106 protein-coding genes (1 of these 106 running past the window's edge) are annotated in these 113,759 nt (G+C 70.9%); 44 read left to right on the plus strand and 62 right to left on the minus strand.

What is annotated here, in order from left to right; genetic code table 11:
• Both ACGFIO_RS08820 and ACGFIO_RS08825 read left to right on the plus strand, forming a co-directional pair.
• Positions 1-620, plus strand: the 3' portion of a protein-coding gene (locus ACGFIO_RS08820; protein WP_392823915.1) for a TetR family transcriptional regulator. It extends 40 nt beyond the left edge of the window; the window shows 620 of its 660 coding nt (coding positions 41-660); its start codon lies beyond the left edge, outside the window; the stop codon is at positions 618-620.
• 274 nt (positions 621-894) lie between these two features.
• A complete protein-coding gene (locus tag ACGFIO_RS08825; protein WP_392823916.1) occupies positions 895-1,119 on the plus strand; it encodes a hypothetical protein in 225 nt (74 codons plus the stop codon).
• Positions 1,120-1,593: 474 nt separating this feature from the next.
• Here the strand turns inward: ACGFIO_RS08825 and ACGFIO_RS08830 are convergent, their stop codons facing one another.
• Complete coding sequence (locus ACGFIO_RS08830) at positions 1,594-2,160, minus strand: TetR/AcrR family transcriptional regulator (protein WP_392823919.1); 567 nt, start codon at positions 2,158-2,160, stop codon at positions 1,594-1,596.
• Positions 2,161-2,212: 52 nt separating this feature from the next.
• Here ACGFIO_RS08830 and ACGFIO_RS08835 point away from each other — a divergent pair, with 52 nt between their 5' ends.
• Positions 2,213-2,986: a class I SAM-dependent methyltransferase gene (locus ACGFIO_RS08835; protein WP_392823921.1), complete on the plus strand. Its 774-nt coding sequence runs from the start codon at positions 2,213-2,215 to the stop codon at positions 2,984-2,986.
• 28 nt (positions 2,987-3,014) lie between these two features.
• Here the strand turns inward: ACGFIO_RS08835 and msrB are convergent, their stop codons facing one another.
• Positions 3,015-3,428 (minus strand): peptide-methionine (R)-S-oxide reductase MsrB, encoded by a 414-nt coding sequence (gene msrB, locus ACGFIO_RS08840; RefSeq protein WP_392823923.1) that lies wholly within the window; start codon positions 3,426-3,428, stop codon positions 3,015-3,017.
• A 68-nt stretch (positions 3,429-3,496) separates the two neighbouring features.
• Here msrB and ACGFIO_RS08845 point away from each other — a divergent pair, with 68 nt between their 5' ends.
• The 3 genes from ACGFIO_RS08845 (at position 3,497) to ligD (ending at position 5,659) form a co-directional block, all read left to right on the plus strand.
• Positions 3,497-3,940, plus strand: a complete 444-nt coding sequence (locus tag ACGFIO_RS08845; protein ID WP_392823926.1) for a hypothetical protein — start codon at positions 3,497-3,499, stop codon at positions 3,938-3,940.
• 107 nt (positions 3,941-4,047) lie between these two features.
• Positions 4,048-4,560, plus strand: coding sequence for a hypothetical protein (locus ACGFIO_RS08850; protein WP_392823927.1), 513 nt, complete (start codon positions 4,048-4,050; stop codon positions 4,558-4,560).
• Positions 4,561-4,624: 64 nt separating this feature from the next.
• Positions 4,625-5,659, plus strand: a complete 1,035-nt coding sequence (gene ligD / locus ACGFIO_RS08855) for a non-homologous end-joining DNA ligase (protein ID WP_392823930.1) — start codon at positions 4,625-4,627, stop codon at positions 5,657-5,659.
• A gap of 171 nt (positions 5,660-5,830) precedes the next feature.
• On the opposite strand, the gene ACGFIO_RS08860 is transcribed toward ligD, so the two are convergent.
• Both ACGFIO_RS08860 and ACGFIO_RS08865 read right to left on the minus strand, forming a co-directional pair.
• Positions 5,831-6,055: a hypothetical protein gene (locus tag ACGFIO_RS08860; RefSeq protein WP_392823932.1), complete on the minus strand. Its 225-nt coding sequence runs from the start codon at positions 6,053-6,055 to the stop codon at positions 5,831-5,833.
• A gap of 103 nt (positions 6,056-6,158) precedes the next feature.
• On the minus strand, positions 6,159-6,611 hold the full coding sequence (locus ACGFIO_RS08865) for a GNAT family N-acetyltransferase (protein ID WP_392824355.1): 453 nt from the start codon (positions 6,609-6,611) through the stop codon (positions 6,159-6,161).
• A 68-nt stretch (positions 6,612-6,679) separates the two neighbouring features.
• On the opposite strand from ACGFIO_RS08865, the gene ACGFIO_RS08870 reads away from it, so the two are divergent.
• Positions 6,680-7,138, plus strand: coding sequence for a potassium channel family protein (locus tag ACGFIO_RS08870; protein ID WP_392823933.1), 459 nt, complete (start codon positions 6,680-6,682; stop codon positions 7,136-7,138).
• Here ACGFIO_RS08870 and ACGFIO_RS08875 read toward each other — a convergent pair.
• Both ACGFIO_RS08875 and ACGFIO_RS08880 read right to left on the minus strand, forming a co-directional pair.
• The gene (locus ACGFIO_RS08875) at positions 7,089-8,657 is read right to left on the minus strand and encodes an alpha/beta hydrolase (protein WP_392823936.1); all 1,569 of its coding nucleotides are present in this window, start codon (positions 8,655-8,657) and stop codon (positions 7,089-7,091) included. The genes ACGFIO_RS08870 and ACGFIO_RS08875 overlap by 50 nt on opposite strands.
• 71 nt (positions 8,658-8,728) lie before the next feature.
• Entirely contained in the window at positions 8,729-9,796 is a 1,068-nt protein-coding gene (locus tag ACGFIO_RS08880; RefSeq protein WP_392823939.1) for an ATP-dependent DNA ligase, read from the minus strand.
• Between the two features lie 106 nt (positions 9,797-9,902).
• Here ACGFIO_RS08880 and ACGFIO_RS08885 point away from each other — a divergent pair, with 106 nt between their 5' ends.
• From ACGFIO_RS08885 to ACGFIO_RS08895, 3 genes are all read left to right on the plus strand, one after another.
• Positions 9,903-10,448 (plus strand): hypothetical protein, encoded by a 546-nt coding sequence (locus ACGFIO_RS08885; RefSeq protein ID WP_392823941.1) that lies wholly within the window; start codon positions 9,903-9,905, stop codon positions 10,446-10,448.
• Between the two features lie 71 nt (positions 10,449-10,519).
• Positions 10,520-11,224 carry a HipA family kinase gene (locus tag ACGFIO_RS08890; protein WP_392823943.1) on the plus strand — a complete coding sequence of 235 codons (705 nt, stop codon included), beginning with the start codon at positions 10,520-10,522 and terminating at the stop codon, positions 11,222-11,224.
• Positions 11,221-11,592 carry a DUF3037 domain-containing protein gene (locus tag ACGFIO_RS08895; protein WP_392823946.1) on the plus strand — a complete coding sequence of 124 codons (372 nt, stop codon included), beginning with the start codon at positions 11,221-11,223 and terminating at the stop codon, positions 11,590-11,592. The genes ACGFIO_RS08890 and ACGFIO_RS08895 overlap by 4 nt, the downstream gene beginning before the upstream one ends.
• A 74-nt stretch (positions 11,593-11,666) precedes the next feature.
• Here ACGFIO_RS08895 and ACGFIO_RS08900 read toward each other — a convergent pair whose 3' ends face one another.
• Positions 11,667-13,130, minus strand: coding sequence for a deoxyguanosinetriphosphate triphosphohydrolase family protein (locus ACGFIO_RS08900; protein ID WP_392823949.1), 1,464 nt, complete (start codon positions 13,128-13,130; stop codon positions 11,667-11,669).
• A gap of 105 nt (positions 13,131-13,235) precedes the next feature.
• On the opposite strand from ACGFIO_RS08900, the gene ACGFIO_RS08905 reads away from it, so the two are divergent.
• Positions 13,236-14,339: an MBL fold metallo-hydrolase gene (locus ACGFIO_RS08905; RefSeq protein ID WP_392823952.1), complete on the plus strand. Its 1,104-nt coding sequence runs from the start codon at positions 13,236-13,238 to the stop codon at positions 14,337-14,339.
• A 216-nt stretch (positions 14,340-14,555) separates the two neighbouring features.
• Here ACGFIO_RS08905 and ACGFIO_RS08910 read toward each other — a convergent pair whose 3' ends face one another.
• Positions 14,556-14,798 carry a hypothetical protein gene (locus ACGFIO_RS08910; protein ID WP_392823955.1) on the minus strand — a complete coding sequence of 81 codons (243 nt, stop codon included), beginning with the start codon at positions 14,796-14,798 and terminating at the stop codon, positions 14,556-14,558.
• A gap of 63 nt (positions 14,799-14,861) precedes the next feature.
• Entirely contained in the window at positions 14,862-15,116 is a 255-nt protein-coding gene (locus ACGFIO_RS08915; protein WP_392823957.1) for a glycoside hydrolase family 13, read from the minus strand.
• Positions 15,117-15,203: 87 nt separating this feature from the next.
• Here ACGFIO_RS08915 and ACGFIO_RS08920 point away from each other — a divergent pair, with 87 nt between their 5' ends.
• Entirely contained in the window at positions 15,204-15,653 is a 450-nt protein-coding gene (locus ACGFIO_RS08920; protein ID WP_392823959.1) for a GNAT family N-acetyltransferase, read from the plus strand.
• On the opposite strand, the gene hemQ is transcribed toward ACGFIO_RS08920, so the two are convergent.
• The 3 genes from hemQ to hemE all read right to left on the minus strand — a co-directional run bounded on the left by hemQ (position 15,625) and on the right by hemE (position 18,858).
• Positions 15,625-16,332: a hydrogen peroxide-dependent heme synthase gene (gene hemQ, locus ACGFIO_RS08925; RefSeq protein WP_392823960.1), complete on the minus strand. Its 708-nt coding sequence runs from the start codon at positions 16,330-16,332 to the stop codon at positions 15,625-15,627. The two genes, ACGFIO_RS08920 and hemQ, sit on opposite strands and share 29 nt — an antisense overlap.
• Before the next feature lie 7 nt (positions 16,333-16,339).
• The gene (locus ACGFIO_RS08930; RefSeq protein WP_392823963.1) at positions 16,340-17,743 is read right to left on the minus strand and encodes a protoporphyrinogen/coproporphyrinogen oxidase; all 1,404 of its coding nucleotides are present in this window, start codon (positions 17,741-17,743) and stop codon (positions 16,340-16,342) included.
• Between the two features lie 83 nt (positions 17,744-17,826).
• Complete coding sequence (hemE, locus tag ACGFIO_RS08935) at positions 17,827-18,858, minus strand: uroporphyrinogen decarboxylase (RefSeq protein ID WP_392823965.1); 1,032 nt, start codon at positions 18,856-18,858, stop codon at positions 17,827-17,829.
• A 77-nt stretch (positions 18,859-18,935) separates the two neighbouring features.
• Here hemE and ACGFIO_RS08940 point away from each other — a divergent pair, with 77 nt between their 5' ends.
• Positions 18,936-19,508: a DUF3000 domain-containing protein gene (locus ACGFIO_RS08940; protein ID WP_392823967.1), complete on the plus strand. Its 573-nt coding sequence runs from the start codon at positions 18,936-18,938 to the stop codon at positions 19,506-19,508.
• On the opposite strand, the gene ACGFIO_RS08945 is transcribed toward ACGFIO_RS08940, so the two are convergent.
• Positions 19,495-20,526 carry a S1C family serine protease gene (locus ACGFIO_RS08945; RefSeq protein ID WP_392823969.1) on the minus strand — a complete coding sequence of 344 codons (1,032 nt, stop codon included), beginning with the start codon at positions 20,524-20,526 and terminating at the stop codon, positions 19,495-19,497. The genes ACGFIO_RS08940 and ACGFIO_RS08945 overlap by 14 nt on opposite strands.
• 164 nt (positions 20,527-20,690) lie before the next feature.
• On the opposite strand from ACGFIO_RS08945, the gene ACGFIO_RS08950 reads away from it, so the two are divergent.
• From ACGFIO_RS08950 to ACGFIO_RS08975, 6 genes are all read left to right on the plus strand, one after another.
• Complete coding sequence (locus ACGFIO_RS08950; RefSeq protein ID WP_392823971.1) at positions 20,691-22,004, plus strand: HRDC domain-containing protein; 1,314 nt, start codon at positions 20,691-20,693, stop codon at positions 22,002-22,004.
• A 52-nt stretch (positions 22,005-22,056) separates the two neighbouring features.
• Positions 22,057-23,247, plus strand: coding sequence for a thiolase family protein (locus ACGFIO_RS08955; RefSeq protein ID WP_392823973.1), 1,191 nt, complete (start codon positions 22,057-22,059; stop codon positions 23,245-23,247).
• A complete protein-coding gene (locus tag ACGFIO_RS08960) occupies positions 23,244-25,304 on the plus strand; it encodes a 3-hydroxyacyl-CoA dehydrogenase NAD-binding domain-containing protein (RefSeq protein WP_392823975.1) in 2,061 nt (686 codons plus the stop codon). Before ACGFIO_RS08955 ends, ACGFIO_RS08960 begins: the two co-directional genes overlap by 4 nt.
• A gap of 109 nt (positions 25,305-25,413) precedes the next feature.
• Positions 25,414-26,307 (plus strand): hypothetical protein, encoded by an 894-nt coding sequence (locus tag ACGFIO_RS08965; RefSeq protein WP_392823977.1) that lies wholly within the window; start codon positions 25,414-25,416, stop codon positions 26,305-26,307.
• A 142-nt stretch (positions 26,308-26,449) separates the two neighbouring features.
• The gene (locus ACGFIO_RS08970; protein WP_392823979.1) at positions 26,450-27,502 is read left to right on the plus strand and encodes a hypothetical protein; all 1,053 of its coding nucleotides are present in this window, start codon (positions 26,450-26,452) and stop codon (positions 27,500-27,502) included.
• Between the two features lie 128 nt (positions 27,503-27,630).
• The gene (locus ACGFIO_RS08975) at positions 27,631-28,812 is read left to right on the plus strand and encodes a DUF2637 domain-containing protein (protein ID WP_392823981.1); all 1,182 of its coding nucleotides are present in this window, start codon (positions 27,631-27,633) and stop codon (positions 28,810-28,812) included.
• A gap of 356 nt (positions 28,813-29,168) precedes the next feature.
• Here the strand turns inward: ACGFIO_RS08975 and ACGFIO_RS08980 are convergent, their stop codons facing one another.
• From ACGFIO_RS08980 to dxs, 9 genes are all read right to left on the minus strand, one after another.
• Complete coding sequence (locus tag ACGFIO_RS08980; protein WP_392823982.1) at positions 29,169-32,444, minus strand: S8 family serine peptidase; 3,276 nt, start codon at positions 32,442-32,444, stop codon at positions 29,169-29,171.
• 40 nt (positions 32,445-32,484) lie between these two features.
• Entirely contained in the window at positions 32,485-33,720 is a 1,236-nt protein-coding gene (locus ACGFIO_RS08985; RefSeq protein WP_392823984.1) for a sensor histidine kinase, read from the minus strand.
• Positions 33,717-34,406 (minus strand): response regulator transcription factor, encoded by a 690-nt coding sequence (locus ACGFIO_RS08990; RefSeq protein ID WP_392823986.1) that lies wholly within the window; start codon positions 34,404-34,406, stop codon positions 33,717-33,719. Before ACGFIO_RS08990 ends, ACGFIO_RS08985 begins: the two co-directional genes overlap by 4 nt.
• Positions 34,407-34,523: 117 nt before the next feature.
• Complete coding sequence (locus tag ACGFIO_RS08995) at positions 34,524-36,719, minus strand: glycosyltransferase family 4 protein (RefSeq protein ID WP_392823989.1); 2,196 nt, start codon at positions 36,717-36,719, stop codon at positions 34,524-34,526.
• Between the two features lie 12 nt (positions 36,720-36,731).
• Positions 36,732-38,024 (minus strand): glycosyltransferase, encoded by a 1,293-nt coding sequence (locus ACGFIO_RS09000; protein ID WP_392823991.1) that lies wholly within the window; start codon positions 38,022-38,024, stop codon positions 36,732-36,734.
• Between the two features lie 308 nt (positions 38,025-38,332).
• A complete protein-coding gene (locus tag ACGFIO_RS09005; RefSeq protein WP_392823993.1) occupies positions 38,333-39,643 on the minus strand; it encodes a hypothetical protein in 1,311 nt (436 codons plus the stop codon).
• A gap of 117 nt (positions 39,644-39,760) precedes the next feature.
• Complete coding sequence (locus ACGFIO_RS09010) at positions 39,761-41,089, minus strand: PQQ-binding-like beta-propeller repeat protein (protein ID WP_392823994.1); 1,329 nt, start codon at positions 41,087-41,089, stop codon at positions 39,761-39,763.
• 4 nt (positions 41,090-41,093) lie between these two features.
• Positions 41,094-42,410 carry a PQQ-binding-like beta-propeller repeat protein gene (locus ACGFIO_RS09015; protein WP_392823996.1) on the minus strand — a complete coding sequence of 439 codons (1,317 nt, stop codon included), beginning with the start codon at positions 42,408-42,410 and terminating at the stop codon, positions 41,094-41,096.
• 85 nt (positions 42,411-42,495) lie between these two features.
• Positions 42,496-44,409: a 1-deoxy-D-xylulose-5-phosphate synthase gene (gene dxs, locus ACGFIO_RS09020; RefSeq protein ID WP_392824000.1), complete on the minus strand. Its 1,914-nt coding sequence runs from the start codon at positions 44,407-44,409 to the stop codon at positions 42,496-42,498.
• Between the two features lie 116 nt (positions 44,410-44,525).
• Between dxs and ACGFIO_RS09025 the strand changes: the two genes are divergently transcribed.
• Entirely contained in the window at positions 44,526-45,890 is a 1,365-nt protein-coding gene (locus ACGFIO_RS09025) for a cation:dicarboxylate symporter family transporter (RefSeq protein WP_392824003.1), read from the plus strand.
• Here ACGFIO_RS09025 and ACGFIO_RS09030 read toward each other — a convergent pair.
• Both ACGFIO_RS09030 and ACGFIO_RS09035 read right to left on the minus strand, forming a co-directional pair.
• A complete protein-coding gene (locus ACGFIO_RS09030; protein WP_392824005.1) occupies positions 45,862-47,079 on the minus strand; it encodes a class I SAM-dependent RNA methyltransferase in 1,218 nt (405 codons plus the stop codon). The genes ACGFIO_RS09025 and ACGFIO_RS09030 overlap by 29 nt on opposite strands.
• Positions 47,076-49,136: an APC family permease gene (locus ACGFIO_RS09035; protein WP_392824007.1), complete on the minus strand. Its 2,061-nt coding sequence runs from the start codon at positions 49,134-49,136 to the stop codon at positions 47,076-47,078. Before ACGFIO_RS09035 ends, ACGFIO_RS09030 begins: the two co-directional genes overlap by 4 nt.
• A gap of 118 nt (positions 49,137-49,254) precedes the next feature.
• Here ACGFIO_RS09035 and ACGFIO_RS09040 point away from each other — a divergent pair, with 118 nt between their 5' ends.
• Together ACGFIO_RS09040 and ACGFIO_RS09045 are read left to right on the plus strand one after the other, a co-directional pair.
• A complete protein-coding gene (locus ACGFIO_RS09040) occupies positions 49,255-49,920 on the plus strand; it encodes a potassium channel family protein (RefSeq protein WP_392824010.1) in 666 nt (221 codons plus the stop codon).
• 58 nt (positions 49,921-49,978) lie between these two features.
• Positions 49,979-50,668, plus strand: coding sequence for a potassium channel family protein (locus ACGFIO_RS09045; RefSeq protein ID WP_392824358.1), 690 nt, complete (start codon positions 49,979-49,981; stop codon positions 50,666-50,668).
• On the opposite strand, the gene ACGFIO_RS09050 is transcribed toward ACGFIO_RS09045, so the two are convergent.
• The 4 genes from ACGFIO_RS09050 to dut are packed head-to-tail and all read right to left on the minus strand — an operon-like array spanning position 50,658 to position 52,943.
• Positions 50,658-51,395 (minus strand): DUF3159 domain-containing protein, encoded by a 738-nt coding sequence (locus ACGFIO_RS09050; RefSeq protein ID WP_392824361.1) that lies wholly within the window; start codon positions 51,393-51,395, stop codon positions 50,658-50,660. The two genes, ACGFIO_RS09045 and ACGFIO_RS09050, sit on opposite strands and share 11 nt — an antisense overlap.
• A gap of 44 nt (positions 51,396-51,439) precedes the next feature.
• Entirely contained in the window at positions 51,440-51,817 is a 378-nt protein-coding gene (locus ACGFIO_RS09055; protein WP_392824012.1) for an OB-fold nucleic acid binding domain-containing protein, read from the minus strand.
• A 33-nt stretch (positions 51,818-51,850) separates the two neighbouring features.
• Positions 51,851-52,495, minus strand: a complete 645-nt coding sequence (locus ACGFIO_RS09060) for a DUF3710 domain-containing protein (RefSeq protein WP_392824014.1) — start codon at positions 52,493-52,495, stop codon at positions 51,851-51,853.
• Positions 52,482-52,943 carry a dUTP diphosphatase gene (gene dut, locus ACGFIO_RS09065; RefSeq protein ID WP_392824364.1) on the minus strand — a complete coding sequence of 154 codons (462 nt, stop codon included), beginning with the start codon at positions 52,941-52,943 and terminating at the stop codon, positions 52,482-52,484. The genes ACGFIO_RS09060 and dut overlap by 14 nt, the downstream gene beginning before the upstream one ends.
• Before the next feature lie 100 nt (positions 52,944-53,043).
• Between dut and ACGFIO_RS09070 the strand changes: the two genes are divergently transcribed.
• Entirely contained in the window at positions 53,044-53,511 is a 468-nt protein-coding gene (locus ACGFIO_RS09070; protein ID WP_392824017.1) for a DUF3093 domain-containing protein, read from the plus strand.
• Positions 53,512-53,564: 53 nt separating this feature from the next.
• Here ACGFIO_RS09070 and ACGFIO_RS09075 read toward each other — a convergent pair whose 3' ends face one another.
• Together ACGFIO_RS09075 and ACGFIO_RS09080 are read right to left on the minus strand one after the other, a co-directional pair.
• Positions 53,565-54,392 carry a hypothetical protein gene (locus tag ACGFIO_RS09075; RefSeq protein WP_392824019.1) on the minus strand — a complete coding sequence of 276 codons (828 nt, stop codon included), beginning with the start codon at positions 54,390-54,392 and terminating at the stop codon, positions 53,565-53,567.
• Between the two features lie 71 nt (positions 54,393-54,463).
• Positions 54,464-54,760 (minus strand): DUF4193 domain-containing protein, encoded by a 297-nt coding sequence (locus ACGFIO_RS09080; protein ID WP_285683063.1) that lies wholly within the window; start codon positions 54,758-54,760, stop codon positions 54,464-54,466.
• 368 nt (positions 54,761-55,128) lie between these two features.
• Between ACGFIO_RS09080 and ACGFIO_RS09085 the strand changes: the two genes are divergently transcribed.
• Entirely contained in the window at positions 55,129-55,686 is a 558-nt protein-coding gene (locus ACGFIO_RS09085) for a LytR C-terminal domain-containing protein (RefSeq protein ID WP_392824022.1), read from the plus strand.
• Positions 55,687-55,789: 103 nt separating this feature from the next.
• Here the strand turns inward: ACGFIO_RS09085 and ACGFIO_RS09090 are convergent, their stop codons facing one another.
• On the minus strand, positions 55,790-56,620 hold the full coding sequence (locus tag ACGFIO_RS09090) for an inositol monophosphatase family protein (protein WP_392824365.1): 831 nt from the start codon (positions 56,618-56,620) through the stop codon (positions 55,790-55,792).
• Positions 56,621-56,881: 261 nt separating this feature from the next.
• On the opposite strand from ACGFIO_RS09090, the gene ACGFIO_RS09095 reads away from it, so the two are divergent.
• Together ACGFIO_RS09095 and ACGFIO_RS09100 are read left to right on the plus strand one after the other, a co-directional pair.
• Positions 56,882-58,441, plus strand: a complete 1,560-nt coding sequence (locus ACGFIO_RS09095) for an RNA polymerase sigma factor (RefSeq protein WP_392824024.1) — start codon at positions 56,882-56,884, stop codon at positions 58,439-58,441.
• Positions 58,442-58,685: 244 nt separating this feature from the next.
• Positions 58,686-58,928 (plus strand): hypothetical protein, encoded by a 243-nt coding sequence (locus ACGFIO_RS09100; protein ID WP_392824027.1) that lies wholly within the window; start codon positions 58,686-58,688, stop codon positions 58,926-58,928.
• A 106-nt stretch (positions 58,929-59,034) separates the two neighbouring features.
• Here the strand turns inward: ACGFIO_RS09100 and ACGFIO_RS09105 are convergent, their stop codons facing one another.
• Positions 59,035-60,765: a DEAD/DEAH box helicase gene (locus tag ACGFIO_RS09105; RefSeq protein ID WP_392824029.1), complete on the minus strand. Its 1,731-nt coding sequence runs from the start codon at positions 60,763-60,765 to the stop codon at positions 59,035-59,037.
• Positions 60,766-60,950: 185 nt separating this feature from the next.
• Positions 60,951-61,169, minus strand: coding sequence for a DUF3039 domain-containing protein (locus ACGFIO_RS09110; RefSeq protein ID WP_392824032.1), 219 nt, complete (start codon positions 61,167-61,169; stop codon positions 60,951-60,953).
• A 161-nt stretch (positions 61,170-61,330) separates the two neighbouring features.
• Here ACGFIO_RS09110 and ACGFIO_RS09115 point away from each other — a divergent pair, with 161 nt between their 5' ends.
• Positions 61,331-62,278 carry a pseudouridine-5'-phosphate glycosidase gene (locus tag ACGFIO_RS09115; RefSeq protein ID WP_392824034.1) on the plus strand — a complete coding sequence of 316 codons (948 nt, stop codon included), beginning with the start codon at positions 61,331-61,333 and terminating at the stop codon, positions 62,276-62,278.
• The gene (locus tag ACGFIO_RS09120) at positions 62,275-63,156 is read left to right on the plus strand and encodes a carbohydrate kinase family protein (RefSeq protein WP_392824037.1); all 882 of its coding nucleotides are present in this window, start codon (positions 62,275-62,277) and stop codon (positions 63,154-63,156) included. The genes ACGFIO_RS09115 and ACGFIO_RS09120 overlap by 4 nt, the downstream gene beginning before the upstream one ends.
• Here the strand turns inward: ACGFIO_RS09120 and ACGFIO_RS09125 are convergent.
• The gene (locus tag ACGFIO_RS09125; RefSeq protein ID WP_392824040.1) at positions 63,153-63,500 is read right to left on the minus strand and encodes a DUF3099 domain-containing protein; all 348 of its coding nucleotides are present in this window, start codon (positions 63,498-63,500) and stop codon (positions 63,153-63,155) included. The genes ACGFIO_RS09120 and ACGFIO_RS09125 overlap by 4 nt on opposite strands.
• A gap of 82 nt (positions 63,501-63,582) precedes the next feature.
• Positions 63,583-64,149 (minus strand): HhH-GPD-type base excision DNA repair protein, encoded by a 567-nt coding sequence (locus tag ACGFIO_RS09130; RefSeq protein ID WP_392824043.1) that lies wholly within the window; start codon positions 64,147-64,149, stop codon positions 63,583-63,585.
• Between ACGFIO_RS09130 and ACGFIO_RS09135 the strand changes: the two genes are divergently transcribed.
• Together ACGFIO_RS09135 and ACGFIO_RS09140 are read left to right on the plus strand one after the other, a co-directional pair.
• Positions 64,115-64,948 carry a DUF4433 domain-containing protein gene (locus tag ACGFIO_RS09135; protein WP_392824044.1) on the plus strand — a complete coding sequence of 278 codons (834 nt, stop codon included), beginning with the start codon at positions 64,115-64,117 and terminating at the stop codon, positions 64,946-64,948. The genes ACGFIO_RS09130 and ACGFIO_RS09135 overlap by 35 nt on opposite strands.
• A 5-nt stretch (positions 64,949-64,953) precedes the next feature.
• On the plus strand, positions 64,954-66,033 hold the full coding sequence (locus ACGFIO_RS09140; protein ID WP_392824046.1) for a macro domain-containing protein: 1,080 nt from the start codon (positions 64,954-64,956) through the stop codon (positions 66,031-66,033).
• A gap of 160 nt (positions 66,034-66,193) precedes the next feature.
• On the opposite strand, the gene ACGFIO_RS09145 is transcribed toward ACGFIO_RS09140, so the two are convergent.
• Complete coding sequence (locus ACGFIO_RS09145) at positions 66,194-69,277, minus strand: NACHT domain-containing protein (protein ID WP_392824048.1); 3,084 nt, start codon at positions 69,275-69,277, stop codon at positions 66,194-66,196.
• A 177-nt stretch (positions 69,278-69,454) separates the two neighbouring features.
• Here ACGFIO_RS09145 and ACGFIO_RS09150 point away from each other — a divergent pair, with 177 nt between their 5' ends.
• Both ACGFIO_RS09150 and dtd read left to right on the plus strand, forming a co-directional pair.
• Complete coding sequence (locus tag ACGFIO_RS09150) at positions 69,455-70,102, plus strand: phosphotransferase (protein WP_392824050.1); 648 nt, start codon at positions 69,455-69,457, stop codon at positions 70,100-70,102.
• Positions 70,102-70,524: a D-aminoacyl-tRNA deacylase gene (gene dtd, locus ACGFIO_RS09155; RefSeq protein WP_392824052.1), complete on the plus strand. Its 423-nt coding sequence runs from the start codon at positions 70,102-70,104 to the stop codon at positions 70,522-70,524. The genes ACGFIO_RS09150 and dtd overlap by 1 nt, the downstream gene beginning before the upstream one ends.
• Here dtd and ACGFIO_RS09160 read toward each other — a convergent pair.
• Positions 70,521-71,309 carry a sporulation protein gene (locus ACGFIO_RS09160; protein ID WP_392824054.1) on the minus strand — a complete coding sequence of 263 codons (789 nt, stop codon included), beginning with the start codon at positions 71,307-71,309 and terminating at the stop codon, positions 70,521-70,523. The genes dtd and ACGFIO_RS09160 overlap by 4 nt on opposite strands.
• Before the next feature lie 318 nt (positions 71,310-71,627).
• Here ACGFIO_RS09160 and sigB point away from each other — a divergent pair, with 318 nt between their 5' ends.
• Positions 71,628-72,584, plus strand: a complete 957-nt coding sequence (gene sigB / locus ACGFIO_RS09165) for an RNA polymerase sigma factor SigB (RefSeq protein WP_392824368.1) — start codon at positions 71,628-71,630, stop codon at positions 72,582-72,584.
• 90 nt (positions 72,585-72,674) lie between these two features.
• Here sigB and ACGFIO_RS09170 read toward each other — a convergent pair whose 3' ends face one another.
• A complete protein-coding gene (locus tag ACGFIO_RS09170; protein ID WP_392824057.1) occupies positions 72,675-75,188 on the minus strand; it encodes a GNAT family N-acetyltransferase in 2,514 nt (837 codons plus the stop codon).
• Between the two features lie 6 nt (positions 75,189-75,194).
• The gene (locus tag ACGFIO_RS09175) at positions 75,195-76,379 is read right to left on the minus strand and encodes an acetoin utilization protein AcuC (RefSeq protein ID WP_392824060.1); all 1,185 of its coding nucleotides are present in this window, start codon (positions 76,377-76,379) and stop codon (positions 75,195-75,197) included.
• Between ACGFIO_RS09175 and ACGFIO_RS09180 the strand changes: the two genes are divergently transcribed.
• Positions 76,378-76,902, plus strand: coding sequence for a hypothetical protein (locus ACGFIO_RS09180; protein ID WP_392824063.1), 525 nt, complete (start codon positions 76,378-76,380; stop codon positions 76,900-76,902). The two genes, ACGFIO_RS09175 and ACGFIO_RS09180, sit on opposite strands and share 2 nt — an antisense overlap.
• A 75-nt stretch (positions 76,903-76,977) precedes the next feature.
• Positions 76,978-77,703 carry a metal-dependent transcriptional regulator gene (locus ACGFIO_RS09185; RefSeq protein ID WP_392824065.1) on the plus strand — a complete coding sequence of 242 codons (726 nt, stop codon included), beginning with the start codon at positions 76,978-76,980 and terminating at the stop codon, positions 77,701-77,703.
• 27 nt (positions 77,704-77,730) lie between these two features.
• On the opposite strand, the gene ACGFIO_RS09190 is transcribed toward ACGFIO_RS09185, so the two are convergent.
• On the minus strand, positions 77,731-78,303 hold the full coding sequence (locus tag ACGFIO_RS09190; protein WP_392824067.1) for a hypothetical protein: 573 nt from the start codon (positions 78,301-78,303) through the stop codon (positions 77,731-77,733).
• 371 nt (positions 78,304-78,674) lie between these two features.
• Here ACGFIO_RS09190 and ACGFIO_RS09195 point away from each other — a divergent pair, with 371 nt between their 5' ends.
• Entirely contained in the window at positions 78,675-79,580 is a 906-nt protein-coding gene (locus tag ACGFIO_RS09195) for an alpha/beta fold hydrolase (protein WP_392824069.1), read from the plus strand.
• A 49-nt stretch (positions 79,581-79,629) separates the two neighbouring features.
• Here the strand turns inward: ACGFIO_RS09195 and ACGFIO_RS09200 are convergent, their stop codons facing one another.
• The 8 genes from ACGFIO_RS09200 to ACGFIO_RS09235 form a co-directional block, all read right to left on the minus strand.
• Positions 79,630-80,802 (minus strand): MFS transporter, encoded by a 1,173-nt coding sequence (locus ACGFIO_RS09200; RefSeq protein ID WP_392824370.1) that lies wholly within the window; start codon positions 80,800-80,802, stop codon positions 79,630-79,632.
• A gap of 67 nt (positions 80,803-80,869) precedes the next feature.
• Positions 80,870-81,316 (minus strand): hypothetical protein, encoded by a 447-nt coding sequence (locus ACGFIO_RS09205; protein WP_392824071.1) that lies wholly within the window; start codon positions 81,314-81,316, stop codon positions 80,870-80,872.
• Entirely contained in the window at positions 81,313-81,966 is a 654-nt protein-coding gene (locus tag ACGFIO_RS09210) for a response regulator (protein ID WP_392824074.1), read from the minus strand. The genes ACGFIO_RS09205 and ACGFIO_RS09210 overlap by 4 nt, the downstream gene beginning before the upstream one ends.
• Positions 81,954-83,039, minus strand: coding sequence for a sensor histidine kinase (locus ACGFIO_RS09215; RefSeq protein ID WP_392824076.1), 1,086 nt, complete (start codon positions 83,037-83,039; stop codon positions 81,954-81,956). Before ACGFIO_RS09215 ends, ACGFIO_RS09210 begins: the two co-directional genes overlap by 13 nt.
• Positions 83,039-84,409, minus strand: a complete 1,371-nt coding sequence (locus ACGFIO_RS09220; protein WP_392824078.1) for an alpha/beta hydrolase — start codon at positions 84,407-84,409, stop codon at positions 83,039-83,041. The genes ACGFIO_RS09215 and ACGFIO_RS09220 overlap by 1 nt, the downstream gene beginning before the upstream one ends.
• 165 nt (positions 84,410-84,574) lie before the next feature.
• Complete coding sequence (locus ACGFIO_RS09225; RefSeq protein WP_392824372.1) at positions 84,575-87,496, minus strand: vitamin B12-dependent ribonucleotide reductase; 2,922 nt, start codon at positions 87,494-87,496, stop codon at positions 84,575-84,577.
• Positions 87,497-87,555: 59 nt separating this feature from the next.
• Positions 87,556-88,074, minus strand: a complete 519-nt coding sequence (nrdR, locus tag ACGFIO_RS09230; RefSeq protein ID WP_392824080.1) for a transcriptional regulator NrdR — start codon at positions 88,072-88,074, stop codon at positions 87,556-87,558.
• Positions 88,075-88,470: 396 nt separating this feature from the next.
• Positions 88,471-88,785, minus strand: coding sequence for a LysM peptidoglycan-binding domain-containing protein (locus ACGFIO_RS09235; RefSeq protein WP_392824081.1), 315 nt, complete (start codon positions 88,783-88,785; stop codon positions 88,471-88,473).
• Positions 88,786-88,970: 185 nt separating this feature from the next.
• Between ACGFIO_RS09235 and lexA the strand changes: the two genes are divergently transcribed.
• Positions 88,971-89,801 carry a transcriptional repressor LexA gene (gene lexA / locus ACGFIO_RS09240; RefSeq protein WP_392824084.1) on the plus strand — a complete coding sequence of 277 codons (831 nt, stop codon included), beginning with the start codon at positions 88,971-88,973 and terminating at the stop codon, positions 89,799-89,801.
• A gap of 350 nt (positions 89,802-90,151) precedes the next feature.
• Here lexA and ACGFIO_RS09245 read toward each other — a convergent pair whose 3' ends face one another.
• Both ACGFIO_RS09245 and hflX read right to left on the minus strand, forming a co-directional pair.
• Positions 90,152-92,152 carry a hypothetical protein gene (locus ACGFIO_RS09245; RefSeq protein ID WP_392824086.1) on the minus strand — a complete coding sequence of 667 codons (2,001 nt, stop codon included), beginning with the start codon at positions 92,150-92,152 and terminating at the stop codon, positions 90,152-90,154.
• Positions 92,153-92,233: 81 nt separating this feature from the next.
• On the minus strand, positions 92,234-93,628 hold the full coding sequence (gene hflX, locus ACGFIO_RS09250) for a GTPase HflX (protein ID WP_392824088.1): 1,395 nt from the start codon (positions 93,626-93,628) through the stop codon (positions 92,234-92,236).
• A gap of 174 nt (positions 93,629-93,802) precedes the next feature.
• Here hflX and ACGFIO_RS09255 point away from each other — a divergent pair, with 174 nt between their 5' ends.
• Positions 93,803-95,254 (plus strand): NAD-dependent malic enzyme, encoded by a 1,452-nt coding sequence (locus tag ACGFIO_RS09255; protein ID WP_392824090.1) that lies wholly within the window; start codon positions 93,803-93,805, stop codon positions 95,252-95,254.
• Here ACGFIO_RS09255 and ACGFIO_RS09260 read toward each other — a convergent pair.
• The 3 genes from ACGFIO_RS09260 to miaA are packed head-to-tail and all read right to left on the minus strand — an operon-like array spanning position 95,251 to position 97,660.
• Positions 95,251-95,949 carry a glycerophosphodiester phosphodiesterase gene (locus ACGFIO_RS09260; RefSeq protein ID WP_392824092.1) on the minus strand — a complete coding sequence of 233 codons (699 nt, stop codon included), beginning with the start codon at positions 95,947-95,949 and terminating at the stop codon, positions 95,251-95,253. The two genes, ACGFIO_RS09255 and ACGFIO_RS09260, sit on opposite strands and share 4 nt — an antisense overlap.
• The gene (gene dapF, locus ACGFIO_RS09265) at positions 95,949-96,752 is read right to left on the minus strand and encodes a diaminopimelate epimerase (protein WP_392824094.1); all 804 of its coding nucleotides are present in this window, start codon (positions 96,750-96,752) and stop codon (positions 95,949-95,951) included. The genes ACGFIO_RS09260 and dapF overlap by 1 nt, the downstream gene beginning before the upstream one ends.
• Positions 96,753-96,760: 8 nt before the next feature.
• Positions 96,761-97,660 (minus strand): tRNA (adenosine(37)-N6)-dimethylallyltransferase MiaA, encoded by a 900-nt coding sequence (gene miaA / locus ACGFIO_RS09270; protein ID WP_392824096.1) that lies wholly within the window; start codon positions 97,658-97,660, stop codon positions 96,761-96,763.
• 162 nt (positions 97,661-97,822) lie between these two features.
• Here miaA and ACGFIO_RS09275 point away from each other — a divergent pair, with 162 nt between their 5' ends.
• Positions 97,823-99,031 (plus strand): DUF349 domain-containing protein, encoded by a 1,209-nt coding sequence (locus ACGFIO_RS09275; RefSeq protein WP_392824098.1) that lies wholly within the window; start codon positions 97,823-97,825, stop codon positions 99,029-99,031.
• A 313-nt stretch (positions 99,032-99,344) separates the two neighbouring features.
• Here the strand turns inward: ACGFIO_RS09275 and miaB are convergent, their stop codons facing one another.
• Positions 99,345-100,823 (minus strand): tRNA (N6-isopentenyl adenosine(37)-C2)-methylthiotransferase MiaB, encoded by a 1,479-nt coding sequence (gene miaB / locus ACGFIO_RS09280; RefSeq protein ID WP_392824101.1) that lies wholly within the window; start codon positions 100,821-100,823, stop codon positions 99,345-99,347.
• A 112-nt stretch (positions 100,824-100,935) separates the two neighbouring features.
• Positions 100,936-101,382 (minus strand): hypothetical protein, encoded by a 447-nt coding sequence (locus ACGFIO_RS09285; protein ID WP_392824104.1) that lies wholly within the window; start codon positions 101,380-101,382, stop codon positions 100,936-100,938.
• A gap of 139 nt (positions 101,383-101,521) precedes the next feature.
• Here ACGFIO_RS09285 and ACGFIO_RS09290 point away from each other — a divergent pair, with 139 nt between their 5' ends.
• The 4 genes from ACGFIO_RS09290 to ACGFIO_RS09305 all read left to right on the plus strand — a co-directional run bounded on the left by ACGFIO_RS09290 (position 101,522) and on the right by ACGFIO_RS09305 (position 104,797).
• A complete protein-coding gene (locus ACGFIO_RS09290) occupies positions 101,522-102,268 on the plus strand; it encodes an amino acid ABC transporter ATP-binding protein (RefSeq protein ID WP_392824106.1) in 747 nt (248 codons plus the stop codon).
• A 37-nt stretch (positions 102,269-102,305) separates the two neighbouring features.
• Entirely contained in the window at positions 102,306-103,172 is an 867-nt protein-coding gene (locus ACGFIO_RS09295; RefSeq protein WP_392824108.1) for a glutamate ABC transporter substrate-binding protein, read from the plus strand.
• Between the two features lie 75 nt (positions 103,173-103,247).
• Positions 103,248-103,922 (plus strand): amino acid ABC transporter permease, encoded by a 675-nt coding sequence (locus tag ACGFIO_RS09300; RefSeq protein WP_392824109.1) that lies wholly within the window; start codon positions 103,248-103,250, stop codon positions 103,920-103,922.
• Entirely contained in the window at positions 103,919-104,797 is an 879-nt protein-coding gene (locus ACGFIO_RS09305) for an amino acid ABC transporter permease (RefSeq protein WP_392824111.1), read from the plus strand. The genes ACGFIO_RS09300 and ACGFIO_RS09305 overlap by 4 nt, the downstream gene beginning before the upstream one ends.
• Positions 104,798-104,872: 75 nt before the next feature.
• Here ACGFIO_RS09305 and ACGFIO_RS09310 read toward each other — a convergent pair whose 3' ends face one another.
• From ACGFIO_RS09310 to ACGFIO_RS09325, 4 genes are all read right to left on the minus strand, one after another.
• Positions 104,873-105,223, minus strand: a complete 351-nt coding sequence (locus tag ACGFIO_RS09310; protein WP_392824113.1) for a hypothetical protein — start codon at positions 105,221-105,223, stop codon at positions 104,873-104,875.
• Between the two features lie 43 nt (positions 105,224-105,266).
• A complete protein-coding gene (locus ACGFIO_RS09315; protein ID WP_392824116.1) occupies positions 105,267-105,560 on the minus strand; it encodes a hypothetical protein in 294 nt (97 codons plus the stop codon).
• A 216-nt stretch (positions 105,561-105,776) separates the two neighbouring features.
• Positions 105,777-107,477, minus strand: coding sequence for a ribonuclease Y (gene rny / locus ACGFIO_RS09320; protein ID WP_392824118.1), 1,701 nt, complete (start codon positions 107,475-107,477; stop codon positions 105,777-105,779).
• Between the two features lie 580 nt (positions 107,478-108,057).
• Positions 108,058-108,756 (minus strand): hypothetical protein, encoded by a 699-nt coding sequence (locus ACGFIO_RS09325; protein WP_392824121.1) that lies wholly within the window; start codon positions 108,754-108,756, stop codon positions 108,058-108,060.
• A 1,065-nt stretch (positions 108,757-109,821) separates the two neighbouring features.
• Between ACGFIO_RS09325 and ACGFIO_RS09330 the strand changes: the two genes are divergently transcribed.
• Entirely contained in the window at positions 109,822-110,547 is a 726-nt protein-coding gene (locus ACGFIO_RS09330) for a hypothetical protein (RefSeq protein WP_392824124.1), read from the plus strand.
• A 45-nt stretch (positions 110,548-110,592) separates the two neighbouring features.
• Here ACGFIO_RS09330 and ACGFIO_RS09335 read toward each other — a convergent pair whose 3' ends face one another.
• From ACGFIO_RS09335 to ACGFIO_RS09345, 3 genes are all read right to left on the minus strand, one after another.
• Positions 110,593-111,303 (minus strand): regulatory protein RecX, encoded by a 711-nt coding sequence (locus ACGFIO_RS09335; RefSeq protein ID WP_392824375.1) that lies wholly within the window; start codon positions 111,301-111,303, stop codon positions 110,593-110,595.
• Between the two features lie 875 nt (positions 111,304-112,178).
• The gene (gene recA, locus ACGFIO_RS09340; RefSeq protein WP_392824126.1) at positions 112,179-113,225 is read right to left on the minus strand and encodes a recombinase RecA; all 1,047 of its coding nucleotides are present in this window, start codon (positions 113,223-113,225) and stop codon (positions 112,179-112,181) included.
• A 214-nt stretch (positions 113,226-113,439) separates the two neighbouring features.
• Complete coding sequence (locus tag ACGFIO_RS09345) at positions 113,440-113,640, minus strand: DUF3046 domain-containing protein (protein WP_392824129.1); 201 nt, start codon at positions 113,638-113,640, stop codon at positions 113,440-113,442.
• Positions 113,641-113,759: the final 119 nt, after the last annotated feature.

Here is a 113,759-nt window from a genome sequence, read left to right on the forward strand (position 1 = left end):
TCCTGGCCGCCGCCCGCCACCTGTTCGCCGCCGTCGGCTACGACCGCACCACGATCCGCGCCGTGGCCGCCGCCGCCGAGGTCGACGCCGGCCTGGTCATGCACTATTTCGGCAGCAAGGACGCCCTCTTCGCGCAGGCCACGGCCGAGACCGCGACCGGCGCGACCGGTGCGACTGGCGCGGCCGAGGGCGGCGCTACCGAGAGCGAGGCCGGCGCTACCGACACGGCCGAGAGCGGGGCCGACGCGATGACCCGGCCACCGACCACCGCCGAGGTCCCACCCGGCACCCCCGCCGCCGACGTCCTCCTCGCGTCCCTGGCCGAGCGCCTGGTCGACGAACCCGAGGCGTCGCTGGCCGTGCTCCGCTCGATGCTCACCAACGCCGACGCCGCCGGCCGCTACCGGGCGATGGCCGAGGCCCAGCTGAGCCCGATCACCGCCGCGATCCCGGCGCCCGACGCCGACCTCCGCTCAGCCGTCCTGAGCGCCATCGTCCACGGCGTCATCATCGAGCGCTATCTGCTCAAACTCGGTCCCTTGGCCGATGCCGACCCCGAGCGGATCATCGACCTGCTCCGCCCGTGCTTTCACACGCTCGCCGCGACCGAGCCCCGATGACCTGCGGATCCTGCGCCCGCGGCACGTCTCACCCCGGTGCGCCTCATCCCCGGAGCGGAGCGGGAATCGCGATGCGCTGCGGCGGCCTGTCCGCGTTGTCTTCCGGGCGGCCGGCTCAGAGCTCGGCACCTGCGGACGGTGTCAAGAAAGCGACAGGTGAAGCGTACCGATGCGGGGTCTTTATGGTCTTTTAAGACCATCAATCCCCTGGAAAACGGCGCGGTCAGACCGCACACTGACTCGAAAGGCGCTACGCATCTCGAGGGGGTCCGCGATGTCGCTCCACCAGAGTTCGGCACTGAGCTTGGCTTCCCTGATCACCGCCGCGACCGTCCTGGTCGTCGGCTACCGCGCCGGCCGCACGCACGCGGCCTGGCGGGAACACCGCGACGTGAAGCGCGCGGTGAAAGCCACCCGCCGCACGGCCTGGCGGCACACCGTCGTGCTGACCATGGGCACCGCCGCCCTCGTGGTCACCCTGGCCGCAGCCATCTTCTGACTCTTCAACCCGGTGTACGCCAGGCCTTCGACGACCTGGCGCTGTGCGATCACGAAGACGATCAGCACCGGGATCGCTGTCATCGACGCCGCTGACAGCCGCACGTTCCACAGCGGACCGTGACGCGCCGATGAAGACGATCGGCCCCAGGCAGAGATTCCAGCCGCGCAGAATGGTGAAGATGGCCACCGCGCCCAGGACCGGGCGGGCCAGGGGCAGCGCGATGCGACGAAAGATGGCCGCTTCCTCCAGCCCGCCCGGCAGCGTGATGAAGTGGCCAGCACGAGAATCGGCACCAGGCTCAGCGGTCGGCGGGTGTCGACCGCAGGGTGGGTCGCGCTTATCGGCGGCCCGCCCCTCCCCCGACGGGCGCTTCATACTGCCCTCAAGAGCCGTACAGGGCACGGATTCCCACCCCGGCACGGGGTGGGGCGTCACCGTGGCGAACTCGCCAACTATCCACGGCCCGCCCGTTCACCCGGCCGCCCGCAACGCCGCGGCCACCACCCGGTCGAAGTCGTCCTCCTCCGAGGCGGCGATCAGATGACCCGACCCGACCAGCATCAGCGCCATCGACGCGACGTCGGCGTCCGCCGCGATCCGGCCGGCCCGCTGCTCCTCGGTCAGGTACGCGATGATCATCTGCATGGCGTCGGCGGCCATCGGGATGCCGGTCAGGCCGGCGGCCCGGAGCCGGCTCCGTAGTTCGTCGCGGGCGATGATCAGGCTCAGCATCGCGCCCGCCACCGATCCGAAGATGTCGCGCAGCGCGGCGGCCAGGTTGCCCTCGACGGTGCCCTGCCCGGCCTGTTCGAGCAGGGCGGCGCGGCGGGTGGCCAGGCCGGCGATGCGGTCGAGGACGAGTTCGGCCAGGAAGGCGTCGAAGTCGGCGAAGTGCCGGTGCAGCACTCCTTTGGCCACGCCGGCCTCGGTGGTGACGGCCCGGCTGGTCAGGGCGTTCACGCCGGCGCGGCGGAGGACCCGCTCGGCCGCGCCGAACAGATGCTCCCGTACGTCTCGGATGGCGACTCCGGTCGGCATGGCCGCACCCTCCCTCTGGCTTGAGTGGGCGCGTGCCCACTAGAGTGGGCGCATGCCCACCCTACCGCCGCACGAGCACCGTGACGTGGCCGAGTCTTTCGGGTCGACGGCCGAGCAGTACGACCGGGCCCGCCCCGACTACCCGACCGACATGATCAACCGCATCGTCGACGCCGCCACGCCTGGGCTCCGCCTTCTCGACGTGGGCATCGGCACCGGTATCGCGGCCCGGCAGTACCGGGCGGCCGGCTGCACCGTGCTCGGCGTCGAGCCCGACGAGCGGATGGCCGAGCTGGCCCGGGCCGGCGGCACCGAGGTCGAAGTGGCCCGGTTCGAGGAGTGGGAAACGGGCGGCCGGGTCTTCGACGCGGTGGTGGCCGCGCAGGCCTGGCACTGGATCGATCCGTCTGCCGGTGCGGTCAAGGCGGCCGAGGTGCTGCGGCCGGGCAGCCGGCTGACCGTGCTGTGGAACGTCTTCCAGCCGCCGCCCGAGGTCGCCGGCGTGCTGGCCGACGCGTTCCGCCGGTTCGGGCCAGAGGCGCCCGCGTTCTTCGACCGCCCGGCCATCGACCTCTATCGGTCGATGGCGGGAACGGCCGGCGAGGGCATGGCCGCGACCGGCGCCTTTCACGCGCCGGAGGAGTGGCGCGAGTCCTGGGACCGCGACTACACCCGGGCGGGACTGCTCGAGATGCTGCCGACGACCGGCGGCATGACCCGCCTGCCGGCCGCGACCCGGACCGCGATCCTCGATGACCTGGCCACCCGGATCACCGACTTCACGGTCCGCTTCACGACTGTCGCGGTGTCCGCCCGCCGCCGCTGACGGCCCTGGCCGGGCCGTGAAACACGCCTCAGGCGCCGGCCGGGTCGAGCTTGATCGAGATGCTGTTGACGCAGTGCCGGGTGTCCTTCGCGGTCATCATCTCGCCGCGGAAGACGTGGCCCAGGTGGCTGTCGCAGTTGGCGCAGCGGATCTCGGTGCGGACCATGCCGTGGCTGAGGTCGTCGATCTCCTTGATGGCGCCGGGAATGGCGTCGTCGAAGGACGGCCAGCCGCAGTGGCTGTCGAACTTGTCGGTGCTGTTGTAGAGCCGCGCGCCGCACGCCCGGCACTCGTACGTGCCGGCGGTCTTGGTGTCCACGTATTCCCCGGTGAAGGCCGGTTCGGTGGCGCCCTGGCGGAGCACCCGGAACTCGGCCGGACTGAGGCGTACGCGCCACTGCTCGTCGGAGGTGGGCAGGGTGGTGGGCTCGTCGGATGCCATACCCCCAACGGTACGTCGGTCGCACCGGCCGTGCGGCCCGCCGGCCGGAGCGCCTCGTTGGGCACCCCATGGAAGCAGCCTTCACTCCCACGTGGCAGCAAGCTCTCCGGCGCGGGCTCTCCCTCGGCGTGCTGGTCGCCCTGGCCGGTGCGGCGGGCGCGCTGCTGACCACGCCCGTCCCGCGCACCCTGTGGTTCGCGCTGCTGGGGTGTTCGCTGGCGGCGGGGCTCACCGGTGGGTTGCTGATGGCCCGGCGCGGCACCCGGATCGACGCCCGCGGCATCCGTACGGCGGGCGGGCACGAGCCCTGGGACCACGTCGTGGATCTGCGGGCGGAGCGGCGCGGCGCGCGTACCGTCGTCTCCGTTTATCTGGTCTCGGGCGCGAGCATGCAGCTGGCCGCGCCGTACAGCGGTGACGGCCTGCTCGCCGCCGACCCGCAGTTCGACCTCAAGGTCTCGGCTCTCTCCCACCTGTGGCGCAGTCACAGCATCGGTGGAGTCCCCTGCTGAAACGCCGGGGAGGTTTGCCTCAAACCCGACATTAGTGGTTAAACTCCCCGGGAACTCAATCCGACCTACCGCAACAGAACGGACTTTCCCTGATGAGCTTGAGCCGGTTGGCCGCTGGACTCCCCGCGGTCGGCGTCACTGCCCTCGCCGCCCTGGCCTTCGCCGGGACGCCCGCCTACGCGACCGGTGAGGGGTCGGCGAACGCCGGACGGCCGGCCGTGATGGCCACGCCGACCTGCAACCCGGATGAGAAGCGCTCGAAGTGCGACGCCAGCGCGGACCCGGACAGCGACGGCTACGGCGGCGGCGCGGCCGCGCCGACCACGGCCGTCCCCAACGACAACGCGACTGCCGGAGGCAATGACGACGACCGCGGCAACCAGGGGTACGGCTCGGAGAGCCCGACCCCGGCGCCGAGTGAGACCACGCCGAGCGGTGGCACCGACACCGTCCCGCCGGGTGGCGAACTGCCGGAGACCGTCCCGCCGTCGGGCGGGGTCAACGCCGGCACGCTCCCGCTGACCGGCCCGCCGATGGGCACCATGATCAGCGTCGGCGCGGTGCTGCTGGCCGGCGGCGCCCTGGCCGTCTGGTACACCCGCCGCCGTCGCGAGGCCTGACCGCCACGGAATGTCCGGAACCGCCTGGCCACAAGGCCGGGCGGTTCTGTCATATGGTCTGCCCATGGCGGCGAAGGCGCAGGCGGAAGAGATCGAGGTCGCGGGCCACCAGGTGCGGCTGACCAGCCCCGACAAGGTGTGTTTCCCACGTCCGGGCTACACCAAGCGGGACGTCTTCGAGTACTACCTGGCCGTAGGCGACGGCATCATGCGCGCGCTCGGCCACCGACCGACGACGCTGCAACGCTTCCCGGACGGCATCGAGGGCGAGATGTTCTTCCAGAAGCGGATCCCCACGCGCGGCGTACCGCCCTGGGTACGAACGGCAAAGATCAAGTTCCCGTCGACGCGTACGGCCGACGAGCTCTGCCCCGCCGACCTCGCGCACGTCGCCTGGGCCGCACAGATGGGCACCGTCGTGTTCCACCCGTGGCCGGTCCGGAGCTCACACACCGAGAACCCGGACGAGCTGCGCATCGACCTCGACCCCCAGCCCGGCACCGACTTCGGCGATGTGATCGCCACCGCCGGCGTGTTCCGTGAGGTCCTGGCCGACCTGGGCTGGACCGGCTTCCCCAAGACCTCCGGCGGCCGTGGCGTGCACGTCTACCTCAGGATCAAACCCGAGTTCACGTTCATCGAGGTCCGCCGGGCCGCGATCGCTCTGGCCCGCGAGGCCGAACGCCGCCGCCCCGACCTGATCACCACGTCGTGGTGGAAGGAGGAGCGCGGCGAGCGGGTGTTCATCGACTACAACCAGATGGCCCGCGACCGCACGATCGCCTGCGCGTACTCGCTGCGGGCCAACGCCCGGGCCACCGTCTCGACCCCGGTCACCTGGGACGAGCTCCCCGACGTGGAACCGGACGACTTCGACCTGCGTACCGTCCCGAAGCGCATCGCCGAGAAGGGCGACGCCCACGCCGCCATCGACGACGAGGCCTACGACATCACCCCGCTCCTGGAGTGGTCCCAGCGCGACGAGGCCAACGGCCAGGGCGACATGCCCTACCCGCCCGATCACCCGAAAATGCCCGGCGAACCACCCCGCGTCCAGCCCAGCCGCAAGAACGCCGCCAACTGGACCGACAACCCCTGACCGGTGGTAGCCCCGGGCGGCATATCGCGCCCAAACACCGCGCCGCCCTACCAACCAAAACCCCAGTGGTAGGCCCGGGCGGTATTCCGCCGGCGGAAGCCACGCTCGGCTACCACCACGAGAACCGGCGGTGGGCCCGGGCGGTGTTGCGACGGTGGGCGGTTGGGGCGGTCAGGCGGTGCGGCCACGTGGGCGGTTACGGGCCGGGCCTTGGGGGCGCCGGCTGACCGGGCTGGCCGGGGCCGGCGGCTCGTCGGCCAGGCGGCGGCCGACCCGGATCAGGGCGTCGCCGATCCGGTGGCGGAGCTGGTGCGGGTCGCGGACCTGGGCCACCAGCCGGGACTGCTCGGCCTGGCGGAGCAGCTCGTCGCGGCGCAGCTCGGCGGCGGTGGTCATCGGGTACGGGTACATGGTTTCGCCTCTCCGGGCATGACAGAACAGCGCGGATCCGGACGAGTCGGACTCTACCCAGCCTGGGCGGCGTTGGCCGGCGGTTCCGTCAGAGAGGTCGTTTCATCCCCACATGGGTGGACTCGAAGCCCAGGGCGGCGTAGAAGCGGTGTGCCGCCAGGCGTTTGTTGTCGCTGGTCAGCTGGGCCATCCGGGCGCCGCGGGCCCGACCGCGGTCGAGGGCCCAGGCCATCATCTCGCGGCCCAGGCCACCGCCGCGGCGGTCGGAGCGGACGCGTACCGCCTCGATGGTCATCCGGGTGGCGCCGCCCCGGCTCAGCGACGGCGTGAAGGTCAGCTGGAACGTTCCAACGATCTGGTCACCGTCGAGGGCGACGATCAGTTCGTTGTGCGGATCAGCGTCGATGGCCTCGAAGGCCGCCCAATGGGCCGCGTCGGCCGCCTCCGAGACCGCACCGCCGCGGGCCCGGCTCACGTCGTCGTCGGCCAGCAGGGACAGGATCACCGGTACGTCAGCCCGTCCGGCCTCGCGAAAGGTCAACACGCGGCCATCCTGACACGCCCTGTCGGCTGAGCCGGAAAGTGGCGGTGACCGGGCACGATGACCGGATGCGAACCTTGCTGGTGCCCTTGCACAGGGCTTACCGAGGGCTGGTCTGGCTCGCCAACTCGCCCCGCATGCTGATCGTCTCGTACGGGATCCTCATCCTGATCTGTGGCTCGCTGTACCCGTTGTTCGAGGACGACGTCTCGTTCGGTGACGGGGTCTGGTGGGCGGTGGTCACCGCGACCACTGTCGGCTACGGCGACATCTCACCCGCCTCGTGGGAGGCCCGCCTGATGGCCGGCCTGCTCATCTCGCTCATGGTGCTGGGCGTCGTACCCCTGATCACCGCGCATTTCGCCAGCAAGCTGATCGTCGATCAGGACGCGTTCCGCCACGATGAGCAGGAAGAACTCAAGAACAACCTGCGCCGGGTACGCACGCTGCTCGAGGAGCTGGCCGAACGGGAGGGCGTCAACGTGCCGGACAGCGCTGCCCCGCCGCCGGCACCGTCAGGTCGATGAGGTAGCGGTCCACCGCCTGCGTGATGCAGGTGGTGTTGGGGTACGCCGTGTGCCCCTCGCCCTCCCAGGTCAGCACGTGCCCGGTGCCGAGCATGCCGGCCAGCTGGGCGGTGTTCTCATAGGGTGTGGCCGGGTCGCCGGTGGTGCCCACGACGACGATCGGCGGGGAGCCCTGGGCCGCGCCGGCCGGGTAGGGGTCGTGTTTGCCGGGCCAGTACACGCACGGCAGCATGCCGACCGCGAGCGACGCCCCGAACAGCGGGTACTTCGTCCGCCATTCGCCCTGCAGCTGACGGATCTTGTCGACGGTCGGCACCTCGTCGGTGTCGGCGCAGTTCACGGCCAGGTTGGCGTCGAACAGGTTGGAGTAGCTGCCGTCCGGTTTGCGGTCGGCGTACTGGTCGGCCAGGTCGAAGACGCCCTTGGCGTTGCCCGCCTGCAGGTCGTCGATGGCCTTGGCCAGGGACTTCCAGCCGGACTCGGTGTAGAGCGAGGAGATCACCGCGACGAAGATCCAGCCGGAGGTGGCCTGACGGCCGTCGTCGCCCTCGACCGGTGACGCCTTGGCCTTGGCCAGCGCGTCGGTGACCGCGCCGCGGGCGTCGGGCGCGATCGGGCACTGGGCCGGGGTGGCCTTGCACCAGTTGCTGAAGTTGGTGAACGCCCGCTCGAAGCCCTTGGCCTGTGACTCGGAGCCGGCCACGTAACCCTGCTTAGGGTCGACCGCGCCGTCGAGCACCAAGGCGCGGATGTTCTTCGGGAACAGCTGGGCGTAGGTGGCGCCGAGCAGGGTGCCGTACGAGTAGCCGAGGTAGCTCAGTTTCTGGTCGCCGACCGCGGCCCGGATGGCGTCCATGTCCTTGGCCGCCTGCTCGGTGGCGAAGTTGCGCAGCTGATCGCCGTACTTCTGGCCGCAGCCCTCGGCGATCTTCTTGTTCAGGGCGGCGATCTCGTCGAAGGTGCCCTGGTCGACCGGGTCGGGCGGGGCGGCGAAGGACGCGTCCTGGTCGGCGCTGTCGATGCACTTGACCGGGTTGGACCGGCCGACGCCGCGCGGGTCGAAGCCGACGATGTCGAACCGGTCGGTGATCTCGGTCGGCAGGCCGCCGAGCTGCTGGCCGAACGACAGGTAGACCGAGGTGTCGATGCCGGACGCGCCGGGGCCGCCGGGGTTGAGCACGAGCGAGCCGATCCGGTCCTTCTGGCTGCGCGACCGGATGCGGATCATCTGGATCGCGTACGTTTCCCCGGATTTCGGTGACGCCCAGTCTTGTGGGACGGCGACCGCCGCGCAGTCGTAGCGCATGTTGGTGGCGCCCCGGCCGACCAGCTGCTGCGGCACCTCGGGGCAGGGCGTCCAGGAGGCGACCGTGCCGGGCACCGTGGGCGGTTGCGGTGACGCCCCGGGCTGGGCCGAGTCGCTGCCGGACTCGTCGGGCGCGATCACCGGCAGCGTGCAGCCCGCGGTGGCGACGACGGCGGCGAGCAGGGCGACGACCAGGCGGGGGTGACGCGGCACGGGACGACCCTTCTGGAGGGGAGGTTGACGCTGCAGCCACGAAGGCTAGCCGGTGAGTCTGACAGTTCCCGCTACCGGCTGGTGAGGACCTCGGCCAGGTTGAACTGGACCGGGCGTTCGAGCTGCTCGTACGTGCAGGTCCGGGGCTCGCGATCGGGCCGCCAGCGCTCGAACTGGGCGGTGTGCCGGAACCGGATGCCCTCCATGTAGTCGTACCGGACCTCGACCACGCGTTCCGGGCGCAGCGGCGTGAACGACAGGTCCTTGCCCGCGTTCCACCGGCTGACCTCGTTCTTCCGGGGCGTGCGCTCGCCGGCCATGTGCGCCTCCCAGTTCCAGGGGTGCCCCTCGAACGTGGTGACCAGTGGCTGCAACTGCTCGAACAGCTCCTCGCGGACGGCCATCGGGAACGAGCCGATCACCCCGACCGAGACCAGTTTGCCGGTCTCGTCGTGCAGGCCGAGCAGCAGCGACCCGATGCGGTTGTCGGCGCTTTTGTGTACGCGGTAGCCGGCCACCACACAGTCGGCGGTGCGCTTGTGTTTGACCTTGAACATGACGCGCTTGTCGGGCTCGTACCCGATGTCCCGGGGTTTGGCGATGAGGCCGTCCAGGCCGGCGCCCTCGAATTCGGCGAACCACCGCCGGGCGGTCTCCAGGTCTTCGGTGGCCGGCGTCGTGTAGATCGGCGGCTTGGCGTCCTTCAAGCAGTCGGCCAGCATCGCCCGTCGCTCGGCAAAGGGCCGATCCACCAGCGCGAGATCGCCGAGGGCGAGGAGGTCGAAGGCCACGAAGGCGGCCGGGGTCTGTTCCGACAGCAGCTTGACCCGGCTCGCCGCCGGGTGGATGCGCTGCTGGAGGGCCTCGAAGTCGAGGGTGTTGCGGGCCGTGTCGGCCACGATCACCTCGCCGTCGATCACCGCCCGGTCGGGGAAGTTGGCCAGGATCGCCTCGACCACCTCGGGGAAGTAGCGGGTCATCGGTTTCTCGTTGCGGCTGCCGATCTCGACCTCGGCGCCGTCCCGAAAGACGATCGAGCGGAAGCCGTCCCATTTGGGTTCGTAGATCTGCCCGGGTGGGATGTCCGCGACGGGCTTGGCCAGCATCGGCTTCACGGGCGGGTTGATCGGCAGGTCCATGGGCACAGTCTGCCTCCCGGGGCGGCCGGGAGAGGGACGCCGCGTTCGCCGTGAGCGAACAAGCGATCGTGGTCGGCAGGAAGTGTAACGGTGTAATCATGTAATCATGCGCTTCCGAACCCCTCCGCCAGGAGCCCGCACCGAGCCACCGCCCGCCGACGACGCCGCCGCCTGGATCACCGGGTCCATGCCCGACACCTGGTTCACCGAGCCGCCCGAGTTCGTCATCGACCGCGACGAGATCATCATCTGGGGCCGGGTGAACCAGCCCGAGCTCGGCGCCGACGCCACCGACGCCGACCGGGCCGCCGCCCAGGCCGGCCGGATCAACCAGTTCCGCGAGGACACCCGCGACGACCGGATCCGGGTCGCCCGCCAGGCCGAGCACCGCTACCAGCGCAAGGTCGGCTGGGGCGTGCGCTGCGGGGACACCAGCGAGCTGTTCACCCACCTGGCCGCGCCGGTGATGACCCGGCTCCGCCAGCCCGAGCGACAGGTGCTCGACACGCTGGTCGACGCGGGTGTGGCCCGCTCCCGCTCCGAGGCGCTGGCCTGGTGCGTCAAGCTCACCGGCCAGCACACCGAGGAGTGGCTGGGCGAGCTGCGGGCGGCGATGGCCAAGGTCGACCAGGTCCGCAAGCAGGGCCCCTGAGCCAAGTCCCAAATGCAGCTCCTGTTGATCGCTGCGAAGGTGCATTTGGGACAAGGCTTAAGCTCTACCGCGTGCTACGCCAGGTCACCGCCACCCGTTACGTCACCCCGTTACGAGAGGGCGGCTCGCTGCCCGGGGTCGTCGAGGCCGACGACGAGGGCACGTACGCGGTCAAGTTCCGCGGCGCCGGGCAGGGGCCGAAAGCGCTGGTCGCCGAGATCATCGCCGGCGAGCTGGCCCGGCGCCTCGGGCTGCCCGTCCCCGACCTGGTGGTGGTCGAGCTCGACCCCGTGGTCGCCCGGGCCGAGCCCGACCAGGAGGTGCAGGCGCTGATCAAGGCCAGCGCCGGCGCCAACCTGGGGATGGATTTTCTGCCCGGAGCCCTGGGGTACGAACCGGCCGCGCACCCGGTCGAGCCGGATCTGGCCGGGCGGATCCTCGCCTTCGACGCCTTCGTCGAGAACGTGGACCGCAGCTGGCGCAACCCGAACATGCTGATCTGGCACCGCGACCTGTGGCTCATCGACCACGGCGCCAGCCTGTACTTCCACCACGACTGGGCGGCGGCCGGGGGCAAGGTGCTGCGACCCTTCCGAGCCGACGATCACGTGCTCCGGGCGTACGCGACAAATGCCCTGGAACCTCCGAACGTCACGCCGGAACTGCTGGCCGAGGTGGTCGCCCTGGTGCCGGAAGAGTGGCTCGACGTGCCGCCCGGACGGTACGTGGACCATCTCGCCGCCCGCGCCGCCCAGCCGGAGGCGTGGCTGCCGTGAGAATCCCCTACGAGTACGCCACCATCCAGGCCTGCCCACAGGTCGAGCGGGGCGAGCTGCTCAACGTCGGCGTGCTGCTCTACTGCCACCGCCGCGACTTCCTCGAGGCCGGCATCCACCTGGTCCCCGAACGGCTCCTCGCCCTGGACCCGGGGGCCGACGTGCACGCCGTGCGGACGGCTCTCGGCGCGTGGGTGGCGGCGTGCGCCGGCGGCGGCGCGGCCCACGGCATGTCGCTGGGCGAGCGTTTCCGCTGGCTGGTGGCACCACGCAGCACGATCCTGCGAGCCGGCCCGGTGCATATGGGCCTGGCCACCGACCCCGCCGAGGAACTCGAACGCCTCGTCTCGAAGCTGGTCAAGGTCTGACCCTTTGTCAGTGGCAGGCCTGAGCGGAGTCCGGGGCCCGGATAACGCCCCGGCCCGCCACTGAAAGGGTCTGGTCAGAGCACGAACGCGTCGGTCCAGAGCTGGCGGGAACGGCCGGTCAGGGCGTCCATCAGGCCGACGGCCTGGTTGTCGGTGAGCGCCGCCACGAAGTCGACGACCGCCCGGCCGCGCGCCCTCGACATCCGGTCCGGGGTACCCTCGGGCAGCTCGGCCTCGGCCAGCTCGACCAGATCACGCAGCCGGGTCGGGAGCCGGTCGGTCTCGTCCGGGTCGGTCAGCCAGGACAACAGCGACTCGACCAGGGTGGCCAGCAGGCGAGCCTGACCGCGCTGGTGCAGGGCCAGGTCGGGGCGGGCCAGCACGAAACGGTTCTGGACGAACTTGAGGATCTGCACCTCGTGCCACTGGGCCGGGGCGAGCAGGACGTGCCCGGAGCGTACGGCCGGCTCATCGGCCACCTCGACCGACGCCACCAGGCGCCTGGTCCAGGTCGCCGAGAACGCCGCCACCTGCGCCTCCGCCTGCAACGACCCGTCGAACGGGGCCGCCAGCAGCCCGTCGACCAGCTCGGCCCGGACCTTCTCGACCGCCGCCGCGAACGCCTCGTCGTCGGCCATCCAGGCGTCCTTGCGGTGCAACTGCCGGCGCAGCGACTCGATGGCGCTGCCCGGCCCGGCCTCGGCCGCCGAGTGCCGCAGCCACGCGGTCAGCTCGGCCGCCACCGTCCCCGGTTGCAGCACGCCGACCCGGTGCACATCTTCAAGATCGTGGATGGCGTACGCGATGTCGTCGGCCGTGTCCATGACCGATGCCTCGACCGTCTGCTGCCAGTCGGCCACCCGCCCCGCGAACGGCGCCCGAGCCTGGGTCATGTCGTCGACCTCGGTCGAGTACGCGCCGAACTTGAGCGAACCGCCGTCCGGGTCGTCCGGTGGCGCCGCCGCACCGCGGGGCGCCGGGTCGAGGAACCGCGGGTGTGGCTCCGGATGCGACCGGCGCGTCCACGGGTACTTCAGGATCGCCGCCCGGGTCGCCGCGGTCAGGTTCAGCCCGAGCGTGGCCTGACCGCGGGTCTCGGTGCTGGTCACGATCCGGTACGACTGGGCGTTGCCCTCGAACCCGTCGCGCAGCCGCAGCCGCCCCCGGGCCAGCTGATCCAGCGTCCGCTCGCCCAGGTGCCCGAACGGCGGGTGACCGAGATCATGGGCCAGCGCCGCCGCCTCGACCACGTCCGGGTCGCAGCCGCCCAGTTTCTCCAGCAGCGCCGCCTGCTCGCCGGTGGCCAGCCGCTCGGCGATCGCGCGCGCCACCTGCGCCACCTTGAGGCTGTGAGTGAGCCGGTTGTGCACCAGCAGACCCATGCCACCAGGGCTGATCACCTGGGTGACGCCGCCCAGCCGGGCGAAGAACGGGCTGCTCACGATGCGGTCCCGGTCCACCCGGAACGGGCTCAGGGCCAGGTCACCGGGCGCCACCAGGCCGTCGCCGAACATCCGGCGGGCGCGGGGATCCTCCATGCGGTAAGCGTAGAGATGCTGTGATCAGCCTGAGAGGCCCGGTGGCATCCGGGGCCCGCTCCCGGTCATGCTTGAGGCTGTCAGGGGCAACGGGAAGGCATGGGAATGGCTAACAGAGGACGTACCGGCGCGCTCATCGCTCTGGGGGCCGGGGCCGCACTGGCCTGGCTGGTGAAGGACCTTCCCGCCCAGATGGGCGCCCGCCGCGCCAAGGGCGAGCGGCTGGAGCGGATCCTGCGCTCACCACAGTTCCGTGACGGCAAGTTCCGCAACACCATGGCCGCCACCCAGATGATGACCCCCGGCAGCATGCCCTCGATGCTCGCGGCGACCTTCCGGGACCGTGACCGCCGGCACCCGCACGCGCCGATCCCGGTGGTCGAGCCGGCCGCGGATTCGCCCGAGCTCTCGGTGATCTGGTACGGCCACTCGTCCGCCCTGGTCGAGATCGAGGGCCGCCGCGTCCTGATCGACCCGGTCTGGAGCGACCGCTGCTCCCCGTCCCGGGTGGCCGGCCCGCAGCGCCTGCACGAGCCGCCGGTGGCCCTGCGCGAGCTGCCGCCCCTCGACGCGGTCCTGATCTCCCACGACCACTACGACCACCTCGACATGGAGTCCATCCGCAACCTGGTCGACCTGCAGGCGGCGCCGTTCCTGGTCCCGCTGGGCGTCGGCGGTCACCTGGAGCGCTGGGGCGTCCCGCCCACCCGCATCATCGAGCTCGACTGGAACGAGCGCACCACCGTCGCCGGCGTGGAGTTCATCGCCACCCCCGCCCGTCACTTCTCCGGCCGGGGCCTCAGCCGCGACGAGACCCTGTGGGCGTCCTGGGTGATCGCCGGCCCGACCCGGAAAGCCTTCTACTCGGGCGACACCGGATACTTCGACGGTTTCGCCGACATCGGCCGCGAACACGGCCCGTTCGACGTCACACTGGTCCAGATCGGCGCGTACGGCGACCAGTGGCCGGACATCCACATGTTCCCCGAGGACGGCGTGGCCACCCACGTCGACGTCCGCGGCGGCCTGATGATCCCGGTCCACTGGGCCACCTTCAACCTGGCCCTGCACGACTGGTCCGAGCCCGCCGACCGCGTCTGGGCCGAGGCCAAGGCCCGCGACATCCGGCTGGCCGTCCCCCGCCCGGGCGAGCGCGTCGACGTCGACGCCCCGCCCCCGGTCGACGGCTGGTGGCAGTCGGTCGCCTAGACGATGGTGGCGATCAGCTCGGCCAGGTCGTCCGGATCCCGGGCGCCCGGCCGGGCCAGGTCGTCCCGGAAGACGTTCGCGCCGGCATCCCCGATCAGCTCGCGACTGTGGGTCGTTCGCCCAGCGCCGGAAGGCGGACCGGTAACCGGCCAGGGCCGGTGACGGTTTCCCGCAGCTCGCCGGCGACGCGCACGCGAACGGTGTCGTCGAGGCTGGTCAGCCCCAGGCTTCGCTGAGCTCGGGGATCTGCGTGCCGACCACCATCGTCTCGCGCGGCGGGGCGGTGGCGGCGGCGTTGGTGGCGAAGCCGAGCTCGGCCCCGAGCTGTCGCCAGCGCTCGAACAGCACCTGCTCGGTCAGCACGTCCCTGATGTCCTGATGCGAGGCGCGCAGCTCATCGACCGCGGCCTCGTAACGCTCAACCCGCTTGTGCAGCTCGGCACCATCGTGAACAGTCATGCCCACAGGTTAGCCAGAAATGAGCCATTTTCGGGTTGAACCGGGGAAAACCGGCGCACAACGTCAGAGCCGGAGTTCGGGACCGGTCTCGTCGTCGAACCAGACGCCACCGGTGCCCAGGTAGCGGAACGAGTAGTGGCCGGGGTCGAGCTGCACGCTGATCGTGCGGGTGCCGTCCCGCCGGACCTTGAGCTCGTGCGTGCCGGGCCGCCAGTCGTTGAACGTGCCGACCACGCTGACCGGGCCCGCGGGCCGGTCGGCGGGGATGCAGAAGGTGACCCGGGTCTTGTTCCCGAAGAGCTTGCTGCGCTTGATCATCGAATCCTCCAACACAGAGCCGGGTCCCTATGCTGACAACGCGTAGTGACCTTCCGGGTGCAGGCGCGCCGCCCGTAACCTGACGTAATGCGAGTAGAAACACGGGTGGCGACGTTCGGCGAGCTCGACCCGGTCACGCTGTACGCGATTCTCAAGCTCCGGGTGGACGTCTTCGTGGTCGAGCAGAAGTGCGCGTACCCAGAGCTGGACGGCCGCGACACCGAGCCCGGAACGCGACATCTGTCCATCGAGCAGGACGGGCAGATCCTCGCGTACCTGCGCATTCTGGACGAGGGCGACAAGCAACGCATCGGCCGGGTGCTCACCGCGGAGAACGCCCGCGGCACCGGGCTGGGCAAGAGGCTGATGACCGAGGCCCTGGCCATCGTCGGTGAAAGGGACAGCGTCCTCGACGCTCAGGCGTACCTCGCCCGCTTCTACGAGGGCTTCGGCTACCGCCAGACCGGCCCGGAGTACGTCGAGGACGGCATCCCGCACATCCCGATGGTCAGGGAAGCGACGCCACCAGCTCGGTGAGCGAGCGGCGGCGGCCGGTGTAGAAGGGCACTTCCTCGCGTACGTGCCGGCGGGCGCCCGAGGCCCGCAGGTCGCGCATCAGGTCGACGATCCGGTGCAGTTCGTCCGCCTCGAAGGCGAGCATCCACTCGTAGTCGCCCAGCGCGAACGACGCCACCGTGTTGGCCCGCACGTCCGGGTAGCCGCGGGCCAACCGGCCGTGCTCGGCCAGCATCGCGCGCCGCTCCTCGTCCGGCAGCAGGTACCACTCGTAGGAGCGGACGAAGGGATAGACGCAGATGTACGGCCGGGCCTCCTCGCCGGCCAGGAACGCCGGCAGGTGGCTCTTGTTGAACTCGGCCGGCCGGTGCAGGGCCATCTGCGACCACACCGGCTCCAGGTGGCGGCCGAGCTGGGTGCGGCGGAGCAGCGAGTACGCCTCCTGCAGCGCGTCCGAGGACGCGGAGTGCCACCAGATCATCAGGTCGGCGTCGGCCCGCAGCCCGGCCACGTCGTACGTACCCCGGATCGTCACGTCCTTGCCCGCGAGCTGCTCGAACAGCGCCTCCACCTCGCCCGCGACATCCTCCCGCAGGGCCGGCAACGGCGCCGACACGCGGAACACCGACCACATCGTGTAGCGGATTGTCGCGTTCAGCTCGTTGATCCGGGCGGCGTTGCTCTGCTGCTGCTCGCTCATGGGCTCCTCAGTCCTCCAGGGTCTTGCGAATGGTCTCGGCGGCTGCTTCCCCGCTGGCCACGCAGGCCGGGATGCCGACGCCGTCGTACGCCGCCCCGGCCAGCGCCAGGTCCGGTCGCCCGGTGATCGCGGCCCGCACCGCGGCGACCCGGTCGAGGTGGCCGGGCGTGTATTGCGGCAGCCCCCCGCCCCAGCGCTGCAGCCAGGCGTCGGCCGGCTCGGGCAACGTGGTGCCGATCAGCTCGCCCAGCTCGGCGTGGGCGGTGGCCAGCAGGGTGCGGTCGTCGTGCTGGAGGCGGGCCTCCTCGCCGTACCGGCCGAGCGACGCGCGCACGATCACCGGCCCGCCCTCGGCCGCCAGGTGGGCCCACTTGCGGGTGACGAAGGTGGCCGCCTTGACCAGCGTGCCGCGGCTGGGCGGGACCAGGAACCCCGACAGGTCGGGCAGCGCGGTGCCGGCCGGGAACGCGAAGCCGGCCAGGGCCACGCCGGCGTAGTCGAGCATCCCGGCGGTGGCCGCGGCGTGCGGGTCGACGCCGTCGAGCAGGCGGGCCGCGGGCCGGGCCGGTACGGCCAGGATCACCGCGTCGACGTTGTCGGTCTGCGTGGCCGGCACCGGGCCGAGGAGCAGGCGCCAGCCGGTGGCCGAGGGCACGAGTTCACGGACCGGCAGGCCGAGGCTGATCCGGGCGCCGGTGGCCGCGGCGACGGCCGCCACCAGCCGGCTCATGCCGCCGTCGACCGCGCCGAAGACCGGGGTGCCGGGTTCTCGCCGGGACGCCGCCTGGGCCGCGCGGACCGCCGCGGCGAGCGTGTGTTCGGCTCGGGCCGCGGTGGCCAGCGCCGGAATGGTCACGGCGAGGGACAGGTCGGCGGCGTGGCCGGCGTAGACGCCGCCGAGCAGCGGATCGACCAGCCGGTCGACGACGTCGGGGCCGAGCCGGGAGGCGACCAGTCGTCCGACCGAAATGTCTGAGTCGGCACCCAGGAGCGGATCCGGCGAAGGACTCTCGTCCGAATCGCGGGGAATGCCCATCAGGGTGCCCGGCGGCAGCGGAGTCAGCAACGGTGGTAGCCCCGGGCGGTTTTCCGGGCTCGGATGCCGCCCGGGGCTACCACCGGGAAGAGCGACGGCGGCCGGGACGGCGGCGGGGTGGACGACCGGGAGGCCGAGACGGGCGGCGAGGCGGGCAGCGGCCGAGGGGCCGCCGGTCGGGGCGCTCATCAGGAACGACTCGGCCCCGCGCTCGACCGTCACGCCGCCCAGGGATCCGGTGCGAAGCTTGCCGCCGAGGGCGCCGCTCTGCTCGTACACGATGATCTCGGTCTGCGCCGGCGCCAGATCACGCACCCTGAGCGCGGCGGCCAGCCCGGCGATGCCCCCACCGACTATCGCAACCCGCTTCCGCACGCCTCCAGCCTAGGACCTGTCCCGAGTTCGCCTCCGGGGCGCATCGACCGGGACGAAGTTGCGCAGGTCCTACGAGCGGCGGATCAGGACCGGTGGATGAGGTCGACGAGACGGGTCAGGACGTCCGGGTCGGTCTCGGGCAGGACGCCGTGGCCCAGGTTGAACACGTGGCCCGGCGCGGCGCGGCCCTCGGCGAGCACCCGCAGCGCCTCGGCCTCGACCGCCGGCCAGGGCGCGAACAACACGGCCGGGTCGAGGTTGCCCTGCACGGCGCGGTCCGGGCCGATCAGCCCGGTCGCGCGATCGAGCGGGGTACGCCAGTCCACCCCGACGACATCCGCACCGGCCTCGCCCATGGCGCCGAGCAGCAGGCCCGTGCCGACCCCGAAGTGGATCCGCGGGACGTCGAAGCCGGTCAGCCCGCCCAGCACCGCGGCCGAGTGCGGCAGGACGAACCGCCGATAGTCGGCCTCGGACAGCGCCCCGGCCCACGAGTCGAAGAGCTGCACCGCGCTGACCCCGGCCGCCACCTGCACCCGCAGGAACTCCAGCGTGATGCCGGCCAGCCGGGACAGCAGGGTGTGCCACAGCTCCGGCTCGCCGTACATCATGGCCTTGGTCCGCAGGTAGTTCTTCGACGGGCCGCCCTCGATCAGATAGCTGGCCAGGGTGAACGGCGCCCCGGCGAAGCCGATCAGCGGCGTCGGCCCCAGCTCGGCGACCAGCAGCTCGACCGCCCGGGCGACGAATCCGACGTCGTCGAGGGAGCCGAGCTGGGCCAGATCGGCCGATGAACGGATCGGCGAGTCGATGACCGGGCCGGTGCCGGGCACGATGTCGAGCGCGACCCCGGCCGCGGCCAGCGGGACCACGATGTCGCTGTACAGGATCGCGGCGTCGACCGCGTGCCGGCGGACCGGCTGGAGGGTGATCTCGGTGACCAGATCCGGTCGGCGGCAGGAGTCGAGCATGCCGACGCCCTCGCGGATCTTGCGGTACTCGGGCAGCGAGCGCCCGGCCTGCCGCATGAACCAGACCGGGGTGTGCGGCACCGGCAGGCCACGGCAGGCACGGACGAATGCCGAATCACGGGGTGCAGTGGTCACTCGCGACATGGTGCCATGTGCCGGAGAAGCGCCGAGCGGCGCGGCGATCGACGACGGACAGCGTTGATCGGCATACGCTTCACGGCATGACGCCCACCCCCGCGGCACCCGAGGCGTTCACGCGCGCCGTCGCCGGGCTCCGGGCGGCCGCCCCGCGTGACGAGATCCTGATCGAGGAGACCGCCGCCCCGCAGCGCCTGGCCCCGTTCGCGTTCGCCCTCAGCGCCACCGTCCTGCGGGCCGGCGACGAGGTGGCCAGCGGCCGGCTGATCCTGCTGCACGAGCCCGCCGGTCACGAGGCCTGGCAGGGCGACCTGCGCCTGGTCACGCTGATCACCGCCGAGCTGGAGGCCGACATGGCCGGCGACCCGCTGCTGCCCGCGGTGGCCTGGACCTGGCTGACCGACGGCCTCGACCAGCACGCGGCGGCCTACACGGCGATCGGCGGCACCATCACCCAGACCACCTCGACCCGGTTCGGCGAGCTGGCCGGCCCGGAACCGACGGCCGACCTGGAGATCCGGGCGTCCTGGACGCCGACCTCGCCCGAGCTGGGCGCTCACCTCGAGGGCTGGTGCGCGATGCTGGCCTCGACCGCGGGCCTGCCGCCGCCTGGAGTCTCAGCGCTGTCCGACCGGCACCGGGCTAGCACACCTTGAACGTGTCGCACGCGTCCTTGATCGAGATCGCCAGGCCGATGCCCTCGGCGTCCCGGGCCTTGGCCGTGGCCAGGCCGATCACCTGCTGATCGGCGTTCACCACCGGGCCGCCGGAGTTGCCCGGGTTGATCGGCGCGTCGAACTGGATGCTCTGAGCGTCCTGGTCGCTCGGCCGGTACGCGCTGACCACGCCGGTGGTGACCGTGTCCTCCAGGCCCAGCGGCGCGCCGACCACGACGATCTGCTGGCCCGGCTTGACCGCGGCGGTGGCCGGCTTCAGCCCCTTGATCGTGCGGGCCGCGCTCAGCAGGGCCAGGTCCTTGTCCTTGTCGACCTTGACGATCGTGGCGTCGACCTCGTCCTTGCCCCGCTCCAGGAAGACCTTCCGGTTGCCGGCCTCCCAGACCGACTCGACCACATGGAAGTTGGTCAGCATGTTGGCCTTGCCGTTGGCCGCCTTGCTCCCGATCGAGAACGCCGTGCCGGTGAAGTCGCCGGCACGGACCCGGAAGACACTCGGCAGCACCCCGGACGACACCGCCTCCGGGTCGAAGACGCCGGCCAGCTGCTTCTCCAGCTTGTCGGTGCGGTCGCCGAGCACGCTCGACCGGTCGCGCTCGGCCGCCAGCTCGGCCGACAGCCGGCTGTTGCCGCTCTCCAGCCGCCAGACCAGGAAGGCGCCGAAGATCACGACCAGGACGGCGATCGCGATGGCGACCTTCCCGCCCCGGCCGCGGCCCCGGGAGTCCGATGCCGGTTCGAAGGATCTGCTGGGTACGGGGGCGGAATGCGCGGCCCGGGCCGGCCGGGGATGGCCGACGTGCGCCGGACGCTGCGGGAACCTCGCCTCCTGCCCGGCCACCCACTCGACGTCCAGGGCCCGGCGCTCGGCGGTGTCCCACTCGGACCGGAAGATGTGCTCACCGGTCTCCCAGGGATCGACGGCGGGACGCAGGTCCTCGGGCCGTCGTGGTCCGGGCGCGCCGCGCTGTCCGTACGGCTCGTACATGGCGGTCATCGCGGTGCGGCCTCCCCGGGCTCTCGGCGCTCCGGCGGGTTATACGCAGCCGCACGTCGATCCGGATGTGTTTGGAAGCAACTTTTTCTGGCCAGTGGATCGAGAAAGTTGACGCGCCGGGACCGCTGCGCACGCTTACGTGGGTACCCCCGTACGGTTACGGAGTGACCGACGAAGCACCCCTGCGCCGTCGGGACGCGCCGGAGGATGCAGTCGACGGACCGGACGCAGTGCCGCCCGCCCAACCCGAGCCTGGCGGTCCCGTCCCGTTGACAGCCCCCCGTGAGGGCACCCCACGCCCGGTGGAAAGCACCGATGAGCTGGCCGAAGTCGTCGCCCGGATGGCGGACGGCACCGGTCCGGTGGCGGTGGACGCCGAGCGTGCCTCGGGCTACCGCTACACCCAGCGCGCCTATCTGGTGCAGCTGCGCCGGGCCGGCGCCGGGACGGTGCTGATCGATCCGCTGCCGCTGGCCGACCTGCGTACCCTCGATGCCGCTCTAGCCGACACCGAGTGGGTTCTGCACGCCGCCAGCCAGGATCTGGCCTGCCTGGCCGAGCTGGGCATGAAGCCGCGGCGGCTGTTCGACACCGAGCTGGCGGCCCGGCTGGCCGGCTTCGAGCGGGTCGGGCTGGCCGCGCTGACCGAAAACCTGCTCGGCTACACGCTGGAGAAGCACCACTCGGCGGCCGACTGGTCGACCCGGCCGTTGCCCGAGTCCTGGCTGACGTACGCCGCCCTGGATGTCGAGATGCTCACCGATCTGCGCGACAACCTGGCCGCCGAGCTGGACCGGCAGGGCAAGGCGGCCTGGGCCGCCGAGGAGTTCGCCGCGCTGGTGGCCAGCACCGACCGCCCGCCCAAGGTCCGCCCCGACCCGTGGCGCCGCACGTCCGGCATCCACCGGGTCCGCGGCGCCCGGGCCCAGTCCCGGGTCCGCGCCCTCTGGTACGCCCGCGACGGTGTCGCCGCCCGCCGCGACTCGGCGCCGGGCCGGGTGCTGCCCGACTCGGCCATCGTCGCGGCGGCCGAGCTCGACCCCAAGGACGAGCGGGCCCTGCTCGCCCTGCCCGGCTTCGGTGGCCGCTCGGTGCGCCGGCTGGCCCGGGTCTGGCTCGACGCGCTGGACGAGGCCCGCGCCCTGCCGGACGACGCGCTGCCGGTGAACCAGCCGGTCGAGGGTCCGCCGCCACCGCACCGCTGGGCCGAGCGCGACCCGGTGGCCGCCGCCCGCCTGCAGCGCTGCCGCCAGGTGGTGGTCGGCACGGCCGAGGCGCACACGCTGCCGCCGGAAAATCTGATCAGCCCGGACTTCGTCCGCCGGCTCGCCTGGGCCCCACCGGACGAGATCAGCCCGCAGACCGTGGGCGACACGCTGCGGGGCTTCGGCGCCCGCGCGTGGCAGGTCGGCCTGATCGCCGAACAGCTGGCGGATGTGTTGCCCGACCCTTCTTCGGCGGTGTCTGGCGAGGCGTAGTTACTGACGGGTAGCATTCCTTACGACACCGCGCTTTGTCAGGAGGCTTGCTGTGCCCCGTGAAGTCCGGGAGGTCGTCTTCGTCGACGGCGTCCGCACCCCGTTCGGCAAGGCCGGCGGCATGTACGCCGAGACCCGCGCCGACGATCTGGTGATCCGCTGCATCCGAGAGCTGCTGCGCCGCAACCCGCAGCTGCCGCCCGAGCGGGTGGAGGAGGTCGCCATCGCGGCCACCACCCAGACCGGCGACCAGGGCCTGACCATCGGCCGCACCGCGGCGCTGCTGTCCGGCCTGCCCAAGACCGTGCCCGGGTACGCCATCGACCGGATGTGCGCCGGCGCGATGACCGCCGTGACCACGGTGGCCGGTGGCATCGCCATGGGCCAGATGGACATCGCGATCGCCGGTGGCGTCGAGCACATGGGCCGGCACCCGATGGGTGAGGGCGTCGACCCCAACCCGCGGATCCTGGCCGAGAAGCTGGTCGACCCGTCGGCGCTGGTGATGGGCTCGACCGCGGAGAACCTGCACGACCGGCTGCCCGGCGTCACCAAGGAGCGGGCCGACGCGTACGGACTGGCCTCGCAGGAAAAGACGGCCAAGGCCTACGCCAACGGCAAGCTGCAGCCCGACCTGGTCACCGTGGCCACCCGCAGCGCCGAGCAGGGCTGGGGCCTGGCCGCGGCCGACGAGGCGCCCCGCGAGACCTCGATGGAGAAGCTGGCCACGCTCAAGACCCCGTTCCGGCCGCACGGCCGGGTCACCGCGGGCAACGCGGCCGGCCTGAACGACGGGGCCACGGCGGCGCTGCTGGCCGACGAGGCGACCGCCCGCGAGCTGGGGCTGCCGGTCGCGATGCGGCTGGTGTCGTACGGCTTCGTCGGCGTCGAGCCCGAGATCATGGGCTACGGCCCGATCCCGTCGACCGAGAAGGCGCTCCGGCTGGCTGGGCTCACCATCGACGACATCGGGCTGTTCGAGCTCAACGAGGCGTTCGCTGTGCAGGTGCTCGCCTTCCTCGACCACTTCGGCATCGCCGACGACGATCCGCGGGTCAACCCGTGGGGCGGCGCGATCGCCGTGGGCCACCCGCTGGCCTCCTCCGGCGTACGGCTGATGACGCAGCTCGCACGGCAGTTCGCCGAGCACCCCGAGGTCCGTTACGGCCTCACCGCCATGTGCATCGGCATCGGCATGGGCGGCACGGTCATCTGGGAGAACCCGGCCTGGGAGGGCAAGTGATCGAGAACCCCAACGAGGTCGTCACCAAGGCCCTAGTCCGCACTCTCACCGTCCCCGGCCTGGACAAGCCGGCCGCGCTGATCACTCTGGACAACGGCTTCGACCACAAGAAGCCGAACAGTTTCGGCCCGGCCGGCCTGCAGTCGCTCGATGCGGCCATTTCGTCGGCTTTGTCGGCCGAACCGGCTTTCATCGCCATCACCGGCAAGCCGTACATCTTCTGCGTCGGCGCGGACATTACCGGCATGCCGCTGATCACCGACCGCGACCAGGCCGTCTCGTTGGGGCAATTGGGGCATAGCGTCTTCGCCCGGTTGCGCGACTCCGACATTCCGACCTTCGCGTTCATCAACGGCGCGGCGCTCGGCGGTGGCCTCGAGGTCGCCCTGCACTGCCACTACCGCACGGTCTCCGGTGGCGCCGCCGCGCTCGGCCTGCCCGAGGTCGCGATCGGCCTGGTCCCCGGCTGGGGTGGCAGCCAACTGCTGCCCAACCTGATCGGCATCGCCGGCGCGGCCCAGGTGATCCTGCAGAACCCGCTCACCCAGAAGGTGCTGCGCCCCAAGCAGGCAGCCGAGCTGGGCCTGGCCGACGTGCTGCTGGAGCCGGCCGACTTCCTCGAACGCTCGCTGGAGTGGGCGGCCGGAGTGGTCAAGGGCGAGATCCAGGTGACCCGGCCCGAGGTCGACAAGGACATGTGGGACGGCGTGCTGTTCTTCGCCAAGCAGCAGCTCGACGAGAAGCTGCACGGGGCCGTCCCGTCCGCCAACAAGGCGATCGAGCTGCTCGCCCTGGCCAAGGACGCGTCGTTCGCGGACGGCACGGCGGCCGAGACCGAGGCGCTGGCCGACCTGATCATGGGCGACGAGTCGCGGGCCAGCCTGTACGCGTTCGACCTGGTCCAGCGCCGGGCCAAGCGCCCGGTCGGCGCCCCCGACAAGGGACTCGCCCGCACGGTGACCAAGGTCGGCATCGTCGGCGCCGGCCTGATGGCGTCCCAGCTGGCGCTGCTGTTCGCCCGCCGGCTGCAGGTGCCGGTGGTGCTGACCGACCTCGACCAGACCCGGGTCGACAAGGGCGTCGGGTACGTCCGGAAGGAAATCGAGAAGCTGGCCGGCAAGGGCCGCCTCGACGCCGGCACCGCCGCCAAGCTCACCGGCCTGGTCAGCGGCTCGGTCGACAAGTCGGTGTTCGCCGACGCCGACTTCGTCATCGAGGCGGTGTTCGAGAACCTCGACCTCAAGAAGCAGGTCTGGGCCGAGCTGGAGAAGATCGTCGCCCCCGAGGCGGTGCTGGCCACCAACACCAGCTCGCTGTCGGTCAGCGCGATGGCGGCCGACCTCGAACACCCCGAACGGCTGGTCGGCTTCCACTTCTTCAACCCGGTCGCCGTACTCCCGCTGCTGGAGATCGTCCGCGGCGAACGCACCGACGACGCCACCCTGGCCACCGCGTTCGCCATCGGCAAGGAACTGCGCAAGTCCTGCGTACTGGTCAAGGACGCGCCCGCGTTCGTGGTCAACCGTCTGCTCACCCGCTTCACCAGCGAGGTGTTCGCGGCCATCGACGCGGGCACGCCGCTGGAGACGGTGAACACCGCGCTCGACCCGCTGGGCCTGCCGATGCGCCCGATCCAACTGCTCCACCTGGTCGGCCCGGCCGTCGGCCTGCACGTCGGCGAGACGCTGCACCAGGCCTTCCCGGACCGCTACGGCGACAGCCCCAACCTGCACCGGATCGTCGAGGCCGGCCTGCCGCTGATCGTCGACGACGAGATCAACCCCGAGGTGGTCAAGCTGATCGAGGCCGGCGCCGAGCCGCTGACCGGTGATCAGGTACGGGAAAAAGCCCTCGACGCCCTGGCCGGCGAGATCCGCATCATGCTCGACGAGGGTGTCGTGGCCGAGGCACAGGACATCGACCTGTGCATGATCCTCGGCGCCGGGTGGCCGTTCCACCTCGGTGGCGTGACGCCCTACCTCGACCGCAGCGGCACCGCCGAGCGGGTCACGGGCAAGCGCTTCCTGCCCCGCGGAGTGGCCAGCCTGCGCGGCTGATGTCAGGTATCCGACGCCCCCGTGCCGCGATCCGGCGCGGGGGCGTCCGCGCAGCTGGCGCATGATCGGTAGGCTCCGGCGGGCCTAGTCGTACCGCCCTGGAGAATAGATGTCACAGCCGCCATACCCGCCTCAGCAGCCGGACCCGTACGGCCAGCCCTACGGGCAACAGCCCGGCGGCTCTTCATACCCACCGCCCGGCGGCCCTCAGGGTTATCCGCAGCCGGGCGACCCTCAGGGTTATCCGCAGCCCGGCGCCCCTCAGGGCTACCCGCCGCCGGACGGCTCCCAGGGCTACCCCGGCGCTTCCCAGAGCTACCCGCCGCCCGGTGCTTCCCAGGGCTACCCGCCGCCGGGCGGCCCTTCGTACCCGCCGCCTCCCGGTGGGCCGATCCCGCAGTACGGCGGTCCGCAGCCGCCGAAGAAGTCCGGCGCCCTCAAGGTCGTACTGATCGTGGTCGGTGTGGTCGCGCTCCTCTGCGTGGCCGGCATCGGCGCCACCTTCTTCTTCGCCAAGGACAAGGTCGAGGAGATCGCCGACGGCGCCAAGATCACCGTGGCCGCGCCGGCCACGCTGGGCGGACGGGAAAAGATCACCGACCCGGCGATCGCCCGGGCCGCCGACCAGATGGACTCCGAGCTGGGCAAGGTCGCCGGGGCCACCAGCTCGGTCGGCGCGATGTACGGCGACGCCCAGAAGCAGGACGTGGTCATGGTGGCCGCCGCCTCCACCGTCTCCGGCTCGGCCCAGAGCCGCTTCGACGAGTTCAGCAAGGGCCTGGCCTCCGGCGGCGTGCGGACCGACAGCCTGACCGCCACCGACCCGGGCCCGCTCGGCGGCATCGCCAAGTGCGGCGAGACCAGCCAGGCGGCGGTCAAGATGGCCGTCTGCGTCTGGTCCGACAACGGCAGCACCGGCATGTTCGCCATGCTGTTCAAGTCGAAGGCCGACCTCGAGAAGGAATTCGTCACCCTGCGCGGCGAGGTCGAGAAGAAGGCCTGACTCCTTTCGATGCGGCGCGGATCACATGGCGGGATCCGCGCCGTTATCGACCGGTCGGCGTGATCTCGCCCTGCCCTCGGGTGACGACATGCCCTGATCACGGCACTAGAGTTCCGCCTGTTACCCACCCGATGGAGCTTTGATGTCGCAGCCGCCGTACCCAGGTCCGCCCGATCCGTGGTCGTCCGGCCAGCCCTCGTCCGGTCAGCCGTCGTCCGGCCAGCCGTACCCTGGTCAGCCGGCGTCCGGTCAGCCCTCGTCCGGCCAGCCCTACCCTGGTCAGCCGGCGTCCGGTCAGCCGTACCCTTCGCAGCCGGCGTCCGATCCGTACGCGCAGCCGCAATACCCGCCCACCCAGCCGTACCCGGCCGCGCAGCCCTATCCCCCGCAGCCGCCGCAGCCGCCGCAGCCGGGCGCGTACCCACCGCCGCCGGACTACAGCCCTCCCCCGCCCGACTACGGGCAGCAGCAACAGCAGTACGCGGCGCCCGGCTACCCGCCGATGACCGCCGTCCCGGCCGTGCGAAAGAAATCCCGGGCGCTGCCGATCACTCTCGTCTCGATCGCCGTCTTCCTGGTCCTCTGCGTCGGCGGCACCACCGCAGTCGTGCTGGTCGCGCGCAACACCGCCAACTCGGTCGAGAACAACGCCCAGAACTACACGCCGCCGACGCTGCCCAGCATCGACCCGATCGACCCGATCGACCCGGCGCCGACCACCGAGCCCCCGGCCGCCAAGACGATCACGATCGTCGAGCCGAGGACCCTGGGCGGCCGGCCCAAGCTGACCGACGACCAGTTCCAGGACGTCACCGACCAGCTCAAGGCCGACCTCGGGAAGATTCCGAACGCCCGGAACACGGTCGGCGCGCTCTACGGCCAGGTCGCGAAGCAGAACATCGTGGTGATCGCCGGAGTCGAGGCGGATGTCGACAACCCGTCCCAGGAGCTGAGCGGCACGTTCCTCGGCGCCGGGGTCGGCGGCCTCAAGGTGACCGGAATCACGTCGATTTCGGCCGGCCCGCTCGGCGGGGTCGCCAAGTGCGGCAAGGCCGACGCCTCCGGTATCGACATGGTGCTCTGCGGCTGGGCCGACGAGGGCAGCGTGGGCTGGATCATCTGGTACTTCAAAACGATCAGCAAGGCCAAGACCGAGTTCGCCGCCCTGCGGGGACAGATCGAGAAGTCAAGCTGACACACGGTCAGGTGTGATCACGTACGTCTATCGATCGAGAAACGAACACGACGCGGTTCTCCTCGGAGGGCCGCGTCGTCATCTTCACCGGTCAGGATGGGCCGTCCTCCCCGAGTGAAGGAGTAACCGTGCACCTCCCGCAGCTTCGCCGCGTCCGCTGGGCCGTCCGTGCGACCCTGCTCCTCGGGGTGGCCGCATCGGTGACGGCCAACATCCTGCACGCCCTGGACAATCCGATCAGCCAGGCGATCGCCGCCTGGCCTCCGCTGGCGCTGCTGCTCACGGTCGAGCTGATCTCCCGCGTCCCGGTGCACCGCCGCTCACTGGCAGCGGCCCGCCTGGTGGCCACGGCGACCATCGCGGGCATCGCCGCCTGGGTGTCGTACTGGCACATGGCCGGGGTGGCCGCCAAATACGGCGAGACCGGCGCCTCGCCGTACCTCATGCCCCTCTCGGTCGACGGCCTGATCGTGGTGGCCAGCATCTGCCTGGTCGAGCTCTCCGGCCGCATCAACACCCTGGAACGCCCCGCCGCGCCGCCGCACCGGGCCGACCCCCGGCCGGCTTTCGTCCCTCCGGCCACCCACACCACCGCGTCCGACCCAGCGACCGCCTACCCAGCCACCGCACCCGCGTCCGCCTCCTTGTCGACCGCCTCCGCAGCCACCACCTCCGCGTCCGGCTCCCTGGCGACCACCTCCGCGTCCGGCTCCCTGGCGACCACCTCCGCGTCCGGCTCCCTGGCGACCACCTCCGCGTCCGGCTCCCTGGCGACTTCACCCGCAACGGCGAGGTCCGGTGCGAGCACCGCCGCCGCCGTCGAGCGCGCGGCGGCCACCGGAGCCCTGCCCCCGCAGGTCGCCGCCGAGATAGCCGACCTCCTGGCGGCAAAGCCCCAGCCCACGCCGTCGGCCACCGCCGCACCGCACGCGGGCCCAGCCCGCACCGCGCCGCAGACAAGCCCGTCCCGCACCGCGCCGCCGGCCGTTTCCGGCCGCACTGCGCCGCACCCGGCCCCCGCACCCCGCCACGCCGGAACCAGCCGCCCCGTAGCCCCCGCCCCCGCGGGCCGCGCCACCCCGCCCGGCGCCAGCATCCCGGAACTCAAGCCGGAGGCGACCAAGCAGTCCCGCCAGCCCGCGCCGCCCAAGGTCCGCCGCAGCCCCGCCGAGACCATCGCCGAGGCCCACCGCATCCGCGAGAACGACCCCGCCATAACCGACTCGGCCCTGGCCGCCGCCCTGGGCATCAGCACCGCCCGCTGGCGCACCATCCGCCGCGAGTCCGACGACCGCACCATCGCCGCCTGACCAACAAAAGCGCCCCGACCCACCACCGCCAAACCCAGTGGTAGCCCAGAGCGCTGGCACACCCAGACACCGCCCAGGGCTACCACCCCCAAACCCAGTGGTGACCCAGCGCGCTCGCACACCCAGACACCGCCCAGGGCTACCACCCCCAAACCCAGTGGTGACCCAGCGCGCTCGCACACCCAGACACCGCCCAGGGCTACCACCCCCAAACCCAGTGGTGACCCAGCGCGCTCGCACACCCAGACACCGCCCAGGGCTACCACCACCAAACCCAGTGGTAGCCCTGAGCGCTCTCGCACGCTCGGACACCGCCCGGGGCTACCACCATCAAACCGGTGGTAGCCCCGGGTGGGTCACTTGAAGCGGTAGGCCCGGATCACGGTCTGCGCGACCGACGACCCCTTGCCGTCAGCCGCGCTCAGCCGCAGCGACACGTAGCCCTTGCCCTTCGGGTAGGTCACGTGCGCCAGCCCGCCCGGCCCGACCGGCAGCTTCCGCCAGGTCTTGCCGTCGTCGAAGGACACGTCCGCGGCCAGCGCGCGTACCGCGACCTTGGCCCCGGTCTGGTCCTGCGCCCACAGCGGCAGCACCCCGGGGCCGCCCGGCACGCTGTTCGACGCGTCCACGGACGGCTGGTAGCGGACGGCGAACACCGGCAGCGTCGCCCATTCGTCGCCCGCTGGCTTGGCCGAACGGAACGTGAAGGCGACCGACCGTGACGTGGACAGCCCGGCGTACCCGGGGCTCGTCACCGTCTGTTCGATCCGGTAGGTCGACTCCGCGTCGGGCAGGCCGTCCGCACCTGTCGCACTGCCCTCGTAGTCGCCGATCAGCTCCCCGTCGCGGTAGATGCGGGAGGTCATCTCCGCGTCGTTGTCGAAGCCGGGGTGACCGGCCCCGTCGGCACTCTGCGGGATCACCGCGTTGATGGTGCCTCCTCTGCGGGCCAGCCACTGGTACCGCGAGTTGAAGGCGACGCCCCACGGCGCGGCCCCCCACACCTGGTGCTTCCGCTCGCCGGCCCGGTGTACGCGCGGCGTGTCGCGCCAGAACGGGCCGTTCATGAAGCCCATCTCGTCCATCGAACCGATCTGCGTCTCGAGTTCCCAGCGCATCGCGGGGTCGGTGCTGAAGTAGTTCACCCGGGTGGCCGGCGCCCCGACCGCAACCGATCCGCCGCCGATCTGCCCGCCGGCGCTGTTGTAGACGGTCGCGTACTGCCGGGCGGTGTCGCCGTCGGCGACAGCCCGGATCGTCTGCACCTCGGTGGCCAGCTCGGCCGCGCGGAAGGTGCGCCGGTATTCACCGGCCAGCAGGGTCCGGCCGGGCACGTACTCCGACACGAAGTACGCGTACGGGCTGTTCAGCCCCCGCCGCCCGGAGTCCTTGCGGGCCCACGCGCTGGACACCGCGCCGGTCAGCTCGGGCTGGCCCGGTGCCGACGGATCGGCCATCCCGACCCGGACGTCGGCGAGCGATCCGGCGGTCGTACCGAAACCGATGGCGCTGCCGTCCACCGAGCCGGTCACGCTGATGGCGCCGGCGAGGGACTCGGCCGTCTTGTCCGGCACGGCCTGGCTGACCGGGGCGGCGGTACGGGCGTCGAAGGTGACTGTGGTGTCGCCGGTGACGTCGACGACCGGCTGGAACATCACGGCCACGGGCGAGTCCTCGGTCGGTTCGCTGTAGATGTACGAGCCGACCGAGTAGCGGCCCTTCGGCAGCCGGAGCGTCACCTGCCCGCTCGGGTCCCACGGCAGCGCGAAGTAGTCACCGGTGGGCTGGTAGATCTCGGCCAAGTTGTTGGGCGTGAGCTTGCCGTCGGGGCCGATGTTGCGCAGCGTGACGGCGTACCGCTCGTCCTCCTTCTGCACGGCGACCGGCGTGGAGACCTGGCTGGTCCCGGCGGTGGCGATGATCCGTCCGGTGTAGGCCCCGGGCGCCACGTCACCGGTGGTGTCGGCGGTGACTGTCACGTCGGCCGATCCGCCGGCCGGGATGGTCACGCTGGTCGCGCTGAGCCGGAACACCGAACCGGTCAGGGCCAGGGCGGCGGTCACGTCGGCCGTACCCGTGTTGCGGTAGGTCACGGTCTTGGTCAGGGCGGTGTCCTTGTCGTGCGGCCAGTGCCGCAGCCCGAACGAGACCGCGGCCGGCTCGCTGGTCAGCGTCTGGGTGATCGCGCGGGCCACGTCGACCCGTCCGGCCCCCTGCTCGAACGGTCCGGCCGCGCCGTCGGGCTTGGCCGAGGCCATCAGCACGGTCTTGAGCCGGGCGCCGTTCCAGTCCGGATGCTGCTGCGCGAGCAGGGCGGCGGCCCCGGCGACGTGCGGCGTGGCCATCGAGGTGCCGCTGAGCGACTGGTACGTCTCGGGGTAGTCGGCGGCCGGGGTACCGATCTCGGACCCGGCGGACCGCGCCGCGACGATGTCGACGCCGGGCGCGGCGATGTCCGGCTTGATCGCGCCGTCGAAGGAGCGCGCCCCGCGGCTGGAGAATTCGGCCGTACGGTCCGACTTGTCGACCGCGCCGACCGTCAGCGCCGCGTCCGCGCTGCCGGGTGACCCGATCGTCTCGTCCGCGCCGGAGTTGCCGGCGGCGATGACGAACAGCGCCCGGGTCTGCGCCGACAGCGTGTTGACGGCCTCTTCCATCGGGTCGATGCCGGCGAAGTCCTCGCCGCCCAGGCTCATGTTGATCACCCGGGCGTGCTGCTCGGCCGCGGCCCAGTACATGCCGGCCAGGATCGCCGAGTCGGTGCAGCCGCGCAGCTCGCACACCTTGCCGTTGAGGATGGTGGCGTCCGGCGCGACGCCTTTGTATTTCCCGCCGGACGCGGCGCCGGTGCCGGCGATGGTCGACGCTACGTGGGTGCCGTGGCCGTCGGTGTCACCGGCGGTCGGTTCGGCGCTGAAGTTCTGCGAGGTCACCTTGCCCTTGAGGTCCGGGTGTTCGGCGTCGACGCCGCCGTCGAGAACGGCGACGGCGAGGCCCTTGCCGGTGTATCCGGCCTGCCAGGCGGCCGGAGCGCCGATCTGCGGCACGCTGACGTCGAGGACGCGCTGCCGCACGCCGTCCAGCCAGATCTGCTGCGACGTGGTCTTCAGCGTGTCCCACAGGCTCTTGGCCTCGGCCTTGCGGGCGGTGATGGCGACCCCGCGGACGGCCGGCAGTTCACGGCCGATTTTCCCGCCGGCCGCGGTGATGGCCTGCTTGGTGCCGCGTACGTCGGCCTTGGCGCGATATTTGACGATCAGGGGTACGGTGCGCCGCGCCGCGTCGTCGTAGCGCAGGCGGACGAGTTCGGTGACGTCGAACAGCCGCCGGTCGGCCCGCTGGGTGTGCAGCAGCGGCACGGCGTCGGCCGGCACCACCAGCAGGTGCCCGTGCAGGACCGAGGTGGTGAAGGTGATGTGTTCGCGGCCGGGCGCGGGGTCGATCCGGGCGGTGGTGGCATCGGGCCGGGACACGGTCACCCGGTCCCCGGTGACCAGGGTCACGGTGTGACTTCGACCGGCCGGAGCAGAAGCGGGCGCGGCGTCCGCGGGGCCGGCGGACAGACCGGTGGCGGCCACGAGCACGAAGCTCGCCACCACGGCCGCGCGCCGACTCACATTGATGGGCGTCATGCCCTGATGACGGCACGACGCCCCAAAAGGTTGCTTCGCCCTACTGCCCGGTGGCTATGCCCAGGCCCTTGGGTTTGGGGACGCTGGCCGTCGCGGCCACCACCGGCGTCTTGTCGGCCCCCGGCAGCGACACCGTGACCTCGAGGCCGCCGCCCTGCTGGGCCACGGCCGAGACGGTGCCGCCGTGCGCGTCGCACACCGCCCGGACGATCGACAGCCCCAGCCCCGACCCGCGCGACCCGGTGCGTTCCCAGCCGCCCCGCCGGAACGGCTCGAACAGGCCGGGCACATCGGCCGGCTCCACCTCGTACCCGGTGTTGCCGACGATCAGCCGGGCCTGGCCGTCGACGGTGGTCGTCCGCAGCCAGAGCTTGCCCATCAGGTGGTTGTAGCGGATCGCGTTCTCGATCAGGTTGCCGGCCAGCCGGTCGAGCAGGCTCGGGTCGCCGACCACGGGTGCCGCCTGCAGGTCGGTCTCCACGTTCAGCTTCAGGCGTTCGGCCTCGGCCTTGACCGCCGACAGGGCGTTGTAGACCGAGGTCGCCAGGTCGGCCGGGACCTTGCGGACCAGGCGGCGGCCGGACTGGGCCTCGCTGCGCGCCAGCACCAGGAGGGCGTCGACCAGGCCGTTGGCGCGTTCGGAGGCGTTGCGGACGACCTTGGCCATGCGGCGGTACTCGGCCACGTCGGCCTCGTCGTCGCTCAAGGTCACGTCGATCTCGGTACGCATGACGGCCAGCGGGGTACGCAACTCGTGCGACGCGTTGGCCACGAACCGCTTCTGCGACTCGAACGCCCCGGCCAGCCTGTCCAGCATGGCGTCGAAGGTGCGGGCCAGCTCGGCCACCTCGTCGTCCGCCCCGGCGTACCGGATCCGCTGGTCGAGGGTCTCCTCACCGAGCCGCTGGGCGGTGGCGGTGACGTTGTGCAGCGGGCGCAGGGCGCGACCGGCCACCGCGTACGCCCCGGCGATGCCGATCATCCCGATCGCGAACAGCGCGACCAGCCCCTTGACCAGCAGTTCCTGCGACGCCCGCTCGACCAGGTCGGTCTGCCAGTCGAGGGCGTCGAGGGTACGCCCGTCGGAGAGCACCACCTGCGTGCCCTGGCGCAGCTCGTCGGCCGGGTGCAGCGCGTCGCCGACCAGCAGCCAGGCCAGCAGCACCAGGATGGCGCCCGCCCCGACCAGCAGGATGCCGTTGAGCAGGGTCAGCCGCAGCCGCAGGGTCGGCCGCAGCCAGTTGCGTGCCTGGTTGCGGCCGAGGTAGACGGTCACGCCGAGCCGCCGGGCGACAGCACGACGGGCTCGGGGACCCGGTAGCCGGCACCGACCACGGTCTCGATCAGCGGCGGGTCGCCGACCTTTTTCCGCAGGGTCATGACTGTCACCCGGACCGTGGTGGTGAACGGGTCGGTGTTGGCGTCCCAGACCCGCTCCAGCAGCTCCTCGCTCGACACCACCCCGCCGCGGGCCTTGAGCAGCTCCTCGAGCACACCGAACTCCTTGTTGGTGAGGTCGATCGGGGTGCCGCCGCGGGTGACCACCCGGCGGGTCTGGTCGAGCACCAGGTTGCCGACGGTCAGCACCGGCGGCGCGACCGGCGTGGCCCGGCGGCCGAGGGCCTGGACCCGGGCCACCAGTTCGTCGAAGGCGAACGGTTTCGGCAGGTAGTCGTCGGCGCCGAGCTGCAGTCCCTCGACCTTGTCGGCGACGGTGCCGCTGGCGGTCAGCATCAGCACCCGGGTCAGCGTGCCGGAGGCGACCAGCGCCGCGCAGATCTCGTCGCCGTGCATGCCGGGCAGGTCACGGTCGAGGACGACCACGTCGTACCGGGTCACGTAGGCCATCTCGTGGCCGGTCGGCCCGTCGTACGCGACGTCCACCGCCATGCCTTTGCGGCGCAACCCGCGTGCGATCGCGTCGCACAGGTTCCGCTCGTCTTCCACCACCAGCACGCGCACGTCCGCGCCTCCCGATCGACCCGCCCGGCCCAGCCTCCCCGCCGTCCCGTGAAACGGCGGTGAGGTCCCGGAATAGCAGGCTACTTCAGGGGTGACAGCCGGGCCGAGGCCTCGCGGTCAGCCGGTGGTTCCGGCTCGCTCGCTCGCCGGCATGTCGTTGGACGTGGTCACGGCGACGCCGGGCCAGCGCTTGGCGATCCGCGCGGCGACGGTCACCCCGGCCAGGCCCTGGACGACGATGCGCCGGGTGTGGTCCCCGTCCAGCTTCGGCAGCACGTCCCGCGCGATGATCCGCCACAGCGCCTGTGACCGTCGCACGTTGGCGTAGTACCGGCCGTACAGGGTTCGGTGGATCTTGCCGGAGGCCCGTTTCTGGAAGCGCTGGACGGTGATGGCCACCGCCTCGGCCTGCGGGCTGCTCCCCTCGTGGGCACGGGCGCGCAGGTAGCCGGTGACGCGGCGCGGGAACCCGTCGACGACGAAGCGTTCCAGCCGGGGTACGAAGAGCTTCTCCTCCCGCTCCCCGACGGTGTGCAGCCGTACGCCGGCGTCGAAGCCCTCCGTCCACGGACCGGTCTTGGTCACGATCAGGTCGACAGCGAAGCCGGCCCTCCGCGCCTCCTCGACCAGCTTCCGCACCCGGTTGCCGTTCGGCGGGTCCAGCGCGACCACGACGTACCGTTCGGCGTCGGGGGCGGGCAGCGGCACCGGGGCCGGCGCGGGGGCGCCGTGGCCGGGCAACGCGTTCGTGGCCGTCACCTCGGCGAAGACCGCCCGCAGCTGCTCGCCCACGGCCTCGCGGCCGTACCGGGCCCGCAGCTGCTCGCGGGCCGCGGCCAGGTCGAGATCGGCCCAGCCGGCCTTCAGCCGCCGGTATCCCTCGACGATGACCGCCGGGTCCTCGGTGACCTCGAAGAGCACGCCGCCGACGCCGTCCAGTCCGGCCATCGTCTCGGCCGGACCCTGACTGCGGGCGACCAGCACCGGCGTCCCGGTCGCGACCGCCTCGACGATGGTCATGCCGAAGGTCTCGACGTGGCTCGCGTGCACCAGCACGTCGTGCCGTTGCATCAGGCCGGCCACCTCGTCCGGCGGGACCGCCGGGTGCTGGGTGACCCGGTCGGTCAGACCCATCTCCTTGATCCGGTCCCGCAGGTCGTCCTCCAGCAGGCCGGCACCGACCAGCGTGAGCGTGGCCCTCGGCTCCTCCGACGCGACCTTCCCGAACGCCTCGAGCAGGGTGAGTACGCCCTTGTGGGCGAGCATCCGGCCGACGTAGAGCCAGCGCAACGGCTCGGCCGGTGGTTCCGGGCGGACCGTGAAGCGGTCGAAGTCGATGGGGTTGGGCACGATCCGCAGCTTGTGCGTGTATTGCGGGAACTGGGCGGCGACCAGGTCGTAGAGATATTGACCGACGCAGAGCAGCCGGTCGACCCGGCCGAGCATCTCGCCGTACATCCGGCGGGCCCGGCGCTGGCCGAACACCTTGGGCAGGAACGTCGCGTGCTCGGTGACCACGATCCGGGCGTCGTCGCGGGCCAGCGCGGCGGCGATCGCCCCGCCGTAGTGCCCGGTGTGGGCGTGGATCAGCGGCGCCTCGATCCGCCCGGTGGGCAGGGTCGCCTCGAGCCGGGCGGTCTGTGCCCGGGCCCAGGCCGCGTAGTCCTCGCCGATGGCCAGCGACCACGGCACCCGGGTCAGCTCGCCCTCGTCGGTGTCCTCGACGACCCGGCCGCCGGATTTCTCGGCCAGCCGCTCGAACGAGGTGCGCAGGAGCGTGCCGGTCAGGCCCTTGGGCTGGTAGTACCAGTTTTCGGTGTGCAGGGTGATGACCCGCTCGTAGCCGCTCAGGACCGTGCCCGTGGTCGCCTTGACGAAGGCGCCGGCGAACGGGTCGTCGGGCGAGGGGTACCACGGTGTGACGACGGCCAGGTCGGCCTCGGACGTGGTCCGGGCCGGCTCGGCCGACGGTTCGAGCCGGATGGCCAGGCCGCCGTGCGACCGGCGGGCCTCCTCGGCGATCACGGTCGCCTCGGGATCACCGGCGATGAGCAGGTCGGCCGAGGACAGCGGGCCGCCCCGGCGCAGCAGGGTCTTGCGGGCGGCGGCCAGTGTGGCGCCGACGTCGCCGGAGCCGAGGCGTTGCACGGTCACGCCGTCGGCCGGGGTCAGCCCGGCCCACTCGGCCCGGTCGGCGACGACCAGGAGCACCTGGGCGCCGGTGGCGGCCAGGTCGGCGGTGTATCGCTGCGCGGCGCGCACCCGGCGGCCGCCGAGGGCCAGATAGACCACGGATTGAGTACGGTCGTTCACTGTCGAATGCCCCTACTTCACCATCGCGCGCAGGCGCTGTTCCCAGGGGCCGAGCGTAGCGTCGCGGGTGTAACGCGCCGCATGAGCCAGAGCCGATTCAAAGGTGGAACGGTCCATCTTGCGAGCGGACTCGCCCGACGCGATCAGTGCCTGTGCGACGGCGTCGGGCGTCAGCTTGTCCTCGGCCGTCCACATCGGGTAGTCGCTGAGCACCTCGGACGCCGCCAGTCCGGGTTCGTGCACCGAGACGATCGGCTTACCGGTGGCCATGTACTCGAAGACCTTGCCGGAGGTGACGTAGCGGCTGCCGGGCACGCAGAAGACCAGGACGTCGGTGCCGGCGTAGACCGAGTCGGCCTCGGTCTTGCTGAACGCGCCCATGTAGTTGACGCCGTACTCCTCGTACGGGTCGATCCGGGCGCGGATCGGGGCGATCTCGTGCGGCCGGAACCCCAGGTGGCCGTGGATGTTGAGCTGGGAGCCGGCCATCACCGGGTGGGGCCGGGCCAGCCGCCAGCCCTCGAAGAGCGTCTCGAGCGGCAGGTAGCTGGTGACGGTGCCGAGGTAGCTGAAGGTGAGGGGCTTGTTCGGGTCGGATTCCCGGAACTCCGGCCGGCCCAGCAGTTCCGGCTCCCAGCCGTTGGGCACCACGGTCATCCGGTCGGCCGCGAACGGATAGCGGTCGCGGTGCCACTGGCGCATGCCGTCGTTGACGAAGACCACCTCTGACGCGCGACGGAGGACCTTTTCCTCCCAGCGCATGACGTGGCCGCCTTCGGGGAACCGGACGGTCTCGGTGAACTGGTTGAACGTCCAGGCGTCGCGGTAGTCGACGACGTACGGCACCTTGAACCAGCGGCCCAGCTCGTGGGCGGCGGCGAAGGAGACGAACGGGTTGCCGGTCGCCAGCACCAGGTCGAACTTGTCGCGCATGTGCTGACGCATGGCGGTGTTCAGGACGCTCGGCATCCAGCCCAGGTAGGGCTCCTGGAAGATGCGCCGCTGGGCCAGGTTGTAGAGGTTTTGCATCGCGGTGGGAAAATTGCGACGCATGGTGGAGAACCGCCGGATGTCCTGCTCGAACGGGAACATGTTCATCGCCGGACGAACAACCCGGACACGCGGGTCGATAGTGGTCTCGAGCGCCGGGTCCGAGGCGCCGTCGAGGTAGTGCTCGAAGAACTCGCGCGGCGCCGTGTGCACCGTCACGTCCCAGCCCTTCTCGGCCAGGTGGTTGGCGGTCGCACGCGCGCGGAAAACTCCGCTGGCCCGGCTCGGCGGGAAATAGAACGACAGGTAAAGCACGCGTGGCGCCCGGGGCGAGGGGCCGGCATCTGCGGAGACGCCACTTCCGGTGGCGGCTCCGTGGGCGGTTTCTACAGCTGGGGCGGTGAGAGGCCGCGGCATCGAGGTATGTCCTAGCGGTGTCGGCTGGCTGCTTGGCGGGTCGGCAAGGGGTGGCTCGGGGCGGAGAGAGACGGCGGCTCCTCGGGCATGGTCCGCAGGCCCCGGGCCCACTTTATCGGAGAATCCGGGCCGATCTATCTGAGAGGAGTTTTCGGGTTCCGCAGTGTACGAGATGCGGGCAACGCCGGAACCACCGGTCGGTCGGGCTAGGAGAGGCGCCACAGTCCGACGGAGGCGTCGATGCGGCGGCACACCAGCACCTCGGCCGTCGTCTGACAGTCACCGGACACCTGATCGGCCGCGCCCAGCACCCGGATCCGCAGGGTGTCCGGGTCGAGCCGGGCGTAGTGCACCGTGTCGCCGGAGAGCTGCTCGCGCAACCCGATCACGGTCCCGTCGGCGCCGGCCGCCCCGACCGAGTGCCAGCGACCGAAATCGCCGCGTACGTCCCCGGTGTCGGCATCGAGCACCGAGATCACCCGGCCGCGTTCACCCGGCTCGTTCTCGGTCGCCAGCAGATAGCGCCCGGCCTGGTCGGCGTAGTTCCACCGGGTGCCGATCCAGCGCCGCGCCCCGGTCTCCCGGTCCAGCAGCCACAACCCGCCCTGCCAGCCCAGCGAGCAGATGCCGGTGGCGCAGTCGCTCTGCACCCACCGCCCGACCAGGTCGAGCGAGGTGTGCCAGCCGCGCCGCAGGTCGGGCAGGTGGTAGGCGTCGGTGCCGGTCGGAACGCCGACCAGGATCAGGTCACCGGCGGTCCAGACCGGGGTGTCGGCTCCGCGGCCCAGGTCACGCGGGTGGGTGGTCACACCGGCGACGATCTTCCCCGTACGCGTGTCCCGGACGTTCAGCTCGCCGGCGTGGGTGGCCGTGACCAGCAGAGCCGGAAAGCCGTCGGGCCCGACCGCGGCCTGATCGGTGAACCCGCGGGCCGGCTCGTCCACGGTCCAGCGCACCGCGCCGGTGGCCAGGTCGACCCCGGACCAGGCCCGCGGCCCGGGCACCGCCCGGTTCTCTCGCAGCAGCGCGAGCCCGGCCACCGGGGACACGCTGAGCAGCCGGGCCGGCCGGCGCCAGACCTCCCGCCCGGTCCCCGCCACCAGCGCCATCGACGCCTCGGTGTCGATCGAGTCGACCTGGTAGGTGACCAGCACCAGCGAGCCGGCGGTGAGCACGTTGACGATCGCGCCGGTGACCCGGGCCGTGGTCCGGGAGACGAGGTGGCCGTCCGGGAGCGTGTACTCGTTGATCACCTTGTCGGTGGCCGGCGCACCGGCCGGGAACGGTCCGGCCTCGACCACGAAGAGCCGGTCGCCGGAGACGAAGGTCATGTCGCCCAGCCCGGCCGCCACGACCACCGGTGGCGGTGGCGGTTCCCGGTGCGCGGCGCCGGTGCAGAGCCCGACCAGCAACAGCGCGAGCAGCAGGAACAGGGGCCGCAGGCGCAGCGGATCGACCGGCGCGGCCACCCGGGTGGGCCGCGTCAGCACACCGAGGTCGATCAGCGCCTCGCCCACGCCCCGATTGTGCGCCCGCCCTCACCTGGCGCGATAGGTGAAAGACCGGCCCCGGTGCGATACGCGAAGAGCCCTACCCGGTACGGAGCCCCTACCCCGTGCGGTACGCGCAGAGGCCTACCCGGTGCGGTACGCGAAGAGGGCCAGGCCCTGCCCGTCACGGCAGATCGCGAGGCCGTCGGCCGCCCGGCACTCGCGGACGATGCTGTCGGCGTACCCCAGGGGCAGGATCTTCCCGGCCCGGAGCATCGCGAAGCTCGTCCTCTTCCCGCCCGGCTCGATCCGCGACAGCACGGCCGGCCCGGCCAGGCCGGGACTGACCGCCGGCCAGTCGCGCAGGTCGTCGGTGGGGCGGCCGGTGGCCGGGTCGACGACCCGCAGCGGCCGCATGGACGTGGCGTCGTACTCGAGCGTGTACCGGCCGTCCGGGCGCAGGCTGACGTCCCGGCCGGTCTGCCACCGGACGACACCGGTCGCCGGGTCGAGCACCTGGACCCCGTCCCGGGTGTGCCGGCAGATGACGGCGTCGCACCGCGCGCCGGTGATCGAGTCGGCCAGCGGCGCGGACTCGGTGCTCCACCGGGGCGCGAGGGTGGCGAGGTCGTACGAGGTTGTCCGGCCCGGCCCCTGGACGACCGCCACGTCGCCGAGCACGTCGACCCAGGCGCCACCGCTGCCCGGGCCGCCCTGGGCCCGCACGCGCCCGGTCGACGGGTCGATCAGCTGGATGCGGTCGGCCGAGACGACCACCAGGTTCCCGCCGGTCCAGGCGGTGAACACGTAGCCCGGCAGCGGCCGCCGCCACAGCTCGCGCCCGGTGCTCAGCTCGACCGCGCGCAGGTCGGTGCGCAGCGGCGGTTCCCGGTACGGTCGCCCGGTGCTGGACAGGTAGATCCGGCCGGGGTCGCCCGAATCGGTGTCGTACTCGGCGCCGGGGCGGAAGACGGTCCAGCTGTCCAGGCCGATACCGGAACGCGCGGACTCGACCCGGCTCGCCGCGGTGAAGACGGTGCGCCCCGTACGCAGATCGAGAACGTCGGTCTTGAAGTCCGGCCGCGACACCAGCACCGTGTCACCGGCGATGGCCACCTGCCCGCCGCGGTATCCCACCGCTTCCGGCGAGACCGAGCCCGGGTTGATCACGACGCTCCAGAGGCGTCGCAGCGGGTCGGCGCGCCAGCCGGTGACCCGGTCGAGCACCCCGTCGCCGTCGGTGTCGGCGCTGGTCACGAAGCGATCGCCGGCACTCGTGAAGGTGCCGCCGGTGGACAGCGGGACCGAACCGAGAGGGCGCCACAGGGCGGGCGCGGCCGGTGCGGCGCCGCCCAGGCCGAGCAGGAGCACGACGGCGGCGATCAGGGCGACCGGGCGGAAGACGTGCAGCGGCGGGCGGGGCGAAGTGACCGGCGCGGTGACGGGCAGCTGATCGAGATCGATCACCGCCACCAGCTCACTCCTTCAGCGTGTAGGCCCAGACGACCAGCTCGCCCGAGGCCGACCGGCACACCAGCCGGCCCGGCGCGGCCTGACAGTCACCGGTGCCCGGCGGCAGGTCGGCCAGCGGCCGGGGCCCGGGCAATCCCGGCTCGGCGACCGCGACCATGGTACGGGCCCCGGCCGCCACGTCCCGGGTGACCAGCAGGCGGTCACCGTCCGTCCCACCGACGATCCGCCAGCCGTGCAGGTCGGACAGCACGTTCCCGGTCGACGGGTCGACGATGCCGACTGGGTCGGCGCCGCCGTTCGCGGTCCCGTAGGCCAGAGTCATCGCCCCGCGCTGCTCGACGCCGCGCCAGCCGGCCCGGTACCACCGCTCCGCGCCGGTGGCCGGGTCGATGCCACGCACGCCGTCCGGGGAGTTGAGGCAGGCGACCGGCCCGCAGTCGCGTACCTCGTAGGCGGTGTCGGCGGATCGCTGCCACAGCCGCTGCAGGGTGACCGGGTCGTAGGCCGAGATCATCACGCCGTAGCGGCCGAGGTGCCGCAGCAGGACCACGCCGCCGGAGACGGCCGGGTTCTCCGGGCCGTAGTTGGCCGCGGGCAGCTCGGCCGACGCCAGCTTCTGGCCGGTGGCGAGGTCGTGGACGGCGGCGGTGCGGTTGTCGTGCACGAGCATCATCCGGGGGCCCGCGTCGCCGGGGCCGGGCACACCGAGCAGCACCGCGGTGCCGGGTACCTGGACCTCCCAGAGCACTGTGCCGTCGACCGGCTGCAGCGACTGGACCGGGCCCTGGACCCGGCGGTTGGTGCCGCCGCTGCGGACGGCGAAGACGCCGAGCAGCGCGTCGCTGCCGGTCAGGTTCATCACGGTGCCGTCGTGCCGCCAGCGGGTGAGCCCGGTGGCCAGGGAGAGCGCGGTGGTGTTGGGCCGGCCGGGACCGTAGGACGTCCACGGCCGCATCAGCACCAGGCCGTTGGCCGCCCGCAGCCGGTAGGTCGGGCGGTCCGAGGCGATCTGCCAGCGCTCGGTCCCGGTGGCCAGGTCGTACGCCGCCAACGTGCCCTGGGTCTGGGCCAGGAGCTCGTTGTTGTCGGTCAGCGCGTACGTGTCGGCCGGCCCGACCCGCAGCGTGAGCAGCGGCGACAGGGCCGGTGCGGGTGGTGCCGCGGAACCGCCGGCGACCACCAGCACGAGCAGCGCGATCAGCACGGGCGCGAACCAGGGAGCCACCGTCCGGCGGGTCGGCCGGGCGTAGGTCTCCGGCTCGCCGCGGTCGAGACCAAGATCGATAACGATCGTGTTCTCGCCGAAGGTCTCAGCCGCCATGCCATAAAGGTAACGGCTGAATAACGAAAACGCCCGTCCGGCCAAATGGATCAGTGGTAGGCCCGCGCGGCATCCGGGGCGGCGGTCAGGGGACGGGGTCGACGAGAGCCTCGAGCTCGGACACCGCCTCGGTCACCGCGCGGGCGACCTCCTGCGGCGTGAGCCCGAGCGAGGCCAGGATCTCGGCCCGGGTGCCGTGCGGGTGGAAACCGGCCGGCACCGCGAAGTCGCGCAGCGGCGCCCGGACGCCGGCGTCCCGCAGCGCGGCCGCCACGGCCTGGCCGACGCCACCCTCGCGCACGCCGTCCTCCAGGGTCACGACCAGGCGGTGTTCCCGCGCCAGCCCGGCCAGCTCGATCGGCACCGGGCGCACCCAGCGCGGGTCGGCCACCGTCACGCCGTACCCCTGCTCGGCGATCCGCTCGGCCGCCTGCATCCCCAGCGCGGCGAACGCACCGACGGCGACCAGCAGCACGTCCTTGCGGTCGTCCTCGCGGAGCACGTCGATCGGGCCGACCCGACGCAGCGCGGGCAGGTCAGCGGCGACCGAGCCGGTCGGGAAACGCACGATCGTCGGGCCGTCGTCGACCGCGACCGCCTCGCGCACCTCCTCGCGCAGGGTGGTGGCGTCGCGCGGCGCGGCGATCCGCAGCCCGGGCACCACGCCGAAGACGCTGAGGTCCCAGATGCCGTAGTGGCTCGGCCCGTCCGGCCCGGTGACGCCGGCCCGGTCGAGCACGATCGTCACCGGCAGCTCGTGCATGGCCACATCGAGCAGGACCTGGTCGAAGGCCCGGTTGAGGAACGTCGAGTAGAGCGCCACCACCGGGTGCAGCCCGCCCATGGCCAGGCCGGCCGCGCTGGTGATCGCGTGCTGCTCGGCGATGCCCACGTCGTACACGCGGTCCGGGTGTTTGGCGGCCAGCGACGCGATGCCGGTCGGCTCGGCCATGGCGGCGGTGATGCCGACGATGTCCGGCCGCTCGTCGGCGATCGCCACCAGTTCCTCGGCGAACACGTTGGTCCACTTGACCGACGGCTTGGCGGTCAGCGCGCCGGTCTGCGGGTCGAACGCGCCCGGGCCGTGCAGGCAGTCGGCCTCGTCCTGCTCGGCCGGGCGGTAGCCGTAGCCCTTGCGGGTCACCGCGTGCACGATCACCGGCTGGTTGAAGCCCTTGGCCTTGCGCAGGGCCGACTCCATGGCCTGCTGGTCGTGGCCGTCGACCGGGCCGACGTACTTGAGGCCGAGGTCCTCGAACATCGGCTGCGGGCTGACCGCGTCCTTGATGCCGCGCTTGACCGCGTGCAGCACCTCGTAGGCCGGCCGCCCCACGATCGGCGTCGCCCCGAGCGAGTCCTTGACCAGGTCGAGGATTTTTTCGTAGCCCGGGCTGAGTCGCAGCGTGGCCAGGTGGTCGGCCAGGCCGCCGATCGTCGGCGCGTACGACCGGCCGTTGTCGTTGACGACGATGACCAGCCGGTTCCGGGCGGCGGCGATGTTGTTGAGCGCCTCCCAGCACATGCCCCCGGTGAGCGCGCCGTCGCCGACCACGGCCACCGTGTGCCGGTCCTCGCCGCGCAGCGCGAACGCCTTGGAGATGCCGTCGGCGTACGACAGAGCGGTGGACGCGTGCGAGTTCTCGATCAGGTCGTGCTCGCTCTCGGCCCGGCTCGGGTACCCGGAGAGGCCACCCCGCTGGCGCAGCAGGTCGAAGCCGCCCTGCCGGCCGGTCAGCATCTTGTGCACGTACGCCTGGTGGCCGGTGTCGAACAGGACACGGTCACGGGGCGAGTCGAAGACCCGGTGCAGCGCGAGCGTCAGCTCCACCACCCCCAGGTTGGGACCGAGGTGGCCGCCGGTTCGTGACACCTTGGCCACCAGGAAATCGCGGATCTCGGCCGCGAGCAGGGTCAACTGCTCACCGCTGAGGCGCTTGAGGTCGCCCGGGGCGGTGATCGAGCCGAGCAGGCCGTACGGAGTGGGGAGGGCTTCGCTCATGACAGCCGAGTCTATCGGCGCCGCGCCCGGACGCATCCGCCCAACATCGTCCGCCGCTTCAACCTGCACACGATCTACACATAGACCGGGATCGAGTAATGCGTTAGAAACCTCGAATGACCGTCGATTCAACGGCGCCAACCCGCCGTCGTGACCGCTCCCACTTGCTGTACATCGCGGTGCTCATCGCGATGGCCCTGGGTATCGCGGTCGGTTTCCTCTTCCCCGAATTCGGCAAAGAGCTCCGGCCCCTGGGCACCGGCTTCGTCAACCTGATCAAGATGATGATCGCGCCGGTCATCTTCTGCACGATCGTCCTCGGTGTCGGTTCCATCCGGCGCGCGGCCCAGGTCGGCAAGGTCGGCGGCCTGGCGCTGGGCTACTTCCTGATCATGTCCACCGTCGCGCTGGCCATCGGCCTGGTGGTCGGCAACATCCTCAAGCCGGGCGCCGGCCTGCACCTGACCGAGGCGCTCGCCGCGACCGGCAAGGCCCAGGTGGCCAAGGACGCCGAGGGCGCCACCGACTTCGTCCTCGGCATCATCCCGGACACCCTGTTCTCCTCGCTGACCTCCGGCGAGGTGCTCCAGGCGCTGCTGGTGGCCCTGCTGGTCGGCTTCGCCGTGCAGGCGCTGGGCGCCCGGGGCGAACCGGTCATCCGGGGCATCCAGGCCGTCCAGCGGGTGGTCTTCAAGATCCTCGCGATGATCATGTGGCTGGCCCCGATCGGCGCGTTCGGCGCGATGGCGGCCGTGGTCGGCGCCACCGGCTTCGACGCGCTGAAGAGCCTGTTCACGATCATGGTCGGCTTCTACATCACCTGCGCGATCTTCGTGTTCGTGATCCTCGGCCTGCTCCTGCGGCTGTTCGCCCGGCTCAACGTGTTCCGGCTGTTCAAGTACCTGGCCCGGGAGTTCCTGCTGATCCTGTCCACGTCGTCGTCGGAGTCGGCGCTGCCCCGGCTGATCGCCAAGATGGGCCACCTCGGCGTCAGCCGTCCGGTGGCCGGCATCGTGGTGCCGACCGGGTACTCGTTCAACCTGGACGGCACGGCCATCTACCTGACCATGGCCTCGCTGTTCATCGCCGACGCGATGGACAAGCCGATGTCCATCGGCCAGCAGATCGGCCTGCTCGCCTTCATGATCATCGCTTCCAAGGGCGCGGCCGGTGTCACCGGCGCGGGCCTGGCCACGCTGGCCGGTGGCCTGCAGAGCCACCGCCCCGACCTGGTGCCCGGCGTCGGTCTGATCGTCGGCATCGACCGGCTCATGTCCGAGGCCCGGGCGCTGACCAACTTCGCCGGCAACGCCGTCGCCACGGTGCTGGTCGGCAAGTGGACCGGCGAGTTCGACCCCGCGCAGGCCGAGCGGGTGTTCAGCGGCGAGGACCCGTTCGACGAGACGACGTTCTCCGACGAGGCGCACGGCGAGGAGGAGGCGCCGCCTCCCCCTACGACGGAGGAGAAGGTGCCGGCGTAAGCAGCGCCACGCATTCGATGTGCCGGGTCATCGGGAAGCAGTCGTACGCGCGTACCTCGGTCGCCGCCCAGCCGAGCTCCGCGAACGTCCCGATGTCCCGGCCCAGCGCGGCCGGGTCGCAGGCCACGTAGGCCACCGCCCGCGGTCCGGCGGCGGCGATCGCCCGCACCACCTCGGCCCCCGCACCCGAGCGCGGCGGGTCGAGCACGACCAGGTCGACCGGCCCGGTGATCCGCCGCCGGCGCAACGCCCGCTCCACCTTGGCCTCGACCACCTCGACGCCGGGCTGGTCGCTCAGATTGGCCCGGGCCGCGGCCGCGCCCTCGGGCGCCGACTCGACCAGGCTCACCCGGGCCCCGGTCCGCCCGGCCACCGCGGCCGCGAAGAGTCCCGCCCCGCCGTAGAGGTCCCACGCCGTCTCGCCCGGTTGCGGGTCGAGCAGCTCCAGCACCGCACCGGTCAGCGTGTCGGCGGCCGCCGGGTGCACCTGCCAGAAGCTCTCAGCCGGCAGCGTCCAGGCCCGGCCGGCCGCGGTCTCGCGGACCTCGGCCTTGCCGTCCGCGACCACGGCCGGTCCCAGCGCCGGGGCGACCACGTCGATCTCCTCGGCGTCGGGCCAGGTGTGCCCGAGCACGCCGAGTTCCTGGATGTGCGGGTGGGCGATCAGGCAGCGGTCGATGGCCACGACCTCGTGCGAGCGGTGTTTGAGCAGCCCGGGGCGGTCGGCCGCGTCGACCGTGTAACGCACCCGGGACCGCCACCCCAGCAGGCCGCCGGGCAGCCGTCGCACGCGTACCCCGGCCATCTGTTCCTGACTCATCCCGCCGAGCCGGGTCAGCGCCTCGTGCACGACGGCGGTCTTCCAGTCGAGCTGACCGGCGTCGCTCACATGTTGCAGATCACAACCACCACAGAGACCAGGCTTCGCGTACGCACAGGGCGGCGTCACCCGATCGGCGGCGGCGTCGTGGATCTCGATGGCGTCCGCGCGCAGGTAGCCGTGATGCACCTCGGTGATCTCGGCGGTCACCCGCTCGCCGGGCAGCGCGTGCCGGACGAACACCACCCGCCCGTGCTCACCGCCCAGCCGGGCCACGCAGTGCCCGCCGTGCGCCGGCGCACCCACCGTGACCTCGACGGTGTCACCCTCGACGAGCTCGTCGACGACCTGGTCGTTCCCGGCGGTCACGGCGTGACGTCCTCACGCTGCGGCTCCGCGGCCGGCTCGGGGGCCGGCTCGGGAACCGGCTCGGGAACCGGGCGCGACCGTGGGCCCCGCTGCGGCGCCCGGCTCAGGTCCCGGTCGAACCGATCCAGGTCCTTGTCCTGGCTGGACCGCAGCTGCCAGGGCACGCTGGTCACCATCACGCCCGGCTCGAACAGCAGCCGCCCCTTGATCCGCAGCGCGCTCTGGTTGTGCAGCAGGTTCTCCCACCAGCGGCCGACGACGTATTCCGGCACGAACACGGTCACCACGTCCCGGGGCGAGCCGCGGCGCACGCTCTTCACGAAGTCGATGATCGGCCGGGTGATCTCCCGGTAGGGCGAGTCGACCACGGTCAGCGGCACCGGCACCTGGCGGCGCTCCCACTCCTGCTGAATCTTGCGGGTGTCCTTGTCGTCCACGTTCACGGTCACCGCGGTCAGCGTGTCGGGGCGGGTCGCCTGGGCATACGCGATGGCACGCAGGGTCGGCAGGTGCACCTTGCTGACCAGCACGACGGCATGGTTGCGGGACGGCAGCACCGGCCGCTCGTCGGTCGGCTCGAGCTCGGCCGAGACGCGCGTGTAGTGCTTCCGGATGCCGAGCATGGTCACGTAGATGACGATCATGCCGGCGATCGCGATCCAGGCCCCGAGCAGGAACTTGGTGATCAGTACGACGATCAGCACGGCGCCGGTGAGCCCCATGCCGAACGTGTTGATCGCCCGGGACCGGACCATCTGCCGCCGGCGATTCGGATCTCGCTGGGTACGCAGCAGCCGGTTCCAGTGCCGGATCATGCCCGCCTGGGACAGCGTGAACGACACGAACACGCCCACGATGTAGAGCTGGATCAGCCGGGTCACCTCGGCCTCGAACGCCACGATCAGGATCATCGCGGCGATGGCCAGGAAGATGATGCCGTTGCTGAACGCCAGCCGGTCGCCCCGGGTGTGCAGCTGACGCGGCAGGTAGCGGTCCTGGGCCAGGATCGAGCCGAGCACCGGGAACCCGTTGAACGCGGTGTTGGCCGCCAGGAACAGGATCAGGGCGGTGACCGCGCCGACCAGGTAGAGCAGGATCGAGCCGCTGCCGAACACGGTCTCGCCGAGCTGGGTGGTCACGGTCTTCTGCACATAACCGGGCGGGCCGCCGACGATCTGCGCCGGGTCCTCGACGAACTGCAGGTGGGTGGCCCGGGCCAGGACCACGATGCCGACCAGCATGACGATCGCGATGCTGCCCAGCAGCAGCAGGGTGGTGCCGGCGTTCTTGCTCTTCGGAGGCTTGAAGGCGGGCACGCCGTTGGAGATGGCCTCCACCCCGGTGAGCGCCGCGCAGCCGGAGGAGAACGTCCGCAGCAGCAGGAAGACGAAGGCGAAGCTGGTCAGGTGCCCCTCCTCGGCCGCGATCCGCAGCGTGGCGCTGGGCGCCTGGAGGTCCTGCCCGAGTACGAAGACCCGGACCAGCCCGGTCAGCACCATCCCGACGATGATGACGATGAACGCATAGGTCGGGATGGCGAACGCGGTGCCCGACTCGCGCAGGCCGCGCAGGTTCATGGCGGTGAGCAGGGCCACCGCGGCCAGGGCGATACCGATCTTGTGCTCGGCGACGAACGGGACGACCGAGCCGAGGTTGTTCACCCCGGCGCTGATCGACACCGCCACCGTCAGGATGTAGTCGACCAGCAGCGCCGAGGCCACCGCCACGCCGAACCGGGGGCCCAGGTTGACCGTGGCGACCTCGTAGTCGCCGCCGCCGGACGGGTAGGCGTGCACGTTCTGCCGGTAGCTCGCCACCACCGTGACCATCACCACCGCCACGGCCAGCGTCACCCAGGGTGAGAAGAGATAGGCGCCCGCGCCGGCGATGGACAGGGTCAGAAGGATCTCGTCGGGGGCGTAGGCCACGCTGGAGAGCGCGTCGCTGGCGAAGACGGGCAGCGCGATCCGCTTCGGCAGCAGCGTGTGCTGCAGCCGGTCGGAGCGGAACGGCCGGCCGACCAGCAGCCGCTTGACGAGTGAGGTGGGACGTGCCACAAGCGCCAAGCGTACGGCGGGTCGCCACGCCTCGTCGGCCGCCCCGCCCCACGGCGTCCCGGCGGTCATGGGACGCTTTGCATGACCGCTCGTAATCCCACTCGGAAGGCCGACGATCTTGCACGTGGTGATCATGGGGTGTGGCCGCCTCGGGTCCACGCTCGCGCACAAGCTCGACGCGCAGGGCCACACCGTGGCGGTGATCGATCAGAACGCCGACGCCTTCCGCCGGCTGGGCGCCGAGTTCAGCGGCACCACGGTCACCGGCATCGGCTTCGACCGCGACACCCTCCGCGAGGCGGGCATCGAGCGGGCCGACGCCTTCGCCGCCGTCTCCAGCGGCGACAACTCCAACATCATCTCGGCCCGGCTGGCCCGCGAGACGTACGGCGTGTCCCGGGTCGTCGCCCGCATCTACGACTCGCGCCGCGCCCTGGTCTACGAGCGCCTGGGCATACCGACAGTGGCGACCATCCGGTGGGCGGCCGACCGCATGGTCCGGCACCTGATCCCGGAGGGCACGGTCGAGGTGTTCCGCGACCCGACCAGCTCGATCTCGATCGTCGAGGCCCCGCTGCACCGCGATTGGGTCGGCAACACCGTCAGCCGCTTCGAGGACGCGTCCGGCGCCCGGGTGGCCTACCTGATGCGCTTCGGCATCGGCTCGCTGCCCACCCCGTCCACCGTCCTGCAGGACGGCGACCAGGTCTTCGTGCTGGTCACCGACGAGACCGTCGGACCGGTGCTGTCGATCGCCTCGTCCGCCGCCCAGGGAGGTCACTGACCATGCGGATCGCCCAGATCACGCTTTCCGGCCCGCCGCCGGCCCCGAGCGGAGGTCACTGACCATGCGGATCGCCATCGCGGGCGCGGGCAACGTCGGCCGGTCCATCGCCCAGGAACTGATCGGCAACGGGCACCAGGTGATGCTCATCGAGCGGCAGCCCCGCCAGCTGCGCCCCGAGCGGGTGCCCGACGCCGAGTGGGTCCTCGCCGACGCCTGCGAGGTCAGCAGCCTCGAGGAAGCCGACCTGGCCGCCTGCGACGTGGTGGTCGCGGCCACCGGCGACGACAAGGCCAACCTGGTCGTGTCGCTGCTGGCCAAGACCGAGTTCGCGGTCGGCCGGGTGGTGGCCCGGGTCAACCGGGCCGAGAACGAGTGGCTGTTCAACGAGCAGTGGGGCGTCGACGTCGCGGTGAGCAAGCCGCGTCTGATGGCCGCCCTGGTCGAGGAGGCGGTCACGGTCGGCGACCTGGTCCGGATCATGACGTTCCGCCAGGGCGAGGCCAACCTGGTCGAGATCACCCTGCCCGCCGACGCCCCGTTCGTGGGCGAGCCGGTCCGCAGCGTGCCCCTGCCCCGCGACGCCGCGCTGGTGACGATCCTGCGCGGCAAGCGGGTGCTGGTGCCCACCCCGGACGACCCGCTGGAGGCGGCCGACGAGCTGATCTTCGTCTGCACGGCCGAGGTGGAGGAGCAGGTCCGCGCGGTGATCCTCGGGTCGGAGGAACCCACCGACCCTACGGAGTGAGCGCCGCCTGCTGCCGGCGGGTGACCCGGCGGACCACCCAGACCGTGAAGGCGAAGGTCGCGGCGTAGATCGGCCAGCTGATCACGATGCGTACCACGCCCAGCGCGGTGGCCTGGTCGGCCAGGTAGAGCACGCCCTGCACCCCGGCCCGCACGAACAGCGACGCGGCCCAGACCAGGCTCAGCCACTGGAACGTGCGGAACAGTTCCTTGTTGTCGAACCAGTCGTGCTTGCCCTTGTTGGCCAGCACTCCCCACACGTACCCGATGATGGGTTTGCGGATCGCCACCGAGACGATCAGCGCCACCACCTGGGCCAGGGTCAGCAGGATGCCGGGCAGATAGAAGTCCTTGGCGTCACCCGAACGCCAGGCCAGCCAGGCGCCCAGCGCGATGCCGAAGATGCCGTTGACCGCGTGCCGGATCGGCTCCTTGCGCAGCAGGCGGTAGACGCCGATCAGCACCGCCGTGCCCACCGCGCCTCCGATCGCCCAGTACAGCGCGGTGCGCTTCTCCAGGCCGGCCACGTTGTCGCCGAGCAGCACGTTGAGCAGCACGAAGGCGAGCACCGGGACGCTCGACTCGATCAGGCCGCGGACCCCGCCCAGCTGCTCCGAGATCTGCTCGGACATCGAGGGGAAGGGCTCGTCGTCGTCCTCGGCGGTGCTGGGGGCCGGGGCCGGGTGCAGGTCCTGGGCCTCGACGATCTCCTCGGCGACCCGGTCCATCCCCTCGTCCGGTGGGGCGGCGTGTCGGGGTTCGCTCCCGGATGTCAACGCGGCGCCTCCAGCTCGTAGAACGGGTTGTAGATGACCTTGCGGTCGTCGCGGATCGCGATCCGCCCGCGCACGGTGAGCTGCCGCCCCGGCTCGATCCCGGCGATCGACCGCCGGCCCAGGAAGACCAGGGTGACCACGTCGCTGCCGTCGTAGAGGTCGGCCTCGAGCGTCGGCAGATTGGTACGCGGGGTGTACGCCACCGTCCTGAGCCGGCCGGAGACCGACACCACCTGGCCGCGGCTGCACTGGCCGGCCGGGATGGCGCCGCACTTGGCGCTCTCCCGTTGCAGCTCCTCGGCCTGCAGCTCGTCCTCCGAGGCGGTCAGGCGCTCGAAGAACCGGCGCAGGCCGGTGGTGCGTTCGGCAGACATCATTTCACGGTACGCCGTTCACGCTCTCCCGGTTCAGCCCGGCTGCTGCTCTTGCGCCTGTTCGGCCATTTCCGGAGGCAGGCGTACGGGCAGCGGCTCACGCACCGGGCGCGGCTCGTCGTCACGGACCACCACCAGCCCCTCCAGGCACTCCCACAGCACCGGCGCGTGGGCCGCGTCGGAGGCCACCGGGCCCTGGAAGGTGGCCCGGACGAACCAGCGCGGCCCGTCCACCCCGACATACCGCACGTCGACCAGCTGACCCTGCGGATCGGGCAGCTGGGCGACCAGTTCGGTGCCGTACCGCCCGTGGTCCTCGTGTACGCCCAGCCCGCCGGCCTTCATCTCGCGCAGCATCTCGGCCCGGACCTCGTCCCAGATTCCCTCGGTCCGCGGGGCGGCGAACACGCCGAACTCCACCGCGCCCGCCCCGGACACCAGCACCACGTGCTCGACGTTGCCGTCCGGGCCGGCCTGCACCCGCACCTCGACGCCCTCGACCGCCGGGATCTGCATGCTGCCGAGGTCGAGCCGGGCCACACCCTCCGGCGCCCACTGCTCGTCCCACGGGCCGAACTCGGGCTTCTGCGGGCCGCCGGAAGTCATGCTGTACGCCAGGGCCTCGGACTGCGGCGCGTCGTCCGGCCGGACATGGCGCGGCCGCTTACGGAATGGCATGGGGGGTCACCTCTCGGAAAGCCTCGTGTCCGCCGGTCGAGCCGTGCCCGCCGGCGCCCCGGACCGTGTCCGGCAGCTCGTCGACGACGTGGAAGGCGGCGCGCTCGACCCGCTGCACCAGCAACTGGGCGATGCGGTCACCGCGGGAGATCTCGACCGTGGCGGCCGGGTCGTGATTGATCAGGTTCACCAGGATCTCGCCGCGATATCCGGAGTCGACCGTACCGGGCGCGTTGAGCACCGTGACGCCGAGGCGGTGGGCCAGCCCGGACCGCGGGTGGACCAGGCCGACGAAGCCCTCCGGCAGGGCGATCGCGACGCCGGTCGGCACCAGGCGGCGCTCGCCCGGCGCCAGCACGACGTCCTCGGCGGCGACCAGGTCGGCGCCGGCGTCGCCGGGGTGCGCGTACGCGGGCAGCGGCAGGTCCGGATCGAGCCGGCGGACCATCACGTCCACAGCTTCAGGCCTCTCGGTCGTCTCTCGTGAGCGGCGTCCACCCTGCCATCCTGCCGCACCGCCGGGCGGCGCCGCGCCGTACCCTCACCGGGTGACAACCGACGCGGCCACGGTCACCTACACCGAGCGCCTCCGGGTCCCGTGGTGGTCCTGGCCGCTGGGGCTGGCCGGCGGCGGATTGATCGCCGTGGAGATCTGGATGGGCGCCGGCGGGGTCCGGGCCTGGGTGCCGTTCGCCGTGGCGCTGCCGCTGACCGTGGCGCTCATGCTCTGGGTCGGCCGCATCCGGGTGGCCGTCACCGCGGGCGAGTTCCGGGTCGACGACGCCCGGCTGCCGCTCGCCGTCATCAGCGAGGTCGTCGCCCTCGACGCGGCGGGCAAACGGGAAGCACTGGGCGTGGGCTCGCACCCGCTGGCCTTCGTCGTCCAGCGTCCCTGGATCGGCGGCGCCGTCCAGGTCGTCCTGAACGATCCGGCCGACCCGACCCCGTTCTGGGTGATCAGCACCCGGCACCCGGTCCGGTTGGCCGCAGCGCTGCGGGAGTCAGCCCAGCGATAACTTCGGTTGCCGGCACCCGGCACCCGATCCGCCTGGCCGCAGCGTGGCCGGAGTCAGGCCGGCGGCAGCTCACGCTTGCCCTTGCCCGGGTGTTTACGCAGGTCCTTCTTGAGCTCCTCGCCCAGTTTGTGGGTGGCCCGGCGGTTGAGGTACCCGGCCACCGCCGCGCCGGTCAGCAGCGGTCCCAGGGTGGTCAGTTGCCGCCCGAACCGCTTGAGCAGGGTGGTCTGCAGTTCCTTGCGAGCGGCCGTACCCAGCACCGACGCCACACCCACCCCCGGCACCAGCGGGTTGACGCCACGCTGGGAGGCCCACGATTGCAGCAGGGTGGAGGCACGCTGGGCGGCCGTGCCGGTGATCGGCCGGCCGTAGATCTCGTGCAGCTCGCCGATCAGCTTCAGCTCGATCGCCACCACCGCGATCGTCTCGGCCGTGAGCAGTACGGGCGCGGACAGCAACGTGGGCGTCACGGTCCACTGCACGGACGCGACACCGCCCCCCGCCGCGCCGATCCCGGCGGTGGACCGCGCGGCGTTGCGGATCAGCCGCTCGGCCAGCTCGTCGTCGCTCAGGCCGCCGAAGTGCGAGCGCAGAGTGTCGAGGTCACGGATCGGCACGTGCGGTGCGATGTCGCCGACCACGTCGGTCATCCACTGCACGGCCGCCTTGGGCCGGAACACCTTGCCCAGCCCACGCTCGCGGACGTTGCCCACGAGGCGGCCGAGCAGTCGGCGGCGCCCGGCCGGCTCGAGGTCGCTGCGGGCGAGTTCAGCGACCGTCTTGCCGATACCGGCGTCGTCAGTTTCCGCCTGCGGCTGGTTGGTCGGTCCCGGTGTTTCGGACGGTTCCGGACTCATGGCTCCGGTCTCGGGTGTGGTCATTGTCGTCCTCCCCGTCCTCTTGTTTCACCGCGTACCGGCCCAGTCAAACAGGCCTGTGCGTGACCCGCAGGTCAGGCGCACTCACGGCAGATCAGATCCCCGTTGCGTTCCGCCGCCAGCTGGCTGCGATGATGCACGAGGAAACAGCGGGAGCAGCGGAACTCGTCGGTCTGCATCGGCAGAACCTTGACGGTGAGTTCCTCGTCGGCCAGGTCAGCGCCGGGGAGCTCGAAGCTCTCCGCCACCTCGACCTCGTCGACATCCACTGCCCCCGACTGCGAGTCGGCTCGGCGGGACTTCAACTCCTCGAGGCTGTCCTCGCCGAGGTCGACCTCGTCGCGACGCGGGGCGTCGTAGTCGGTGGCCATCGGTCTTCACTCTCCTGTATCGATGTGTCACTTGGCGTTAGTAACGCCGGTGACGTCTTCCTGGTTCCCGGTTCCCGCGGACTTTTCTTACTCACCCGTTCAGTGGAGAGCGACTGCCGCCCAGGACGTCTCCACCCCCTCGTGGATATGTCCCGGCGAGCGCGGTACCTTACCGCTCCCGTAGGACGGTTGTACGCACGCAGGCGGCTCATTGTTCCCGATGTGACTGAGGCGACATCAAGGTAGGGGCACCAGCGCGTGGATCATCGTCGGCGCGCCGGAAGTATCTCCTGTTTCCGCAGGGTTGGCGGGCAGACGCTAACCTCACCTCATTCCCCATCGAGGCACATGTACTGGAGCCGAGCAGTATGAGTTTTGCGCGCGTCCGAGCGTTCGTCGTCCTCGGCGTCCTCGGTGTGGCCGCGGTCGTCTTCGTCGTGGTCGCGCTGGTCCGTGACACCCAGGGCGGTGCCTCGGCCGACGGCGGTTGCCCCGAGGGCGCCCCGCTGGCGAACATCACGCTCCCCGACGACACCGACGAGGTCAAGATCCGGGTCCTGAACGGGACGAAGACGGCCGGCCTGGCCGACCGGGTCAGCGACGACTTCAAGAACCGGGGCTTCCAGGTGCAGCCCCCACGGGAGAGCAAGACCAAGTTCCCACGGGTGGCCATCCTCCAGTACGGACCCAAGGCGGTCGGCAACGCTCAGCTGATCAACGCGTACTTCCTGGGCCGGGCCAAGACCGAGTACAGCGCCAAACGCACCAACGACGTGATCGACATCATCATCGGTGATCAGTACCGGCAGCTCGCCACCAGCACCGAGGTCAACCAGTCGCTGGTCGAGCTGAGCGAGCCCGATCTCCCGCCGGGCGCCTGCCCCGCCCCGCCCCCGGAGAAAAAGAAGGAAGAGGACGACAAGTAACGTCGCGCCTCCCCCCACCCCGAACTGCCCGATCACAGCCCCGCTGCCCCCGACCGCCCGCCCCGGCTGTTTCGTTTCGTGCAGTGGAGCGGCCGGCGGGCGGTCAGGGGCCACCGGCGGCGTCGAGCTCGCTGAGGGCGTCGTGCAGCGGCCCCCACAAGGCCGGCGGCGCCGCGATCAGCATGTCCTTGCCCGCCGGATCGCCGTCGAGTCCGGACACGCGCAGACCGGCCTCGGTCGCCACCAGGCCGCCGGCGGCGTGGTCCCACGGGTTGAGGCCCTTCTCGAAGTACGCGTCCAGCATCCCCTCGGCCGCCATGCACAGGTCGACCGAGGCGGCGCCGATCCGGCGGATGTCCCGCACCCGGGTGAGCAGCGCGGCCACCACCCGGCCCTGATGGGCGCGACGGGCCGCGTCATAGCCGAAGCCGGTGCCGACCAGGGCCTGGTCCAGGTCGGTACGCACCGAGCCGCTCAGCCGACGGCGTACACCGGTTTCGGCTACGACCCGCCAGGCGCCTCCGCCCAGGGTGGCCGTCCACTCGTCGCCGGTGGCCGGGTTGTGCACCACGCCGGCCACCACCACGCCGTCCACCTCGGCGGCCAGCGACACCGCCCACGAGGGCAGCCCGTAGAGGTAGTTCACGGTGCCGTCGATCGGGTCGAGGATCCAGCGGACGGCACCGGGCTCGGGTGCGGCGCTGTCCCCGTACTCCTCGCCGAGGACGCCGTCGCCGGGCCGCTCGGCCCGCAGCGCCTCGATCACCTGACGCTCCACCGCCCGGTCGGCGGCTGTGACCACATCGGTATCTGTGCTCTTGGTCTGCACATCGTGGATGGCCTCGGCGCGCATCCGGACGGCCGTCGCGGCGGCCGCACGAGCGGTCCGCACCGCGAGCGACAGCAGCTCGTCGGGTGTCGATGTTCCGGGAATGTCGGTCACCTCCAGCGTGATTTGGCATTACCATTCTGCCGCCGGCACGCAGCAAGACCCCCTCGCGACGGGCCGGTGGCGTGCGGCGACGGGAGGATCTCGTCCGACGGCGCTACAATTCACCCCTGCCACCGATGAACGGGCTCCCAGCGACGGGCCGAGTCCGGGATTCTGGGGGCTCCCACCAACCACCGGCCAGCCTCCTCGCCGTGCGCTGTGCTGGGCATCAGGCCGTGCTACTCGCCCTCCGGAAGGTCATTCGTGACAGAAGCCCACCAGACCGGTGCCGACGTTCGCTCCCTCACCGAGGCCCTGATCGCCCATGCTCAGGGCGCGGGCGGGCAGATCACGGCATCCCAGGTCGCGAAGACTGTCGAGTCCGCCGAGGTGACCCCGCTCCAGGCGAAGAAGATCGTCCGGGCGCTGGTGGACGCCGGCGTCACAGTGGTCGTCGACTCGGCCCCCGCCGCCGCTCCCCGCCGCAAGGTCGCCGCCGCCCGGGCCGCAACGCCCGCCTCCAAGGCCACCACGGCCAAGGCCGCGCCCGCCGCCAAGGCCGCACCGGCGCCGGCTCCGGCCGCCGACGGTGCCGCACCGGCCAAGAAGGCCGCCAAGAAAGCCGCCGCCAAGAAGGCGGCCCCCGCCAAGAAGGCCGCCGCCGGTCCCGGCAAGGCGACGAAGGCGACCGAGGGCCCTGAGGGTGAGGGTCCCGCCGACGGCGAGGAGATCGATCCCGAGGAACTCGCCGCCGACATCGAGGATGTCGTCGTCGAGGAGCCGCCCGCGATGGTCCGGGCCGCCGCCACCGACGCCGCCAGCTCGGCCACCGACGGCGACTTCGAGTGGGACGACGAGGAGTCCGAGGCGCTCAAGCAGGCCCGGCGCGACGCCGAGCTCACGGCGTCGGCCGACTCGGTCCGCGCGTACCTCAAGCAGATCGGCAAGGTCCCCCTGCTGAACGCCGAGCAGGAGGTCGAGCTGGCCAAGCGGATCGAGGCGGGGCTGTACGCGGCCGAGCGGCTGCGCGGCTTCGACGAGGGCGAGGAGAAGCTCGAGCGGACGATGGAGCGCGACCTGCGCTGGATCGGCCGCGACGGCGAGCGGGCCAAGAACCACCTGCTCGAGGCCAACCTGCGGCTCGTGGTCTCGCTGGCCAAGCGCTACACCGGCCGCGGCATGGCCTTCCTCGACCTGATCCAGGAAGGCAACCTCGGCCTCATCCGCGCCGTCGAGAAATTCGACTACACCAAGGGCTACAAGTTCTCCACGTACGCCACCTGGTGGATCCGGCAGGCCATCACCCGCGCCATGGCCGACCAGGCCCGCACCATCCGCATCCCGGTGCACATGGTGGAGGTCATCAACAAGCTCGGCCGCATACAGCGTGAGCTGCTCCAGGACCTGGGCCGCGAGCCCACTCCGGAAGAGCTGGCCAAAGAGATGGACATCACGCCGGAAAAGGTGCTGGAGATCCAGCAGTACGCGCGGGAGCCCATTTCCCTCGACCAGACGATCGGTGACGAGGGCGACAGCCAGCTCGGCGACTTCATCGAGGACTCGGAGGCCGTGGTCGCGGTCGACGCGGTGTCCTTCTCGCTGCTGCAGGACCAGCTCCAGCAGGTTCTGCAGACGCTCTCCGAGCGTGAGGCGGGCGTGGTCCGGCTGCGCTTCGGACTGACCGACGGCCAGCCGCGTACGCTGGACGAGATCGGCCAGGTCTACGGGGTGACCCGGGAACGGATCCGGCAGATCGAGTCCAAGACGATGTCGAAGCTCCGCCACCCGTCCCGTTCGCAGGTCCTCCGCGACTACCTGGACTAGGGTTTCTAGTCAACCTTTCGTGTCGGAATGGTCACCACACGTACAACACACGGTGGTGATCAGACCGTTGTACTCGCGAGATCGTTGACGTGGCACCCTTGGGGGACGGCACACTTGCCGGACCACATGTGACTTGGGTCCCCCCGGGGCACAGTGGGAAGGCTCGCACGAGCACCGATGTTGCACCATGGGTGAGCAGTAACCGAGGAACAAGTTCATCGGTGACGACCAGAGGAGGAAGGCGATGACCCCGACTCTCACGCCGCCGGCGGGAAGTTTGGCCGGCACAGCTGCCGATGAACGGTGCGACCGCTGCAATGCAGCCGGGAAGCTCCGTTTGACCTTGGCGGGTGGCGGTGAGCTCGTTTTCTGCGGGCACCACGCCAACCGCTACGCCGAGGATCTCGTGAAGATCGCGGTTCAGTACAAGGCTGATCCCGAGTTCGACTGGCGCGGTGCGGACATGATGTCCTCCAGCTCCAACTGAACTTCCCCCGCACCCAAGGCTTCAAAAGGGGGCGCTCTCGGTGTGGAGCGCCCCCTTTTCATGTCCTGGGTCTGAGTGGTCGATCACCAGTCCGACCTAATACGCACTAGAGCGTCTGCACGGTGGCGATGCGCTCTTCGAGTTGCTCGATCGTGGCCTGGGCGCTCGGCGGCCCGCCGCAGATCCGGCGCAGCTCAGCATGGATCTTGCCGTGCGGCAGACCGGTGCGGTGGTGGTGGGCCGCGACCAGGGTGTTGAGCTGGCGGCGGAGGCTGACCCGCTTCTCCCCCGCGCTCAGGTTCACCGGCTCGCGGGGAGCCGGCACCGCCTCGGCCACCGGAGCGCTGCGTTTGGCCTTCTTCTCGGCCGCCAGTTGCTCGGTCTGGCGCTTGCTGAGCAGCGCGGTGACCTGGTCCGGGGTCAGGAGGCCGGGCAGGCCCAGGTATTCCTCCTCCTCGGGCGTACCCGTCCGCGCGCCCATCCCGAACGACGTGCCGTCGAAGATCACCTGGTCCAGTTCGGCGGTCGCGGACAGCGCCTCGAACTGCTTCTCCAGCTCGCCCTCGGCCTTCTCCTCGCGCTGGGCCCGCTCGAGCAGGTCGTCGTCCAGGCCGTCCGGGTCCTTGGGCGCGCCCAGGATGTGGTCGCGCTGCGCCTCCATCTCGCCGGCCAGGCCGAGCAGGTGCGGGACGCTGGGCAGGAACACCGTCGCCGTCTCGCCCTCGCGCCGGGCCCTTACGAAACGGCCGATCGCCTGGGCGAAGTAGAGCGGGGTGGAGGCGCTGGTGGCGTACACCCCGACGGCCAGCCGCGGAATGTCCACGCCCTCCGACACCATCCGCACCGCGACCATCCAGCGCTGCTCGGACAGGGCGAAGGTGGCGATCCGCTCCGACGCTCCCGCGTCGTCGGAGAGGACCACGACGGCCTTCTCACCGGTGATGGTCTCCAGGAGTTTCGCGTACGCCCGGGCGGTCTGCTGATCGCTGGCGATGACCAGGCCACCGGCGTCGGGAATGCCGTGATTGCGGAGTTTGGTGAGCCGCGCGTCGGCCGCCCGCATCACCTGCGGCATCCAGTCGCCACGATGGTCCAGGGCGGTGCGCCAGGCCTGCGCGATCAGGTCCTTGGTCATCGGCTCGCCCAGCCGGGCCGCCAACTCGTCACCGGCGTTGGTCCGCCAGCGGGTCTCGCCCGAGTAGGCCATGAACAGCACCGGCCGGACGACGCCGTCGCGCAGCGCGTCCGAGTAGCCGTAGACCGAGTCGGCCCGCGAGCGCTGCAGGCCGTCCTGGCCCCGCTCGTAGAGGACGAACGGGATCGGGTTCTCGTCCGACCGGAACGGCGTACCGGTCAGCATCAGCCGGCGCTCGGCCTCGTCGAAGGCGCTCTTCACGCCGTCGCCCCAGGTGCGGGAGTCGCCGGCATGGTGGATCTCGTCCAGGATCACGAAGGTGGACCGGGTCATCGTCCGCCGCCGGTGCACCGCGGGGGCCATGCCGACCTGGGCGTAGGTCAGGACCGCGCCGTGGAAGTCGCGCGACGAATGCACGTCGGAGTTGCGGAACGAGTGGTCCAGCTGGATGCCGACCCGGGCCGCGGCGTGCGCCCACTGCGTCTTCAGGTGCTCGGTCGGACAGACCACGGTGACCGCCTCGACGGTGCCGTCGGCCAGCAGCTCGGCCGCGATGCGCAGCGCGAACGTGGTCTTGCCGGCACCGGGCGTGGCGACCGCCATGAAATCCGGGGAGCGCCGGCGCAGGTATTCCACCAGTGCCTTGCGCTGCCAGGCCCGCAGAGGCGGGAAGGTCTCCAGATCCGGTAGCGGCGGAGTCAAGCTGCAGCAACCCTTCGTAGACCAAAAAACGGCCCCCGCGGAAACCCGGCGGAGGCTGAGCCAGCATATCGAGGATGGGCCGGATGTGACGGCAGAGGCCGATGGTGTGCCCGGCCGCACACGAACGGCGGCCACGCCCGACCAGACTGGTCAGGCGGCCGGCCGCCGCGCGGGGTTGTCGCTGCTCAGTGCTTCATGGCGTCGTAGATCTCCTTGCACGCCGGGCACACGGGCGACCCGGGCTTCGGGGTCTTCGTCACCGGGAATTTCTCCCCGCACAGCGCGATCACGAAGGTGCCCATCACGGCACTTTCCGCGATCTTCTCCTTGCGCACGTAGTGGAACATCTCGGGCCCGGTGTCCGCATCCTTGGTCTCCGGGCGCTCCAGGATCTGCGTGCTCACGGTATCTGCCTCTCGTAACGGTCAATCGCTTTGGCGTGCCGCCGGCCCGCACATGGACGTGGCCCCCGTTCGGCGGACGAAGCTCCAAACGACAAGTCTGACACCTCTCGCCTGGTCGGTCCAACGACCATGGCGCTTCCGGGCACCGTACGGTTGCCCTCGTGACCGACTTCGCGATTCAGTACGGCGAGCACGTGACCCGCGCGCGCCGGGACGGGCGGCCAGTCGTCGCCCTCGAGAGCACGATCATCTCGCACGGGCTGCCGCACCCCGACAACGTGCGGGTGGCCCACGAGATCGAGTCGACCGTACGGGACAACGGTGCCGTTCCCGCCACCATCGGGATGATCGGTGGCAAACTGGTCGTCGGGCTGTCCGCCGAGCAGATCGAACACCTGGCCCAGCCCGGCGAGACCGCCAAACTCTCGGTACGCGACCTCGCGGTGGCCGCCGCGACCGGTGCCGACGGCGCCACCACCGTGGCCGCGACCAGCGCGGTGGCCGCCGCGGCGGGCATCGGGGTGTTCGCCACCGGCGGCCTGGGCGGGGTGCATCGCCAGGCCAGCAGCACGTTCGACGAATCGGCCGACCTGACGACGCTGGCGCGTACCCCCATCGCGGTGGTCTGTGCCGGGGTGAAATCGATCCTCGACGTGGGCGCGACCCTGGAACGGCTGGAGACCCTCGGCGTGGCCGTGGCGGGCTACCGGACCAGGCGGTTCCCCGGCTTCTTCATCACCGACGGCGGCCACGACCTGGACTGGGCGCTCGACTCGCCGGCCCAGGTGGCGGCCGCGATGAAGGCCCGCGACGAGCAGGGCGTCAGCCCGGGCGCGCTGATCGTGGCCAACCCGCTGCCGATCGACGAGCAACTCGACATCGGCCTGCACGACCGCACCCTGGCCGAGGGGCTGGCGCGGCTGGCCCAGGAACACATCACCGGCAAGGCGGTCACACCGTTCCTGCTGGCCCACTTCCACACCAGCACGCAGGGGCAGAGCCTGGCCGTCAACGTACGCATCATCCTGCGCAACGCCGCCCTGGCCGCCCAGATCGCCGTCGCCGCCGCACCCGCCCCCGCACCGCTGGGCTTCTCCGTACCCGCATGAGCCGCGTCCTCGTCGTCGGCGACCTGATCACCGACGTGGTGGTCGTGCCCGACGGCGAGATCGAGGCCGGCACCGACACGCTCGCCGCGATCACGCCCTCGGGCGGCGGGCAGGGGGCCAACACGGCCGCCTGGCTGGCCCACGCCGGCGCTCCGGTCACCCTCATCGCGTCGGTGGGCGACGACGCGGCCGGCCGGGACCGCGTCGCCGAGCTCACCGGGGCCGGTGTGAACTGCGCGGTACGGGCGCACCCGTCCGCGCGTACCGGCACGGTCGTGGTCCTCGCGACCCCGCACGAGCGCACCCTGATCACCGACCCCGGCGCCTGCCTGCTGCTCGGCCCGGCCGACGTCCGGGCCGCTGTAGTCGCCGCCGACGACCCCGTCCACCTGCACCTTTCCGGCTATGTGCTGCTCAACGAGGGCTGCCGGCAGGCCGGGCGGGCGGCGCTGGCCGCGGCCCGGGAGCGTGGCCTCACGATGAGCGTCGACGCGTCCTCGGCGGCCCCGCTGCGCCGTACGCCGTCGTTCCCCGACTGGATCCGCGGCGCCGACCTGCTCCTCGCCAACGCCGACGAGGCGACCGTGTTGGCCGGGCCCGGCACCCCGGCCGAGCAGGCCGTCCGCCTGACCGCCCACGCCCGCAACGTGGTCGTGAAGCTGGGCGCCAAGGGCGCGGTCTGGGCCGGCCCGGACGGCGAGGTGGTCACCCTGCCGCCGCCGTCCCCCGTGGTCGTGGCCGAGCCGACCGGCGCCGGCGACGCCTTCGCGGCCGGCCTGCTGCGGTCCTGGTGCACCGGCGCGTCACCGGCCGAGGCCCTGTCCGCGGGCGCCGCCCTGGGCGCGGCCGCGGTCACCAAGGTGGGGGCGCGCCCCTAGTCGTCGGCGTCGATCACGCGGGGCGGCTGCTCGGCCCGCTCGGGCTCGATCATCCGCTGGTCGACCTGGTGCCGGGAGGCGGCCCGCTCGGCCTTGGTCTTGGCCGGCCGGTCGTTCGCGATCAGCACCGCCATCCACGGCAGAATCACCATGCCCGCCGCGCACAGGATCAGCCACAGCGGCAACAGCGGCGGCCGCACGCTGATCAGCACCGCACCCGTGATCAGGCAGGCGGCCCGCAGCGCCATCATCGACACATAGCGGATCTCCCGGCTGCGGAGCTGATCGCCCTGGCTGCGGGCGGCGTCGGTGATCACCGTGGGCCGCTCCTGCTGCTTCTTCACGCTGTCTCCGATCGACCCCTCATCCTTGCACCGTCTGCCCCGTACTGCCCACCTTGCCGGAGTCGATGCACAACCGTGGGGGTCAGGCCTTGGCCGCCGCCTTCATCTCCTTCTTGTACGCCCGGACCTTCTCCAGCGACCCCGGGTCGACGATGTCCGCCACCGACCGGTGCGACCCTTCCTCGCCGTAGTGGCCCGCTGCCTCCCGCCAGCCGTCCGGCCGCACCCCGAACCGCTTGCCGAGCAGCGCGGTGAAGATCTGCGACTTCTGCCGGCCGAACCCGGGCAGCGACGACACCCGCTTGACCAGCTCGGCCCCGGTGCCCGCGTCTTTCCACAGGCCGGCCGCGTCGCCGTCGTACCGCTCGACCAGCACCCGGCACACCTCCTGGACCCGCCCGGCCATCGCCTTGGGGAACCGGTGCAACGCCGGCGGCGTCGCGAACACCGCGATCAGCGCGTCCGGGTCGTAACCGGCCAGCTCCTCCGCGGTCGGCACATGGCCGAGCCGCTGCGACAGCACGTACGGTGAGCTGAACGCCTTCTCCAATTTGTCCTGCTGGTCCAGGGTCATCCCGATCAGCAGCGCCAACGGATCGGTGGAGAGCAGCTCATTGGCCGCGGCGTCGATCGGCAGCGACATAGCCATTCTGGTCCTGTCCTTCCCGGCGACGGTCTTCGGACACGTCGGCTTCTCTACGGTGCCGATAGATGTCATCCTCGTTCCGCAACGGAGCCAGGCCGCCGGGGATGGAGACAACTACAGCATGGCGCAGTCAGTTGTTCCAGCCGTCGGCGACCGGTGGATCTACCACTTCACCCATGTCGACAACCTCGGAGCGATTCGGGCCGCAGGCTTGCTGCGCTGCGACTCGGTAGCTCGCGAGGGGATGACGAGGACTGAGGTCGGGGATCCGGACATCAAGGAGTCGAGGCGGCGGCGCGTTATTCCCATCGAGCCCGGTGGTCGAGTCGGCGACTATGTCCCGTTCTACTTCGCGACCCGGTCACCGATGATGTACCGCATCGCGTGCGACCGCCGCGACAGCATCCCCAACCGCTACTCCGGCGGCGACAAATCACTCATCTACCTCGTGACGACCGTGGGCGCAGTGATCGACGGCGGCTCAACATGGGTCGCGACAGACGGCAACGCCGCGACGGCAACGACCGAGTTCACCGCTGACCTGCAGGACATGAATCGGATGGTCGACTGGCCCCTTATGTCGGCTCAGCGCTGGAACAGCACACAGGAAGATCTGGACCGTCAGCGGAGACGACAGGCCGAGTTCCTGGTCTACGGCGAGTTGCCGTTGACCGTCATCCGATGGGTCGCCGTGCAGAACGACGAACTCGCGTCTCAAGTCGGTAAACTTCTAGTGGATCATGCGCTGGCACAGCGAATTGTTGTCAGACCCAGCTGGTACTACGGCTATGAGCGGAGGTGAGGAACGTGATCGAACCTGGCACCGGCAACCTACTGACGTCCGACGTTGAGGCACTCGTCAACACTGTCAACACCGTCGGTGTCATGGGCAAGGGGATCGCGCTGCAGTTCAAGCGAGCGTTTCCCGCGAACTTCCGCGCGTACCAGGCCGCCTGCGAACGCGGTGACGTGCGACTGGGCCGCGTCTGGGTCTTCGACACCGGCGTTCTGGGGCCGCGACGATATGTGCTCAACTTTCCGACCAAGCAGCACTGGAGAAGTTCCTCGCGGCTGGAGGACGTGTCCGCCGGATTGAAGTCTCTGGTCAGAACGGTTGACGAGCTCGGCATCAAGTCCATAGCCATACCGGCTCTCGGCTGTGGCAACGGTGGCCTCTCATGGGATGAGGTCCGCCCGTTGATCGAGCAGGCATGTGCCCAGATGCCGGACGTACGAGCCGTTGTCTTCGCGCCCGCGGGAGCGCCGTCCCCGCAAGCAATGCCTAACGCGACGCCGCAGACCCCACTGACGCGGCCGCGGGCCCTGCTGGTCGCTGCCATCAGCCGTTACCTCGGACGCGCGCGGCTCCAAGAGGTGCGTAACGGCATCAGCGAGCTCGAGATCCAGAAGCTCGCCTATTTCCTGCAAGCTCTCGGCGCACCGTTGAGGCTCGACTTCGTGCGCGGAACTTACGGACCGTACGCTCCGGCGCTGGGACAGACGTTGGACGCGATGGAAGGTCACCACCTCACCGGCCTGGGTGACAGGTCGGCCCGCGTGACCGAGTTCGTACCGATCAACCCTCTTCGCGAGAGTGCCGAAGCCGCTGACGACCTGCTGAGCCGCCATGGGGATGATCAGGAGCGGTTGGACGCACTACTTCGCCTGGTCGACGGCTTTGAGACTCCGTACAGCCTCGAGTTACTCGCAACGGTTCACTTCGCGTCGACGCACAGCCCTGAGACCGCCGATCCGCGAGCGCTGGCCGATCGAGTCGCGTCCTGGAGTCTTCGCAAGGCTCGTATGTTCACGCCCAGGCACGTCGCTCTGGCGGCTCAGCGACTTGCCGAGGTTCGGCTCCTGCCGACATCGGCGACCGCCAGTTAGCGTCTGGACCCACGCGAATTCTGAAGCTCCGGAGCAGCTGCTGGTCCAGGGGCATCCCGATCAGCAGCGCCGGCGGATCGGTGGAGAGCAGCTCATTGGCCGCGGCGTCGATCGGCAACGACATGCGGCCAGTCTGCCCTGCTGGTCAACCCGGCGAGGGTCAGAACTGCACCCGCTGGACCAGTGTTTCCTCGATCCGGTCCGCCTCGTCCGCGGGCACGTCACCGGCGGTCAGGCACTTGCGAATCGCCCGGACCACGGTCAGCGAATGGATGCCGGTCTCGGCGATCCGCCGGCAGTAGTGCGCCACCCGGGCCGGCCCGAGCCGCCCGGCGTCCTGCCTCATCGTCCGCAGCAGCAGGATCACCTCGTTGGTCGGGTCTTCGACCAGGGCCACGAACTGGGTCAGCACGGCCACCGCGCGGTCGTAGGCCCGGGGCAGGCCCGGCTCCTCGTCGGCGGCCGAGACCATGAGCAGGCTCAGCAGGCTGTGCGCCACCGACTCGGCGTCACCCGGGCCGTGCGCGAAGAAGTGGGTGACCGCGCGCGGCATGTGGTCCAGCAGCGGCTCGACGGCGTGCCGGAAGACGTCCTCGCTGAGGTGGTTGCTGAGATGCATCGAGCGCAGCGCCTCATCCATCTCGTACGCGGTCTCGAAGGGCGCCGAGCCGTCCGTGCGGAACGACCACAGCGGGTCCACCTTCTCGACCGGCTCGCCGGTGTAGCGCCCGAGCACGATGTCGTTGCGGCCGTCGGGGGCGTAGGTCCGCCGCACGTCGAGGTGGGCCGTCACCTCGAACCAGCTCGACGGCGGCACCGCGGCCTGCCAGCCCAGCGACAGGCCCTGCAGCCAGCGCGCCGGCTCCTGGGCCAGGGTCCACACCTCGCTCGCGCGGACCGGTTCGCCGCAGGCCAGGGCGAGCAGGACCAGGTTGAGCGAGTAGATGCTCATCCAGTGGTCGGCCCGCTTGGGCAGGTTCCCGTACGCGCGCGGCGAAGCCTCGGGCCGGAACACCGCGGCCTGCAGCCGGCCGATCAGCCAGGCGTGCACCGGCCCAGGCCCGGAGGTGGCGAGCATGTCGGCCACGAACGACAGCACCGTATTGCGGGCGGTCAGCGGCGTGAAGCCGAGCAGCCCGCGGAGCAGCTCCTCGTCACCGCCGCCGCCGGCGCCCAGGCGGACCACCCGGCTGGTCTCGCGGGCCGCGTTCTCCCGCAGGATGCCCGCCAGCAGCCGGGCCACCAGGTACTCGCCGAACGTCGCGTGCAGGAACTCGTACGTCTGCAGGGCCCGGCCGTCCTGCGTGGCCTGCGCCCGCTGGATGAAGAAGAACCGTCCGACCACCTCCTGCCCCGCGGTCAGCGGACTCCGGAAGTCCTCGGCTGGGCCACGGCGCGCCGGCTCGACGCGCAGCCCGGTGAGATCGTCGTCAAGTTCCCGTTCGGTAACCCACTGCCGCCCACGGTTGAACATCGCGAACGCCACGATGGACAGCCGCATCAGCTCGTCCGCGACCAGCCCGGCCAGCTCGTGGTCCGGCCGTTCCTGGTGCCAGCGGCGCACCTCACGCACCGCGAAGTCGTGCAGCAACCGGTCGTAGAGCTGCGCGGTGCCGAAGGTGGCGCCGGCGTTCTGCAGCGCGTTCCCGCTCGCGTCGTAGAGGGCGAGCATGAGCAGCAGCAACGGCTGCCGGGCCAGGTCCGGGAAGCGGCCCACGACCTCTTTGGGCAGGGTACGCAGACCACGGCGCCCCAGTGCCGCCCGGTTGGCCGTGTTCCAGGTGTCCAGCCAGCGTCCCACCTGCGCGTCGTCGAACGGCTCGAGCCGCACCGCCACGCCGTCCTCGGCCAGCCGGGCCCGGTCGGCCACGGCCAGGCGGCTGGTCACTATCACCGCGACCGACCGGCCCTGCACCGCCTCGGCCCGCTGGAACTCGGCCACCCGTTCCAGGTAGTCGGACCGGTGCACGCCGGTGGCCTGGAGCAGCTCGTCGAAGCCGTCCAACATGACCACCGGCAGGGCGCCACCCGCCGTCCGGGACAGCTCGGCCCAGGCGACCGACTCGTGGATAGCGGCCCGCAGCGCGTACTCGATCTGGTCCTGGATCGGCGCCTCGGCCGGCACCTCGCGCAACACCACCCGCACGGCCAGGAAGTCGGAGGCCGGCAGCCGCGCCGCGAGGATCCGGGTGAGCGCCGACTTGCCCGCGCCCGGCTGACCGAGCAGCAGCAGCGGAGCGACCGTCGCCTGCGGCGTGATCAGATAGCGGACCAGGAATCCGGACAGGTCGTCGCGGGGTGTCGCGGCGGCCCACCAGTCCTCGTCGCCCGGCTTCGACCCCGGCCCGCACTCCCGCGCCCGGAACCTCGCATCCACATAGGCTTCGCCGAGCAGCGGAATGGTCAGCCCGCCGGCGTCGCCCGGGTCGGCGGTGTCCCGGCCGAGGATGGGCCGGTCCAGTTCGGCCCGGTAGGCCGAGGCCAGCGCGGCCCGATGACGCTCCGGACCGGCCCCGGCCGTGGTCCGCCGGAGGATCGCCTCCAGCTCGGCCAGCCCACGCCCGACGGCCCGCGACTCGGCCCGGTCGACCCAGATCGCGAACTCCGGGACATCCACGGCCAGCCGCCGGTGGCCCTCCTCGTAGTGCTGGACGGCCCGGTGCGGCAGCCGTTCCCGCATCAGCCGGGTGACGGCGCCACGGGCCCGCTCGTCGGCCCGGTCCCACTCGGCCAGCCCCTCGAGGAAGCCGACGAACCAGTCGCCGGTGCCCGCGTACCAGGTCGCGAGCTCGTCCAGCAGCTGGTGGTAGCCCCGCTCGGCCGCCGGGACCGGCAGCGGCGTCTCCAGCAGCGAGTGCAGCCAGTCGCCGTGCAGCGGGGTACGCGCGGCCAGCAGCACCTGATCGTCCCGGCTGAGTTCGGGCGCCGGGAAGTCGGCGGCCGTGACGATCTCGTCGAACGCCTCGAAGAACGCGATCACCACGAGTACGCCGTGTGCCGCCTCGAGCCGCAGATTGCGCTCGTACCGTCCGTACCCGCTCCACTTGTCCCGCAGCTGGCCGGCGGCGACCCGGCCCAGCCGGACCATCTCGGTCTTGGCGTCGAAGAGGCTGAGCGCGACCTCGCTGCCACCGGCCGTGGCCAGCGACAGCGCCGTGCCGAGCAGGTTTTCCACACCGGCGGCCGCCGGCCCGGTGCCGCCGAGAAGCCGGACGGCATCGGCGTAACGCAGTCTCCGACCCATCGCACCATGATGGAGCACGGCCCCTTTGCTCTGCGCACCAATGGTTGCCCCCTCTCTCACCTGCGACGACGCGCTCAGGCCGGCTTTCGCGGGCCTCGGACGCCGGAATCGTGACGGTTTGGGGGAGGCGACCATTGGTGCGCAGAGCAAAGGGGGCGAGCGGGTAAGGTCGCGCGGGTGACGTCCGACCTCGAGTTGCTGGCCTCGGGCAACGAAGCCGACGTGTACGCCCTGAACGACTGCCGGGTGCTGCGCCGGCACCGCTGGATGGACGACGTCAGCGGCGAGGCCGAGCTGATGGCCTACGTCGGCAGCGTCGGCTATCCGGTGCCGGAGGTGTTCGCGGTCCACGGCGGCGACATGGAGATGGAGCGGCTGCACGGCCCGACGATGGCCCAGGGGCTGATCTCCGGCGAGGTCTCGGTGGCCGAGGGCGTCACGATGCTGACCGGGCTGCTGCGCCGGCTGCACGCCCTGCCTCCGCTGCCCGGCGGGACGGGCCGGATCCTGCACCTCGACCTGCACCCGGAGAACGTCGTCGTCACCGAGCGCGGGCCGGTGGTGATCGACTGGGTCAACGCCCGGGACGGCGAACCGGACCTCGATGTGGCGCTCTCGGCGCTGATCATGGCCATGGTGGCGACCGACGACGGGTACGAGTGGGCGGCGCCGGCCGGTGAGTTCGTGGACGCGTTCCTGGCGGCGGCGCCCGGTGACCCGTTCCGGCGGTTGGACGAGGCGATGGCCGTACGCCGGCGGCAGTTGCGGCTGGACGACGACACGGCGTTGGAGCCGGCCGTGCGGCGGATGCGAGGAGTGAGGTAGTGCGGGCACTGGTGCAGACGGTGAGCCGGGCCAGTGTGACCGTCGGTGATGAGGTCGTCGGGGCGATCGGCGCGGGACTGCTCGTGCTGGTCGGTGTCACGCACGACGACACCAAGGAGACGGCGGCGACGCTGGCCCGCAAGGTTCACGAGGTGCGGCTACTGCCGGACGAGAGGTCGGCGGCCGATCTGGACGCTCCCCTGCTGGTGGTCAGCCAGTTCACGCTCTACGGCGACGCGCGCAAAGGGCGGCGGCCGACGTGGTCGGCCGCCGCCCCGGCGGAGGTCGCGGAACCGCTCTTCCTGGCCTTCGTGGACGCGCTCCGGGCGCGGGGCGCGACCGTCGAGACTGGACGATTCCGGACTCAGATGCGGGTCGAGAGCGTGAACGAGGGACCGAACACGCTCCTGATCGAGATCTAGAAGAACAGGCCGCGGCGGGAGGCCGACTGCCGCAGCCAATTGTCCAGCTCGGCGGCCCAGTCGGTGTGGTCGACGGTGTGGTAGTCGACGTTGAAGCTGCCGAACGAGTCGTGGCCCTCGGTGAAGAGGCCGCCGCGCTTGTCCAGCTCGAGCACCACCTGCAGGGTGTGCGGGGTCGGGATGAAGGTCAGCTCGAGCTGGTTGATGCCGCTCGCGTAGGCCGACGGCGGGTGGAACTCGATCTCCTGGTAAAACGGCAGCTCCTGCTGGACGCCGTAGACGCGGCCGCGCTCGACGTCGGCGCGGCTGAAGCGGAAGCCGAGCCGCAGCAGCGCCTCGAGGATCTTCTCCTGGGCCGGCAGCGGGTGCACGGCCACCATGTCGAGGTCGCTCTTGTCGACCGCGCGGGCCACCTCCAGCTCGGTGGTCAGGCCCATCGTCATGCCGTGCAAGTGTTGCCCGTACACCTCGGTGATCGGGGTTTCCCAGGGCACGTCGAACCGGAACGGGATGTCGTGCCGGGCACCCGGGTCGAGCCGGAACGAACCAGTCAGCCGCTGCCGGTGGAACTCCTGGTCCGACTGGAACTCGCTGTCGCCGCTCTCTACCTCGACCCGGGTCAGCAGGCCGACCGCGACGTACTCGATGTCGGTGGCGTGCTCGCCGCCGACCACCTGGACGTTCCCCTCGAGGTAGCCCCCGGGACGGCAGTTCGGGTTGGTGAGCACCGTTTCCACGGACGGGCCGCCCACACCCATCGCCTGCATCAACCGCTTGAAGACCACGTCGGCTTCCCTTTCCCTACAGCGTTGTGAGATCCAGATTATCGAGTACTTACCAGCAGTGACGGAATTGCACCGCTGCGGTACATGTCCGGCGTATCCGGGCGTGGTGTCGGGTTCACGACCTCAGGGTTCTCCCGGATTCATGCCAGCCGGACGCTTGCCTCACCTCCGCTTAACGCCCCCCGGTCCAAGCTTGTGATCACCCGGCAGGAATGCGGCTGGGAAACGACTTGGGACATGGGACGCGGGGAGGGACTCGGGATGGTCGCGCTGACGATGAAGGCGGAGTCCACGGTGGCGGGAGCTGACGAGAACATCATGACCGACGGTGTCGAGCACATGATCGATCTGGACGCGACGGACGAGCGCGGGGTTTCGGCCGACCTGGTCCGGGCGTACCTGAACGGGATCGGACGCACCAAGCTGCTCACCGCGGTGCAGGAGGTGGACCTCTCCAAGCGGATCGAGGCCGGCCTCTACGCCGAGGAGAAGCTCGCCGACGCCTCCGACGACCTCCGGCCGCTGTTCGAGGTCATCATCAATGAGGGCCGCGAGGCCAAGAATCACCTGTTGGAGGCCAACCTCCGCCTAGTGGTCAGCATCGCCAAGCGGTACACCGGGCGCGGCATGGCCTTCCTCGACCTGATCCAGGAAGGCAACCTCGGCCTCATCCGCGCCGTCGAGAAATTCGACTACACCAAGGGCTACAAGTTCTCCACGTACGCCACCTGGTGGATCCGACAGGCCATCACCCGCGCCATGGCCGACCAGGCCCGCACCATCCGCATCCCGGTGCACATGGTCGAGCAGGTCAACCGCATGGTTCGCGCCCGCCGCGACCTCTCCGCCCAGCTCGGCCGCGAGCCCAGCATCAGCGAGATCGCGAAGGCCATGGACGTGCCCGAGTTCCAGGTCATCGAGCTGATCTCGTACGACCGGGAGCCGGTCAGCCTCGACCAGGCGGTCGGTGAGGACGGGGAGAGCGCGCTGGGTGACTTCGTCGCCGCGGTCGACCCGAACGCGGAGCCGGGCAGCACCCTCGCGCAGGGCGAGCTCCGCAGCGAGGTGGAGATCGTGCTGGCCACCCTGTCCGAGCGGGAGTCGGCGGTGATCCGGCTGCGCTTCGGCCTGGACGACGGCCGGCAGCGCACGCTGGACGAGGTGGGCCGCGAGTTCGGGCTGAGCCGCGAGCGCATCCGCCAGATCGAGAAGGTCACGATGTCGAAGCTGCGGGCGCCGGAGCGGGCCGGCCGCCTCGAGGCCTACGCGGGCTGAGGTCAGGTTTACGGCGTTACCAAACGGCGAGGTCCGGTGTCTCCTCAAACGGCGAGGTCCGGTGTCTCCATCCGCTGAGCCGGGTCTCGCCTACGGCGTTACCAAACGGCGAGGTCCGGTGTCTCCTCGGGGGCGGGCCTCGCCGAGTTCTATGTGGGCGTGCAGGACGCTGTAGCCGTCGGGGCGGGCCAGCACCGGGTTCAGGGAGAGTGAACTGATCTCGGGATGGTCGTCGGCCAGGCGGCCGACCCGGAGCAGAAGGTCGACCAGGGCGGCCCGGTCCACCGGCTCGGAACCACGGTATCCGTGCAGGAGGGGCGCGGCGCGCGGCTCGTCCACCAGGGCCTCGGCGGCGCGGTCGGTCAGTGGCGCCGCCCGCCAGGCCAGGTCGCCGAGCAGTTCGCTGGCCACGCCGCCCAGCCCGAAGCCGACCACCGGCCCGAACGCGGAATCCTCGACCACCTCGATCGTGCACGCCACCCCGGCCGGGACCATCCGCTGCACCAGCACCTCGGGACCGAAGGCGGCGACCAGTTCGGCGTAGGCGGCCCGCACCTCGTCCGGGCCGGCCAGCGCGAGCCGGACCGCGCCCAGGTCGATGCGGTGCCGCAACGCCCGCCCGGCCGCCTTGATCGCCACCGGGTAGCCGGCCCGGTCGGCCGCGGCCAGTACGGCGTCCACGTCGCCGGCGCTGATCGACGGGACGACGCTGATCCCGTACGCGGAAAGAACGTCGCTCTCGTCCTCGATGTCGAACGACGGCAGGACGCCGGGCGGGCGCCGGAGCCACTCGGCATAGGACGTCACCCGGCCCAGGGCCCGCACCGACTCCTCGACCGACGGGTAGGACGGCACGCGGGGCGGCGACTGTCCGAGCAGGAACGTCGCCACGGTCGGCTTCTCGCCGGCCAGGGCGACACTGGCCAGCGCCGCGGCGAAATCGGCGTCCTCGTCGGCGAGTTGGCCGGGCAGCGGCGGCGCGAACACCACGACCAGGGCGTCCACCCCGTCGTCGACGGCCGCCTCGGCCAGCGCGTCGGCGAAGTCGTGCGCGCCGGCCTGCGGGCTGATGTCCCGGGGGTAGCCGCGGGCCACGATCAGCCCGTTGGCCCGGGCCGCGGCCACCGCCAGCCGGGACAGCGCCGACGAGTTGCCGACCACCGCGACCCGCCGGCCGGCCGGCAGTGGCTGGTGGGCCAGCAGCAGGCCGACGTCGAACAACTCGGCCACGGTGTCCACCCGGATCACGCCCGACCGGGCGAACAGGGCGGTGACCGCGCGCTCGTCCGGGCCGGGCAGTTCCCCGGCCAGCCCGGGCGGGCGCGACGCCGACGCCACCGCCACCACCGGCTTGACCCGGCTCATCCGGCGGGCCAGCCGGGCGAACTTGCGCGGGTTGCCGAACGTCTCGAGGTAGAGCAGGACCACGTCGGTGCCGGGGTCGTCCTGCCAGAACTGCAGGAGGTCGTTGCCGGAGACGTCGGCCCGGTTGCCCGCCGACACGAACGTCGACAGGCCCAGGCCACGCCGGTCGGCCTCGGTGAGCAGGGCCACGCCGAGCGCGCCGGACTGGCTGAAGAAGCCGACCCGGCCGGCCGCCGGCAGCCGCGGGGCGAGCGTGGCGTTCAGGCGTACCCCCGGATCGGTGTTGGCCACCCCCATGCTGACCGGCCCCACCACCCGGAGTCCGGCCCGGTGGGCGCTCTCGATCAGCGCACGCTGTGCGGCCTGGCCCTCGGCGCCCACCTCGGCGAAGCCGGCCGAGATCACCACCAGGCCACCCGCGCCGGCCGCGGCCGCGTCGGTCACGGCATCCGCGACCGAGGCGGGCGGCAGGGCGATCAGCGCGAGATCGACGTCGACGCGGGCATCGACGGCCGACGGGTACGCCGGGAGCCCGCCGACGCGGTCCGCGCTGCGGTGCACCGGGATGATCGCCCCGCGGTAGCCGCCGTCGCGCAGGTGACCGAGCAGTGCCGCGCCGATCCCCTGCCCGCTGGCACTGGCGCCGTAGACCGCCACGCCGCGCGGGTTGAGCAGCCGGGCGATCGACCGTGACTCGGTGCGCTGCTCGCGGTCCTCCTGCACGGCCCGGGACTGCTCGGTCGGGGCGATCGGGAAGCTCAGATGCACCGTCCCGTCCTCGTAACGCCGCTGCACCGGGTAGCCGGTGTCGCCGAAGACGCGCAGCATGCCGGCGTTCTGCGGCAGCACCTCGGCCACGAACCGCTCGATGCCGTGCTTGCGGGCCGCCTCGGCCAGGTGCTCCAGCAGCACCGAGCCGATGCCCCGGCCCTGGTGCGCGTCCTCGACCACGAAGGCGACCTCGGCCTCGGGGCTGTCCGGGCCGAGCCGCTCGTACCGGCCGACCGCCATGATCCGCTTGCCGGAGACGATCACGTACGCCTCGCGGTCGGCGTGGTCGACGTTGACGAAACGTTCCAGGTCGCGGTCGGGGATCCGGGGGTACGGCGAGAAGTACCGCAGATAGCGGGTGCGCTCGCTCATCCGGCCGTGGAAGTCCACGATGGCCGGCGCGTCGCCGGGGGTGATCGGGCGCAGGTGGACGGTGCTGCCGTCGGAGAGCAGGACGTCCGATTCCATGGCCGGTCAGTCCCGGGGGTCGTGCGGGTCGAGGCCGTGCAGCGGGAACACGGCGTTGCGGGTGGCCAGGATCGCCTTGTCCACCGGGTCCGGGGTGGTGCCGGGCTGCCATTTCTCGGCCGGGACGGTGACGCCGTCGGTGAGGTCGTCCGGGACGTCGGTGCCCGGGCAGCGCTCGGCCGCCAGGGCGCGCCACGACTGCGGGGTCGGGGTGCGCGGGTCGAGCGGGTCGCCGGTGGCCACCGCCAGCAGGTGTGTCCAGGCCCGGGGCACGACCTCGACCAGGGCGTACCCGCCGCCGCCGGTGGCCACCCAGCGGCCGTCGCAGAGCTCGTCGGCCAGCGCGCGCATCTTGATGTAGGCCGCCCGCTGCCCGTCCACCGACAGGCGCAGGTCGGCCAGCGGGTCGAGCCGGTGGGCGTCCGCGCCGCACTGGCTGAACAGCAGCTGCGGCCGGTACGCGCGCAGCACCGACGGGACGACGGCGTCGAAGGCGCGGTGCCAGCCGGCGTCGTCGGTGCCTGGGGGGAGGGCGATGTTCACGGCGGTGCCCTCGGCGTCCTTGCCGCCGACCTCGTCGGGGAAGCCGGTCGCGTACGGGAACAGCGCCAGCGGCGTCTCGTGCAGGCTGACGGTCAGGACGCGCGGGTCGTCCCAGAACGCGGCCTGGACGCCGTCGCCGTGGTGCACGTCGGTGTCCACGTACGCGATCCGCTCCGCGCCCCGGTCGAGCAGCCGGGTGATGGCCACCGCCGGGTCGTTGTAGACGCAGAAGCCGGCCGCGCGGGCGGCCATCGCGTGGTGCAGGCCGCCGGCCACGTTCACCGCCCGGGTGACGTCGCCGCTCCACACCGCCTCGGCCGCGGCCAGCGTGGCGCCGCAGATCCGGGCGCTGGCCTCGTGCATGCCGTCGAACACCGGGTTGTCCGAGGTGTTCAGCCCCCAGCCGGTGAGGAACGGGTCCATCGGCGCGTGCCGCACGGCGGACAGATAGTTCGGGTCGTGCACCCGGGTCAGCGCGGCCTCGTCGGCCGGGGCGGGGGTGATCACGCGTACCCCCGGACGGTCGAGAACGCCCAGCTCACGCGCGAGGGCCATGGTCAGCTCGACCCGCACCGGGTTCAGCGGGTGGTCGCCCATGTCGTACGCGAGCAGGGCTTCGTCCCACACCACCGCGGTCGCACCGTCCATGTCTGTCATCGTCGCACGGTTGATTGTTCCGCCCGACGTTGACCACAATGAGTTCGTGACCGACTACCCCGCGCTGTATGAGCGTTTCGGCGAACTGATCGTGTCGCAGACCGGAATGACGGATTCGCCGTTCGGCGAGGGCGCCTCGGATTCTCAGCTGGCCGCTCTCGGCTTTCCTCTTCCCGACGACTACGCGTTGCTGCTCCGGCTCACCGGGAACGAGGTCGACCCGTCACTGATCACCTTTCCGCCCGAGGAGATCAGCCTGCTGACCGTCGGCCAGGTCACCGCCGAGGACGGGAAGATCGCTGTCGCCCGTACCCGCCAAGGGGTTTTGCTTCATCTGACCGGTCGCGGGCTGATATTGGGCGACACGGTGATCGCCGCCGGCTTCGGGGATTTGATCGGCAAGTACGTACGCGGGCTGGAATCGGGCACGCTGCGAATCGAGAAGGGGCCGGACGGCTTCACCTTCACGGCCAACGGCGAATATGTCGATCGGGAAGTATTCGCGACGCTCTGACCCGCGGATGATTCGTCGCCCGGAGCGGCACCGACTAGTCTTGGTCGACAGCTGCGGCTCCGGAAGGTTAGGACGATGGCAACCAGGACACACAACACGAGTGGTGCTAACTCGCACAAACACGACTTGGTCGACACCACCGAGATGTACCTGCGCACCGTCCTGGAGCTCGAGGAGGAGGGCGTGCCCCCGCTGCGCGCCCGCATCGCCGAGCGGCTGCACCAGAGCGGCCCGACCGTCAGCCAGACCGTGGCGCGCATGGAGCGCGACGGGTTGCTGAGCGTGGAGAACGACCGGCACCTGCTACTCACCGACGAGGGCCGCGCCGCCGCCGTCGCGGTCATGCGCAAGCACCGCCTGGCCGAGCTGCTGCTGGTCAACGTCATCGGGATGCCGTATGAGGAGGCACACGAGGAGGCGTGCCGGTGGGAACACGTGATGAGCGACGACGTCGAGAAACGCGTCTACGAGCTGCTCAACAAGCCGACCCGGTCGCCGTACGGCAACCCGATTCCCGGCCTCGACGTGCTCGACGGCACCCCCGCGCCCGGTGACCACCTCGACGCCGGCGAGCGCAACCTGGCGTTCCCGGGCCTCACCGGCAGCGTCGTGGTCCGGCGCATCTGCGAGAGCGTGCAGACCAACGCCGACGTGCTCCGACAGCTGCACGCGGCCGGCATCGACCCCGGCGTGACGGTGACAGTGGCCCAGGAACGCGACGCGGTGACCGTCGACCGGTCGGGTGACAAGATCCGGTTGCCGCGCGAGGTGGCGTCACGCGTGTTCGTCGACGCGCATTAGGCTTCGCAGCCGAGCGCGAGGCGAGGTCTAGCTCTTCTTTTTCTTCGATTCGGTCGCGCCCGTGGTGCTCGTCATGGTCTTGGCCATGGCGAGCAGCTTGGTGCCCATGTCGGCCACCGCGTCGGGCTTGGCCGCCTTGGGGAACGTGTACTTCAGCGATTGCAGCTGATGCGCCTCGCTGAGCCAGCCGATCTCGCAGGCCGGCCCGGTCGCCCCTTTGGTCTCCAGCTTGTAGGCCGCCAGGCCCAGCCCCTTGAGCTTGCTCGCCTTGGCCGGCACCAGCTCATCGTCGAACAGATCCGCCGTGGCCGCCGACTCGGTCACCGTGAGCAGCAGCGCCGGCGCCGGGCCCTCCTCGGTCTGCACCACACAGGTGGACGTGTTGTCGACCTGCGAGCCGGCCGCCACCGTGAACCGGACGCCGATCATCTCCTCGATGAACGCGTAGTCCCACAGAATGCAGGCGCCGCCACCGGACGCGGCCGGCGGCTCAACCACCTCGATCGGCGGCAGCACAGCCGCCTCGTCGTCCTTGGCGTTACAGCCGGTCATGCTGAGAGCCGCCACGACCACACCGAGGGTCAGCAGACGCGAACGCACAGGGGTGTCCTCCCGACGAATTCGGGGCACACCGTACTTGGTCCCGCACGCTCCCCGATAGCCCGACCTCTGAAACCGAGCCGCCACTGTGCGTGATGGTCCCACCGCCTGTGGATAGTTCTCAGCCCGGCAACATCCGTTCGCTATGGTCACCGCCCACCCAGTGACGGGTGGGGGAGGTGGCGGCGCGCCCGCGAAATCGTAATTTTTCGCCGGTGTTGCCGCGCTTTCGCAATCTTCGCCGGCGAGGCCTCGCCTTCGTTTTGAGCGGCGGCGGGTTTCCGCACTCCTGAGCGCCTCTACGCCCTCGGCCGTCTCGGGCCGCCGGCATGTCGACGCGGCCGCGCACCGGCGTCGGGGCTCCTGGAAAGATGGGTGGCGTGATCAATGATCGACTGGTCGACGCCGGGGAACTGCCGATTGCCGTGCGGGACTTCGGGGGCTCGGCGCCTCCGTTGATTCTGCTGCACGGAGCCGGGGGGAATCTCGCGCACATGACCACGCTGGCGCGGGCGCTGCGGCCTCGGCATCGGGTGATCACGATGGATCTGCGGGGGCACGGGCGGTCGGGGGACGGGCCGTGGAGCTGGGATGCTGCGCTCGCCGACGTGGCTGCCGTGGTCGTGCAGATGGAACTGGACCGGCCGGCGGTGGTCGGGCATTCGCTGGGCGGGATGATCGCGGCGCTGTGGGGTCAGCGGCATCCCGAGGCGCCCGGGGTGGTCAGCCTGGACGGGAACCCGCCGCCTACGCGCACCGAGCACCTGCCGGGGATGGATGTGCGGAAGGCGGCGGATCAGCTCGCCGAGTTGCAGCGGGTCTTCGATCGGATGGCCGCCGAGACCGGGCGGGTCGTTCCGGCCGAGCAGCTGCCCGACCTGGTCGAGCGGCAGCAGGCGGCGGCCCGGGACATGGGCGCGAACGAGAAGGTGTGGATCGAGGGGTTCCGGCGGAACCTGGTTCACTCCGGCGGGGAGACGTCGTTGCGGCCGTCGGCGGAAACGGTGGCTTCCCTGCGTACGCTGATCAGCGATCTTGATCTAGATCCGGTCTATCGCGCGACGCGGTGCCCGGAGCTGGTCGTGCTGCCCACCCGCAACCTGCCCGAGCAGGAGGGCTTCGCCGAGGTGTACGAGGCCCACCGGCGCTTCGTGCGCGAGCAGGCCGAGGCCAGCGGCGTGCGGTACGTGCAACTGGCCGACGCCTCGCACGCGATGGTGATCGAGCAGCCGGAACTGCTGGCGTCGCTGATCGCCGACTTCCTCGCGACCGCCTGACGCGCGAACCCTGCGGCCGGCAACCCCTGGCGATCTTGAGGATTCGAGGTCAGCGAGCGTCGGGCAGGGGTGTCGCCGCGCGGCTGGCCACCAGGCCCAGGGCCAGGGCGGCGAACACGCAGAGGACCGCCCGCAACACCCCGAAATGCTGCACCAGGACGCCGATCAGGGGCGGGCCGGCCAGGAACGCCCCGTACCCGATCGACCCGGCCACCGACGCCCGGATCGCCGCCCGGGCCGGGTCGTCGGCGGCGGCGCTGAAGCCGACCGGGAAGCCCAGCGACGCTCCGGCTCCCCAGAGCAGCGCCCCGACCAGCGCCACGGGCACCCCGATCTCGGCGACGACCAGCACCAGCCCGGCCGCCGCGAGCAGCACCGTGGCGCGGAGGACCTGCACCCGGCCCCAGCGTTCGATGGCCTCGCCGCCGAAGAGCCGGGACAGCGTCATCGCGGTGACGAACGTGCCGAAACCGATCGCGCCGATGGTCTCGGTGGCGTGGTAGCCGTCGACCAGGGCGATGGCCAGCCAGTCGTTGGCGACGCCCTCGGTGAAGCCGAAACCCAGCATGATCAGGCCGATCATGATGGTGCGGGGTTCGCTCCAGGCCTGGCGTACGCTCACGGCCGGCTTCTCCCCGGCCGGTGGGGGTGACCACGGTACGAAGTGCCGCACGGTCACCAGCATCACCGCGGCGGTGAGGGCCGTGGTCAGGAAGAGCTGCACGGACACGGGTACGCCGAGCGCGGCCAGCCCGGCGCTCACCCCGGCGCCGACGACCGTGCCGAGGCTGAATGCGGCGTGGAAGCGCGGCATGACCGTGCGGCCGAGGCGGCGTTCGACGTCTGCGCCCTCGACGTTCATGGCCACGTCCCACATGCTGTTGCCGAGGCCGGCCAGCATCAGGCCGAGGCCGGCCAGCCAGATCGTGCCGGTGGCGGTGCCGGCGCCCAGCGCGGCCAGGCCGGCGACCATCGACATGCTGCCGATCAGCACCGCGCGGGCCGGACCGAAGCGCTGCACCAGCGGGCCGGCCATCGGGATGGAGGCGATCGCGGCGACGGACATGCAGAGCAGCAGCAGGCCGAAGCCGGCCGAGCTCAGGCCGAGGTCGGCGCGGACGGCGGGGGCCCGGGCGAGCCAGCCGGCGTAGGCGAGGCCGTTGGTGGCAAAGGTGACGGCGACCGCGATCTTGGCGGCGCGAAGCCGGGCGTCGTCGAGCATCGTGGTCACGACCTCAACTTAACCGTTAAAGCTGAACGGTCGGGAGGGTGCGACGATACGTGATGCATCACTCGGCCGGTCCAGGCTCGGGCCGGATCCGCACGTCACCGTGCACGCCGGTCACCGTGACCGGGCCGGCGGCGTAGAGGTCGAGCGCGGTGTCCGGTGGGACCTCGATGTCGTACGTCACCCGGCAGTTGATGACGATCTGAACGATGCGGTCGGGGCGCCCGCATCGCGCCCGCAGGGTCAGCGTCGGCCCGTCCCGCTGTTCCTCGAGCCAGGGTTCGGCCAGCGTCCACTCCAGATGCCGGTGCACCGTGACCTCCGGACCGCCGCCCCGGACGGTGAGGCCGCCGTTGATGTTGGAGGCGACGACCCGGCGTACGCCAGGGAAGCCCGTGGTGGTGTCGATGCGCTGCGCGCTCCCGCTCGAGGCGACCGCGATGCCGCCGATCAGCAGCACGAGGGTGCTGAACATCGACCCGCCGATCCGCCACCAGCGGCCGGTCACGACCGCTCGCCGATCTCGAGGTAGTGCAGCACGGCCAGGACCCGACGGTGGTCGGTGTCGGCCGGGACCAGGCCCAGCTTGGCGAAGATGTTGTTGACGTGCTTCTCGACCGCGTGCCCGCCGATGCCCAGGATCTCGGCGATGGCCGAGTTGGACCGGCCCTCGGCCATGGTGGCGAGCACGTCGGTCTCCCGTGGGGTGAGCCGGCGCAACGGGTTCGTCCGGCGGCGGGCGAGCAACTGGGCCACCACCTCCGGGTCCAGGGCGGTGCCGCCCGCCGCCACCCGGCGCAGCGCCTCGAGGAACTCGTCGACGTCGGCCACCCGGTCCTTGAGCAGGTAGCCGAGGCCGCCGGTGTGCTCGGTCAGCAGATCGGCGGCGTACCGCTCCTCGACGTACTGGGAGAGCAGCAGGACGGCCAGGCCGGGCCACTGCTGCTTGAGCACCAGCGCGGCCCGGACACCCTCGTCGGTGAAGGCCGGCGGCATCCGTACGTCGACCAGCGCCAGGTCGGGCCGATGCTGCTCGACGGCGCGCAGCAACGCGCCGGCGTCCTCGACCGCGGCGACGACCTCGATGCCCGCGCCGGCCAGCAGCTTGACCAGGCCGGCCCGCAGCAGTACCGAATCTTCGGCGATCACGACCCGCACGGCAGCTCCACCTCCACCTCCGTCGGCCCGCCGGGCGGGCTCGACATCCGGAACCTCCCGTCGACCGAGGCGACCCGCTGCGCCAGACCGCGCAGGCCGCCGTCGGACCGCTCGGCGGCGCCGCCGACCCCGTCGTCGCGCACGGTCAGGCGCAGCCACCCACGATGCCGGACGACCGCCACCTCGACCCGCCCGGCCCGCGCGTGCCGGGCGACGTTGGTCAGCGTCTCGGAGACCACGAAGTAGGCGATCGCCTCGATCACCGGCGGGCACCGGCCGGACACGTCGACGTGCAGTTCCACCGGCTGCGGCAGGGCGGCGACCAGGCCGGACAACGCGGCGTCGAGACCACGGTCGTCGAGCACGGCCGGGTGCAGCCCGCGGACGAAGTCCCGCAGCTCGGCCAGCGCGGCCTTGGCCTGCCGATGGGCCTGGTCAACGGTGTCCCGGGCCGGCCCGTCGGGCAACTCGGCGCGGGCCATGCCCAGGGTCATCGCCAGTGCGACAAGCCGCTGCTGGGTGCCGTCGTGCAGGTCACGCTCGATCCGGCGGCGCTCGGCGTCGGCCGCCGCGACCGCCTGCGACCGGGCCCGGGCCAGTTCCTCGAGACGCGCCTCGAGCGCCTCGGTGGCGTTCGGGCCGAGCAGCCGCCGGGCCAGCACGATGTCGAGCCGGGCGAGCCAGTACGCCGAGAACGCGGCCACGAGCAGCAGCGCGACACCGCCGGCCACGAACGCGGGGCGCTGGAACGCGATCAGGGCGAACCCCAGCCCCGCCGAGCCGGCACCGGCCACGATGGCGAAGCCGGCCGCGCCGACCGGCAGCGCCAGCAGGTGGAACACGGTCTGCCGGCGCAGCGCGGGCACCCCGTCGACCTCGGGGATCTCGACCTCGAGCAGGGCCGCGAACCGTCGCCGCTGGGTGGCCGTACGCCGGCCCACCACCCGGCGCAGCGGCTCGTTCCGGACCGCGGCGACCAGCAGGGCGGGCAGCGTCATCGCGGCGCCGGCGAGCCCGACCGGCAGCCCGGTCAGCACGTGCACCGTTGCTCCCCAGACGCCGCTCCTGCGCATCAGCCCGCACACACCTTCCCGACCGGGGGCAGCGTGCCGGCGACGAGATAGCGGTCGATCGCGTCGGTCACGCATCCGCTGGAACCGTAGCCGCCGTGCCGGGTCGCCCGCTGCGTCAGGAGGCGGCCGTTCCGCAGGTTGCGGGCGGCGTCGACGGCCCAGTCGTACGGGGTGGCGGTGTCGTGGGTGGTGCCGACGACCAGGATCGGGCCGGAACCGCCGGCGGTGATGCGGTGCGGCCGGTAGGTCGGCGGCACCGGCCACTGCCCACAGACCACGGTGGCGGCGGCCAACCGGCCGAACAGCGGGTATCGGGCATCGGCGCGTGCGGCGTCGGCCATGACCTGCCGGGCCGTGCGGTGGTCGGGCAGGTCGAGGCACTGCACGGAGTGATAGGACTCGCCGCCGAAGGTGGGCTCGTCGCCCGACGGCTGCCACGTGCCGGCCCGGAGCCGGCCGAGCAGACTGTCGAGCGCGGGCCAGCCGGCCGGGTCGCGCAGCATGTTGGGGATGTCGTTGCCGAGCTCGCCGCTGCCGCCCAGCAACGGTTTGAGCCACTCCCGCGCCCGCGCGGCGGTCAGGTCGGCCAGCGGGCAGCCCGCCCGGCCGGCGCATCCCGCGTGGTAATCGGTGAAGGCCTGCTCCAGGGCCCGGCTGGCACCGTCGTAGAAGTCGGCGTTGTCGCTGGTCGGGTCGACGACGGCGTCGATCGCCAGCCGACCGACCCGCTCCGGGAACACGTCGGCGTAGAACAGCCCGATGCGTGTCCCGTACGAGAAGCCGGCGTAGTTGAGCCTGGGCTCGCCGAGCAGCTCGCGCAGCCGGTCGAGGTCGCGGACATTGCTGAGCGTGTCGACGTGGTCGAACAGCGGCCCGGTCTGTCGCCGGCAGGCGGCGGCCCACGTGGTAGCGGCCCGTTCCCAGCGCAGCCGCTCGGCGAGCGTGCCGGGGGCGGGCAGCTCGGCCAGTTCCCGGTCGGCGCCGGCCGGGCAGGTGACGGCGTGCGACGCGCCGACGCCGCGTGGATCCCACGACACGATGTCGTACGACCGGCGCAACTGGTCGCCGAACCGGTTGGCGAAGCCGGCCAGGAACCCGACGCCCGAGCCGCCCGGCCCGCCCGGGTTGGTCAGCACCGAGCCGAGCCGCTTGCCGGTGGCCTTGAGGCGCGCGACCTCGAGCGAGACGACCGGCCCGCCGGGGCGGCTCCAGTCGACCGGCACGCTGACCTTTGTGCACTCGACCGGCACGCCGTTGGCCGGGCACGGCTCCCAGCTCAGCGCGGGCCGAGTCGCCGCCCACGACGGGCCGGTCACCGCCACCATCGTCGCCGTCACGACTGTGGCCAGCAGTTTTGTCCTCGTCCTCATGATGCTCCCGTCGGTCTCGATCGGACCGCTTCAGCATCGAAGAACGCGAGTCTCGCCGGAATCCGGCGGGCGGGCCCCGGCGGGGTAAGGCCAGCCCTACCCCTTGCGGGACAACGCAAGACCGCCCCGGCCTGAACAGGCCGGGGCGGTCGGTGTTGCTGTCGGTCAGCTGCAGCCGGAGGTGGAGCCGCAGCCCTCGCAGACGTAGCAGCTACCGGCTGGGCGCATCTTCGTGCCGCAGGTGAAGCAGAGCGGCGCGTCCGCCGAGTGGCCGGTCACCGCTTCGAGCAGCTCGGTGTTCGAGTGCGCGGCCGCCTTGGGCGTCTCGGCCTTCGGCGGGTCGGCCTTGGGCAGCTCGGCCGCCGGGGCGGTCGCGGCACCGACCGGCGCCGAGACCGGAGCGGACTGGGCCATCGACGTCAGCTCGGCCGCCGCCTGCGACGTCGTGGTCAGGTCGGCGGCCGCGGCTTCGGCCGCCGCCTCGGCCTGGATCTGGGCGGCCCGCTCCTTGGCGGTGAAGATGCCCAGCTCGGCACGGGTGTCGTAGGGCAAGAAGTCGAGCGCCAGGCGACGGAAGATGTAGTCCATCACCGACGCCGCCATGCGGACGTCCGGGTCGTCGGTCATGCCGGCCGGCTCGAAGCGCATGTTGGTGAACTTGCTGACGAAGGTCTCCAGCGGCACGCCGTACTGCAGGCCGATCGAGATGGCGACCGAGAAGGCGTCCATCACGCCGGCCAGGGTGGAGCCCTGCTTCGACATCTTGAGGAAGACCTCGCCGAGGCCGTCGTCCGGGTAGGACGACGCGGTCAGGTAACCCTCGGCGCCGCCGACCGAGAAGGACACCGTCTCGGACGGGCGCTTCTTCGGGAGCCGCTTGCGGACCGGGCGGTACTCGATGACCTTCTCGACGGCCTTCTCGACCTCAGCCTGAGCAGGCTCGCTAGGCGCAGCGGTCTTCTTCGCCGCCGAAAGTGGCTGCCCGACCTTGCAATTGTCCCGATAGATCGCGAGGGCTTTCAAGCCGAGCTTCCAGCCCTGGAAGTGGATCTCCTCGATCTCCTCGATGGTCGCCGACTCGGGCATGTTGACCGTCTTGGAGATGGCGCCGGACAGGAACGGCTGGGCCGCCGCCATCATCCGGACGTGGCCCATCGGCGCGATCGACCGCTCGCCCATGGCGCAGTCGAAGACGCTGTAGTGCTCGGGCTTGAGGCCGGGCGCGTCAACGACATGGCCGTGGTCGGCGATGTGCTCGACGATCGCCTCGACCTGCTCCTCGGGGTAGCCCAGGGTGCGCAGCGCCCGCGGGACCGTCTGGTTGACGATCTGCATCGAGCCGCCGCCGACGAGCTTCTTGAACTTGACCAGGGCCAGGTCGGGCTCGATGCCGGTGGTGTCGCAGTCCATCATCAGGCCGATCGTGCCGGTCGGGGCCAGCACCGAGGCCTGCGCGTTGCGCCAGCCGTTCTTCGCGCCGATCTTGTTGCCGTCCTGCCACTGCTTGGTGGCCTCGCGGACGATCTCGGTCGCGACCACGTTGGTGGTGCGGATGGCGTCGTTGGCGGCGGCGTGCTTGCGCATGACCCGCTGGTGGGCCTCGGCGTTGCGGGCGTAGCCGTCGTAGGCGCCGACGACGCCGGCGAGCTCGGCCGAGCGGCGGTACGCCGTGCCGGTCATCAGCGACGTGATGGCACCGGCGACGCCGCGGCCACCCTCCGAGTCGTACGGCAGGCCGGACGCCATCAGCAGGGCGCCCAGGTTGGCGTACCCGATGCCGAGCTGGCGGTAGGCCCGCGTGGTCTCGCCGATCCGCTGGGTCGGGAAGTCGGCGAAGCAGATCGAGATGTCCATCGCGGTGATGATGAACTCGACGCTCTTGACGAACTTTCGCACCTCGAAGCCGCCGTCGGCCTTGAGGAACTTCATCAGGTTGAGCGAGGCCAGGTTGCAGGACGAATCGTCCAGCGACATGTACTCCGAGCAGGGGTTGGACGCGGTGATCCGGCCCGTCTCGGGGTTGGTGTGCCAGTCGTTGATGGTGTCGTCGTACTGCAGGCCCGGGTCGGCGCACTCCCACGCGGCCTGGGCGATGTCGCGGAACAGCTTCTTGGCGTCGATGGACTCGATGACCTCGCCGTGCAGGCGCCCGCGCAGGTCGAAGGTGGTGCCCTCCTCGACCGCGCGCATGAACTCGTCGCTGACCCGCACCGAGTTGTTGGCGTTCTGGTATTGCACGCTCACGATGTCGGAGCCGCCGAGGTCCATGTCGAAGCCGGCGTCCCGCAGCGCGCGGATCTTGTTCTCTTCGCGCGCCTTGGTGAAGACGAACTCCTCGATGTCCGGGTGGTCGACGTCGAGGATGACCATCTTGGCCGCGCGCCGGGTGGCGCCACCGGACTTGATCGTGCCCGCGCTGGCGTCGGCGCCGCGCATGAAGCTGACCGGGCCACTGGCCGTGCCGCCCGACGAGAGCAGCTCCCGGCTGGAGCGGATGCGGGACAGGTTGACCCCGGAGCCGGAGCCGCCCTTGAAGATCAGCCCCTCCTCCTTGTACCAGTCCAGGATCGAGTCCATCGAGTCGTCCACGGACAGGATGAAACAGGCGCTTACCTGCTGCGGCGACGCGGTGCCGACGTTGAACCAGACCGGCGAGTTGAAGCTGAACACCTGGTGCAGCAGCATCCAGGTCAGTTCGTGGTCGAACAGCTCGGCGTCGGCCGGCGTGGCGAAGTATTTGTAGTCCTCGCCCGCCTTGCGGTAGGTCTTCACGACGCGGTCGATGAGCTGCTTGAGCGACCACTCGCGCTGGTCGCTGCCGACCGCGCCCCGGAAGTACTTGGTGGTGACGATGTTCGCCGCGTTCACGCTCCACGCGACCGGGAACTCCACGCCACGCTGCTCGAAGTTGATCGAGCCGTCCCGCCAGTTCGTCATGACGACGTCACGGCGCTCCCACTCCACCTCGTCGTAAGGGTGGACGCCCTCAGTCGTCCAGACCCGCTCGACGCGCAGACCCCCCGTGGGCGCGCTGGTGCCGTTGTTACGGCTGCGCTGCCGACCTGCTGTGATGCCGTCCCCGGCCATGGTGCTCCCCCTCATTGGCGCCACTACTGATTAACGCTGCTCGTCGCTGCGGCAGTCCCTCACTGATTGATCTTGGGCGGCCGGCCCGGCCGGGTGGTGGTCACGGCATGCCGCACCGTCGCCTCCCGGTCGGCCGGCGCCGAGCGCAGCTCGGCGATCTCCTTCTCGAACTCGTCGAGCGAGTCGAAGGATTTGTAGACGCTGGCGAAGCGCAGATAGGCGACCTGGTCGAGCTCGCGCAGTGGCCCGAGGATCGCGAGCCCCACCTCGTGACTCGGAATCTCCGCCGCGCCCTTCGCCCGGACCGTCTCCTCGACCTTCTGCGCCAGCAACGCGATCGAGTCCTCGTCCACCGGCCGGCCCTGGCAGGCTTTGCGTACCCCGCTCATGATCTTGGTCCGTGAGAACGGCTCGGTGACGCCACTGCGCTTCACCACCGCGAGGACGGCCTCCTCGACCGTGGTGAACCGCTTGCCGCACTCGGTGCACGAGCGACGGCGACGGATCAACTGACCGTCGTCGGCCTCACGCGAGTCGACCACGCGCGAATCAGCGTGGCGACAATACGGACAGCGCACCGGAATCCATTCCTTTCGGAGCCTCCAAGGCACGCCAAATCAGCGCCAACTGGGGTCGGCGCTGTGGATAACGTGTGGAGAACTTGGGGCTTGCGACCCCAACCTGTGGATGACTTACAGCCATGTAACTACTAGATGTTGGGGTCAAAGTTAGGCCGATGCCGACGCCCGCGCAAGCTGACGGGCGCGTCGGCGTGCCGCGATTTTCGTGTCGCCACGGCCCGTATACAGGAGATCACTTGGCGCTCGGATCGCGCCCGATTTGCCGCTCTTCGGGGCCCGCGTTTCCGACGACGTGGCCCGGAAGGGTGGTCGCGGTCACTTTCCCGACGCCGGAGAAGGAACGTACGTTCTTCTTTCAAACCGATGATGGGGTACGAGCGGGATGCCCGCGTTTCAGTCGCGCGGGAGCTGCAGCGTCTCGCCGGGATGCACGACGTACCCCTCGATGTTGTTGATCCTCTTGATCTCGGCCACCGCGGCGTAAGGATCGCGGCGCGGCGCGGTGCGGGTCGCGATCGACCACAGCGTGTCCTGTCGCTGGACCACGACGGTCGGCGCCGGCCCCTGCGGCAGCTGCTCGGCCCGCGAGGCGGTCGACAGCAGGAAAGCACTGGCGACGGTGGACGCGCCGATGAAGAAAGCCAGGACCACGGCGCGGCCGCGCCGCGTCAGACGGAGCGGCGGACGGCGATAAGCGGTCGTGACCATGGGTTTCACCTTCCTCGTACGGATGTTCGATCGAACGCCCGTACGACGGTCTATCAGAACAGCTGTACGGAAGTCGAGCACTTCCGGGCGACACGCCGACGGGAAAGTCGTACAGATGTTTGAAACTGTCGTACCGCGCCCATAGGGTCTTCTCTGTAGAAGGGGTCGTTTTCGGATGGCCCGGAATGCACCACGTGCCGCCGACGGCACTTGGCCGACAGTGGAGGGCAGGCGTGTCGACCGACGACCGGACCAGCCGGCAGCACCAGCAGAGTTCCGCGGGCGGCGGCGTGCGGCGGCGGGCACCGGCCCGTTCCCGCAGCGCCGAGGCGCCCCAGCTGCGGGCGGTCACACCGACGCCGGTCAGCCATTTCCCCGACCTGGTGACCGCCGACCTGACCGCACGGCAGCGACGCATCCTCGAGTTCATCCGCGACTGGGTGGAACGGTACGGCTATCCCCCCAGCGTGCGCGAGATCGGCGAGGCGGTCGGGCTGGTCTCCCCGTCCAGCGTGGCCTACCAGCTGAAGGCGCTGGAGACCAAGGGCTTCCTGCGCCGCGACCCCAACCGGCCGCGCGCGGTCGACGTGCGCTCGCCCAGCGAGCTGGTCGACGACGAGACGCTGCGCCAGGCCCGGCCGACCCCGGCCTACGTGCCGCTGGTCGGGCGGATCGCCGCCGGTGGGCCGATCCTGGCCGAGCAGGCCGTCGAAGACTTCTTCCCGCTGCCGCGCGAACTGGTCGGCGAGGGCGACGTCTTCATGCTCGAGGTCAAGGGCGACTCGATGATCGACGCGGCCATCTGCAACGGCGACTGGGTCGTGGTGCGGCAGCAGCCGACGGCGACGTCCGGTGACATCGTGGCCGCCATGATCGACGGCGAGGCGACGGTCAAGTCCTACCGCCAGCGCGACGGGCACGTCTGGCTGATGCCGGCCAACCAGGCCTTCGACCCCATCCCCGGCGACGACGCCACGATCATGGGGCGGGTCGTCGCGGTGCTGCGCCGCGTCTGAGCCGCCCGCGAACCAGCGACCCGCCACCAAACGGCCAACCGGCGGACCAGCGGCCCGCCGGCAAGAGGGCCGACCGACGGACCAGCGACCCGCCGCCAACCGGCGGCCAACGGACCAGCGGCCCGCCGGGCAAGAGGGCCGACCAGCGGGCCAGCGGCCGCCGCCAAAGGACCGACCAACGGACCAGCAGCCGCCGCCAAAGGACCGACCAACGGACCAGCGGCCGCCGCCAAAGGATCGACCAACGGACCAGCGGTCCGACGCCGCCGGGCCGAGCCGCGGCACACTAGAGCTGCGGGAATGCGAACGGTCGGCTTCCGGAACTCGGAAGCCGACCGTCGAAGATCTGGTCAGCGGCCGTAGGCGCGGCCGTAGTTCTGGTCGTCGTCGAGGTCGCGGGACCGGCCACCGCCGTTGCCACCGGGCGGTGGTGGGGAACCATACACTCCGCCACCCTGGGGCGAGCGAGGCTGACCCCCCTGCGGAGGACGCGGCTGCCCACCCTGCGGAGCGCCACCGCCCTGCGCCGGCCGGCCACCACCTTGCGGCGGACGAGCTCCGCCCTGGGCCGGACGGCCACCGCCACCCTGCGGGGGACGCCCGCCACCCTGGGGCGGGCGAGGCTGACCCCCTTGCGCGGGCCGAGGCTGCCCGCCCTGCGCGGGCCGGCCCTGACCACCCTGCTGCGGACGACCACCACCACTCTGGGGAGGACGACCGTCGCCTTGGGGCGGACGACCCCCACCCTGCGGGGGGCGACCACCACCCTGCGGGGGACGGCCGCCGCCCTGGGGAGGACGACCACCACCCTGCGGGGGACGGCCGCCGCCCTGGGGAGGACGACCACTGCCTTGCGGTGCACCGCTGACCGGCGGGCGACCACTGCCCTGCGGAGCCCCGCTCACCGGCGGACGACCCGCACCAGCACCCGGCCGGCCACTGACCACCGGCGGCCGGACCCCGCCGGGCGGACGAGGCCCACCCGCTGGACGACCGGCACCCGCACCACCGGCACCGGCACCAGCACCAGCACCGGGCGGACGGCCACCGCCGTACACCCCCGGACCGGAGGCCGCCGGCTTGCCGCCGTAGACACCGGGGCCGCCCTTGGACCCACCGGGGCCGCCCTTGGACCCACCGGCGCCGTACACGCCGGGGCCGGACGGCGCACCGCCCACCGAGAGCAACTCCGTCGCCGCGTCGGACGGCTTGGGCCCGTCGTCGTCCGGCTTCTTGAGGCTGAGCGGCTCGGGCGGCAGGTTTTTGCGGTGCCGGCGGATGCCGAAGATGCCGACGAAGACCAGGATCAGGCCGAGCACGCCGACCCCGGCGACCAGGTAGGTGATGTCTTTGAGGCCGAGGCTCTGGAACCAGGACGGACCGGTCTTGTCCTTGGCGGTGCCGCCGGCGGCGTTCTTCAGGACCGGCTCGGTCGCGGTCGACGGGGTGTACCGGAGGATGTAGTTGTCCAGGTCGGTGTTGCCCTGCATGTCGGAGACCGTGTAAAAGAGCTTGCCGTCGGGGCTGAACGAGATCGACTCGCCCTGCTGCTCGTTGGGCAGCGGCGTGATCCGGGGCTTGCCCTTGATCGCGGCGAGCACGTCGCCGCCGGTCACGTCCCACTCGAGCGCGTCGGTGTAGGTACGCAGAACCGCCTTGGTCGCGCCCTTGGTGATCGAGCCGCCGTTGATGGTGCTCCGGCCGACCAGGCCGATGCCGGTCGCCGGGGTCTGGCTGGGCGGAACCTTGATCTCGCCCGCCTTCTTCAGCGGTACGCCTTCCGTGGTGCCCTTCTTCAGGGCCGCGGTCGGCGCGTAGATCGACGCCGGAGTGCCGCCGGTCTCCCAGGTGACGATGATCGGGGTGCCGTCGCCGTTGATCAGTAGCGCCTCGGCGTTGTGGCCGCCGTCCGGGTAGTGCATGCGGTAGAGCTGCGGCTTCGCGGACCCGTCGGCGGGCATCGACCAGAGGCCGACGACGGTGCGCTTCTTGTCGTTGCTGCCGATGTCGGCGACCCACAGGGTCCGGCCGTCGGGTGAGAGCGCCAGGTCTTCGGTGTCGCGCGGCCCGTCGCCGCTGTACGGCTGCGACTTCTTGACCTTGCATTTGTCGTCGAGGAAGAAGACGCGCTTGTGGCTCACCTGGTCGGTGCTGTCGTTGATGACGACGAAGCCGCCATCGGTGGCCACGAGACCGGACAGCTCGTCCAGCTTGTCGTCGCCGATCTTGCATACCTTCTTGCCGGCCGGAGCCTGCGCGGAACCCCCGGGGGCCTCCTCCGCGAAGGCGGTGCCGGCGCCGGTCAGCACGAGCCCGAAGGCACAGAGAACCGACACCACGAGACGCCGCATCCGATCAGTGTCGCATGCGGCGTCCCGTGTCGTTGTTACGCGTGGATCACCACAGCTCAGGCGTCCTGTCCGTCCCATCGATCACGAGGCGAACGCGGACAGCTCCGCACCGAGCTGCTCGTCGACGCGGACGCGCATCTCGGTGCCCTCCTCGGTGTGGTGGGTGGTGAGAACCTGACCGGTGCGGTGGATCTTGGCGATCAGGTCGCCGCGGTCGTACGGGACCAGGATCGTGAGCTCCAGCGCGGGCCGGGGCAGCTTCTCCTCGATCGCGCTGCGCAGCTCGTCGATCCCCCGCCCGGCCTTGGCCGAGACGAACACGGCGTCGGGCCAGGTGCGCTTGAGGCGCAGCAGGGTCTCCTCGTCGGCCGCGTCGACCTTGTTGATCACCAGCAGCTCGGGCAATTTGTCGGCCCCGACCTCGAGCAGCACCTCGCGGACCGCGCTGACCTGACCCTCGGGGTCGGGGTGGGCGCCGTCGACCACGTGCAGGACCACGTCCGCGAACGCCACCTCTTCCAGCGTCGACCGGAACGCCTCGACGATCTGGTGCGGCAAGTGCCGGACGAAGCCCACCGTGTCGGACAGCGTGTAGACGCGGCCGTCCTCGGCGGCGGCCCGGCGGGTGGTCGGGTCGAGCGTGGCGAACAGCGCGTCCTCGACCAGCACGCCGGCCTGGGTCAGCCGGTTGAGCAGGCTGGACTTGCCGGCGTTGGTGTAGCCGGCGATGGCCACGGCGGGCACGCCGTTGCGCGAACGGCGGGAACGCTTGGTCTGGCGCACCGTACGCATCGCCTTGATCTCGCGCCTCAGCTTGGCGATGCGGGTGTTGATCCGGCGGCGGTCGGTCTCGAGCTTGGTCTCACCGGGACCACGCAGACCGACGCCACCACCGGCACCGCCGGCGCGGCCACCGGTCTGCCGGGACAGCGTCTCACCCCAGCCACGCAGTCGCGGCAGAAGGTATTGCAGCTGGGCCAGCTCGACCTGTGCCTTTCCTTCCTTGCTCTTGGCGTGCTGGGCGAAGATGTCCAGGATCAGCGCTGTCCGGTCGACCACCTTGACCTTGGTCTGCTGCTCCAGGTTGCGCAGCTGGGACGGGGACAGCTCGCCGTCGCAGATGATCGTGTCGGCGCCGGTGGACAGAACCACGTCGCGCAGCTCGTCGACCTTGCCGCGGCCGATGAAGGTGGCCGGGTCGGGGCGGCTGCGTCGCTGGATCAGGCCCTCGAGGACCTGCGACCCGGCGGTCTCGGCGAGAAGGGCGAGCTCGGCCAGCGAATTCTCCGCGTCGGCGACGCCGCCCTCGGTCCACACCCCCACCAGGACGACCCGCTCCAGCCTCAGCTGCCGGTACTCGACCTCGGTGATGTCGGTGAGCTCGGTGGAAAGGCCGGCTACCCGCCGCAGCGAGTGACGCTCCTCCAGTTCGAGATCACCGGTGGTGACGTCGGGTTCAGAGAATTGAGTTTGCAAAAGTGTGACCTCCTCGGCACCGATCGTGGCAGACGCGCGCGATGAGCGCATCCACAAAACCGGCCCGGGCGTTGAAGCGTTGTGCCTGACTCATCAGTAACGACCGCGTTGGAAGTTGCTATTCCGGACGCGCAAGAATGCGGTGACTCACCCGCCAACGACGGAGGGACCACCGTGGTGACCACCCGCCTGCCCAGCGCAGGATTCTCGATCACGATCCGGATCGCGGTGACGGCCGACGCGTCGTCGATCGGCCGCCTCACCACCTGTGTCGGCGAGGCCGGCGCGGTTGTCACGGCTCTCGACGTGGTGGACTCCGACTCCGCTCGCGTACTCGTCGACCTCACCTGCGACACCGCCGACTCCAGCCACGCCGACCAGGTGGTCAAGACCCTGGAAGAGCTGGACGGCGTCGAGGTGCGGAAGGTGTCCGACCGCACGTTCCTGCTGCACCTGGGCGGCAAGATCGAGGTGAGCTCGAAGGTCGCGCTGCGCAACCGGGACGAGCTGAGCCGGGCGTACACGCCGGGGGTGGCCCGGGTCTGCATGGCGATCGCGGAGAACCCGGCCGACGCCCGCCGGCTGACGATCAAGCGCAACACGGTCGCGGTGGTCAGTGACGGCTCGGCGGTGCTCGGGCTGGGCAACATCGGCCCGGCCGCGGCGATGCCGGTGATGGAGGGCAAGGCGGCGCTGTTCAAGCGGTTCGGCGGGGTCGACGCCTGGCCGGTGGTGCTGGACACGCAGGACACCGACGAGATCGTCAACATCGTCAAGGCGATCGCCCCGGCCTACGGCGGGATCAACCTGGAGGACATCGCCGCGCCGCGCTGCTTCGAGATCGAGGCGCGGCTGCGTGAGCTGCTCGACATCCCGGTGTTCCACGACGACCAGCACGGCACGGCGATCTGCGTGCTGGCCGCGCTGACCAATGCGCTGCGGGTGGTGGGCAAGAACCTGGCCGACGTCAAGGTGGTGGTGTCGGGCGCGGGCGCGGCGGGCACGGCGATCATGAAGCTGCTGCTGCGTCAGGGCGTGGGCGACATCATCGCGTACGACCGCCGGGGCGCTCTGCACCGCGGCATGACCGACCTGAACGAGACCTGGCAGTGGCTGGCCGAGAACACCAACAAGGCCGGCTACAGCGGTGACCTGCCCGGTGCCATCGCCGGGGCCGACGTCTTCATCGGCGTGTCCGCGCCCAACCTGCTGACCGGCGCCGACATCGCCCGGATGGCCGACAAGTCGATCGTGTTCGCGCTGGCGAACCCCGACCCGGAGGTCGACCCGCGGGAGGCCCGGCAGCACGCCGCGGTGGTCGCGACCGGCCGCTCCGACCAGCCCAACCAGATCAACAACGTGCTCGCCTTCCCGGGCGTCTTCCGCGGCATGCTGGACGTCAGCGCGCGGGGGTTCACCGAGGAGATGGCACTGGCCGCGGCCCGCGCGATCGCCGACGTGGTGGGCGAGGACAAGCTCAACCCGACGGTGATCATCCCGAGCGTTTTCGACCCGCGGGTGACGCCGGCGGTGGCGGCCGCGATCCGCGCGGTCGTCAAGGGCGCGCCGGCCCCGGCCAACGCGGCCGCGGTCGAGGTCGACGAAGCCCCCGAGGAGACGTTCTAACGGGACGAAGCCCAGCCGGTCAATTCGCCGGTGTGGTCGGTGATCAGGCCGGCCACGCCCGCGGCGGCCATCGCGGGCCACGAGCCGAGGTCGTTGGCGGTCCAGGCCATCACCTCGATGCCTCGCGCGGCGAACTCCGCCACCCGCTCCGGTGTCACCTCTCCCACCGGGATGTTGCAGCACTCGACCCCCAGGGATGACGCGAGCTCGACGGTGTCGGAGTCCAGAAGCGGCCGGAGCAGCCCCCGCCGCGACCGCGGGGCGAATTCTCCGACATTTCGCACGATCTCGTGATCGAAGCTCTGCACGATGGCCCGGTTGTCCACCATGGTGACGATGCGCTTCACCTGGTCCGGCGAGGCCGGCGGCTTGATCTCCACCAGCAGCGTCACGTCACCCCACGGCAGCGACAGCACCTCGCTGAGCAGCGGCACCTTGACGCCCGCGAAGGCCGGCGAGAACCACGAGCCGGCGTCCAGGGCGCGAATCGCGTCCAGCGAGTGGTCCCAGACGTGGCCGGTCCCGTCGGTGGTGCGGTCCAGGGTCCGGTCGTGGATCACCACCGGGACGTCGTCGGCGGAGGTGCGTACGTCGAACTCGACATGCGTCGCACCGGCCCGGACCGCCGCGACCAGGGCGGGCAGGGTGTTCTCGGGAGCCACGGCCGAGTAGCCGCGGTGGGCCACTCGGTGCATCAGAGCGTGACCTCGCCCGTCGCCACGAGCACCGCCGGTCCCGCCAGCCACCACTCCCCCGACTCGGTGGCGGTCACCGTGAGCGAGCCACCCAGCACGTCGACGGTCACCGTGCCGGCCCGCAGTCCCGCGTCGCGCAGCGTCACCGCCCCCACCGCCAGGGCGCCCGAGCCGCAGGACAACGTCTCGCCGGAGCCGCGCTCGTGGACGCGCATCCGGACGTGCAGGTCGCCGACCGGCGTGACGAACTCGACGTTCACGCCGTCGGGGAAGACAGCCGGGTCGTGTTCCGGCGCCACCGTCAGGTCGAGCGTGTCCAGCGGGGTGGCGAGCCCGCAGACCAGGTGCGGGTTGCCACAGTCAACGGCCATGCCCGGCACGGTGAAACCGCCGGTGGTGGCCGTGCTGGCCGCGTACACCCGTGGGGTTCTCATCCGCACCGAGATCGAGTCTGCCTCGGCTCGCGCGAGCACCACCCCGGATCGCGTCCCCACCGGGACCGGGAACGTCGCCCAGCCCTGGCCGACCAGATAGCGGGTGAAGACGCGCACGCCGTTGCCGCACATCTCGGCGACCGAGCCGTCGGCGTTGCGGTAATCCATGAACCACTCGGCGTCGGCCGCGAGATCGAGAGCATCGGGGTGCTTGGCGCTGCGGACCACCCGCAGCACGCCGTCGGCGCCGATGCCGAAGTGCCTGTCGCACAGCGCGCGGACCTGCTCGGCGGTGAGATCGAGGGCGCCGTCCGGATCCGGCAGGATCACGAAGTCGTTGCCGGTGCCATGGCCCTTGGTGAACAACACGCGCACCATCATCCCGCAAGCGCCAGGGCGTCCGCCAACAGCGTGTCCGACGCGCCGTCGAGCCAGTGGATCCGCGGGTCGCGGCGGAACCACTTCCGCTGCCGCCGCACGAACCGCCGCGTCGCCCGTTTTGTCGCCTCGCGCGCCTCGGCCTCGGTGTACACGCCGTCGATCTGGGCCAGCGCCTGCTGGTAGCCGAGGGCCCGGCTCGCGGTCAGCCCGTCCCGCAGCCCATGCAGTCCCGCCACCTCGCCGACCAGCCCCGCCGCCCACATCTGGTCAACGCGCAGATCCACGCGTGCGTCCAGATCATCCCGGTCGACGCCGATCTGCACGGATTCGTAGACCGGTGTCGGCGACGGCAGCGAGGCGGTGAACGGCCGCCCGGTCAGCTCGATCACCTCCAGCGCCCGGACCACCCGCCGCCCGTTCGAGGGAAGAATCCGGGCCGCGGCGTCCGGGTCGAGCCGTCGCAACCGCTCGAACAACGGCTCGCCCCGGGCCCACGCCGCCTCCAGACCGGCCCGGATCACCGGATCGGTGCCTGGGAACTCGAAGTCCTCGAGCACCGCTCGGAGGTACAGCCCGGACCCGCCGACGAGAATCGGCGTCCCGATCCGGTCGACGGCCGCGCGGGCGATCTTCTGATATTCGGCGACACTGGCCGTGACCGTTACGTCCCAGATGTCGAGCAGGTGATGCGGCACGCCACCACGTTCGGAAACGGACAGCTTGGCCGTACCGATGTCCATACCTCGGTACAGCTGCATCGAATCGGCGTTGACGATCTCCCCGCCCAGGGCCTGCGCGAGCGCGACGCTCAGGGCCGACTTGCCGGCGGCGGTCGGACCGACGACGGCGATCACCCGGGGATGGGGGTGGTTCGGCACGGAGCAACGGTAGGACACCGTATGGTCACGGTCATCGGCGGGCACTTGGTCGTAACCGGGTTGGACCTGTGACAATGCGCGAGAAAGAATGCCAAGTGAGGTACGGCATTCTTGACTGCGCTGTGGCGGTGGTCGCGGGCGAAGGGGCCCACGGTTGCCGGGAAGAACGAGGATGAGCTGATGAACGACTGGACAACCTTCGGGCGAGTGGATGCCGACGGCACCGTCTACGTCAAGACCACCGAGGGCGACCGGGTGGTCGGCTCATGGCAGGCGGGGACCCCCGAGGAGGGTCTGGCCCACTTCGCCCGCCGGTTCGCCGATCTGGTCACCGAGGTCGACCTGATCGAGGCCCGGCTCAAGTCCGGCGCGGCCGACGCGGCCCACTCGCTCTCCAGCGTGAAACGGCTGCGCACGCAGCTCGACGAGGCGCACGTGGTCGGCGACATCGACGGCCTCGCGACCCGCCTCGACCGGCTGGCCGCGCTGGCCGACGAGAAGGCCGGCGAGGCCCGGGTGGCCCGCGAGGCGGCCCGCGGCGAGGCCATCGCCCGCAAGACGGCCCTGGTCGAGGAGGCGGAAAAGATCGCCGCCGACGCCACCGGCTGGAAGACGGCGGGCGACCGGCTCAAGGAGATCCTCGACGAGTGGAAGACCATCCGCGGCGTCGACAAGAAGACCGACGGCGAGCTGTGGAAGCGTTTCGCGGCCGCCCGGGACGGCTTCACCCGCCGCCGCGGCGCGCACTTCGCCACCCTCGACGGTCAGCGCAAGCAGGCCCAGACGGCCAAGGAAGAGCTGGTCACCGAGGCCGAGGCCCTGGCCGAGTCGTCCGAGTGGGGTCCGACCGCGACCCGCCTCAAAGACCTCATGACCGAGTGGAAGGCCGCACCGCGCGCCGCCAAGGAGGCCGAGCAGCGCCTGTGGGAACGCTTCCGGGCCGCCCAGGACGCCTTCTTCACCCGGCGTAGCGAGGTCTTCTCCGCCCGTGACGCCGAGTTCAAGGGCAACCTCGAGCGCAAGCAGGCCATCCTGACCGAGATCGAGGCGCTCGACGTGGACGCCGACCCGCGCGAGGCGCAGAACAAGATGCGTGACGCGCAGGCGGCCTGGCACGACGCCGGCCGGGTGCCGCGCGAGGCGCAGGCCGGGCTGGACCGTCGCTGGCGGGCCGCCGAGGAACGGATCCGAGTGGCCATGGATTCGGCCTGGCGCAAGACGTCGCCGCAGGACAACCCGCTGCTCCAGCAGATGCGCGAGCAGGTCGCCGAGGCCGAGCAGCGGCTCGCGCGGGCCGAGGCGGCCGGCGACAAGCGCCGCATCAAGGAGGCCCAGCAGGCGCTCGACTCCAAGCGCCAGTTCCTGGCCCTGGCCGAGCAGGCGAGTTGATCAGGGCACTCCAGATCAAAACCTTCAAGATCAACGGCATTTGAAGGTACGCACGCACCACCCGCACGTAAGCCAGAGGCCCGGACCGTAGATGGTCCGGGCCTCTGCCTTTGCTGCCGGGTTGTCCCGGGTGGTCGCGCTCCTCTTGTCAGCGGCATCCGCTGCGCGGATAGCGCCCTGGCCTACCACTCCGGTCAGGCAGTGGTAGCAGCAGACGGCACTCGGGGAGCAGATGGCGCGCTGCGCCACCACTCGGTCGAGCAGTGGTAGCAGCGGGCGGTATTTGGGGAGCGGATGGCGCGCTGGGCTATCGCTACTGGGCGGCGCAGGCGCTGGTTGCGGCGGGGAGTGGGGCGGGGGCGCCGATGGTGGGGAGGCCGAGGTTGACGCCGGCGAGCTTGGGGGCTCGGCCGGCCTCCCAGGCGTCGCCGGCGCGGGTGCGGCGGTGGCTGACCGGCGCGCCGTCGGCGTTCAGGTGGTGCGGGGCGGCGTAGGTGACCACGGTCTCGACGATGTCGCCGGGGCGCGGGGTCAGGTCGCCGGTGGCGAAGTGGACCAGGCGGCCGTCCCGGGCCCGGCCGCTCATCCGGCCCGTACGCTCGTCCTTGCGACCCTCACCGACCGCGACCAGCACCTCGACCGTACGCCCGACCTGCTTCTTGTTCTCGGCCCAGGTGATGTCCTCGAGCTCGGCGATCAGCCGCTCGTAACGTTCCTGCACGACCTTCTTGGGCACCTGGTCGGCCATGGTCGCGGCCGGGGTGCCGGGGCGGATCGAGTATTGGAAGGTGAACGCGCTCGCGAACCGGGCCGCCCGGACCACCTCGAGGGTCTGCACGAAGTCGGCCTCGGTCTCGCCCGGGAAGCCGACGATGATGTCGGTGGTGATCGCGGCGTCCGGCATCGCGGCGCGGACCTTGTCGATGATGCCGAGGTATTTGTCGCGACGGTAACTGCGGCGCATCGCCTTGAGCACCGCGTCCGACCCGGACTGCAGCGGCATGTGCAGCGACGGGCAGACGTTCGGCGTCTCGGCCATGGCCGCGATCACGTCATCGGTGAAGTCCTTGGGGTGCGGGCTGGTGAACCGCACCCGTTCCAGCCCCTCGACGCCGCCGGTGGCGCGCAGCAGCTTGCCGAAGGCCAGCCGGTCGCCGAACTCCACGCCGTACGAGTTGACGTTCTGCCCGAGCAGGGTGACCTCGAGCACGCCCTGCTGGGTCAGCGCCTCGACCTCGGCCAGGATCTCGCCCGGGCGGCGGTCTTTCTCCTTGCCGCGCAGCGACGGCACGATGCAGAAGGTGCAGGTGTTGTTGCAGCCGACCGAGATCGAGACCCAGCCCGCGTAGGTCGACTCGCGCTTGGTCGGCAGCGTGGACGGGAACACCTCGAGCGACTCGAGGATCTCGACCTCGGCCGCGGCGTTGTGCCGGGCCCGCTCGAGCAGGGCGGGCAGCGAGCCGATGTTGTGGGTGCCGAAGACCACGTCGACCCACGGCGCCTTCTTGACGATGTCGCCGCGATCCTTCTGCGCGAGGCAGCCGCCGACGGCGATCTGCATGTCCGGGTTCTTCAGCTTGGTCGGGCGGAGGTGCCCGAGGTTGCCGTAGAGGCGGTTGTCCGCGTTTTCCCGGACCGCGCACGTGTTGAACACGACCACGTCGGCCGCGTCGGCGTCGGCGGCACGTACGTACCCCGCATCTTCCATCAGCCCGGAGATGCGTTCGCTGTCGTGCACGTTCATCTGACAGCCGTACGTGCGCACGTCGTAGGTGCGAGGGTTACTGGTCATGGCTGAGCCTTTCTTGTCATGCCCTCGTGGCCCTCGCCTCCGGCGCCGTCGGCAGGCGCCGGGTTCTGCCGCTCGGTGCAGTCGGTCATGACGGGTAAAGGGTAACCACCCCTCAGGCCGCCCGGCGTTCCGAGGCCACCGCACAGGCCGGATCGGCGCCGGTGCACGGACGGAGGTTGCGTCGTTCCGTACCCTCGTCGGTCTCGGCCTCGTCGACATGCACGCTCCGCCGGGTCCCGTCCGGCTCGCTCAGCTCGTACCTCGTCGGGTTGAGGGTGTCGTCGGGCAGCAGGACGGCCGCACCCAGCTTGACCGCGACGGCGGCCGCGGCGTCGGTCTCGGACCGAACGGACGGGACGAGGTAAAGATCGATCATTGTCGGGAAATCGCCATCGACGTGGAAGACGTCGACGAGAACGGCAGAATCATCTGCGTCCTCGTCCATGCCGGCCACCGGCCGGTCGAGGACCTCGGAGATCGCAGACCGGACCACCGCCTCCTCGATCCGGTCGGCAACAGCCCAGTTCCAGATGCCACCGACCGGGTCAACGTCCGCCATACCGCTCATCGTGGACAACCTTCCCGACCTGCATCTCCCTGTGTTACCGCTCCGTGACCATTCTCGGCGCGATCCGATACACCCACCCCCCTAGAGTGGCCCCATCCGAGTGAACCGACGAACAGGACGGTCCCTAGCTGTGACTGACGACAAGGCTCTCATCGTCCTTGACAAGGTCAACAAGTGGTTCGGGCCCCTGCACGTCCTGCAGGACGTGGACCTGTCGGTCGGCCGCGGCGAGGTCGTCGTCGTGATCGGACCGTCGGGCTCGGGCAAGTCGACCCTGTGCCGGGCGATCAACCGGCTCGAACCGATCAACTCGGGCTCGATCGTCTTCGACGGGCAGCCGCTGCCGGCCGAGGGCAAGGGGCTGGCCCGGCTGCGCAGCGAGGTCGGCATGGTGTTCCAGTCGTTCAACCTCTTCGCGCACAAGACCATCCTGGAAAACGTCATGCTCGGGCCGCTCAAGGTCCGCCGGGAGAAGGCGTCGGTGGTCCGTGACCGGGCGATGAGCCTGCTCGACCGGGTCGGCATCGCCAGCCAGGCCGAGAAATACCCGGCCCAGCTCTCCGGCGGTCAGCAGCAGCGGGTCGCGATCGCGCGGGCGCTGGCCATGCAGCCCAAGGCCCTGCTCTTCGACGAGCCGACCAGCGCCCTCGACCCGGAGATGGTCGGCGAGGTGCTCGACGTGATGACCTCGCTGGCCAAGGAGGGCATGACGATGGTGGTGGTGACCCACGAGATGGGCTTCGCCCGGCACGCCGCCAACCGGGTGGTGTTCATGGCCGACGGCCAGCTGGTCGAGGAGGCGGCACCGGCCGAGTTCTTCGCGAACCCGAAATCGGATCGGGCCAAGGACTTCCTGTCCAAGATCTTGACGCACTGACTTGACCGTCCACTTCGGAATACCAAGGAGCGTAATGATGCGCAAGACCCGAACTGCGGCGGCGCTGGGGGCTCTCTCCCTCGCACTGACCCTCGTCGCCTGTGGCGGCGGCGGCGACAGCACGGGTGGCGGCGAGACCGCGAGCGGGATCGTCGGAAAGGCGAGCAGCCAGCACAAGCTCGTCATCGGCGTGAAGAACGACCAGCCCGGCCTCGGCCTGCAGACCGGCAACACCTACACCGGCTTCGACGTCGAGATCGCGAAGATCATCGCCAAGGGCCTCGGCGTGCCGGACACGGGCATCGAGTTCAAGACCACGGTGTCCTCGAACCGTGAGCCGTTCATCCAGCAGGGCCAGGTTGACCTGGTGGTCGCCACGTACACCATCAACGACGAGCGGAAGAAGGTCGTCAACTTCGCCGGCCCGTACTTCATCGCCGGTCAGGATCTGCTGGTTCCGACCGCCTCGACGATCACCGGCCCGGAGGCCCTGGCCGGCAAGAAGGTCTGCTCGGTGACCGGATCGACGCCGGCCAAGCGCATTCAGACCGACTACAAGAACGTGCAGCTGCAGCAGTTCGATTCCTACTCCAAGTGCGTGACGGCGCTGGCCGGCGGCCAGGTCGATGCGGTCACCACCGACGACATCATCCTCGCCGGTTACGCGACGCAGTCGCAGTACCAGGGGAAGTTCAAGGTCGTCGGCAAGAAGTTCAGCGAGGAGCCTTACGGCATCGGGCTGAAGAAGACTGATGTCGCCGGCTGCAACAAGATCAATGACATCCTCCGCGCCTCGGCGTCGGACGGCTCCTACCAGGCCGCCTGGGACGCCTCGCTCAAGGCGAGCGGCGCCGCCGCTCCGAAGCTCGACGTCAGCAAGCTGACCAACTGCCCGGCCGCCTGATCGGTCGGTAGCGCACCGCGAGCGAGGCCGGGCGTCCCCGGCCTCGCTCGACACTTTCCGATGGAAGCGAGGGCGATGGACGTCTTCACCGATCCCACCAACGTCGACGTCTACGTGACCGGATTTCTATGGATTCTCCGGCTCACCGGCGCTGCCGCCGTCGCGTCCCTGATACTCGGCGTGATCCTGGCCGCGATGAGGGTCTCACCCGTTCCGGTGCTTCGACTCTTCGGCGCGGGCTGGGTGAACACCTTCCGCAACACCCCGCTGACGCTGATCATCTTCTTCTGCTACTTCGGTCTCTTCTCCACGTTAGGCTTGTCCCTGTCCGACGAGATCGACCTCAACAACTTCTGGCTCGGCGTCATCGGACTGTCGGTCTACACGGCCGCGTTCGTGTGCGAGGCGGTGCGCTCGGGCATCAACACCGTTCACGCGGGCCAGGCCGAGGCGGCTCGCGCTATCGGCATGTCGTTCCTGCAGACGCTGACCACGATCATCCTGCCGCAGGCCGCCCGGGCCGTCATTGCGCCGCTGGGCAGCATCTTCATCGCCCTGTGCAAGAACGCGACGATCGTCGGGACCATCGGCCTCGCCGAGTCGTCGAACGCGATGAAGGAACTGATCAACGCACGCGGCGACGCCGTCATCCCGATCTTCCTGGTCTTCGCCGGCACATTCGCCCTGGCTCTCATCCCGACCGGCTATCTCTTCGGGTGGCTGGCCAATCGACTGGCGGTCAAAAGGTGAGCACGGACGCCGTCCTCTACGACCACCCCGGCCCCCGGGCCAGGGCACGCAATCTCGTCCTCACCGTGGTGTTCGCGGTGCTCTTCGTCGCGCTGCTCTTCTGGATCTATCGCCAGTTCGACGCGAAGGGCCAGTGGGCCGGGCCGCTGTGGCGCCCGTTCCTGGACGGCTCGACCTGGACGTCGTACATCCTGCCGGGCCTGCTGGGAACCGTGGAGGCGGCGGCCGTCGCCATCGTCCTGTCCATGGTCTACGGCCTGGTCTTCTCGATCGGCCGGCTGTCGGACCACTGGTGGCTACGGGTTCCGTCGGGCATCGTGGTCGAGTTCTTCCGCGCCGTACCGCTGCTCCTGCTGATGTTCTTCATCTTCTACGGAGTGCCGTTCCTGACCGAGCAGCCGATGCCGCCGTTCTGGGCAGTCGTCGCCGGTCTCACCCTGTACAACGGCTCGGTGCTCGCCGAGGCGTTCCGCGCCGGCATCCGCGCGGTGCCTTCCGGACAGAGCGAGGCCGGCTACGCGATCGGTATGCGCAAGAGCCAGGTGATGCGTGAGATTCTCATTCCCCAGGCCGCCCGGTCCATGCTGCCAATTATCGTCAGTCAGCTCGTGGTGCTGGTAAAGGACACCGCACTCGGCTACATCATCGGCTACACCGAGCTGCTGCAGTCCGGCGTCAACACGTTGTCGGCCAATTTCGGGAATGTCGTCGCCGCCGCCATCGTCGCCGCGATCATCTACATCGCTCTCAACGCCACACTGACCGCGATGGCCGGCCGCATCGAGCGCCGGACCCGGCGTTCCGGACGCGCGCCGCGTCGCACCAAGCTCTCCCCCGACGCGGCCGACGCGATAGCGCCCGGCCAGACCGCATAACCGGAGTCACCGACGTCGACGGGGGCGGCGAATTCTCGATCGAGAATTCGCCGCCCCCGTCTTCAGTGCAACGGATCAGGAGATGAGCATCGAGGCACTGACCACGCTGCTGCCCTCGGAACAGTAGGCGTAAGACGTGGCACCGCTGTGCGCCGCGTTGCCGTACGAACGGTAGGTCCGGCCGCTGTTCTCTTCGCACTCGGCGACCACGGCGTAGTACTGGCTGGACGGGCCGCCCGAACAGTATCCGCTGGCGTACGGCGGGTTCACCGAGTTGTTTCGGCTGGTACGGCACTCGGCGGCGGCGGTGGCTCCCGATCCGGCGAGAGCCGGAGACTGCACCAGGCCGACGACCGCACCCGAACCGAGCACGGCCAGCCCGGCCAGGAAGGCCATCTTCCGGCGGCTGGTCCTTTGAACCTTCATGAGTTCCCCTTCACGATTGTTCCCGAACACGCGGACGCGGTTGTCAGTCATCGACGGTCGTCTGAGCCCAGATGACTGACGAATTCTCGGAACAGTTCGCGCGTGAAGTCTGACCATTGCGCGCCCAGCCGCCGTTCACGTTGTAGATGTTTCCGCTGTTCTCCTCGCACTGTGCCTGCACCAGGTAGTAGGCGGTGGTGCCGGTGCAATAGCCGGTGGCATAGGGCGGATTCGAGTTGTTGTGCCTGCTGGAATAGCAGGTAGGAGCGGCCGCCGACGCGGGCGACGAAAGAGCAACGCCGGCCAGGCTGGACCCAGCGAGCACCGCTACAAACAATGATGACAGTCTGACTTTTCCTCGTGCGAGCAACAAAATACGACTCCCGTTAGGTCGAATGCTCGTAACGAAGGGATCCCCGTTTATGACTTCCGTCGCGACGCCTCGAAGGTTATCAATGAGTCCATGCTGTAACAAGGCCATTTTGCGGGCAGAATCACCCGCAAACTCTCTACCAGGCGAAACGCGCGCAATAAGCTCTGAAACGGGACAGAATCAGCGGGCCAGTTCGGTGACCCGGGACTCGCGGACGACCGTGACGCGGATCTGACCCGGATAGGTCAGCTCCTCCTCGATCTGCTTGGCGACATCCCGGGCCAGCACGGCGGCACCGATGTCATCGATGTCATCCGGGCGTACCATCACCCGGATCTCCCGGCCGGCCTGCATCGCGAAAACCTTCTCCACGCCCACCTTGCCCGCGGCGATCTCCTCGATCCGCTCCAGGCGCTTCACGTACGCCTCGAGGCTCTCCCGCCGCGCGCCCGGCCGCCCACCGGAACAGGCGTCCGCGGCCTGAGTCAGCACCGCCTCGATGGTCTGCGGCGGCACCTCGTTGTGGTGCGCCTCGATCGCGTGGACCACGTCCTCCGACTCGCCGTACTTGCGGGCCAGGTCGGCGCCGATCAACGCGTGGCTGCCCTCGACCTCGTGGGTGAGCGCCTTGCCGATGTCGTGCAGGAACGCCGCCCGCTTCATCGTCGGCACGTCCAAGCCCAGCTCGGCGGCCATGATGCCGGCGATGTGCGCGGTCTCGGCCAGGTGCTTCAGGACATTCTGGCCGTAACTGGTGCGGTACCGCAGACGGCCCAGCAGGGTGGCCAGCTCCGGGTGGATGTCGGTGATGCCGACGTCGACCAGCGCCTCCTCGGCCGCCCGCTCACACAGCCGGTCGACCTCGTCCTTGGCGGTGTCGAAGACCTCCTCGATGCGGTGCGGGTGGATGCGCCCGTCCAGAACCAGCTTCTCCAGGGTGAGGCGGCCGACTTCCCGGCGTACCGGATCGAAGCAGGACAGCAGCACCGCCTCCGGGGTGTCATCGATGATCAGGTTGACACCGGTCACCGACTCGAACGCCCGGATGTTGCGCCCCTCGCGGCCGATGATCCGGCCCTTCATCTCGTCGCTGGGCAGGTGCAGGACGCTGACCACGCTCTCCGCCGTCTGCTCGCTGGCCACCCGCTGGATCGCGTCCACCACGATGTGCCGGGCCCGGGTGTCCGCCGTCCGCTTGGCGTCACCCTCGATGTCCCGGACCAGGATCGCCGCCTCCCGCTTGGCCTGCGCCTCGATCGACTCGATCAGCTCGGACCGGGCCGTGTCGGCGCTCAGACCGGCCACCCGCTCCAACTCCTTGCGGTGCGCCTCGGCCGCGGCGGCCAGCTCGGCCTCGCGCCCCGACATCGCGGACTCGCGGCCAGCCAGGTCGGCGTCCATCGCGGCGAGCCGGCGCTCCCGCTCGACCAGACGCTCGACCTCCTCGCTGTGCATACGCTCCCGCTCGTCGATCCGGGCGGCGCGGCGCTCGACCTCGGCCGCCTGCTCCTTGGCGGTGGCGTTGAGCAGCGCGACCTCCCGCTCACCGCTGCGGCGGGCGGCCGAGCGGACCTGCTCGGCGTCGGCCTCGGCCTGGCGGTGGGCGTGCTCGAGGATGGTGTCGGCCTCCCCGTGAGCCGCTTCGAGGACGCGGCGGGCCTCGGCGCGGGCGGCGGTCGCCTCGGCCTTGGCGGCGGCGGCCTCCGCGCGTACCGAAGCGGCCTTGGCCTTGGCGTGCTCGACCTGATCCTGGCGGTCCTTGGCCTCGACCTTGCTGCTCTGGATCTGTCGCAACGCGCGGGCGCCGAGGTAGAGGCCACCCATCACGAATGCGGCGAGTACGACGATCGCCACCACCAGAACCGTATCCAGGGCGGTCATGTCGCCGCGTCTCCCTTCGCCGACGCCGCCGCCCGCGGGCGACTGCGCTGCCCCTGCACAGTCGGGGGTCCGCATCCTCCCGGCCCGGGTCCGGCTGGCCTTCACCTCGGGCCTTCGTCGGCCTTCGCCGGCCGTCCGCTTCGGGCCTTCGCCGGCCTTCGCTTCGGCCTTGGGCCTTCGGTTCCGGCCTGTGGTCGCGGTGGGTTGGGTGCCGGGCCGGTCGCGACGTCGCGACTGTGCATTTGTCTCGTCCCGGCGCGCGGGTTCGCGTACCGGTTCACAAGACTGGCCGACCAGGGCTTCGCGGGCACAACCGACCATCGACGCCGGTGTCACGTCTTGGGCCGACCGCTGGGTAGAGATCGTCAAGCCCTCGCGCGGTCGACGAGTGGCTCCAGTATTTGATGCCGGAATGTAATGCGATCTATGTTGTGCGTGTTGCTTGCGATGGTCGGACAAACCTTGTGTAACGCGAGGCTAGGTCGCGGAAGCCGGTCCGGTCAAGGACTCATGATTCGGCAGCGGATGGGACTTACGGCACAGACCCGTACACACCCTGCTCAGGGACTTGCGGGGCAATTCAGGCGTACCGCCCCCACACGTCCCGCATCGGCGCCCAGTCCTCACCGAGCCCCGACTTCCAGAACGCCAGCAGGTAGGCCGCGATCGGCGCCCTGGTGTCATCCCACCAGACGCCGGCCACGGTCTGCTTGACCTTGTTCTCCTGGACCGTGTACGCGTACTCGACGTAACTGCCGGCGGTTCGCCCGCTCGGTGCGGCCTTGTCACCCGCCGGGCCGACCCCCGGAGCGAGCGTACGGGCGTCGACGTTCTGACTGAGCGTCTTGACCCGCGCCTTGTCCCGGTCGGTCACCGACGCGTACTCGACGAAGATCGCGCTCATCCCGTCGAACCGGCAGCGCACCCGGGTCTTCTCCCCCTTGTTGAGCACCGGGCCGCCCGGGTCGCCGTTCTTCTCGCAGCTGGAGAGGTAGGGCAGCCAGCCCTGCGCGACCGGGGCCAGGGCGCCGGTCAGCTTGGCCTGGTTGAGCTCGACCTGGCTCTGTTCGTAGACACCGAGCGAGGACGGGGCCGACGGTGCGGCGTTCGAAGCGACCGGGTCCGGAGCAGCGGCCGGGGCGGTGCCGCGGCCGGCGAAGAAGCCGCCCGCGCCGAAGATCAGCAGGCCGGCGGCCAGGCCGGCCAGGATGCCGAGGAGGAGCTTGTTGGTCTGGCGGGGCGGGGAGGGTTCGATCCTGGGGCCGCCACGGGACGACATGTCGAAGCCGTAGCCCGCTCCTGCTCCCGGCCCCGGCCCTGCTCCCGACCCTACTCCCGGTCCTGCTCCTGCTCCTGAGGACGGACCGAAGGGGTCGGCGGCCTCGACGCCGGAACCGAAACGTGGCCCGCCGGATGACGGGGGCAGACCGTATTGGTCAGGGGTCTCCGGTGCGCTCCCGCTGCCGAACCCGGACGACGGGGGCAGACCGTACTGATCGGGGGTCTCCGGTGCGCCCTCGCTGCCGAACCCGGACGACGGGGGCAGACCGTACTGATCGGGGGTCTCGGGTGCGCCCTCGCTGCCGGAACCGAAACGGGGGGCTCCCGAAACGGGAAGGCCGTAGGCGTCGACCGGCGGCGTTGACCATTGGGGGGCGCCGGAAGAAGGGCCGGGGTCGCTTTGCGGAGCGTTGCCCTGAGCCGGAATTACCACTGTCGAATCGACGGAAGGCGGCGCGGTCGCGGTGCGAGCGGACTCCGCGGGAGTCGGCGCACCCGAGCCGTCCGACTGGACATCGGCATCCCGCGCAGCTGGATCAGCCTCGCGCTGAAAGGGGCCGTATCCGTGCGAAACATCGGGGGGATTACCGGTCACGCTGCACCATATTACTAGCCGGTCGGGTGGGTTGGCGCGCCCGCGAGATCAACGTTCGGCAATAGAGTCACAGGTCACTGCCTGGCTGCTTCTTGCGTTTCGGGGGCGATCAACAGACTGCCTCTTACGTCCCGGGGGCGATCAACAGACTGCCTCTTACGTCCCGGGGGCGATCAACAGACTGCCTCTTACGTCCCGGGGGCGATCAACAGACTGCCCGGCCGCTTCGTGCGGCCGGGCAGTTCGCCTGTTGATGTCAAGCGGTGATCAGTCCTCGGCCGGGACCTCGCGCCGACGGCGGGTCACCAGGATGAGGCCGACGCCGCCGGCCGCGATCGCCGCGCCGACGCCGGCGATGGTCACCGTGTTGGCGCCAGTGAGGGCCAGCTCGGGGCCACCGTTGGAGGATCCACCGGAACCGCCGCCGTTGCTGCGACGGTGAATGGAGTTGCCTCCACCGCTGTTGCTGTGACCGCCGCCGTTGTTGTTACCGCCGTTGCCGCCGCCACCGTTGCCGCCGCCGGTGCCGGGGTTGTTGGGCGGGGTGTTCCCCTCACCCGGGGTGTGGCCACCGCCGCCAGGGTTCTCACCGCCACCACCCGGGTTCTCACCGCCACCGCCGGGGTTTTCGCCACCGCCACCGGGGTTCTCACCCCCACCGCCAGGGTTCTCACCACCGCCACCGGGATTTTCACCGCCACCGCCGGGGTTTTCGCCACCGCCACCGGGGTTCTCACCCCCACCGCCAGGGTTCTCACCACCGCCGCCGGGGTTTTCGCCACCGCCACCGGGGTTCTCACCGCCACCGCCAGGGTTCTCACCGCCACCGCCAGGGTTCTCACCACCGCCGCCGGGGTTCTCACCACCGGGCGGCGGGTCGAGGGCCAGGGCACCGCCCGTGTGCACCTGCGTCACCGCCGCGGAGGCGGTCGAAGCGCCCGCGATGGTGGCGGCGGCGATCGCACCGACGACCAGGCCAAGGCGCGCGACGGCACGCATCCCGCGGCTACGAGCAAGCTGGTTGGTACTCATGTTCCTCCCCGTACGTTCGAACAAAGAATTCATCGTCCGCATTGGACTGAGAAATCCTCGAAGCATTCAGGGATGCAACGTACCTATTTTCCCGCGCTCGCGCCATCCATGGTTGACAATACGGACACACCGGACAGTACTCAGGTCAGCGCCTATGCGTGATGCCCTCGTCACCGTGTTGCCTTACCGTTACGAAATCGTATCGGTCTATTCGTCGGCCATCGCATCGGCGTCAATCTGCTCGGCGAATTCGGCCGCCTCGGCATCACGCGCCGCCAATGCGTCCTTCGCCGCACGAATGGCGACTCCGGCCGAGTAGCCTTTCCGCGCGAGCATCCCGACGAGCTTGCGGAACACCGCGGCCGGCTCCCCCCGGATCGTACGCAGCTTCCGGTCGACCAGCGCCCGGGCGGTGGCCGCCTCGGCCTCGTCGTCCACACTCTCCAACGCGGCCCCGGCCACCTCGGCATCGACGCCGCGCTGACGCAGCTCATTGGCCAGCGCCCGGCGAGCCAGCCCCCGCCCTTGGTGCCGGCTCGACACCCACGCCCGCGCGAACGCCGCGTCGTCGATCATCCCGACCTCGTCGTACCGGTCGAGCACCTCGGCGATCACCTCGCCGGAGATCTCCTGCTTGGCCAGCGCCTTGGCCAGCTCAGCCCGGGTGCGCGGCCGCACCGCCAGCTGCCGAATGCAGATCTCCCGAGCGGCCTCGGCCTCACTGCGCGGCGGCTCGTCCTCCCGTGCCTTCCGACCTTGCCGCCGCTCTCCGCCACCTCCCGCGCCGCGCTCCCGGTCACCGCGGCGCCCTCGTCCGCCGCGTTCCCCGCCGACGCCGCTTTCCGGCCCACCGCGTTCCCGACGCCCGTCGCGTTCCCACCCGCCGCGTTCCCGACCGCTTTCAAGCCCGCCGCGGATCCGACCATCGCCTTCCGGCCCACCGCGCACCCGACCGCTTTCAAGCCCGCCGCGCACCCGACCATCGCCTTCCGGCCCACCGCGCACCCGACCGCTTTCAAGCCCGCCGCGCACCCGACCATCGCCTTCCGGCCCACCGCGCACCTGACGGTCGTCGCGTTCCCGGTTGGTGGCGTCACCGACGTCGTTGCTTTCACGCTGCGTGCGCCCCAAACCGTCGCTTTCCTGCTCCGGGACGACGCCGCGGCCACGCCCAGTGCCTTTCGGCTCGACGCCTTCTCGCGCGTTGGGCTCTTCCCCGCTGCTTCTGGGTCCGCCTGCTCGCGCCAGGCCCTCACGTACCGCGCTGAGGTTGTCACCTGGCCGAAGCCCTTTCAGCGCTGCACGCAGAGCCGCCAGATCTCCCGAACGGCCTGCGGATTCAGGCCGCCCACCCGAGGACCACCCACCCACGGACCACTCACCTAGGGGCTGCTCACCTGGGTGCCGTTCACTCGGGGGCCGTCTACCTGCGGACCGCTTCCTGCTGAATCCGGCCCGTTGGTCACCGGGCCGATCGTCATCCGGGACGGCATCGGTGCCTGCCCAGAGGTCGTCCTCGTCGGGCGGCCCGGCCCAGTCGTCCCCGGCCGGGTCGAAGTCCGCCACATCGGACTCGGGCCGGCGCGCCGGCGAGCGTTGACCCGGCGAGCTCCGGCGACGACCTCGCGGAACGTTGCCGCGTTCCGGATCGCCGGCTCGGAGCTCGCCGAGAGGCTCATCGGCGTCGGGCTTGGGCGGAAGCGCGTCCCATCCGCGGCCCGACCGTGCCCCGCGTCGTCCTGGCATCGGGGCTCAGCGCCCCGGGCCGCTCGGGTGACAGGGTGTGGCGATCATCAGAAGTCGACCGGCGGCAGCTCGACACCGCCCGCCGCGTCGCCGGTCGTCTGGCCGACGCCCAGCTTCTCGAGGATCTTCTTCTCGATCTCGGCGGCGACGTCGGGGTTCTCCTTGAGGAACTCCCGCGCCTTCTCCTTGCCCTGGCCGAGCTGGTCACCGTCGTACGTATACCAGGCGCCGGACTTGCGGATGATGCTCTGCTCGACGCCAACGTCGATCAGCGAGCCCTCGCGCGAGATGCCCTTGCCATACATGATGTCGAACTCGGCCTGCTTGAACGGCGCGGCCACCTTGTTCTTCACGACCTTGACGCGGGTCCGGTTGCCGACCACGTCGGTGCCGTCCTTGAGGCTCTCGATGCGGCGCACGTCGAGACGGACGGACGAGTAGAACTTCAGCGCGCGGCCACCGGTCGTGGTCTCGGGCGAGCCGAACATCACACCGATCTTCTCGCGCAGCTGGTTGATGAAGATCGCCGTCGTACCGGAGTTGTTCAGGATGCCGGTGATCTTCCGCAGCGCCTGGCTCATCAGGCGGGCCTGCAGACCCACGTGGCTGTCGCCCATCTCGCCCTCGATCTCGGCGCGCGGCACCAGCGCGGCCACCGAGTCGATGACGATGATGTCGAGCGCGCCGGAGCGGATCAGCATGTCCGCGATCTCCAGCGCCTGCTCACCGGTGTCCGGCTGGGACACCAGCAGCGCGTCGGTGTCCACGCCGAGCGCTCGCGCGTACTCCGGGTCGAGCGCGTGCTCCGCGTCGATGAAGGCCGCGATGCCCCCGGCCCGCTGCGCGTTGGCCACCGCGTGCAGCGCCACTGTCGTCTTACCGCTGGACTCCGGGCCGTACACCTCGACGACCCGGCCGCGCGGCAGACCGCCCACGCCGAGCGCCACATCGAGGGCGATGGAGCCGGTCGGGATGACGGCGGTCTCCACCACGGGCCGCTCGCCCAGCCGCATCACCGAGCCCTTGCCGAACTGCTTGTCGATCTGCGCCAAGGCTAGATCGAGCGCTTTTTCCCGGTCAGGTCCTGCACCCATTGCCGCCACCCCTGTACTCGCCCTACCCACACTCGACTTGGCAGGCGTCTTAGTCGATGAGCTTCTGTTCACCACGGGCCACACGCTAGGGGGTGGGTACGACAAAAACCGCGCCGCCCTGCCGAGGCCTGTGGATGACCTTGCCGCTGTGGACAATAGCCGAACACTTGTACGATGATCGAGCGACACGCCGAACAAACGTACGAATTCCTGGTCAGTGCAATCTTGACGGCACTCGATCCGGGTACGCGGCAACAATTACACGCCAGACAGTGGCCGCATCCTCACCCTGAGCGAACGCCTCGTTGATGGTCCGGCCGTCAAGCCCCGCGAAAGTGTGGTCCGCCGCCAGACTTTGCGCGTAGGCGCCGCCGAACGACTCCTCGAGCCGCGTCCAGAAATCCGTCAGCCGCACGTCGAGCTCCTTCGGTAGTTCAGACTCTCCATGGTGCCGGGTCGTCGGCCCATCGCCACCGCCGGGCGGCGACATCCGCGTCCGGGCCCGGTGGGTGCCCGCCCGCCGTCGATCAGCGT

This window comes from Actinoplanes sp. NPDC049265 (assembly GCF_043197135.1).
GTDB lineage: Bacteria > Actinomycetota > Actinomycetes > Mycobacteriales > Micromonosporaceae > Actinoplanes.

Bases quoted from the DNA above. Each gene is read 5' to 3' on its own strand.
- ACGFIO_RS08830 (WP_392823919.1), bottom strand. From the start codon at position 2,160: ATGCCGACCGGAGTCGCCATCCGAGACGTACGGGAGCATCTGTTCGGC.
- miaB (WP_392824101.1), bottom strand. From the start codon at position 100,823: ATGACCAGTAACCCTCGCACCTACGACGTGCGCACGTACGGCTGTCAG.
- ACGFIO_RS09295 (WP_392824108.1), top strand. From the start codon at position 102,306: ATGCGCAAGACCCGAACTGCGGCGGCGCTGGGGGCTCTCTCCCTCGCA.
- ACGFIO_RS08920 (WP_392823959.1), top strand. From the start codon at position 15,204: ATGCGAGTAGAAACACGGGTGGCGACGTTCGGCGAGCTCGACCCGGTC.
- ACGFIO_RS08940 (WP_392823967.1), top strand. From the start codon at position 18,936: ATGACGCCCACCCCCGCGGCACCCGAGGCGTTCACGCGCGCCGTCGCC.
- ACGFIO_RS09120 (WP_392824037.1), top strand. From the start codon at position 62,275: ATGAGCCGCGTCCTCGTCGTCGGCGACCTGATCACCGACGTGGTGGTC.
- ACGFIO_RS09285 (WP_392824104.1), bottom strand. From the start codon at position 101,382: ATGGCGGACGTTGACCCGGTCGGTGGCATCTGGAACTGGGCTGTTGCC.
- ACGFIO_RS08945 (WP_392823969.1), bottom strand. From the start codon at position 20,526: ATGACCGCCATGTACGAGCCGTACGGACAGCGCGGCGCGCCCGGACCA.
- ACGFIO_RS08860 (WP_392823932.1), bottom strand. From the start codon at position 6,055: ATGACCACCGCCGCCGAGCTGCGCCGCGACGAGCTGCTCCGCCAGGCC.
- ACGFIO_RS09275 (WP_392824098.1), top strand. From the start codon at position 97,823: ATGAACGACTGGACAACCTTCGGGCGAGTGGATGCCGACGGCACCGTC.
- dxs (WP_392824000.1), bottom strand. From the start codon at position 44,409: ATGAGCGAAGCCCTCCCCACTCCGTACGGCCTGCTCGGCTCGATCACC.
- ACGFIO_RS08885 (WP_392823941.1), top strand. From the start codon at position 9,903: ATGCGCTTCCGAACCCCTCCGCCAGGAGCCCGCACCGAGCCACCGCCC.
- ACGFIO_RS08880 (WP_392823939.1), bottom strand. From the start codon at position 9,796: ATGGACCTGCCGATCAACCCGCCCGTGAAGCCGATGCTGGCCAAGCCC.
- ACGFIO_RS09130 (WP_392824043.1), bottom strand. From the start codon at position 64,149: ATGGCTATGTCGCTGCCGATCGACGCCGCGGCCAATGAGCTGCTCTCC.
- ACGFIO_RS08965 (WP_392823977.1), top strand. From the start codon at position 25,414: ATGTCACAGCCGCCATACCCGCCTCAGCAGCCGGACCCGTACGGCCAG.
- ACGFIO_RS09025 (WP_392824003.1), top strand. From the start codon at position 44,526: ATGACCGTCGATTCAACGGCGCCAACCCGCCGTCGTGACCGCTCCCAC.
- ACGFIO_RS09185 (WP_392824065.1), top strand. From the start codon at position 76,978: ATGGCAACCAGGACACACAACACGAGTGGTGCTAACTCGCACAAACAC.
- ACGFIO_RS08970 (WP_392823979.1), top strand. From the start codon at position 26,450: ATGTCGCAGCCGCCGTACCCAGGTCCGCCCGATCCGTGGTCGTCCGGC.
- lexA (WP_392824084.1), top strand. From the start codon at position 88,971: ATGCACCACGTGCCGCCGACGGCACTTGGCCGACAGTGGAGGGCAGGC.
- msrB (WP_392823923.1), bottom strand. From the start codon at position 3,428: ATGGCATCCGACGAGCCCACCACCCTGCCCACCTCCGACGAGCAGTGG.
- ACGFIO_RS09100 (WP_392824027.1), top strand. From the start codon at position 58,686: ATGACCCCGACTCTCACGCCGCCGGCGGGAAGTTTGGCCGGCACAGCT.
- ACGFIO_RS08980 (WP_392823982.1), bottom strand. From the start codon at position 32,444: ATGACGCCCATCAATGTGAGTCGGCGCGCGGCCGTGGTGGCGAGCTTC.
- ACGFIO_RS09175 (WP_392824060.1), bottom strand. From the start codon at position 76,379: ATGGACGGTGCGACCGCGGTGGTGTGGGACGAAGCCCTGCTCGCGTAC.
- ACGFIO_RS09200 (WP_392824370.1), bottom strand. From the start codon at position 80,802: ATGCTCGACGACGCCCGGCTTCGCGCCGCCAAGATCGCGGTCGCCGTC.
- ACGFIO_RS09215 (WP_392824076.1), bottom strand. From the start codon at position 83,039: ATGCGCAGGAGCGGCGTCTGGGGAGCAACGGTGCACGTGCTGACCGGG.
- ligD (WP_392823930.1), top strand. From the start codon at position 4,625: ATGGCGGCGAAGGCGCAGGCGGAAGAGATCGAGGTCGCGGGCCACCAG.
- recA (WP_392824126.1), bottom strand. From the start codon at position 113,225: ATGGGTGCAGGACCTGACCGGGAAAAAGCGCTCGATCTAGCCTTGGCG.
- ACGFIO_RS08900 (WP_392823949.1), bottom strand. From the start codon at position 13,130: ATGGAGGATCCCCGCGCCCGCCGGATGTTCGGCGACGGCCTGGTGGCG.
- ACGFIO_RS09220 (WP_392824078.1), bottom strand. From the start codon at position 84,409: ATGAGGACGAGGACAAAACTGCTGGCCACAGTCGTGACGGCGACGATG.
- ACGFIO_RS09325 (WP_392824121.1), bottom strand. From the start codon at position 108,756: ATGTCGTCCCGTGGCGGCCCCAGGATCGAACCCTCCCCGCCCCGCCAG.
- ACGFIO_RS09225 (WP_392824372.1), bottom strand. From the start codon at position 87,496: ATGGCCGGGGACGGCATCACAGCAGGTCGGCAGCGCAGCCGTAACAAC.
- ACGFIO_RS08910 (WP_392823955.1), bottom strand. From the start codon at position 14,798: ATGACTGTTCACGATGGTGCCGAGCTGCACAAGCGGGTTGAGCGTTAC.
- dut (WP_392824364.1), bottom strand. From the start codon at position 52,943: ATGGTCCGCCGGCTCGATCCGGACCTGCCGCTGCCCGCGTACGCGCAC.
- ACGFIO_RS08905 (WP_392823952.1), top strand. From the start codon at position 13,236: ATGGCTAACAGAGGACGTACCGGCGCGCTCATCGCTCTGGGGGCCGGG.
- ACGFIO_RS08870 (WP_392823933.1), top strand. From the start codon at position 6,680: ATGCGAACCTTGCTGGTGCCCTTGCACAGGGCTTACCGAGGGCTGGTC.
- ACGFIO_RS08845 (WP_392823926.1), top strand. From the start codon at position 3,497: ATGGAAGCAGCCTTCACTCCCACGTGGCAGCAAGCTCTCCGGCGCGGG.
- ACGFIO_RS08915 (WP_392823957.1), bottom strand. From the start codon at position 15,116: ATGATCAAGCGCAGCAAGCTCTTCGGGAACAAGACCCGGGTCACCTTC.
- ACGFIO_RS09170 (WP_392824057.1), bottom strand. From the start codon at position 75,188: ATGGAATCGGACGTCCTGCTCTCCGACGGCAGCACCGTCCACCTGCGC.
- ACGFIO_RS09145 (WP_392824048.1), bottom strand. From the start codon at position 69,277: ATGGGTCGGAGACTGCGTTACGCCGATGCCGTCCGGCTTCTCGGCGGC.
- ACGFIO_RS09085 (WP_392824022.1), top strand. From the start codon at position 55,129: ATGAGTTTTGCGCGCGTCCGAGCGTTCGTCGTCCTCGGCGTCCTCGGT.
- ACGFIO_RS09310 (WP_392824113.1), bottom strand. From the start codon at position 105,223: ATGAAGGTTCAAAGGACCAGCCGCCGGAAGATGGCCTTCCTGGCCGGG.
- ACGFIO_RS09015 (WP_392823996.1), bottom strand. From the start codon at position 42,410: ATGGCGGCTGAGACCTTCGGCGAGAACACGATCGTTATCGATCTTGGT.
- ACGFIO_RS09300 (WP_392824109.1), top strand. From the start codon at position 103,248: ATGGACGTCTTCACCGATCCCACCAACGTCGACGTCTACGTGACCGGA.
- ACGFIO_RS09235 (WP_392824081.1), bottom strand. From the start codon at position 88,785: ATGGTCACGACCGCTTATCGCCGTCCGCCGCTCCGTCTGACGCGGCGC.
- ACGFIO_RS09260 (WP_392824092.1), bottom strand. From the start codon at position 95,949: ATGCACCGAGTGGCCCACCGCGGCTACTCGGCCGTGGCTCCCGAGAAC.
- ACGFIO_RS08825 (WP_392823916.1), top strand. From the start codon at position 895: ATGTCGCTCCACCAGAGTTCGGCACTGAGCTTGGCTTCCCTGATCACC.
- rny (WP_392824118.1), bottom strand. From the start codon at position 107,477: ATGACCGCCCTGGATACGGTTCTGGTGGTGGCGATCGTCGTACTCGCC.
- ACGFIO_RS09180 (WP_392824063.1), top strand. From the start codon at position 76,378: ATGTCTGTCATCGTCGCACGGTTGATTGTTCCGCCCGACGTTGACCAC.
- ACGFIO_RS09050 (WP_392824361.1), bottom strand. From the start codon at position 51,395: ATGGACCGGGTCGCCGAGGAGATCGTCGAGGCCCAGGACCTGCACCCG.
- hemE (WP_392823965.1), bottom strand. From the start codon at position 18,858: ATGTCGCGAGTGACCACTGCACCCCGTGATTCGGCATTCGTCCGTGCC.
- hemQ (WP_392823960.1), bottom strand. From the start codon at position 16,332: ATGAGCGAGCAGCAGCAGAGCAACGCCGCCCGGATCAACGAGCTGAAC.
- ACGFIO_RS08835 (WP_392823921.1), top strand. From the start codon at position 2,213: ATGCCCACCCTACCGCCGCACGAGCACCGTGACGTGGCCGAGTCTTTC.
- ACGFIO_RS09080 (WP_285683063.1), bottom strand. From the start codon at position 54,760: ATGGCCACCGACTACGACGCCCCGCGTCGCGACGAGGTCGACCTCGGC.
- ACGFIO_RS09195 (WP_392824069.1), top strand. From the start codon at position 78,675: ATGGGTGGCGTGATCAATGATCGACTGGTCGACGCCGGGGAACTGCCG.
- ACGFIO_RS09245 (WP_392824086.1), bottom strand. From the start codon at position 92,152: ATGCGGCGTCTCGTGGTGTCGGTTCTCTGTGCCTTCGGGCTCGTGCTG.
- ACGFIO_RS09055 (WP_392824012.1), bottom strand. From the start codon at position 51,817: ATGTCTGCCGAACGCACCACCGGCCTGCGCCGGTTCTTCGAGCGCCTG.
- ACGFIO_RS09060 (WP_392824014.1), bottom strand. From the start codon at position 52,495: ATGCCATTCCGTAAGCGGCCGCGCCATGTCCGGCCGGACGACGCGCCG.
- ACGFIO_RS09075 (WP_392824019.1), bottom strand. From the start codon at position 54,392: ATGACCACACCCGAGACCGGAGCCATGAGTCCGGAACCGTCCGAAACA.
- sigB (WP_392824368.1), top strand. From the start codon at position 71,628: ATGACCGACGGTGTCGAGCACATGATCGATCTGGACGCGACGGACGAG.